This window comes from Nocardioides donggukensis, from assembly GCF_014842875.1.
In the GTDB taxonomy this organism is placed as follows: domain Bacteria; phylum Actinomycetota; class Actinomycetes; order Propionibacteriales; family Nocardioidaceae; genus Nocardioides; species Nocardioides donggukensis.
In genome coordinates this window covers 339,549-450,950 of record NZ_JACYXZ010000003.1, presented here as the reverse complement: position 1 = coordinate 450,950, position 111,402 = coordinate 339,549, and the positions used below count along the sequence as shown (strand labels likewise).

Annotated in this window: 111 protein-coding genes (2 of these 111 running past the window's edge); 64 read left to right on the top strand and 47 right to left on the bottom strand. The window is 72.7% G+C overall.

All coding sequences use genetic code 11. The features are described from left to right. Positions 1-788, top strand: partial view of a lactate utilization protein B gene (locus IE331_RS12380; protein WP_201931743.1) — the 3' portion only. It extends 703 nt beyond the left edge of the window; only the last 788 of its 1,491 coding nucleotides appear in the window; its start codon lies off the left edge, out of view; the stop codon is at positions 786-788. Next, the gene (locus IE331_RS12375; protein WP_192143724.1) at positions 785-1,399 is read left to right on the top strand and encodes a LutC/YkgG family protein; all 615 of its coding nucleotides are present in this window, start codon (positions 785-787) and stop codon (positions 1,397-1,399) included. The genes IE331_RS12380 and IE331_RS12375 overlap by 4 nt, the downstream gene beginning before the upstream one ends. 81 nt (positions 1,400-1,480) lie before the next feature. On the opposite strand, the gene IE331_RS12370 is transcribed toward IE331_RS12375, so the two are convergent. Genes IE331_RS12370 through IE331_RS12360 form a run of 3 tightly spaced genes read right to left on the bottom strand, consistent with a single transcriptional unit; the run spans position 1,481 to position 4,045 of the window. Further along, positions 1,481-2,302, bottom strand: a complete 822-nt coding sequence (locus IE331_RS12370; protein WP_201931742.1) for a Crp/Fnr family transcriptional regulator — start codon at positions 2,300-2,302, stop codon at positions 1,481-1,483. Between the two features lie 11 nt (positions 2,303-2,313). Further along, positions 2,314-3,507: a DUF3179 domain-containing protein gene (locus tag IE331_RS12365; RefSeq protein WP_192143723.1), complete on the bottom strand. Its 1,194-nt coding sequence runs from the start codon at positions 3,505-3,507 to the stop codon at positions 2,314-2,316. Position 3,508: 1 nt separating this feature from the next. Beyond that, the gene (locus IE331_RS12360; protein ID WP_192143722.1) at positions 3,509-4,045 is read right to left on the bottom strand and encodes a TlpA family protein disulfide reductase; all 537 of its coding nucleotides are present in this window, start codon (positions 4,043-4,045) and stop codon (positions 3,509-3,511) included. A gap of 83 nt (positions 4,046-4,128) precedes the next feature. On the opposite strand from IE331_RS12360, the gene IE331_RS12355 reads away from it, so the two are divergent. After that, positions 4,129-4,836: a TVP38/TMEM64 family protein gene (locus IE331_RS12355; RefSeq protein ID WP_192143721.1), complete on the top strand. Its 708-nt coding sequence runs from the start codon at positions 4,129-4,131 to the stop codon at positions 4,834-4,836. Positions 4,837-4,858: 22 nt separating this feature from the next. Here IE331_RS12355 and xylB read toward each other — a convergent pair whose 3' ends face one another. Further along, positions 4,859-6,256: a xylulokinase gene (gene xylB, locus IE331_RS12350; RefSeq protein ID WP_192143720.1), complete on the bottom strand. Its 1,398-nt coding sequence runs from the start codon at positions 6,254-6,256 to the stop codon at positions 4,859-4,861. A 193-nt stretch (positions 6,257-6,449) separates the two neighbouring features. On the opposite strand from xylB, the gene IE331_RS12345 reads away from it, so the two are divergent. The 9 genes from IE331_RS12345 to IE331_RS12305 all read left to right on the top strand — a co-directional run bounded on the left by IE331_RS12345 (position 6,450) and on the right by IE331_RS12305 (position 21,661). Then, positions 6,450-7,730, top strand: coding sequence for an ROK family transcriptional regulator (locus tag IE331_RS12345; RefSeq protein WP_192143719.1), 1,281 nt, complete (start codon positions 6,450-6,452; stop codon positions 7,728-7,730). Beyond that, positions 7,727-9,256 carry a sugar ABC transporter ATP-binding protein gene (locus IE331_RS12340; protein ID WP_201931741.1) on the top strand — a complete coding sequence of 510 codons (1,530 nt, stop codon included), beginning with the start codon at positions 7,727-7,729 and terminating at the stop codon, positions 9,254-9,256. Before IE331_RS12345 ends, IE331_RS12340 begins: the two co-directional genes overlap by 4 nt. After that, positions 9,253-10,344, top strand: coding sequence for an ABC transporter permease (locus IE331_RS12335; RefSeq protein WP_192143718.1), 1,092 nt, complete (start codon positions 9,253-9,255; stop codon positions 10,342-10,344). Before IE331_RS12340 ends, IE331_RS12335 begins: the two co-directional genes overlap by 4 nt. Before the next feature lie 95 nt (positions 10,345-10,439). Next, a complete protein-coding gene (locus IE331_RS12330; RefSeq protein WP_192143717.1) occupies positions 10,440-11,507 on the top strand; it encodes a substrate-binding domain-containing protein in 1,068 nt (355 codons plus the stop codon). A 70-nt stretch (positions 11,508-11,577) separates the two neighbouring features. Continuing rightward, positions 11,578-12,759, top strand: coding sequence for a Gfo/Idh/MocA family protein (locus IE331_RS12325; protein ID WP_192143716.1), 1,182 nt, complete (start codon positions 11,578-11,580; stop codon positions 12,757-12,759). After that, positions 12,756-13,928, top strand: a complete 1,173-nt coding sequence (gene xylA / locus IE331_RS12320) for a xylose isomerase (protein ID WP_192143715.1) — start codon at positions 12,756-12,758, stop codon at positions 13,926-13,928. The genes IE331_RS12325 and xylA overlap by 4 nt, the downstream gene beginning before the upstream one ends. Before the next feature lie 98 nt (positions 13,929-14,026). After that, positions 14,027-19,480 carry a ThuA domain-containing protein gene (locus IE331_RS12315; RefSeq protein WP_192143714.1) on the top strand — a complete coding sequence of 1,818 codons (5,454 nt, stop codon included), beginning with the start codon at positions 14,027-14,029 and terminating at the stop codon, positions 19,478-19,480. A gap of 238 nt (positions 19,481-19,718) precedes the next feature. Further along, complete coding sequence (locus tag IE331_RS12310; RefSeq protein WP_192143713.1) at positions 19,719-20,726, top strand: sugar phosphate isomerase/epimerase family protein; 1,008 nt, start codon at positions 19,719-19,721, stop codon at positions 20,724-20,726. After that, entirely contained in the window at positions 20,723-21,661 is a 939-nt protein-coding gene (locus IE331_RS12305; protein WP_192143712.1) for a helix-turn-helix domain-containing protein, read from the top strand. The genes IE331_RS12310 and IE331_RS12305 overlap by 4 nt, the downstream gene beginning before the upstream one ends. Here the strand turns inward: IE331_RS12305 and IE331_RS12300 are convergent. Further along, positions 21,618-21,986: an ArsR/SmtB family transcription factor gene (locus tag IE331_RS12300; RefSeq protein WP_192143711.1), complete on the bottom strand. Its 369-nt coding sequence runs from the start codon at positions 21,984-21,986 to the stop codon at positions 21,618-21,620. The two genes, IE331_RS12305 and IE331_RS12300, sit on opposite strands and share 44 nt — an antisense overlap. 97 nt (positions 21,987-22,083) lie before the next feature. Between IE331_RS12300 and IE331_RS17005 the strand changes: the two genes are divergently transcribed. From IE331_RS17005 to IE331_RS12260, 8 genes are read left to right on the top strand one after another with little or no spacing between them, the layout of a single operon-like run. Further along, positions 22,084-22,428: an NADH-quinone oxidoreductase subunit A gene (locus IE331_RS17005; protein WP_192143710.1), complete on the top strand. Its 345-nt coding sequence runs from the start codon at positions 22,084-22,086 to the stop codon at positions 22,426-22,428. Further along, positions 22,419-23,390 carry a hypothetical protein gene (locus IE331_RS12290; RefSeq protein ID WP_201931740.1) on the top strand — a complete coding sequence of 324 codons (972 nt, stop codon included), beginning with the start codon at positions 22,419-22,421 and terminating at the stop codon, positions 23,388-23,390. The genes IE331_RS17005 and IE331_RS12290 overlap by 10 nt, the downstream gene beginning before the upstream one ends. Further along, positions 23,383-24,204: an NADH-quinone oxidoreductase subunit H gene (locus IE331_RS12285; RefSeq protein ID WP_192143709.1), complete on the top strand. Its 822-nt coding sequence runs from the start codon at positions 23,383-23,385 to the stop codon at positions 24,202-24,204. Before IE331_RS12290 ends, IE331_RS12285 begins: the two co-directional genes overlap by 8 nt. Beyond that, positions 24,201-24,728 (top strand): NADH-quinone oxidoreductase subunit J, encoded by a 528-nt coding sequence (locus IE331_RS12280; protein ID WP_192143708.1) that lies wholly within the window; start codon positions 24,201-24,203, stop codon positions 24,726-24,728. Before IE331_RS12285 ends, IE331_RS12280 begins: the two co-directional genes overlap by 4 nt. After that, positions 24,725-25,027 carry an NADH-quinone oxidoreductase subunit NuoK gene (locus IE331_RS12275; protein ID WP_192143707.1) on the top strand — a complete coding sequence of 101 codons (303 nt, stop codon included), beginning with the start codon at positions 24,725-24,727 and terminating at the stop codon, positions 25,025-25,027. The genes IE331_RS12280 and IE331_RS12275 overlap by 4 nt, the downstream gene beginning before the upstream one ends. Continuing rightward, complete coding sequence (locus IE331_RS12270) at positions 25,024-26,958, top strand: proton-conducting transporter transmembrane domain-containing protein (RefSeq protein WP_192143706.1); 1,935 nt, start codon at positions 25,024-25,026, stop codon at positions 26,956-26,958. Before IE331_RS12275 ends, IE331_RS12270 begins: the two co-directional genes overlap by 4 nt. Positions 26,959-26,960: 2 nt before the next feature. Further along, the gene (locus IE331_RS12265; RefSeq protein WP_192144006.1) at positions 26,961-28,448 is read left to right on the top strand and encodes a complex I subunit 4 family protein; all 1,488 of its coding nucleotides are present in this window, start codon (positions 26,961-26,963) and stop codon (positions 28,446-28,448) included. 13 nt (positions 28,449-28,461) lie between these two features. Then, positions 28,462-29,868 (top strand): NADH-quinone oxidoreductase subunit N, encoded by a 1,407-nt coding sequence (locus tag IE331_RS12260; RefSeq protein ID WP_225580095.1) that lies wholly within the window; start codon positions 28,462-28,464, stop codon positions 29,866-29,868. A gap of 103 nt (positions 29,869-29,971) precedes the next feature. On the opposite strand, the gene IE331_RS12255 is transcribed toward IE331_RS12260, so the two are convergent. From IE331_RS12255 to IE331_RS12245, 3 genes are all read right to left on the bottom strand, one after another. Further along, the gene (locus IE331_RS12255; RefSeq protein WP_192143705.1) at positions 29,972-30,820 is read right to left on the bottom strand and encodes a F510_1955 family glycosylhydrolase; all 849 of its coding nucleotides are present in this window, start codon (positions 30,818-30,820) and stop codon (positions 29,972-29,974) included. Beyond that, positions 30,817-31,437, bottom strand: a complete 621-nt coding sequence (locus IE331_RS12250; protein ID WP_192143704.1) for a DUF305 domain-containing protein — start codon at positions 31,435-31,437, stop codon at positions 30,817-30,819. Before IE331_RS12250 ends, IE331_RS12255 begins: the two co-directional genes overlap by 4 nt. A 69-nt stretch (positions 31,438-31,506) precedes the next feature. Next, complete coding sequence (locus IE331_RS12245; RefSeq protein WP_192143703.1) at positions 31,507-31,869, bottom strand: hypothetical protein; 363 nt, start codon at positions 31,867-31,869, stop codon at positions 31,507-31,509. Between the two features lie 119 nt (positions 31,870-31,988). On the opposite strand from IE331_RS12245, the gene IE331_RS12240 reads away from it, so the two are divergent. Then, positions 31,989-32,612 (top strand): flavin reductase family protein, encoded by a 624-nt coding sequence (locus IE331_RS12240; RefSeq protein WP_192143702.1) that lies wholly within the window; start codon positions 31,989-31,991, stop codon positions 32,610-32,612. Positions 32,613-32,699: 87 nt separating this feature from the next. Further along, positions 32,700-34,700 (top strand): thioredoxin domain-containing protein, encoded by a 2,001-nt coding sequence (locus IE331_RS12235; protein ID WP_192143701.1) that lies wholly within the window; start codon positions 32,700-32,702, stop codon positions 34,698-34,700. A gap of 6 nt (positions 34,701-34,706) precedes the next feature. Here the strand turns inward: IE331_RS12235 and trhA are convergent, their stop codons facing one another. Beyond that, entirely contained in the window at positions 34,707-35,426 is a 720-nt protein-coding gene (gene trhA / locus IE331_RS12230; RefSeq protein WP_192143700.1) for a PAQR family membrane homeostasis protein TrhA, read from the bottom strand. A 37-nt stretch (positions 35,427-35,463) separates the two neighbouring features. Between trhA and IE331_RS12225 the strand changes: the two genes are divergently transcribed. The 4 genes from IE331_RS12225 to IE331_RS12210 all read left to right on the top strand — a co-directional run bounded on the left by IE331_RS12225 (position 35,464) and on the right by IE331_RS12210 (position 38,830). Then, the gene (locus tag IE331_RS12225; protein WP_192143699.1) at positions 35,464-36,240 is read left to right on the top strand and encodes an isoprenyl transferase; all 777 of its coding nucleotides are present in this window, start codon (positions 35,464-35,466) and stop codon (positions 36,238-36,240) included. Between the two features lie 263 nt (positions 36,241-36,503). After that, positions 36,504-37,856, top strand: a complete 1,353-nt coding sequence (locus IE331_RS12220; protein ID WP_192143698.1) for a PhoH family protein — start codon at positions 36,504-36,506, stop codon at positions 37,854-37,856. A 166-nt stretch (positions 37,857-38,022) separates the two neighbouring features. Next, positions 38,023-38,682, top strand: a complete 660-nt coding sequence (locus IE331_RS12215; protein WP_192143697.1) for an aggregation-promoting factor C-terminal-like domain-containing protein — start codon at positions 38,023-38,025, stop codon at positions 38,680-38,682. A gap of 4 nt (positions 38,683-38,686) precedes the next feature. Next, a complete protein-coding gene (locus tag IE331_RS12210; RefSeq protein ID WP_192143696.1) occupies positions 38,687-38,830 on the top strand; it encodes a hypothetical protein in 144 nt (47 codons plus the stop codon). 47 nt (positions 38,831-38,877) lie between these two features. Here IE331_RS12210 and IE331_RS12205 read toward each other — a convergent pair whose 3' ends face one another. The 3 genes from IE331_RS12205 to IE331_RS12195 all read right to left on the bottom strand — a co-directional run bounded on the left by IE331_RS12205 (position 38,878) and on the right by IE331_RS12195 (position 41,218). After that, entirely contained in the window at positions 38,878-40,281 is a 1,404-nt protein-coding gene (locus IE331_RS12205) for a class II fumarate hydratase (protein ID WP_192143695.1), read from the bottom strand. Positions 40,282-40,292: 11 nt separating this feature from the next. Next, positions 40,293-40,973 carry a spermidine synthase gene (locus tag IE331_RS12200; protein ID WP_201931734.1) on the bottom strand — a complete coding sequence of 227 codons (681 nt, stop codon included), beginning with the start codon at positions 40,971-40,973 and terminating at the stop codon, positions 40,293-40,295. Positions 40,974-41,077: 104 nt separating this feature from the next. Beyond that, positions 41,078-41,218 carry a hypothetical protein gene (locus IE331_RS12195; protein ID WP_192143693.1) on the bottom strand — a complete coding sequence of 47 codons (141 nt, stop codon included), beginning with the start codon at positions 41,216-41,218 and terminating at the stop codon, positions 41,078-41,080. A gap of 112 nt (positions 41,219-41,330) precedes the next feature. On the opposite strand from IE331_RS12195, the gene IE331_RS12190 reads away from it, so the two are divergent. Then, entirely contained in the window at positions 41,331-42,227 is an 897-nt protein-coding gene (locus IE331_RS12190) for a MerR family transcriptional regulator (protein ID WP_192143692.1), read from the top strand. A 57-nt stretch (positions 42,228-42,284) separates the two neighbouring features. On the opposite strand, the gene IE331_RS12185 is transcribed toward IE331_RS12190, so the two are convergent. Further along, positions 42,285-43,979: a fumarate hydratase gene (locus IE331_RS12185; protein ID WP_192143691.1), complete on the bottom strand. Its 1,695-nt coding sequence runs from the start codon at positions 43,977-43,979 to the stop codon at positions 42,285-42,287. A 65-nt stretch (positions 43,980-44,044) separates the two neighbouring features. On the opposite strand from IE331_RS12185, the gene IE331_RS12180 reads away from it, so the two are divergent. Next, complete coding sequence (locus IE331_RS12180) at positions 44,045-44,683, top strand: DUF1707 SHOCT-like domain-containing protein (protein WP_201931732.1); 639 nt, start codon at positions 44,045-44,047, stop codon at positions 44,681-44,683. On the opposite strand, the gene IE331_RS12175 is transcribed toward IE331_RS12180, so the two are convergent. After that, the gene (locus IE331_RS12175; RefSeq protein ID WP_192143689.1) at positions 44,680-45,720 is read right to left on the bottom strand and encodes a LacI family DNA-binding transcriptional regulator; all 1,041 of its coding nucleotides are present in this window, start codon (positions 45,718-45,720) and stop codon (positions 44,680-44,682) included. The two genes, IE331_RS12180 and IE331_RS12175, sit on opposite strands and share 4 nt — an antisense overlap. Positions 45,721-45,854: 134 nt before the next feature. On the opposite strand from IE331_RS12175, the gene IE331_RS12170 reads away from it, so the two are divergent. The 5 genes from IE331_RS12170 (at position 45,855) to IE331_RS12150 (ending at position 51,420) form a co-directional block, all read left to right on the top strand. Next, positions 45,855-47,174: an ABC transporter substrate-binding protein gene (locus IE331_RS12170; RefSeq protein ID WP_192143688.1), complete on the top strand. Its 1,320-nt coding sequence runs from the start codon at positions 45,855-45,857 to the stop codon at positions 47,172-47,174. Next, on the top strand, positions 47,171-48,328 hold the full coding sequence (locus tag IE331_RS12165; protein ID WP_192143687.1) for a carbohydrate ABC transporter permease: 1,158 nt from the start codon (positions 47,171-47,173) through the stop codon (positions 48,326-48,328). The genes IE331_RS12170 and IE331_RS12165 overlap by 4 nt, the downstream gene beginning before the upstream one ends. Further along, positions 48,325-49,257 carry a carbohydrate ABC transporter permease gene (locus IE331_RS12160; protein ID WP_201931730.1) on the top strand — a complete coding sequence of 311 codons (933 nt, stop codon included), beginning with the start codon at positions 48,325-48,327 and terminating at the stop codon, positions 49,255-49,257. The genes IE331_RS12165 and IE331_RS12160 overlap by 4 nt, the downstream gene beginning before the upstream one ends. 3 nt (positions 49,258-49,260) lie before the next feature. Then, entirely contained in the window at positions 49,261-50,274 is a 1,014-nt protein-coding gene (locus IE331_RS12155) for a glycoside hydrolase family protein (protein ID WP_192143686.1), read from the top strand. Positions 50,275-50,337: 63 nt separating this feature from the next. Next, positions 50,338-51,420: an ABC transporter ATP-binding protein gene (locus tag IE331_RS12150; RefSeq protein WP_192143685.1), complete on the top strand. Its 1,083-nt coding sequence runs from the start codon at positions 50,338-50,340 to the stop codon at positions 51,418-51,420. Between the two features lie 45 nt (positions 51,421-51,465). Here IE331_RS12150 and IE331_RS12145 read toward each other — a convergent pair whose 3' ends face one another. From IE331_RS12145 to IE331_RS12125, 5 genes are all read right to left on the bottom strand, one after another. Then, the gene (locus IE331_RS12145) at positions 51,466-52,728 is read right to left on the bottom strand and encodes an ABC transporter ATP-binding protein (RefSeq protein WP_192143684.1); all 1,263 of its coding nucleotides are present in this window, start codon (positions 52,726-52,728) and stop codon (positions 51,466-51,468) included. Positions 52,729-52,732: 4 nt separating this feature from the next. Next, positions 52,733-53,584, bottom strand: a complete 852-nt coding sequence (locus IE331_RS12140; protein WP_192143683.1) for a carbohydrate ABC transporter permease — start codon at positions 53,582-53,584, stop codon at positions 52,733-52,735. After that, positions 53,584-54,549 carry a carbohydrate ABC transporter permease gene (locus IE331_RS12135; protein WP_318646819.1) on the bottom strand — a complete coding sequence of 322 codons (966 nt, stop codon included), beginning with the start codon at positions 54,547-54,549 and terminating at the stop codon, positions 53,584-53,586. The genes IE331_RS12140 and IE331_RS12135 overlap by 1 nt, the downstream gene beginning before the upstream one ends. Next, positions 54,546-55,844: an extracellular solute-binding protein gene (locus IE331_RS12130; protein ID WP_192143682.1), complete on the bottom strand. Its 1,299-nt coding sequence runs from the start codon at positions 55,842-55,844 to the stop codon at positions 54,546-54,548. The genes IE331_RS12135 and IE331_RS12130 overlap by 4 nt, the downstream gene beginning before the upstream one ends. Positions 55,845-55,937: 93 nt before the next feature. After that, entirely contained in the window at positions 55,938-56,900 is a 963-nt protein-coding gene (locus IE331_RS12125; protein ID WP_192143681.1) for an alpha/beta fold hydrolase, read from the bottom strand. A gap of 78 nt (positions 56,901-56,978) precedes the next feature. Between IE331_RS12125 and IE331_RS12120 the strand changes: the two genes are divergently transcribed. Further along, positions 56,979-57,806, top strand: coding sequence for an esterase/lipase family protein (locus tag IE331_RS12120; RefSeq protein WP_192143680.1), 828 nt, complete (start codon positions 56,979-56,981; stop codon positions 57,804-57,806). Positions 57,807-57,857: 51 nt separating this feature from the next. Here the strand turns inward: IE331_RS12120 and glpX are convergent, their stop codons facing one another. From glpX to IE331_RS12095, 5 genes are read right to left on the bottom strand one after another with little or no spacing between them, the layout of a single operon-like run. Next, a complete protein-coding gene (gene glpX / locus IE331_RS12115; RefSeq protein WP_192143679.1) occupies positions 57,858-58,883 on the bottom strand; it encodes a class II fructose-bisphosphatase in 1,026 nt (341 codons plus the stop codon). Positions 58,884-58,900: 17 nt separating this feature from the next. Beyond that, positions 58,901-59,872, bottom strand: coding sequence for a sulfate/molybdate ABC transporter ATP-binding protein (locus tag IE331_RS12110; protein WP_192143678.1), 972 nt, complete (start codon positions 59,870-59,872; stop codon positions 58,901-58,903). Continuing rightward, positions 59,869-60,669, bottom strand: coding sequence for a molybdate ABC transporter permease subunit (gene modB / locus IE331_RS12105; protein WP_201931727.1), 801 nt, complete (start codon positions 60,667-60,669; stop codon positions 59,869-59,871). Before modB ends, IE331_RS12110 begins: the two co-directional genes overlap by 4 nt. Next, positions 60,666-61,418 (bottom strand): molybdate ABC transporter substrate-binding protein, encoded by a 753-nt coding sequence (modA, locus tag IE331_RS12100; protein ID WP_201931719.1) that lies wholly within the window; start codon positions 61,416-61,418, stop codon positions 60,666-60,668. Before modA ends, modB begins: the two co-directional genes overlap by 4 nt. 1 nt (position 61,419) lies before the next feature. Continuing rightward, positions 61,420-61,815 carry a TOBE domain-containing protein gene (locus tag IE331_RS12095; RefSeq protein WP_192143677.1) on the bottom strand — a complete coding sequence of 132 codons (396 nt, stop codon included), beginning with the start codon at positions 61,813-61,815 and terminating at the stop codon, positions 61,420-61,422. Positions 61,816-61,922: 107 nt separating this feature from the next. Here IE331_RS12095 and IE331_RS12090 point away from each other — a divergent pair, with 107 nt between their 5' ends. Next, positions 61,923-62,474, top strand: coding sequence for a DUF4245 domain-containing protein (locus tag IE331_RS12090; RefSeq protein ID WP_192143676.1), 552 nt, complete (start codon positions 61,923-61,925; stop codon positions 62,472-62,474). Between the two features lie 138 nt (positions 62,475-62,612). Here the strand turns inward: IE331_RS12090 and IE331_RS12085 are convergent, their stop codons facing one another. Further along, positions 62,613-63,491: a LysR family transcriptional regulator gene (locus tag IE331_RS12085; protein WP_192143675.1), complete on the bottom strand. Its 879-nt coding sequence runs from the start codon at positions 63,489-63,491 to the stop codon at positions 62,613-62,615. 84 nt (positions 63,492-63,575) lie between these two features. Between IE331_RS12085 and IE331_RS12080 the strand changes: the two genes are divergently transcribed. Continuing rightward, on the top strand, positions 63,576-64,469 hold the full coding sequence (locus IE331_RS12080) for an EamA family transporter (RefSeq protein WP_201931717.1): 894 nt from the start codon (positions 63,576-63,578) through the stop codon (positions 64,467-64,469). A 72-nt stretch (positions 64,470-64,541) separates the two neighbouring features. On the opposite strand, the gene IE331_RS12075 is transcribed toward IE331_RS12080, so the two are convergent. Then, positions 64,542-64,754 carry an exodeoxyribonuclease VII small subunit gene (locus IE331_RS12075; protein ID WP_192143674.1) on the bottom strand — a complete coding sequence of 71 codons (213 nt, stop codon included), beginning with the start codon at positions 64,752-64,754 and terminating at the stop codon, positions 64,542-64,544. Beyond that, positions 64,751-66,016: an exodeoxyribonuclease VII large subunit gene (gene xseA, locus IE331_RS12070; protein WP_318646818.1), complete on the bottom strand. Its 1,266-nt coding sequence runs from the start codon at positions 66,014-66,016 to the stop codon at positions 64,751-64,753. The genes IE331_RS12075 and xseA overlap by 4 nt, the downstream gene beginning before the upstream one ends. 68 nt (positions 66,017-66,084) lie before the next feature. Here xseA and IE331_RS12065 point away from each other — a divergent pair, with 68 nt between their 5' ends. Both IE331_RS12065 and IE331_RS12060 read left to right on the top strand, forming a co-directional pair. Further along, on the top strand, positions 66,085-67,086 hold the full coding sequence (locus IE331_RS12065) for a 4-hydroxy-3-methylbut-2-enyl diphosphate reductase (protein ID WP_192143673.1): 1,002 nt from the start codon (positions 66,085-66,087) through the stop codon (positions 67,084-67,086). A 7-nt stretch (positions 67,087-67,093) separates the two neighbouring features. Next, positions 67,094-67,717: an L-threonylcarbamoyladenylate synthase gene (locus IE331_RS12060; RefSeq protein WP_192143672.1), complete on the top strand. Its 624-nt coding sequence runs from the start codon at positions 67,094-67,096 to the stop codon at positions 67,715-67,717. Here the strand turns inward: IE331_RS12060 and IE331_RS12055 are convergent. From IE331_RS12055 to IE331_RS12045, 3 genes are all read right to left on the bottom strand, one after another. Continuing rightward, complete coding sequence (locus IE331_RS12055; RefSeq protein ID WP_192143671.1) at positions 67,651-68,109, bottom strand: DUF6542 domain-containing protein; 459 nt, start codon at positions 68,107-68,109, stop codon at positions 67,651-67,653. The genes IE331_RS12060 and IE331_RS12055 overlap by 67 nt on opposite strands. Positions 68,110-68,130: 21 nt before the next feature. Beyond that, positions 68,131-69,249, bottom strand: a complete 1,119-nt coding sequence (locus IE331_RS12050; RefSeq protein ID WP_192143670.1) for a DNA recombination protein RmuC — start codon at positions 69,247-69,249, stop codon at positions 68,131-68,133. A 214-nt stretch (positions 69,250-69,463) separates the two neighbouring features. Further along, positions 69,464-70,234: an exodeoxyribonuclease III gene (locus IE331_RS12045; protein WP_192143669.1), complete on the bottom strand. Its 771-nt coding sequence runs from the start codon at positions 70,232-70,234 to the stop codon at positions 69,464-69,466. Positions 70,235-70,393: 159 nt separating this feature from the next. Between IE331_RS12045 and IE331_RS12040 the strand changes: the two genes are divergently transcribed. Beyond that, positions 70,394-71,224, top strand: coding sequence for a M57 family metalloprotease (locus IE331_RS12040; RefSeq protein WP_192143668.1), 831 nt, complete (start codon positions 70,394-70,396; stop codon positions 71,222-71,224). 83 nt (positions 71,225-71,307) lie between these two features. Continuing rightward, entirely contained in the window at positions 71,308-72,030 is a 723-nt protein-coding gene (locus IE331_RS12035) for a CDP-alcohol phosphatidyltransferase family protein (protein ID WP_192143667.1), read from the top strand. Here the strand turns inward: IE331_RS12035 and IE331_RS12030 are convergent. From IE331_RS12030 to IE331_RS12020, 3 genes are read right to left on the bottom strand one after another with little or no spacing between them, the layout of a single operon-like run. Further along, a complete protein-coding gene (locus IE331_RS12030; protein ID WP_192143666.1) occupies positions 71,964-73,208 on the bottom strand; it encodes a cysteine desulfurase-like protein in 1,245 nt (414 codons plus the stop codon). The genes IE331_RS12035 and IE331_RS12030 overlap by 67 nt on opposite strands. Next, positions 73,205-74,833, bottom strand: coding sequence for a PH domain-containing protein (locus IE331_RS12025; protein ID WP_192143665.1), 1,629 nt, complete (start codon positions 74,831-74,833; stop codon positions 73,205-73,207). The genes IE331_RS12030 and IE331_RS12025 overlap by 4 nt, the downstream gene beginning before the upstream one ends. After that, the gene (locus IE331_RS12020; protein WP_192143664.1) at positions 74,830-75,342 is read right to left on the bottom strand and encodes a PH domain-containing protein; all 513 of its coding nucleotides are present in this window, start codon (positions 75,340-75,342) and stop codon (positions 74,830-74,832) included. The genes IE331_RS12025 and IE331_RS12020 overlap by 4 nt, the downstream gene beginning before the upstream one ends. A gap of 89 nt (positions 75,343-75,431) precedes the next feature. Between IE331_RS12020 and ychF the strand changes: the two genes are divergently transcribed. The 4 genes from ychF (at position 75,432) to IE331_RS12000 (ending at position 78,491) form a co-directional block, all read left to right on the top strand. Continuing rightward, positions 75,432-76,508 carry a redox-regulated ATPase YchF gene (gene ychF / locus IE331_RS12015; RefSeq protein ID WP_192143663.1) on the top strand — a complete coding sequence of 359 codons (1,077 nt, stop codon included), beginning with the start codon at positions 75,432-75,434 and terminating at the stop codon, positions 76,506-76,508. Positions 76,509-76,739: 231 nt separating this feature from the next. Then, on the top strand, positions 76,740-77,072 hold the full coding sequence (locus IE331_RS12010) for a DUF3024 domain-containing protein (RefSeq protein ID WP_192143662.1): 333 nt from the start codon (positions 76,740-76,742) through the stop codon (positions 77,070-77,072). 242 nt (positions 77,073-77,314) lie between these two features. After that, positions 77,315-77,776: a helix-turn-helix domain-containing protein gene (locus IE331_RS12005; protein ID WP_192143661.1), complete on the top strand. Its 462-nt coding sequence runs from the start codon at positions 77,315-77,317 to the stop codon at positions 77,774-77,776. A 19-nt stretch (positions 77,777-77,795) separates the two neighbouring features. Next, complete coding sequence (locus tag IE331_RS12000; protein WP_201931715.1) at positions 77,796-78,491, top strand: nucleotidyl transferase AbiEii/AbiGii toxin family protein; 696 nt, start codon at positions 77,796-77,798, stop codon at positions 78,489-78,491. A 191-nt stretch (positions 78,492-78,682) separates the two neighbouring features. Here the strand turns inward: IE331_RS12000 and IE331_RS11995 are convergent, their stop codons facing one another. Next, on the bottom strand, positions 78,683-79,747 hold the full coding sequence (locus tag IE331_RS11995; RefSeq protein ID WP_192143659.1) for a PP2C family protein-serine/threonine phosphatase: 1,065 nt from the start codon (positions 79,745-79,747) through the stop codon (positions 78,683-78,685). A gap of 130 nt (positions 79,748-79,877) precedes the next feature. Here IE331_RS11995 and IE331_RS11990 point away from each other — a divergent pair, with 130 nt between their 5' ends. Beyond that, entirely contained in the window at positions 79,878-80,390 is a 513-nt protein-coding gene (locus IE331_RS11990) for a DUF309 domain-containing protein (protein ID WP_201931713.1), read from the top strand. 176 nt (positions 80,391-80,566) lie between these two features. Next, complete coding sequence (locus IE331_RS11985) at positions 80,567-82,810, top strand: MMPL family transporter (RefSeq protein WP_192143658.1); 2,244 nt, start codon at positions 80,567-80,569, stop codon at positions 82,808-82,810. Between the two features lie 835 nt (positions 82,811-83,645). On the opposite strand, the gene IE331_RS11980 is transcribed toward IE331_RS11985, so the two are convergent. Together IE331_RS11980 and IE331_RS11975 are read right to left on the bottom strand one after the other, a co-directional pair. Then, positions 83,646-85,514 carry a M48 family metallopeptidase gene (locus IE331_RS11980; RefSeq protein ID WP_192143657.1) on the bottom strand — a complete coding sequence of 623 codons (1,869 nt, stop codon included), beginning with the start codon at positions 85,512-85,514 and terminating at the stop codon, positions 83,646-83,648. Positions 85,515-85,616: 102 nt separating this feature from the next. Next, positions 85,617-86,198, bottom strand: coding sequence for a 1-acyl-sn-glycerol-3-phosphate acyltransferase (locus tag IE331_RS11975; protein WP_192143656.1), 582 nt, complete (start codon positions 86,196-86,198; stop codon positions 85,617-85,619). A gap of 84 nt (positions 86,199-86,282) precedes the next feature. On the opposite strand from IE331_RS11975, the gene IE331_RS11970 reads away from it, so the two are divergent. After that, complete coding sequence (locus IE331_RS11970; protein ID WP_192143655.1) at positions 86,283-86,681, top strand: VOC family protein; 399 nt, start codon at positions 86,283-86,285, stop codon at positions 86,679-86,681. A 36-nt stretch (positions 86,682-86,717) separates the two neighbouring features. On the opposite strand, the gene IE331_RS11965 is transcribed toward IE331_RS11970, so the two are convergent. Next, positions 86,718-88,025 (bottom strand): HNH endonuclease signature motif containing protein, encoded by a 1,308-nt coding sequence (locus IE331_RS11965; protein ID WP_192143654.1) that lies wholly within the window; start codon positions 88,023-88,025, stop codon positions 86,718-86,720. Positions 88,026-88,179: 154 nt separating this feature from the next. Between IE331_RS11965 and IE331_RS17000 the strand changes: the two genes are divergently transcribed. Together IE331_RS17000 and IE331_RS11955 are read left to right on the top strand one after the other, a co-directional pair. Continuing rightward, the gene (locus tag IE331_RS17000) at positions 88,180-89,091 is read left to right on the top strand and encodes a DMT family transporter (RefSeq protein ID WP_201931711.1); all 912 of its coding nucleotides are present in this window, start codon (positions 88,180-88,182) and stop codon (positions 89,089-89,091) included. Between the two features lie 94 nt (positions 89,092-89,185). Beyond that, positions 89,186-89,395, top strand: a complete 210-nt coding sequence (locus IE331_RS11955; RefSeq protein WP_192143653.1) for a hypothetical protein — start codon at positions 89,186-89,188, stop codon at positions 89,393-89,395. A gap of 34 nt (positions 89,396-89,429) precedes the next feature. Here the strand turns inward: IE331_RS11955 and IE331_RS11950 are convergent, their stop codons facing one another. After that, complete coding sequence (locus tag IE331_RS11950; RefSeq protein WP_192143652.1) at positions 89,430-89,915, bottom strand: cupin domain-containing protein; 486 nt, start codon at positions 89,913-89,915, stop codon at positions 89,430-89,432. 99 nt (positions 89,916-90,014) lie between these two features. Between IE331_RS11950 and IE331_RS11945 the strand changes: the two genes are divergently transcribed. Beyond that, complete coding sequence (locus IE331_RS11945; RefSeq protein WP_192143651.1) at positions 90,015-90,926, top strand: glutaminase; 912 nt, start codon at positions 90,015-90,017, stop codon at positions 90,924-90,926. Here the strand turns inward: IE331_RS11945 and IE331_RS11940 are convergent. Together IE331_RS11940 and IE331_RS11935 are read right to left on the bottom strand one after the other, a co-directional pair. Continuing rightward, complete coding sequence (locus IE331_RS11940; RefSeq protein WP_192143650.1) at positions 90,923-91,879, bottom strand: acyl-ACP desaturase; 957 nt, start codon at positions 91,877-91,879, stop codon at positions 90,923-90,925. The two genes, IE331_RS11945 and IE331_RS11940, sit on opposite strands and share 4 nt — an antisense overlap. A 128-nt stretch (positions 91,880-92,007) precedes the next feature. Continuing rightward, positions 92,008-92,694 carry a TetR/AcrR family transcriptional regulator gene (locus IE331_RS11935; RefSeq protein ID WP_192143649.1) on the bottom strand — a complete coding sequence of 229 codons (687 nt, stop codon included), beginning with the start codon at positions 92,692-92,694 and terminating at the stop codon, positions 92,008-92,010. A gap of 152 nt (positions 92,695-92,846) precedes the next feature. On the opposite strand from IE331_RS11935, the gene IE331_RS11930 reads away from it, so the two are divergent. Further along, positions 92,847-93,815, top strand: a complete 969-nt coding sequence (locus IE331_RS11930; protein WP_192143648.1) for an NAD(P)-dependent alcohol dehydrogenase — start codon at positions 92,847-92,849, stop codon at positions 93,813-93,815. A gap of 37 nt (positions 93,816-93,852) precedes the next feature. Beyond that, positions 93,853-94,527 carry a histidine phosphatase family protein gene (locus IE331_RS11925; RefSeq protein WP_192143647.1) on the top strand — a complete coding sequence of 225 codons (675 nt, stop codon included), beginning with the start codon at positions 93,853-93,855 and terminating at the stop codon, positions 94,525-94,527. Between the two features lie 5 nt (positions 94,528-94,532). Here the strand turns inward: IE331_RS11925 and IE331_RS11920 are convergent, their stop codons facing one another. After that, positions 94,533-94,709 (bottom strand): hypothetical protein, encoded by a 177-nt coding sequence (locus IE331_RS11920; RefSeq protein ID WP_192143646.1) that lies wholly within the window; start codon positions 94,707-94,709, stop codon positions 94,533-94,535. A 580-nt stretch (positions 94,710-95,289) separates the two neighbouring features. Between IE331_RS11920 and IE331_RS11915 the strand changes: the two genes are divergently transcribed. The 4 genes from IE331_RS11915 (at position 95,290) to IE331_RS11900 (ending at position 98,575) form a co-directional block, all read left to right on the top strand. Continuing rightward, positions 95,290-96,726, top strand: a complete 1,437-nt coding sequence (locus IE331_RS11915) for a phytoene desaturase family protein (RefSeq protein WP_192143645.1) — start codon at positions 95,290-95,292, stop codon at positions 96,724-96,726. Between the two features lie 103 nt (positions 96,727-96,829). Beyond that, on the top strand, positions 96,830-96,988 hold the full coding sequence (locus IE331_RS11910; RefSeq protein ID WP_192143644.1) for a hypothetical protein: 159 nt from the start codon (positions 96,830-96,832) through the stop codon (positions 96,986-96,988). A 99-nt stretch (positions 96,989-97,087) separates the two neighbouring features. Then, on the top strand, positions 97,088-97,576 hold the full coding sequence (locus IE331_RS11905; protein ID WP_192143643.1) for a GNAT family N-acetyltransferase: 489 nt from the start codon (positions 97,088-97,090) through the stop codon (positions 97,574-97,576). A 30-nt stretch (positions 97,577-97,606) separates the two neighbouring features. After that, positions 97,607-98,575, top strand: coding sequence for an SGNH/GDSL hydrolase family protein (locus IE331_RS11900; protein ID WP_192143642.1), 969 nt, complete (start codon positions 97,607-97,609; stop codon positions 98,573-98,575). Between the two features lie 80 nt (positions 98,576-98,655). Here IE331_RS11900 and IE331_RS11895 read toward each other — a convergent pair whose 3' ends face one another. Together IE331_RS11895 and asnB are read right to left on the bottom strand one after the other, a co-directional pair. Then, positions 98,656-99,921 (bottom strand): amidase, encoded by a 1,266-nt coding sequence (locus IE331_RS11895; RefSeq protein ID WP_192143641.1) that lies wholly within the window; start codon positions 99,919-99,921, stop codon positions 98,656-98,658. Continuing rightward, positions 99,918-101,408 (bottom strand): asparagine synthase (glutamine-hydrolyzing), encoded by a 1,491-nt coding sequence (gene asnB / locus IE331_RS11890; protein ID WP_192143640.1) that lies wholly within the window; start codon positions 101,406-101,408, stop codon positions 99,918-99,920. The genes IE331_RS11895 and asnB overlap by 4 nt, the downstream gene beginning before the upstream one ends. Before the next feature lie 44 nt (positions 101,409-101,452). On the opposite strand from asnB, the gene IE331_RS11885 reads away from it, so the two are divergent. Next, positions 101,453-102,298 carry a thioesterase family protein gene (locus IE331_RS11885; protein WP_192143639.1) on the top strand — a complete coding sequence of 282 codons (846 nt, stop codon included), beginning with the start codon at positions 101,453-101,455 and terminating at the stop codon, positions 102,296-102,298. Positions 102,299-102,324: 26 nt separating this feature from the next. Here IE331_RS11885 and IE331_RS11880 read toward each other — a convergent pair whose 3' ends face one another. Then, entirely contained in the window at positions 102,325-103,356 is a 1,032-nt protein-coding gene (locus IE331_RS11880; protein WP_192143638.1) for a hypothetical protein, read from the bottom strand. Positions 103,357-103,398: 42 nt separating this feature from the next. On the opposite strand from IE331_RS11880, the gene IE331_RS11875 reads away from it, so the two are divergent. Further along, on the top strand, positions 103,399-103,806 hold the full coding sequence (locus IE331_RS11875) for a (deoxy)nucleoside triphosphate pyrophosphohydrolase (protein WP_201931709.1): 408 nt from the start codon (positions 103,399-103,401) through the stop codon (positions 103,804-103,806). On the opposite strand, the gene IE331_RS11870 is transcribed toward IE331_RS11875, so the two are convergent. Further along, entirely contained in the window at positions 103,776-104,750 is a 975-nt protein-coding gene (locus tag IE331_RS11870; protein WP_192143637.1) for a DMT family transporter, read from the bottom strand. The two genes, IE331_RS11875 and IE331_RS11870, sit on opposite strands and share 31 nt — an antisense overlap. A 123-nt stretch (positions 104,751-104,873) precedes the next feature. Between IE331_RS11870 and IE331_RS11865 the strand changes: the two genes are divergently transcribed. From IE331_RS11865 to IE331_RS11850, 4 genes are read left to right on the top strand one after another with little or no spacing between them, the layout of a single operon-like run. After that, entirely contained in the window at positions 104,874-105,170 is a 297-nt protein-coding gene (locus tag IE331_RS11865) for a hypothetical protein (protein ID WP_201931707.1), read from the top strand. A gap of 18 nt (positions 105,171-105,188) precedes the next feature. Further along, positions 105,189-106,097, top strand: a complete 909-nt coding sequence (mshB, locus tag IE331_RS11860) for an N-acetyl-1-D-myo-inositol-2-amino-2-deoxy-alpha-D-glucopyranoside deacetylase (RefSeq protein ID WP_192143635.1) — start codon at positions 105,189-105,191, stop codon at positions 106,095-106,097. Beyond that, a complete protein-coding gene (locus IE331_RS11855) occupies positions 106,097-106,477 on the top strand; it encodes a hypothetical protein (RefSeq protein WP_192143634.1) in 381 nt (126 codons plus the stop codon). Before mshB ends, IE331_RS11855 begins: the two co-directional genes overlap by 1 nt. 25 nt (positions 106,478-106,502) lie before the next feature. Further along, positions 106,503-108,215: a VanW family protein gene (locus IE331_RS11850; protein WP_192143633.1), complete on the top strand. Its 1,713-nt coding sequence runs from the start codon at positions 106,503-106,505 to the stop codon at positions 108,213-108,215. Here IE331_RS11850 and IE331_RS11845 read toward each other — a convergent pair. Both IE331_RS11845 and IE331_RS11840 read right to left on the bottom strand, forming a co-directional pair. Beyond that, on the bottom strand, positions 108,176-109,600 hold the full coding sequence (locus tag IE331_RS11845; RefSeq protein ID WP_192143632.1) for an ATP-binding protein: 1,425 nt from the start codon (positions 109,598-109,600) through the stop codon (positions 108,176-108,178). The genes IE331_RS11850 and IE331_RS11845 overlap by 40 nt on opposite strands. After that, positions 109,593-110,273 carry a response regulator transcription factor gene (locus IE331_RS11840; protein ID WP_192143631.1) on the bottom strand — a complete coding sequence of 227 codons (681 nt, stop codon included), beginning with the start codon at positions 110,271-110,273 and terminating at the stop codon, positions 109,593-109,595. Before IE331_RS11840 ends, IE331_RS11845 begins: the two co-directional genes overlap by 8 nt. A 140-nt stretch (positions 110,274-110,413) precedes the next feature. Here IE331_RS11840 and IE331_RS11835 point away from each other — a divergent pair, with 140 nt between their 5' ends. Both IE331_RS11835 and IE331_RS11830 read left to right on the top strand, forming a co-directional pair. Beyond that, positions 110,414-110,746 carry a PepSY domain-containing protein gene (locus tag IE331_RS11835; RefSeq protein ID WP_201931705.1) on the top strand — a complete coding sequence of 111 codons (333 nt, stop codon included), beginning with the start codon at positions 110,414-110,416 and terminating at the stop codon, positions 110,744-110,746. Continuing rightward, positions 110,746-111,402, top strand: the 5' portion of a protein-coding gene (locus tag IE331_RS11830) for a hypothetical protein (protein ID WP_192143630.1). Its footprint extends 168 nt past the window's final position; 657 of the gene's 825 nt are visible here — the first part of the coding sequence; the start codon lies at positions 110,746-110,748; its stop codon lies beyond the right edge, outside the window. Before IE331_RS11835 ends, IE331_RS11830 begins: the two co-directional genes overlap by 1 nt.

Sequence of the window (111,402 nt, the reverse complement as noted above, 5' to 3'; positions counted from 1 at the left end):
TGTGCCTGACGCTGCCCGAGGTGCTGGTCTCGGTGGTCGGCATCGAGAAGGTGGTGCCGACCTGGGAGGACCTCGAGGTGTTCCTCCAGACCCTCCCGCGCTCGTCGACCGGCGAGCGGATGAACCCCTACACCTCGACCTGGACCGGCGTCACCCCGGGAGACGGCCCCCAGGAGATGCACGTGGTGCTGCTCGACAACGGGCGCACCCGCGCCCTGGCCGACGAGGTCGGTCGCCAGGCCCTGCGCTGCATCCGCTGCTCGGCCTGCCTCAACGTCTGCCCGGTGTACGAGCGGACCGGCGGCCACGCCTACGGGTCGGTCTACCCGGGCCCGATCGGCGCCATCCTCAACCCGCTGCTGCGCGGCCCGGACGCCGACGAGCAGACGGAGTCGCTGCCCTACGCCTCCTCGCTGTGCGGGGCGTGCTTCGAGGCATGCCCCGTGCGGATCGACATCCCCACGGTCCTGGTGGACCTGCGGGCCCAGGTCGTCGACGCGCACCGCCCCTCCCGGAAGCCCGAGGCGCTCGCGATGCGGGCCACGTCGTGGCTCTTCTCCTCGGCCGAGCGGCTGCGTCGTGCCGAGGGCGCCTCGGGCCTGGCCGGCCGGGTGATGGAGCGGTTCGGCCGACGCAGCGCGCCGGGTGGTCGGCGTACCCTCTCCCGGCTGCCCGGACCCGGAGTCGGCTGGAGCCGGGCGCGCGACCTGCCGGCACCGCCGGTCGAGTCGTTCCGGGCCTGGTGGCGGCGCACCGACGGCGGCCGCTCCGAGGGGGATCGGTCGTGAGCGCCCGCGAGGAGATCCTGCGACGCGTGCGCACGGCGCTCGCCGACGTGGACGGCCGGCAGGTCGTCGTCCCCCGCGACTACCGGGTCCCGGCACCGACCGACGGGCTGGTGGACCGGTTCGTCGACCGGGTGCAGGACTACCGGGCGACGGTGACCCGGTGCCACCCGGCCTCGGTCGACGGTGCGCTGGCCGAGGCCCTGTCCGGCTGCGGGCGGGTGCTGGTGCCGTCGGGCTTCCCGGTGCCGCTGGCCCGGGGCGTGGAGGACGCCGGGTTGTCCGCCGTCGACCTCGACGAGATCGACGCCGTGGTGACCACGGCGACCCTCGGCATCGCCGAGACCGGCACGATCGTGCTGACCCACGGCGACGGCCAGGGGCGGCGGGCGCTCTCGCTGGTCCCCGACCTGCACGTGTGCCTGGTGCGCGCCGACCAGGTGGTCGCGGGCGTCGGGGAGGCGGTCGCGCTGCTCGACCCACGCGCCCCGCAGACCTGGATCAGCGGCCCCAGCGCCACCAGCGACATCGAGCTGGACCGGGTGGAGGGGGTGCACGGACCGCGCACGCTGCACGTCCTGCTGGTCGAGGACGGCCAGCCACCCGGTGGGTGAGCAGGTCCAGCAGCGACCGTGTCCGAACCCCGGAGGCGTGATCGGATCGGCGAGGACACCCCGCCCACGACACCGGCAGCGTCAGCCGCGGTCCCGGTCGCCGATCCCGCGGAGGCCGGCCACGTCGAGCACGTGGATCCGGCCCCGGCCCAGCCCGATCAGCCCCCGGTCGGCCAGGTCGCCGAGCACCTTGGTGGTGGTCTCGCGCGACGTGCCGACCAGGGCTGCCAGCTGCTCGTGCGTCACCTGCACCACGGGGGTGCGTCCGAGGGCGCGCGGGGTGGAGAGGGTCACCAACGTGTCCGCGACCCGTTCGGGCACGGACTTGAAGATCGCGTCGGAGAGCCGCTGCTCGAGCAGCGCCAGGCGACGGCCGAGGGTCTCCGAGATCCGGGCCGCGATCCGCGGGTCGGCCAGCAGCAGCCGGTGCACGTCGCGGCTGCTCATCACGCAGACCACCGTCTCCTCCAAGGCCTCGGCGAAGTTGTCGTGCATCAGCTGCCCGACGACGACCATCTCCCCGAAGATCGTTCCCGGCGTGAGGATCGCGGTCGTGAGGGCCCGCCCGTCGGCGGAGACCCGGAAGATCCGCACCCGGCCCTGCTTGAGGATGAACAGCGTCTCGGTCCGCTGCTGCGGGGTGTAGAGCATGGCGCCGGGCGGGTAGGTCCGCATCGGCGCGGCCTCGGCCATCTGCTGCATCTCGGACTCGCTGAGGTCCGCGAAGATGTCCACCTCGGCGAGGCACCACGTGCTTTCCGGGTCGATCGACATCCGTGCACTGCGCCCTTCGTCCTCACGGCGTACAGGCGACCAGGGTCGGGCCCCGGCGGCCACCAGCGTCTCGGCGTCGACGAAGTCGCAGCCGATCGCAGGTCCGGCCATCGTGCCAGCGGGGTCCATGATGGACAACCTCAGGGCGTGACCAGGTCGGTGTCCGGCTGGAAGGCGACCCACGCGAACCAGAAGGTGTCCAGGTGGGTGATCGGCCGCAGCTCGCGGCCCTTCAGCGGCCCGCTGGTGGCGCGGCCGAAGACGTTCCAGGTGGATCCGGTCTGCTCGTCCACGGTCTCCCCGGACCGGGTGCGCTCGAAGTCCAGGCTGCGCTTGCCCACCGAGGGGTCGAAGACCGCGACCGTGCCGATCTCCTCTCCCTCCGGGATCTCCCGGGAGTCCAGGGCCGAGCGCTGGCCAGGCACGTGCCAGAGCACCACCCGGTCCCCGCCGAGGGTCAGGCTGGCCACGCCGGCCTCGGCCAGCGCGTCGCGCGGTACGGCGGCCGACTCGCCCCGCCGGGTCACGCCCACGACGCGTGCCTTGGCCGGCAGCCGCTCGTCCGCCTCCCCGGGCAGCGGGAAGATCGGGTCGGTGTCGGGGTCGTCGTAGCCCACGTAGGGGTTCAGCCCGTAGTCGCGCTCGAAGCCGGTGTCGCGGCTGAGCACGGTGGCGTCGGGGTGCTCGGTCCGGAACTGCGCCCACCCGACCGAGCCCATCGGGATGCTGTCCAGCTGGGTGCCGGTGAGGGCGCCCACCGACGCCTGCCCGGTGAGCTGCGGCCACAGCGACTCGGTGCGCCGGTCGAACATCACGAGGTTGTCGGCGTACAGCTTCCCGGAGACGCCGAACGTCGTGGGCTCGCCGTCGACGATCCGGCCGAAGGCCACCCCGGAGTTGCACAGGGGGCAGTAGGTGACGGTCACCGGGGCGCCGCCGACGGTGTCGTTGACGATCTCGTGCCAGGTCATGATCCGGATCGGGTACGCCCGGGTCTCCCCGCCCACGGTGAGGCTCATGACCGGCTCGTCGTCCTCGAGCCAGTCGACGTCGGCCACGTCCTGGAACGTCGGCTCGTCGATGGAGGGGATGCCGTCCGGGGGCGGCCCGCCCGACAGCAGGTCGTCGAGGTCGATCAGCGGATCGGGGAACGACGGGTCGCTGGGGTCGTCGAGTGCGGACGCCGTGCCGGATCCGGCGTCGGCCCGGCTGGCGACGTCACCGCCGGTGGCCGCGTCGGAGTCCGTGGGCTGCCCGTCGTCCGAGCCGCCCGCGCAGGCCGACAGCAGCAGGGCGAGCGCGGCTGCGGCGACGGCGATCCGGGGGGTGCCCATCTCAGCCCACCAGCCCGTCGACCAGCTCGGCGAGTCGTGCGTCGTCCAGGAACCCGGACGCCACCTCGGCGCCGTCCTCGTCGAGGACCAGGTAGGTGCTCTGCGCGGTGACCCCGAAGTGCCGCCACACCGCGCCCTTCTGGTCGGTGAGCACGGTGACCTCCTCGGCGACCTCGTCCGCGAAGCCGGCGATGGCCTCGGGATCGTCGAGCGCGCCCACACCGACCACGTTGACCTCGCCCTCGTGCCTCTCAGCGAGCGTGCCGACCCCCTCGATCTGGGCTCGGCAGGTGGGGCACCACGGAGCCCAGAACCAGAGCACGGCCGGCTTCCCGGCCAGCGTCGTGCCATCGAACGACTCGCCGGCCACGGTCTGGGAGGCGAAGTCCAGGTCGCGGGCGGGTCCTCGCTCGACCACCTCGCTGCCGGCCGTCGTGGAGTCGGTGGCGCTGTCGGTGCCGGTCGCGGTGCCGCACGCCGTCAGCACCAGGAGCAGGATGGCGGCCGGTCCGGCCAACGGTGACGCAGGAGAGCGCATGCCGGCACGCTAGGTCGCGTGGACGCCCGGCGTCGGTGAGCGCGCTCACACAACGGTCAGGTGGCGTGGCCTAGCGTTGGTGCGTGAGCGAACCCATCCCCGGCGCGGCCGATGTGGCGGCCCCCCGTGGACGGCTGGGCCGGCGCCACGTGGTCCGCGCGGCGGCCCTGGTGGCCCTGGTCGTCGTCACGTCCGTCGTGGCCGAGGTCCAGGGCATGCCCGACGTCGACTCGCTGCGGGACCGGGTGGAGGGCGCCGGCGGCGCCGGCATGGCGGTGTTCGTGGGTGGCTACGCGCTCCTGGCCCTGCTCCCGGCGCCGAAGGGCGTGCTGACCGCGCTGGGTGGTGCTCTCTTCGGGTGGGTGGCGGGAGCCGCGCTGTCCCTGGTCGGTGCACTGATCGGGGCGGTCGTCGCCTTCGACGCCGGACGCTGGCTGGGCCGGGAGACCGTGGACCGACTGACCCACGGACGGCTGCGCGCCGTGGACGACCTGCTCCGTGACCACGGTCTGGGGGCGGTCCTCGCGGTCCGCCTGGTGCCGGTGCTGCCCTACACCGTGATCAACTACGCGGCCGGGCTCTCCGGCGTCCGGCGGCGCGACTACGTCCTCGGCAGTGCCCTCGGCATGGTGCCCGGCAGCCTGGCCTACTCGGCGGTGGGCGCATGGGGGACCAGCCCGTGGGGGCTGCTCGCGGCCGGCGCCGCCCTGGTCGTCCTGGTGGTGGTGGGTGCCACGCTGGGACGTCGGCTGCTGCCGCGGCCGGGAGCGCCGCGCCGACGACCGGGCTGACCGGTCCCACGGGCCCGGCGGGTCAGAGGCCGTGCCGGGCCAGCCGCGCCTCGGCGTACCGGGACCGCACGCCCGAGTCGCCCGGTGCCGGCGAGTCCACCGTGTCCTGGCCGCCGGTGCAGGGCTGGTCCTCACGGGGCCACTCGGGCAGGTGACCGGTGGCCGCCCAGGCCGCCTGCCGGGCGGCGCCCAGCGCGACGTACTCCGCGGTGGGCGGGGCGCTGACCGGCACCCCGAACAGCAGCGGCGCGATCGCCCGCACGGCCGGCGACTGCGCGGCTCCGCCCGTGAGCAGCACGCGGTCGACGCGTACGCCGGAGGCGCGCAGGGCGTCGAGTCCGTCGGTGAGCCCGCACAGCATGCCCTCGACGGCGGCCCGGGCCAGGTTCTCCGGCGTCATGGACTGCCGGGTCAGCCCGACCAGGGTGCCGGTCGCGGTGGGCAGGTTCGGGGTCCGCTCGCCGTCCAGGTAGGGGAGCAGGGTGAGCCCGTCGGCGCCGGGTCGGGCCGCGAGCGCGAGGTCGCTGAGCCCCGTCAGGTCGGTGCCGAGCATGGTCGCAGCCGCCCCGAGGACACGCGCACAGTTCATCGTGCAGACGAGCGGGAGGAAGCGGTGGGTGGCGTCGGCGAAGCCGGCGATGATGCCGGTGGGGTCCGCCGACGGGGCCTCGGAGATCGCGAACACCACGCCGCTCGTGCCCAGTGAGACGACCACGTCGCCGGGCTGCAGCTGGAGGCCCAGCGCGGCGGCCATGTTGTCGCCGGTCCCTGGCGCGACCTGGATGCCGGTGGCGGTCTCGCCCACGACGGCGGGTGAGGGCACAACCCGGGGGACCTCCAGGGTGCGGCCGAACGCGCGCTCCAGCAGGTCCGTCCGGTACTCGCCCGTGGCGGGGGACCAGTAGCCGGTGCCGGAGGCGTCGCCGCGGTCGGTGACCGCCTCGCCGCGTCCGGTCAGGCACCACGTGAGCCAGTCGTGGGGCAGCATCACCCGCTCGGTGCGCCCGGCAGGCCCGGGCTCGTGCTCGGCGAGCCAGCGCAGCTTGGTGACGGTGAGGCTGGCCACCGGCACCGTCCCGACCGCCTGCGCCCACTCGCCGGCACCGCCCAGCTCGTCGATGAGCTCGGCGGCCTGCGGGGCGGAGCGCGTGTCGTTCCAGAGCAGTGCCGGCCGCACGCTCGCCCCCTCGGCGTCGAGCGCCACCATCCCGTGCTGCTGTCCGGCGACGGAGAGTGCCGCGACTCCGTCGAGCAGTCCCGCGGAGGCACCTTCCCAGGCCGTCCACCACGCCGCAGGGTCGACCTCGGACCCCTCCGGGTGGGGGAGCGCCGCCGAGCGCTGCACCTCTCCGGTGTCGGCGTCGCAGACCACGACCTTGCACGATTGGGTGGAGGAGTCCACCCCAGCCACGAGCGTCATGCGGGACAGCATCGCCGCTCCCGTCGCTGCGGGACAGGACCCGGGCGAAGCCTCACACCTGGGGCCCAGATATGGGGGCGCCGACGGAAAAAGCCATGAGAAACCCTTGACGCCCTGACGGTGACTGCTTAGTTTGTTGGGCCAACAGACTATTGCGTGACCGACACCACACCCTCACCGCCAGGAGGCGACGATGACTCCCAAGGACACCGTCCTCAGCGGTCCGGGAGCCTCCGCCGACCAGCTCGCGGTCCGCCGGCACAACCTCTCGCTGGTGCTCAGCCACCTCCGGCAGAGCGGCCCCCGGTCGCGGGCCCGGGTGGCCAGCGAGACCGGCCTGAACAAGGCGACGGTCTCCAGCCTGGTGGCCGAGCTCGTGGGTCGTGGACTCGTGGCCGAGGGGGAGCCGGAGCGCGGCGGGGTGGGCCGCCCGGGACAGTCGATCGGTCTGGACGGCCGGCACCACGTCGCGATCGGCGCCGAGATCAACATCGACTACGTGTCGGTCCTCGCCATGAACGTCCAGGGCGAGGTGGCCGCCGAGCGCCGGGTCGCCCTCGATGCCGCACACATGGGATCGACACCGGTCCTGAGCCAGCTGGCCACGGAGATCAACGAGCTCACCGCGTCGTTGCGGGCCGGCGGCGCCTCGCCGGTCGGGCTGACCGTGGCCGTTCCGGGCCTGGTCGAGAGCGCGACCGGCACCGTCTTCGAGGCGCCCAACCTCGGCTGGCGGCGTACCTCGATCCTCGACGACCTGGGGGCTCTCCTCCACGACCCGACCTATCCGGTCCGCCTCGACAACGAGGCGAACCTGGCGGCCTTGGCCGAGCTGGCGGCCCGCGGCGCCGACGAGGCCACGGACCTGCTGCTGCTCACCGGCGCGGTCGGCGTCGGTGGCGGTGTCGTCACTGACGGTCAGCTGCTCCGCGGCGGGCAGGGCTTCGCCGGCGAGGTCGGCCACATGAAGGTGCAGCCGGACGGCAAGAGGTGCGGCTGCGGGCGGCACGGCTGCTGGGAGACCGTCGTCGGACTCAACGCCCTCCTCGCCCGGGCCGCCGACCCCGAGGACCCGGTCCGCAACCCCTCCCTCGACGTCGTCCAGAGGCTGGAGGAGGTCGTCGCGCGGGCCACCGCCGGCGACGCCCGGACGATCGAGGCGATCACCGACACCGGCCGCTGGCTGGCGACCGGCGCCGGCATCCTCGTCAACGTCTTCAACCCCGAGGTCCTGGTCCTGGGTGGCTACTTCGCCGCCCTGGGTCCCTGGCTGGCCGGCCCCCTGGAGGAGGAGCTGCCTCGCCAGGTGTTCGCGCCCGAGGCCGGGGGCTGCCGGGTCGAGCTCTCGACGCTCGGCTTCTCCGCGGCCGTCCGGGGTGGCGCGCTGCAGGCGCTCTCGTCGCTCTTCGCCGACCCGACCCTGGTGGACGCGGCCCCCACGAGTGCTGCCGCCGAGGAAGGAGCGGTCTCATGACCACGCAGACCCACGAGGCCGCCGAGGGCCCCCTGCTGAGCATGCACGGCATCATCAAGAAGTTCCCCGGCGTGCTCGCCCTGGGCGGCGTGGACCTGGAGGTCCGGGCCGGCGAGGTCCACTGCCTGCTCGGCCAGAACGGCGCCGGCAAGTCCACGCTGATCAAGGTCCTCTCGGCGGCCTACCAGCCCGACGGCGGGACCATCGTCTGGGACGGCGGGACGGTCTCGCTGACCACTCCCGTGGCCGCGATGGGGCTCGGCATCTCGACGATCTACCAGGAGCTCGACCTGGTCGCGGACCTGACCGTGGCCGAGAACATCTTCCTCGGCCACGAGGTCTCCCGCGGCGGCTTCTCGCGGCGCTCGCACGCCAACGCCCAGGCACGGGCCCTCCTCGAGCGGCTGGGCCACGGCGAGATCTCGCCGACGCGACCGGTTGGGACGCTCTCGCCCGCCGCCCAGCAGGTGGTCAGCATGGCCCGGGCGCTCTCCCACCGGACCCGGCTGCTGATCCTCGACGAGCCCTCGGCGGTGCTCGACCAGGAGGAGGTCCGCAACCTGTTCCGGGTGATCCGCAACCTCACCGCCGAGGGGGTCGCGGTCATCTACATCTCGCACCGGCTCGAGGAGATCCGCCAGATCGGCGACCGGATCACGGTCCTCAAGGACGGGCGCACCGTCGCCACCGGCCTGCAGGTCGAGGACACCCCCACCCAGGACCTCATCCAGCTCATGACCGGCAGGTCGATCGAGTACGTCTTCCCCCCGCGCCGTCCGGCCGACGACTTCGGCGACCCGGTCCTCGAGGTCCGTGGCCTTTCGGTCTCCGGCGTCTTCTCGACGGTCGACCTGACGGTCCACGCGGGCGAGATCGTCGGCCTGGCCGGTCTCGTGGGCGCGGGCCGCTCGGAGATCCTGGAGGCGATCTACGGAGCCCGGCGGCCGAGCACCGGGACGGTAAGCGTCGCCGGCAGGCGGCTGCGCAGCGGAGCCGTGGCCGCGTCGGTCAGGGCCGGCGTCGGGCTGTGCCCGGAGGAGCGCAAGAGCCAGGGTCTCCTGCTCGACCACCCGGTCTTCCACAACATCACCGTGTCGACGCTCGCGCGGTTCTCGCGCGGCGGCTTCCTCAACGGCGCGGCGGAGCGCGCGGAGGCGGAGCAGCTGACCACGGCCCTCGACGTCCGCCCCGCCGGGGTGAACCGCCCGGTGCGCAACCTCTCCGGTGGCAACCAGCAGAAGGTGGTGCTCGCACGCTGGCTGATGCGCGAGTGCCGGGTGCTGCTCCTCGACGAGCCGACTCGTGGCGTGGACGTGGGCGCCCGGACCGAGATCTACACCCTCATCAGGTCGCTGGCCGACAAGGGTGTCGCCATCGTCGTGGTCTCCAGCGAGATCGAAGAGGTCCTCGGGTTGGCCGACCGGGTGCTGACCGTGCGCGAGGGCGTCGTCGTGCACGAGGCCCCGGCCACAGAGCTCGACGAGTCCAGGGTCCTGGACCTCGTGATGGAAGGAAGCGTCGCATGAACGAGAGCAGCACGGGCCTCTCCGCGCCGGGGGCGGCCGCCCCCGCGGAGACCCCTTCAACGGAACCGGCCGTGCCCGTCACCGCCGCGGAGCCGAACGGGACGGCGGGCGGCCGAGCCCTCGCCGGGATGGCGGTGCTGCGCTCGAGCGCCGGCCGCAACCTCGGCCTGGTCGTCGCCCTGGGCCTGCTCTGCGTGGTCGGGGTCGTCACCGCCGGCGACCGGTTCGCCGACGTCGACAACATCCTCACGATCCTGCGGCTGGCAGCGACGATCGGGGTGGTGAGCATCGGGATGACCTTCGTCATCACCGGGGGCGGCATCGACCTGTCGGTCGGTGCCATCCTGGCGCTGGCCTCCGTGTGGAGCACCACGCTGGCCACGCAGGCGATGGCCAACGACGTCCACTGGCTGGTGATGGTGGTCGCGGCCCTGGCCGTGGGTGCCGGCTGCGGCCTGGTCAACGGGCTGCTGATCGCCTACGGCGGCGTGGTGCCGTTCATCGCGACCCTCGCGATGCTGGCCAGTGCCCGTGGGCTGGCCGAGATCCTCTCGGACCGGCGCACCCAGATCATCAACGTGCCCGCCTTCCGGGAGGCCTTCAACGGCGAGGTCCTGGGCATCCCGGTCCTCGTGCTGATCTTCGTCCTCGTCGCCGTGGTCGGCTGGATCGTGCTGAACCGGACCACGTTCGGTCGCCGCACCCTCGCCGTCGGCGGCAACCCCGAGGCGGCCCGCCTCGCGGGGATCCGGGTGCAGCGACACACGGTGATGCTCTACGTGGTGGTCGGCCTCTGCTGCGGCATCGCCGCGCTGATGCTGGTCGCCCGGACGACGACCGGCAGCTCGACGCACGGGACGCTCTACGAGCTCGACGCGATCGCGGCCGTCGTCATCGGCGGCACGCTCCTCTCGGGGGGCCGCGGCACGATCGTCGGCACCGTCTTCGGCGTGCTGATCTTCACCACGCTCTCGAACGTGTTCACGCTCAACAACCTCTCCATCTCGGTGCAGTCCGTGGTGAAGGGGCTGATCATCGTCGTCGCCGTGCTGCTGCAGCAGCGACTGGCCTCCCGGAGCAAGACATGACCGGACCCGCGCCCCATGGGCGCCCCCCGCACCTCGGACGACAGCACCCATCGACCCGGACGACTCTGCCGGACAAGGAAACAAGGAGCAGCATCATGGCCCTGCCGACCCTCACCACCCGCCCGGCCCCACGTCGGCGCGTGCAGACCGGGCTCGTCGCCGGTCTCGCCGTGTTCGCCCTGGGGGCCTGCACCAGCAACAGCCCGGAGACCTCGAACGCGTCGGGGGGCACCTCCAACGCCGCGTCGGGCTCGAACGACGAGGCCGGGGACACCGTGACCATCGGGTTCTCGGCGCCTGCGGCCGACCACGGCTGGATGGCGGCGATCACCCAGGCTGCCAAGGACCAGGCCGACCAGTACGAGGACGTGGATCTGAAGGTCGCCGAGGGCACCAACGACGTCAACCTCCAGATCAGCCAGGTCGAGACGTTCATCAACGACGGCGTCGACGCGATCGTGCTGCTGCCGTTCGACGGTGCGGCGATGACGCCGGTCGCCCTCAAGGCGATGGAGGCCGGGATTCCGGTGATCAACGTCGACCGGGAGTTCAACGACCCCAACGCCGCGCGGGTGACCGTGCTCGGCGACAACTACGGGATGGGTGTCTCCGCGGGGCAGTACGTCTGCGAGCAGGTCGGGGACGACAAGGGAGCCGTCGTCGCCGAGATCGCCGGTATCGACTCCCTGCCACTGACCCAGGACCGCAGCCAGGGCTTCAAGGACGCGCTCGCCACGTGCGGCCAGAAGGTCGACAACCGGGTCGCGGCCGACTTCACCGTCGAGGGCGGTGAGCGCGCGGCGTCCAACCTGCTCCAGGCGGCGCCCAAGATCGACGCCCTGTGGAACCACGACGACGACCAGGGCGTGGGTGTCCTGGCGGCCATCGAGAACGCCAACCGTGACGAGTTCATCATGGTCGGCGGCGCCGGCTCGGCCAACGCGATGCGCTCCATCGAGGCGGGGGACGGCGTGCTCGCCGCGACCGTCATCTATCCCTCCACCCAGGGCGCGGACGGCGTCAAGATGGCCCGGCTGCTCGTCCAGGGCAAGGCGATGGGCGACCTCGCCGAGGTCTCGGTGCCGCGCACCGTCCAGCTGTTCGCGCCTGTCGTGACCGAGGACAACGTCGACCAGTACCTCCCGAGCGCCTTCGAGTCCTGACCCACCCGAGCACGGGTGCCCGCCGCGCACACCTGGCGGCGGGCACCCGTCACCACCCAGGAGAGCCCAGATGAACCACGGCACGACGGCGCCGGCCCTCTCGGTCGGCATGGTGGGCCACGCCTTCATGGGCGCTGCCCACTCCCACGCCTGGCGGACCGCGCCCCGATTCTTCGACCTGCCCCTGCGGCCGGTGATGTCCGTGGTCTGCGGCCGCGACGGCGCCCGGGCGGCCGATGCCGCGGCCCGGCTCGGCTGGGCCGACAGCGAGACCGACTGGCGGCGCCTCCTTGAGCGGGACGACGTCGACCTCGTCGACATCTGCACTCCGGGGGACTCGCACGCGGAGATCGCCGTCGCCGCGCTGGAGGCGGGCAAGCACGTGCTGTGCGAGAAGCCCCTGGCCAATACTGTCGAGGAAGCGGAGCGCATGTCGGCCGCCGCCGACAAGGCCCGCGCCGTAGGGGTCCGGGCGATGGTCGGCTTCGCCTACCGCCGGGTCCCCGCCGTCACCCTGGCCCGACGGCTCGTCGAGGCCGGCCGCATCGGCGAGGTGCGGCACGTCCGCGCCCAGTACCTCCAGGACTGGATCGCCGACCCCGAGGCGCCGCTGTCGTGGAGGCTCGAGAAGGACAAGGCCGGCTCGGGCGCGCTCGGGGACATCGGCGCCCACATCATCGACCTCACCCAGTTCATCACCGGCGAGCGGATCTCGTCGGTCTCCGGCCACCTGCGGACCTTCGTCGACGAGCGTCCCCTCGCCCTCGAGCACTCGGGCCTCTCCGGCACCGCCTCGACGGAGCGGGGTGCGGTCACCGTCGACGACGCGGCCGTCTTCCTGGCCACCTTCACGACCGGCGCCGTCGGCGTCTTCGAGGCCACCCGGTTCGCCACCGGACGGAAGAACGGCATCCGCATCGAGATCAACGGCGCGCGGGGCAGCCTCGCGTTCGACTTCGAGGACATGAACGTCCTCGAGTTCTACGACGCCGAGGAGCCGGCCGAGACGGCCGGGTTCCGACGGATCCTCGTCACCGAGGCCGATCACCCGTACGCCGCCGCCTGGTGGCCGCCCGGCCACGGACTCGGCTACGAGCACGCGTTCACCCACCAGGTCGTCGACCTGGTCACCTCCCTCGCCCAGGGCGAGGACCCCCACCCGAGCTTCGCCGACGGTCTCCAGGTCCAGCGCGTGCTGGCCGCCGTCGAGTCGAGCTCCGACAGCCGGACATGGCAGGAGATCAGCGCATGAGCACCTCCACGGATCCCTACACCCCTCGCCCCGAGGACAGGTTCTCGTTCGGGCTGTGGACGGTCGGCTGGCAGGGCGTCGACGTCTTCGGCCCGGCCAGCCGGGCGCCGCTCGACCCGATCGAGGCGACGTACCGCCTGGCCGACCTCGGCGCCGCGGCGGTGACCTTCCACGACGACGACCTGGTGCCCGACGAGGCCGAGCGGGAGGCGACCCTCGAGCGCTTCGGCAAGGCCGTCGCCGACACCGGCCTGGCCGTCGAGATGGTCACCACCAACCTGTTCGGCGACCCGGTGTTCAAGGAGGGCGCGCTCACCGCCAACGACCGCGGCGTCCGGCGCCACGCCCTGGCCAAGGTCCTGCGCAACATCGACCTCGCCGCCGAGCTCGGGGCCGAGACGTTCGTGCTGTGGGGCGGCCGTGAGGGCGCCGAGCACGGCGCCGGCAAGAACGTGAAGGCCGCTCTCGACCGGTACGCCGAGGGGTTGAACCTGCTCTGCGCCTACGTGAAGGAGCAGGGCTACCGGATGCGGTTCGCCATCGAGCCCAAGCCCAACGAGCCCCGTGGGGACATCCTGCTGCCGACGATCGGGCACGCGATCGCCTTCATCAACGAGCTCGAGCACGCCGACATGGTGGGCGTGAACCCGGAGGTGGGCCACGAGGAGATGGCCGGCCTGAACTTCGCGCAGGGCATCACCCAGGCGATGTGGCACGGCAAGCTCTTCCACGTCGACCTCAACGGCCAGCACGGCCCGCGGTTCGACCAGGACCTGCGCTTCGGTGCGGGCAACCTGCGCGGCGCCTTCTGGACCGTCGACGCCCTGCTGGGCGCCGGCACCGGCGCGGCCTACGAGGGCTTCGTGCACTTCGACTTCAAGCCGCCGCGGGCCGAGGCCGAGGACGGCGTCTGGGAGTCGGCCCGGGCCTGCATGCGCAACTACCTGATCCTCAGGAAGCGGGCGTTGGCGTTCCGGGCCGACCCGGAGGTCGCCACCGCCCTCGCGGCCGCCGCCGTACCGGAGCTCGACGTGCCGACGATGGCCCAGGGTGAGTCGCTCGCCGACCTCCGCTCCGAGACCCACGACCTCGACCGGCTGCGCCTGCGCAGCGTGGGGATGGAGGCCCTCGACCAGCTCGCCATGGAACACCTGCTCGGGGTCCGCTGACCCCCCACCGACTGCACGCGCACACCAGGGCCGACCGCCCGGGGACCCGCCCCGGACCGCACGGAGCACATCGTCAACACCCCCACGAAGGAGATGTGATGAGACAGGTCATCACGCGCCACCTGCGACGGATCCGTCAGCCGTTCGCGCTCGCTGTCGCCCTGCTGGTCGCGCTGAGCGCCCAGGCACTCGGAGTGAGCTCCGCGGCGGCCCACCCGGACCACGCCGAGGCGACGCCGTTCAACGCGTTGCTCTTCAGCAAGACCGCTGCCTTCCGGCACGGCTCGATCGAGAGCGGCATCGCCGCCATCGAGTCCCTCGCCACGGAGAACGGGTTCACCGTCGACGCCACGGAGGACGCGGCCGACTTCACCGACGAGAACCTGGCCGGCTACGACGTGGTGATCTTCCTCTCGACGACGGGCGACGTGCTCAACGCCCAGCAGCAGGGGGCCTTCGAGCGCTACATCGAGGGTGGCGGCGGCTACGCCGGCATCCACGCCGCGTCGGACACCGAGTACGACTGGCCCTGGTACGGCGACCTCGTCGGTGCTTACTTCAAGGGGCACCCGGCCCAGCAGGACGCCACGGTGAAGGTCGAGGACCCGGCCCACCCGTCCACGGCCGGGATGTCTCCCACCTGGGACCGCTTCGACGAGTGGTACAACTACCTCTCCAACCCGCGCGGTGACGTCCACGTGCTCGCCTCGCTGGACGAGTCGACGTACAACGGCGGCGACATGGGCGTCGAGCACCCGATCAGCTGGTGCCAGGACTACCGCGGAGGACGCTCCTGGTACACCGGCATGGGCCACACCGACGCCAGCTTCGCCGACCCGCAGTTCCGGCACCACCTCCTGGGCGGCATCCGTACGGCGGCCGGCGTGGAGGCCGCGGACTGCTCCGCGACCCTGCCGGAGAGCTTCGAGAAGATTGCCCTGGACGACAACACGGCGAACCCGATGGAGCTGGACATCGCTCCCGACGGCCGGGTCGTCTACGTCGACCGCAACGGCGAGGTCAAGATCGTGCTGCCCAACGGCAACGTCGTGAAGGCCGGAGAGCTCGACGTCTACACCGGCCAGGAGTTCGGCATGCTCGGTGTCGCGCTCGACCCCGACTTCGAGACCAACAACTGGGTCTACCTCTACTACTCCCCGGCCGGATCCGAGGCCATCGACCGGGTCTCGCGCATCGAGCTGACCGGCAACACGCTGGACATGACGACCAAGAAGGACGTCCTGGAGATCTCCGTCCAGCGGAACCAGTGCTGCCACGCCGGCGGTGCGATGGAGTTCGACAATGACGGCAACCTCTACATCGCCACCGGGGACAACACCAACCCGTTCGCCTCCGACGGCTACGCCCCGATCGACGAGCGCGACGGTCGCTCCGCGTGGGACGCCCAGCGCACCTCCGCCAACACCGACAACCTCAACGGCAAGGTCCTGCGAATCACGCCGACGGCCGACGGCGGGTACGACATCCCCGAGGGCAACCTCTTCGCGGAGGGGGTCGCCAAGACCCGCCCCGAGATCTACGCCATGGGCTTCCGGAACCCGTTCCGGATCGGCCTGAACGAGCAGACCGGCAAGCTCCTCGTCGCCGACTACGGCCCGGACGCCGGCTCGGCGAACGCCAACCGCGGTCCCGACGGCCGGGTCGAGTGGAACATCCTGAGCGAGCCGGGCTTCTACGGCTGGCCCTACTGCGTCAGCGACAATGTGGCCTACAACGACCGCGACTTCGCGGCCGGCACGTCCGGCGGCAAGTTCGACTGCTCGGCACCGGTCAACGACTCACCCAACAACACGGGCCTCACCGAGCTGCCCGCCGCGATCCCCTCCACCGTGTGGCAGGGCAAGTCGTCGACCGGCGTACCGGAGATCGGCGGCAGCGGTGCCCCGATGACCTCCGGCACCTACGCCTACGACGCCGAGCTCGACTCCGAGCGCAAGTGGCCCGCCTACTTCGACGGCAAGGCGATCTGGGCGGACTGGAACAACAGCCGGCTCTTCACCGTGCAGCTCAACGAGGCCGGCACCGACTACACCGACGTCAACCGGTTCCTGCCCGACCTGCCGATGACCCGCCCGCACGCCCTGCAGTTCGGGCCGGACGGCGCGCTCTACATGATCGAGTGGGGCAGTGGGTTCGGCGGGAACAACGCCGACTCCGGGATCTACCGGATCGACTACGTCCAGGGCAACCGGGCGCCGATCGCTCGGGCGACCGCCGACCGGACTTCCGGACCGGCCCCGCTCGAGGTGGCCTTCGACAGCGCCGGGTCGCGGGATCCGGACGGGACGCCGGTGACCTTCGCCTGGGACTTCGACGGCGACGGCAGCACCGACAGCACCGAGGCCACCCCGACGCACACCTACACCGAGGTCGGCAACTACACCGCGCGGCTCACGGTCACCGACGAGGACGGCCGCACAGCGGTGTCCAACATCGACATCGTGGTCGGCAACACCGCGCCCGAGGTCGAGCTGGTCCTCCCGGTCGACGGCGGCTTCTTCGAGTTCGGCGACACCATGAAGTACGAGGTGGTCGTCACCGACCCGGAGGACGGCGAGATCGACTGTGACCGGGTCGTCGTCCAGCCCGCGCTGGGCCACGACGAGCACGCCCACGGGTACGAGCAGTACACCGGCTGCAGCGGCACCCTGCCGCTGCCGGGCGACGAGGGCCACGTGGGTGCCAACATCTTCGGCACGATCACGGCCACGTACACCGACGGAGGCGGCGCCGGTGGCGTCGCACCCCTGGACGGGCAGGACACGGTCGTGCTCCACACCAAGCGCACCGAGGCCGAGTTCTTCGACTCGACCGGTCGCCTCGAGGGCTCCACCTCGCCGGGTGCAGCCGGCGTGATCCGGGAGACCGCGGGCGACTCGGCCGGTGGTGGTCAGAACGTCGGCTACATCGAGCCGGGCGACTGGTTCGGCTGGGACGTCATGAACCTGACCGACATCGACCGGATCTCGCTGCGTGCGGCCTCGCCGCAGGCGGCGGGGGCGACCTGGGAGGTGCGCACCGGGTCTCCGGACGGACCCACCGTCGCGACGATCGAGGTGCCCCGCACCGGTGGCTGGCAGACCTACGACGACTTCTCCGCGGAGCCGACCGGGGACAGCACGACCGTCAGCGGTCCGCTGTACTTCGTGGAGACCGCAGGCGGGTCGAACATCAACTGGGTCGACTTCATCGGCACCGGCGTCACCGACAACCGGCGACCCGAGGTCACCGCCTCGGCCGACCCGGTGACGGGCACCGCCCCGCTCGAGGTCGACTTCAGCGCCAGCGCCACGGACCCTGACGGCGACGAGCCGATCAGCTTCGAGTGGGTCTTCGGGGACGGGGGGACCGCGGACACGGCGGACCCCACGCACACGTTCACCGAGCCCGGCACCTACCAGGCGACCGTGACCGCGACGGACGCACGGGGCGCGAAGGCCTCCACGAAGGTCGAGATCAAGGTCCTCGGGGAGCTGGACACCTGCTTCACGGGTCGTTCCGACGACTTCCTCGGTGACGCGCTCGACACCGACCGGTGGGACTCGGTGGTCCGCGGCAACGACGACCTGACGGTGTCGGACGGCCAGCTCAGCATCCCGCTGACCGCCACCGACATCTACGGCCCCAACGGCACGCCGACGCCGAACATCGTCCTGCAGCACCTGCCCGGTGGAGCGTTCGAGGTGACCAGCAAGGTCACCCTGCCCGCACGCCGGCAGTACCAGCAGGCCGGCCTGATCGTCTACGGCGACGACAACAACTACATGAAGATGGTGATCCAGGGCCGGACCGGGAGTCCGAGTGCGGCCGGTCGGGTCTTCCAGTTCGCCAGCGAGCTCGGCGGCCGGGCCACCGAGACCAACACGGCGGCCCTCGGGGACGCGTTCCCGGACACGTTCTGGGTGCGCCTGACCAGTCCGGACGGGCTGGACGTGTCGGCCTCGTACAGCGTCGACGGCCTGGACTTCACGCCGATGGAGGGATCCCGGTCGCTGGCCGGCATCAACGAGCCGCGGGTGGGCCTGTTCGGCCTGGCCAACCGGGACGAGGCGCTGCCGATCACGGCACACTTCGACAACTTCCGGATCAGCCCGGACGACAGTGCCGAGCCGTGCGACGGGCCGGACGACACGACCGCCCCGAAGGTCGACACCACCGTCCTCGGGGAGTATGCCGGTGACGTGGAGAGCCTGGTCGACACCCCGATCGCCGGGACCGCGACCCTGACCTCGAGCCTCGAGGACGAGGGCCGGTCGACGACCGCGACGCTCGCGCTGACCGGTCTGGAGCCGGGTGCCGGCTACGAGTCGCACCTGCACGAGGGCACCTGCGAGACCCTGGGGCTGCACTACCGTGACGACCCCGAGGGTGACGGCACCCCGCCCAACGAGCTGTGGCCGACCGGCCCCGGCTGGGAGGCCGGACAGCCGCGGATCGTGGCGGACGCCTCGGGCGAGGCGGTCGCGGAGGCGACGGTGCCGTGGGCGCCGCGCACTGACGGCCGGGCCCTGGTCCTGCACCGCGACGGCGGCATCGTCGCCTGCGCCACGCTGGACCTGACCGGTCCGGGCACGGTGGTCCTCGACGCCTCCGACGACACCGGCGTGGAGAGCCTGGAGTACCGCCTCGACGACGGCGACTGGACCGACTACACCGAGCCGGTGTCGGTGGACCGGGCCGGCGACCACGTGCTGCGGTGGCGTGCGAGCGACGCCGCGGGCAACGAGTCCTCGGGCTCGGTCGACGTCACGGTCCCGGACACGACGGATCCGACCCTCGAGGTCACCGTCGACCCCGAGAGCCCCGACGGGCAGAACGGGTGGTGGACATCGACGGTGACCCTGTCGGCCACCGCCTCGGACGAGGGGCCGGGACCGGTCACGCTGGAGTTTCGGGTCGACGACGGCGACTGGACGACGTACGAGAGCCCGGTGCGGATCGACCGGGACGGCTCGCACGAGGTCGTGTTCCGGGCGCTCGACGAGGCCGGGAACGTCGCCCGGAGCCGGCACGAGGTCCGGCGCGACGCGACGGACCCGACGGTCTCGGTCTCCGGGATCCGGGACGGTGCGGTGCTGTCGGTCGAGGAGACCCGGAGTGTGGTGGTCACGGCCGCCGACGGGACCTCCGGCGTGGACTCGGTGCAGCTGACCCTCGACGGGGAGGCTGTCACCTCGCCCGTCCTGGTCGACGCCGTGGCGCTGCTCAGCGGCGACCACACGCTCCGCGTGCAGGCCACGGACGTCGCCGGCAACCGGACGACCAGGACCGTGGAGTTCACGGTCCGGGCCTCCTTCGACGGCGGGTACGCGCTCATCGACCGCCTGGTGGAGGAGGACCTGGTCACCGCCAAGCAGGCCAAGTCCCTGCGGTCTGACCTCCTGGCGGCCCGGAAGGCCTCCAACAAGGGCAAGTCCGCGAAGGCCGTCAAGGTGCTGGACGCGTTCATCGAGACGGCGGGCGAGGTCGGGGACGACCTGGCGCAGGCCGCCCTGGTGGACTTGGCCGAGCAGCTGAAGGCCGACGTGTAGCCCGCGAGGCTGCACAGGAGGAAGGAATGACGTCCACGGTGAGGAACCGGTCTCGCACGGCCCAGGCCGTCAACGCCCGTCCGGCCCGCAGGTCGGCTGCGGTGCCGACGGTGGCCGGTTCCTCACCGGGGCGGGGGTGGGGGGTCCCTGACCTCAACCCCGCGACCGGTGTCGGGGGTCGGGTGCTCCGCCCCCGGCACCGGCTCGCGAACCATCACCCGATGAAAGGAACCCCGAGATGACACGTCCGATCACGTTGTTCACCGGCCAGTGGGCCGATCTGCCGTTCGAGGAGGTGTGCCGGCTCGCGTCGGGGTGGGGGTACGACGGGGTGGAGATCGCCTGCTGGGGTGACCATCTCGACCCGTGGCAGGCCGCCGAGGACGACGCGTACGTGAAGGCGAAGCTCGACGTGCTCGAGCGGCACGGCCTGCAGCTGTTCGCGATCTCCAACCACCTCAAGGGTCAGGCCGTCTGCGATGACCCGATCGACGCCCGGCACCAGGGGATCCTGTCGGCACGGGTGTGGGGTGACGGGGACCCCGAGGGGGTGCGGCAGCGCGCGGCCGAGGAGATGAAGCTGACCGCCCGGTCCGCGCAGCGGCTCGGGGTCGACGTCGTGGTGGGGTTCACCGGGTCCTCGATCTGGAAGTACGTGGCGATGTTCCCGCCGGCGACCGAGGAGATGGTCGAGGCCGGGTACCGGGACTTCGCGGACCGGTGGAACCCGATCCTGGACGTGTTCGACGAGTGCGGGGTGCGGTTCGCGCACGAGGTGCACCCCTCCGAGATCGCCTACGACTACTGGACCACGGTGCGCACCCTGGAGGCGATCGGTCACCGCGAGGCGTTCGGGTTGAACTGGGACCCCAGTCACTTCGTGTGGCAGGACCTGGACCCGGTGGGGTTCCTGTGGGACTTCCGGGACCGGATCTACCACGTGGACTGCAAGGACGCGAAGCGGTTGACCGGCAACGGCCGCAACGGCCGGTTGGGCTCGCACCTGCCGTGGGCCGACCCGCGGCGCGGGTGGGACTTCGTCTCCACCGGTCACGGCGACGTGCCGTGGGAGCAGTGCTTCCGGATGCTGAACACGATCGACTACCAGGGCCCGATCTCGATCGAGTGGGAGGACGCCGGCATGGACCGGCTCCTCGGCGCCCCCGAGGCCCTGGAGTTCGTCCGCCGCCTGGCCTTCGACGCACCCGAGGCGGCCTTCGACGCGGCGTTCAGCTCCTCGGAATGACCTCGCAGCTCCGGGGGTGGCGCCAGGGCCTCGGACTCACGGCACCCGAGCTCGCGCGGCGGGTGGGCGTCAGCCCGAACACCGTGGGTCGCTGGGAGCGCGGCGAGTGCCTGCCCCAGGCGGACCGGCTGCCGGCCCTGGCCGGGGCTCTGCGTCGCCAGCCCCGGGAGCTGCTACGGGTCCTGGGTGAGCCCGAGGCGGAGGCACGGGGTCACCGAGGGCACGGGCTGCGCCGGCTGCGCCTGGAGCGGGGCCGGTCCGGCGCCGAGATCGCCGCCGCGGTCGGGGTCCCGACGCACACCGTCTACAACTGGGAGCGCGGTGGGGCCCGGATCCCAGAAGCCCACCTCGAGGACCTCGCCGCGGCCCTCGGCCTCTCGTCCGCGGAGCTGGCCTCGGCCCTGGCCGAGGCCCGGGTCGTCGTCGAGGGGCTGCGGGCACGCCCCGTGGGCCGGCTCGCCCGACTGCGCATCGGCGTGGGGCTGAGCCAGTCCGCGGCCGCGGACCGCCTCGGATTCGGCCGCAGCAGCCTGCGCGCCTACGAGCGTGGGCGGCCGGCGCCGCTGGCCCACCTGCGCCGGATGGCGGTGCTCTACCGGGTCACGGTCGCGGAGGTGGCGCACGCCTGCGGTGCCCGGTGCCCCCGCGAGCTGGACCCGACCAGCTGGCGCGCCGGCGACCTGTCCCGCGCGCTGCGGGTGCTGCGCGAGTGGAGCGGGCTGACCCAGGCCGAGGTGGCGATGCGGGTCGGCGCGAGCAAGGACTCCGTCCGCGCCTGGGAGAACGCGCGCACCCAGCCCGGCCCCTTCCTCCGGGTCCGCCTGGAGGAGCTGTACCGGCTCCGGAGCGGTTCCCTGATCCCCGCCTACGCCCGTCCGGCGTCGACGGGGCTCAGCCCCGAGGGGCGGTTGAGCTCAGCTCCGCGAGCCGGATGAGGCAGTGCTGCCGCAAGGGCTCGGGGAACCCGTCGGCGAGTCGGTAGAACCCCATCCGACCCTCCTTGCGCCGCGTGACCAGGCCCGCCGTGCGCAGCATCCGGAGTCCGTAGCCGACCGCGTCCTCCGAGGCGTCCAGTGCCTGGGCGAGGTCTCCGACGCAGAGCTCCTCGGCGGCGTCGAGAGCGAAGAGCAGGCGCATCCGGGTCGGGTCCGCGATCAGCGTCAGCACGCTGGTCACCTGCTCGGCCTCGAACGCGTCCGGGATCCGGGTGCGGGCCCGCGCGACGGCCGCGGCGTCGACCGGGTGCGGGTGGTCGCTCATTTCGCCCTCCCGTCGTCATCCGCACGGGTGTACGGATGTTGCTAGTGTAGGTCACCCGCAGGATCCGTTCCCCGTCCATCGCGTCGAAGGAGCACTCGTGGGCCCTCTCTTCGTCGCCGTGCTGCTGCTCAGCGTGCTCGGCGTGCTCGCGATCCGGGCACTGGCACGCGCGCTGGCGGTGGCGCCGGACCCGGTGACGGTGCTGCCGTGGCAGTCCGGACACCTGCCCCGCGAGCACGCCCTGTCGCGCTACCACCCCCGGTGGTACGTCGCGAGCGTGGTCTTCCTCGCCTTCGACGTCGAGATGCTCTTCATGTACCCGTGGGCGCTGGTCGTGGCCGACCTCGGCGCCGGTGCCGTGATCGAGATGTTCGCGTTCCTGGGGGTGCTCCTGCTGGCTGTGCTGTGGGCGCACCGGGAGGGGGCGTTCCGGTGGGCCTGAGGGGGCTCCTCTCGCGGCTGGCGACGAGGCGGGTGCACGTGCTGGTCGCCGAGGCGCCGGCGGCGCACGAGGTGCGCCGGGCCCTCGAGCAGGAGGTGTGTCGGCGTGGCTGGGTGCTCGCCGGGGCCGCCGCCGACGCGGACCTGCTGGCCGTGGTCGGCAGCCCCGGCCGGCGGCTCGGCGAGGTCGTCGAGCGGGTCTGGGACCAGCTGCCCGATCCGCGGGTCAGGCTGCAGGTGGGGCACGTCGACCAGGTCGCCGGTGCGCTCGACGCCGCCCGGGCGGAGCTCGCCGACACCTCACGCCAGCGGGACGCGGCCCGGGACCGGCCGAGCGGACCGCAGCCCGGCGAGACGGACCACGGCGAGATGGACCACGGCGAGATGGACCACGGCGACATGGCACCGTCCGGGATCCCCCTCGCCGAGGGTGCGCAGGACCGGGACGGGCTGGAGATGGACGTGCTGCACCTGCCGCTCGGGCCGGTCCTGCGGCACTGGCCGGCCGGGCTCGTCCTGCACCTGACCCTGCACGGCGACCTGGTGGGGCAGGCGCGCGTCGAGCGGCTGGACGAGGGCCCCCGCCCGCCCTCGGAGACCGGGCCGGACCGGATGCTCGACGCGGCGGCCTCAGTGCTCGATCTGGCCGGCCGCCGACAGCTGGCCGACCGGGCCAGGGAGCTCCGGGACCCGGCCCGGATCGCGGCGTTCCGTCGCCGCGTGCTGGCCGACCGGGTGCTGCTGTGGGGTCTCGGCGGGGCCGGGTCCGAGGTGGTGCTGCGGCTGGACGCGCTGCTCGGCGCCGCCGCCGGCGAGCTGGACCAGACGGACCCTCGGAGTGGCGCCGTGACCGACGCCCGGCTCGCGGGCCTGGTCCGGGGCCGCGACCTCGGTGAGGTCCGCCTCCTCGTCGCGACCCTCGTGCCCTGGCTCGAGGGCGACCGGGAGGCCGCCGATGCCTGACCGGATCCGGAGCGCCCTTCTGGTGCCGGTCGCCGAGACCGCCCGCCTGCTCCGGCAGCGGCCCCGACGAACGGTGGAGGCCGACCTGCTGCTGTGGCGGATCGCCTCGTCGGGTCTGCTGCCCTTGGCGGTGCTGATGCTCGTGCTCGTGCCCTGGGGGGACCGCGCCCTCGTCAGCGACCCCGTGGGCGTCGTCTGGTTCAACGCGCTGGACGTGTTCGCCTGGGCGCTGGTCTGGCTGCTCGGCTGGGGTGCGAACGCCGTCTACGGACTGGTCGGCGGCTACCGCTTCCTGGCCCTGGCGCTGGGCTACGAGCTGCCCCTCATGTTCGCCCTGATCGCCCCGGCGGTGGCCGCCGAGAGTCTCGACCTCGGCGTCATCGCCGCGGCGCAGTCCGGGCTCTGGTACGTCGTGTGGATGCCGGTGGCGTTCCTGGCCTACTGCCTCGGCGTGCTCGGCATGTCGGTGCGGGCGCCGCTGGACGCGGCCGCCGGGGCTGACCTCGCCGGCGGGGTCCTGGCCGAGCTCTCCGGCGTCGACCGGCTGCTCGTGCAGGCCGGGCGGTACGCACTCCTCGTGGCCGGCGCGGCCGTCGCCGTACCGCTCTTCCTCGGAGGCGGCGCGGGGCCGCTCCTCCCCGGCTGGCTGTGGGTGGTGCTCAAGGCCGGGGCCCTGGCGTGGGCCCTGGCCGCCGTCGGCAGCCGGCTGCCCACCCTGCGCCCGGACCGGGTGCTCCAGCCGGCCTGGGTGGTGCTGCTGCCGCTCGTGCTCCTGCAGGACCTGGTGGTCGCCGCGGTGGTGGTGTGGGGATGAGCCCGGACCTCTGGGCCGACCTCGCCTTCTGGGCCTGCGGCGTGGTCGCCGTGCTCGCCGGCGCAGCGGTGTTCTACGTGGACTCGATGGCACGGGCGACCTACGCCCTCGCGCTCTCCTTCGTCGCCGTGGGCGTGGTCCTGCTGCTGCTCGGCCAGGCCTACCTGGGTGCGGTGGTGGTGCTGATGATGGTCATGGAGATGGCCGTGATGGCGGTCTACATGGTCATGTTCATGGGGATGAACCCGGCGCTGATGCCGATGAGCATGGTGCACTCGCACCGCGCGGCGATCGGCGCCGGCGTCGGCGCGTTCCTCCTCCTCGGCGCCGGCGCGCTGCTGGTGCCGTGGCCCGAGCGCCGGGGTGCCCCGGACCCCGACGTCACCGCGGCGCTCGGCGAGGCGACGATGGGCAGCCACATGCTGGTCATGGTCGCGATCAGCCCGGTGATGGTGGCCACGATCGTCGCCGGGGTCGTGCTCTCGCTGCACCGGGGCCGCTACGACCGGGGTGATCGACCGTGATCCTCGAGACCGTGCTCCTGGTGGCCGCCGCGCTGTTCGCCGTGGGCCTGTACGGCGCCCTGTCCCAGCAGGTCGTCGTGATGGTCATGATGGGCCTGGAGCTCATGATCAACGGAGTGATCCTGGCGCTCGGGGGTCTGTGGTGGTTCCTCGCGCCGGACCCGTCCGGCCAGGTGCTCCTGCTCGTGGTCGTCGCGGCGATGACCGTCGAGATGGCGATGGGCTTCGCCGTCGCCACGCTGCTGCACCGCCAGGCCGGCCACGACATGACGGACATGGCGACGGAGCTGCGCCGATGAGCGCGGGCGGGGCGCTGGACCTGCTGCTCGTGGCGGTGGTCGTGGTCCCGGCCCTCGTCGGGGCCGCTCTGGCGCTGGTCGGCACGACCGCCGACCGGGTCGCGGTGCCGGTCGTCCTCGGCACCGCCGCGGTGGTCGCCGCGGCTTCGGTGGCGGCGGTCGTCGGTGCGGCCGAGGTGGCGACCGGCTTCGTCGCCGGAGCCGACCTGGGCCTGGACACCGCGGGGCCCGCGGCCGTGATGACGCCGGTGGTCACGGTCGTGGCGCTGCTGGTCCTCGTGGCGGCCAGCACCAGCGCGGAGACCGCCACCGCCCGCTTCTCCGGGCTGATGCTGCTGTTCGTCGCGGCCGCGCTGGTCACGGTGCTCGCCACCTCCCTGCCGACGCTGCTGCTGGGCTGGGAGGTCATGGGCGCGACGTCGTACGCGCTCATCGGGCTGCGCTGGCGGGAGGACTCGCACGTCGGGTCGGGGCTCACGGCCTTCCTGACCACGCGGACGGCGGACCTCGGGCTGTACGTCGCCGCCGGCGCCGCGCTGGCGGGCGGCAGCGGGCTCGACCTCGCCACACTGGCCGAGACGAGTCCGGGCTGGCGCCACGTCGTCGCGGCAGGCGTCCTGGTCGCGGCCCTCGGGAAGGCGGCGCAGCTGCCGTTCTCGTTCTGGCTGTCCCGGGCCATGGACGGCCCGAGCCCGGTCAGTGCCCTGCTGCACTCGGCGGCCATGGTCGCCCTGGGCGGGTACCTGCTCCTGCGGCTGGCCCCGCTGCTCGCGGCCACCGGCTGGGCCGACGACGCCGCGGCGTGGGCCGGTGCCGCCACCGCGGTCGTGCTCGGGGCCGTGGCGGTGGCCCAGCGCGACCTCAAGCAGCTGCTGGCCGCCTCGACGGCCGCCCAGCTCGGCTTCGTGGTGCTGGCGGCGGGCGTCGGCGCGACGGCCGGGGGAGCGGCGCACCTCGTGGCGCACGCCTCGGTGAAGGCCATACTGTTCCTGGTGGCAGGTGCCTGGCTGGAGGCGGTCGGCAGCAAGCGGCTGGCGTCCCTGGGTGGTGCAGCCCGGCGGTGGCCCGTCGTCGGCGCCTGTGCCGCGGCCGGACTGCTGTCGCTGGCCGGGATCCCTCCGCTGGCCCTGTGGGTCAGCAAGGACGCGGTGCTCGCGGTCGCCCTCGAGCACAGCCCGGCGCTGTACGCCGTCGCGTTGCTGGCCGCCGGGCTGTCCGCCGCCTACGCCGGGCGTGCGCTGGTGATCGTGCTGGGCAGCCCCCATGAAGGAGCTGACGCAGCCACCGTCGTGGGCCCTGAGGACGGCGCCGAGGAGGGGGCTGTCGGGGGCACCGGCCGGGTGCCCGGCCTGCTGCCGGTGGCGCTGCTGCCGCTGGCCGCCGGGGCGGTCGGCCTCGGCGTGCTCGGGCTGCCGTCGGTGCTCTCCCGACTGCCCGGCGGCGCGGAGGCGCCGGCTCCCACCTCCGCCGAGATCGTCGTCTCGGGTCTGCTCGCGACGGCGGTGCTGACCGGTGTGCTCGTGCTGTCGCGGCGCGCCCGGGGAGCGGCGCGCCCGTGGCCCAGTGCCGGTGCCGGTGCCGGTGCCGGCGCCGGGGCCGGGGCCCTCCTCGGCTGGCTGCACGTGGAGGCCGCCGTGCACCGGCTGCTGGTCCGACCCACGCTCCGGCTCGCGGATCGCCTGGCCCGGGTCGACGACGACCTCCTCGACGGTGCTGTCACATGGGTCGCCGATGCCTCGCTCCGGCTGGCCGACCGCTCAGCGCGCGCCGACGTGACCGTCGTCGACGGGGCCGTCCGCGCCTCGGTCGCCGGCATCCGTCGGCTCGGCCAGTGGGCCCGGCTCCCGCAGACCGGGCAGCTGCACCAGTACTACCTCCAGGCGGTGGCCGTGCTGGCCGCCGCCCTCGTCGTCCTCGTGATCGTGAGGTGAGCATGCTCTCCGTCCTCGTGTTCCTGCCGGTGGTCGTCGCCGCGGCGCTCCTGGCGCCGTCCGTGCCCGACCGGGTGGCCCGGATCGTCTTCGTGGCGACGGCGGCCGTGGAGGTCGCGCTCGCCGGCGCGGTGTGGGCGGCGTACGACGACCCGGGGCCGGGCGCGCTGGCGTTGGAGGAGCAGGTGCCGTGGATCCCCGGGGTGGGCTCGAGCTACCACGTGGGGGTGGACGGGCTGTCCCTGCCGCTGGTGCTGATGACCACCGTCGTCTTCCTCGCCTGCGCGGTGTTCGCGGCGCGGGAGCAGGAGCGGCCCCGGCTCCAGGCGGCGCTGTTCCTCTTCCTCGAGGCGGTCTCGCTGGGGCTGTTCGTCTCGGCCGACCTGATCCTCTTCTTCGTCTTCTTCGACCTCTCGATCGTCGCGATGTACTTCTCGATCAGCGGCTGGGGTCACGGCAACGCGGCCCGGTCCGCGCTGAGGTTCTTCCTGTACACGTTCCTGGGCTCCCTGGCCCTGCTCCTGGGCTTCGTGGGGCTCTACGTGGCCTCGTCGCCGCACACCTTCGACATGCTGGAGCTGGCCGCGGAGCCGCCCCTGCAGGGCACCGGCGCGACCGGCGCGCTGGTGCTCGGCGCGATCCTGCTCGGGCTGGCGGTCAAGACCCCGACCTTCCCGTTCCACACCTGGCTGCCGCCGGCCCACAGCGACGCCCCGGCCATCGGGTCGGCCGTGCTCGCGGCCGTCCTGCTGAAGATGGGGACCTACGGCTTCGTCCGCTTCGGCATGACCATGCTTCCCGACGCCTGGCGGGCGTGGGCGCCCGTCCTGGTCGCGGTCGGCATCGTCTCGGTCGTCTGGGGTGCGCTGGTCGCGCTCGCCCAGACCGACCTGAAGCGGATGATCGCCTACACCTCGGTCAACCACATGGGGTACGTCGTGCTCGCGGTCGGCGCCGCCGGGCTCGTCTCGAGCGGAGCCGACGACGCCCGGGCGGTGGCGGTCACCGGCGCGGTCACCCAGATGGTCAGCCACGGGCTGCTCACCGCCGCGCTGTTCCTGCTGGCGGGGGTGATGTTCGACCGTCGGGCCGACTACGGGCTCGGGGAGTACGGCGGTCTCGCCGGACCCGCGCCGCGCTACACCGCGCTGTTCGCGGTCGCGGCGTTCGGGTCGCTGGGGCTGCCCGGCCTGTCCGGCTTCGTGGCGGAGTTCCAGGTGTTCGCCGGCAGCATCGCCACCGCACCGGTGGCGGCGGTCGCGACGGTCGGCATCCTGCTCACCGCCGCGCTGTTCCTCCGGGCCTTCCAGCGGGTCTTCACGGGCCCGACGGCCGGTCTGGCGCACGGGTTCCCCGACGTCACCGCCCGCGAGTGGGCGCCGGTGGCCGGACTGCTGCTGCTCTCGGTGCTGATCGGCGTGCTGCCCCGTCCGCTGCTCGACCTGATCGAGCCGGCCGCCGTCGCGGCGGCGGCGCTCGTGAGCAGGTGAGCCCGTGACCGGGATGGAGGGCAGCATGGGCGCCGACCTGCTCGCGATGCTGCCCGAGCTGCTCCTGCTGCTCGGTGCGCTGTGCGCCCTGGTCGCTGGCTCCTACTCGCCCCAGCACGCGCAGTGGCGGGTCCGGTGGGCGGCGGCGGTCGCCGTGCTCGGGTCGCTGGTCGCCGCGGTCGTCGGGCTGGCCGGTGAGCCCGGCACCGCCTTCGAGGGCACGGTCGCCCTCGACACCGCCACCGGCGTCGCCCGGGTCACCGTGGCGCTCGCTCTCCTGCTGCTGCTCGCGCTGGCCGGTGACGAGGTGGCCGGTCACCCCCGCGAGAGCGAGATCGTCACCCTGCTGCTGCTCGCCGGGCTCGGCACCCTGCTGCTGGCGTCGGCCACCGACCTGGCGCTGCTGGTGGTGGCCTTCCTGCTCTCGAGCATCCCGCTCTACGGGCTGGTCGGCATCGTCCGACGACCGGGATCGGCGGAGGCGACGCTCAAGACCTACCTGCTCGGTGCGCTGTTCGGGATCACGCTGATGCTCGGGGTGGCCGTCCTGTTCGGCCTCGCCGGCGGGACGGCGTACGACGACCTGAGTGGGCTCGCCGACGCGTCGCCCGCGGCGGTCACCGCCGGGGGCCTGTTCGTCCTCGGGGGGCTGCTGTTCAAGGCGGGTGCCGTGCCGGCGCACTTCTGGGTGCCCGACGCCACCCAGGGAGCCTCGGTGACCGCCGCCGGCTTCCTGACCACGGTCCCCAAGCTCGGGGCCCTGGTCGCCGTCGCCCGGCTGCTGACCCACCTGCCGGACCCGGCGGGCTGGACGGTGCTCCTGGGCGTGCTGGCCGTCGCCAGCATGACCGTGGGCAACCTGGCCGCGCTGGCCCAGGACGACGTCCGCCGGCTCCTCGGCTGGTCCACGGTCAGTCAGGTGGGCTACCTGCTCGCGGCGGCGGCCGTGGTGCCGAGCAGTGACCTGGCCCTGCCCGCCCTGCTCGTCTACCTGCCCGCCTACACGGTCACGAACCTGGCCGCGTTCGCGGCGCTGGGCGCCGAGCCCGACCGGCACTCGGTGACCGACTGGGCCGGGGTGGGCCGCACCCGACCGGGCGTCGTCGGTGGCCTCGCGGTCTCCCTGCTGGGGCTGGTGGGGACGCCGCCCACGGCCGTCTTCGTGGCCAAGCTGCTCACGATCGCCGCCACCTGGGACGCCGGGGCCTGGTGGCTGGCCGTCGCGCTGGTGGGCAACACCCTGATCAGCCTGGCCTACTACCTGCGCTGGCTCGCCCCGGCGGTGCGCCGCGAGCAGCCCTCCGCCACCGAGACAGACGGCACCAGGCACACCGCCGCCCGGGTGGCGGTCGCGGCCGCGGCCGGCGCCCTGGTGCTCGGCCTGGCGGCCGGCCCGCTGTGGCTGGTCGTCACCGGCTGACCGTCACCGTCGCCCTGAGCAGGATGGCCCGGGCGGCGCGTCGCCCGCGGTGCTGAGCGTCGCGCTCGGCGCCGCGGCACCGCGGACGAGGTGCCTCGCCCGGTCAGGAGAACCGCACGGCCGTCTCCCACTTCTCGCCCCGGTCGGAGCTGACGTAGATGCCGGTGTCGGTGGCGGCGTACCACGCATCGTCCGTGGCCGTCAGCGCCTGGAGCCCACCCGGGACCTCGCCCGCCGGCTCCCACCTCCCGCCGTTCGCCTGGACGTGGACGGCGCCGTCCGGCCCGAGGCCCACCAGCTCGCCGCTCTCGGTGGCGTCGACCAGCACGAGTGGCGGCGACTCGAGCGGCTCCGGCGCGGTTGAGCCGTCGGACGACACCCGGACCAGACGCCCCTCGCCGGTCGTGGCCAGCGCCTCGTCGGGCCGGCCCGGCTGCACCGCGACGTCCAGGATCGCGCCCTCGGTGACCGAGGCCCAGTCCTTCCCGTCGGCGCTGGTGAGCAGCCGTCCGCTGACCGAGTCGTAGCCCCAGATCGCCCCGTCGACCGCGTCCAGGGAGTGGAAGTCCGCCTCGCCGACCAGCGACACCTCGCTCCAGCTCTCGCCGGCGTCGGTGCTCCGGTTCAGGCCCAGCAGCCCGGGGCCGTCCTGGTCGGGTGCGGGGTGCCCGCTGGCCAGAAAGGTCCCGGCACCGACGACCGTGAACCCCATCGTGTCGGAGGTCCAGCCGGACACCGGGCTCAGCTCGCCGTCCGCCAGCCGGAAGAGGCCGCCGTGGGCGCCGACGTAGAGCGCGCCGTCGGCGGGGTCGACCCCGATCCCGTGCACGTGCCCCACGTAGACGTCGCCTGCGGCGACGCCCTCCTGATCCGCCGCGCAGCCGGTGGCGACGACCGCCAGGGCCACGGTGGTGACCCCCGCGGCGCGCAGCGTCGAGCGGGCCCGCATCATCGGAGCATCTCCTCCATCTGGTCGATCTCCGCCTGCTGGCCGGTGACGATCTGACCGGCCAGCTCGACGGCCGGATCGAAGGTGCCGCTGGTCTGCTCGGACTCGGCCATCTGGATGGCGCCGGTGTGGTGCTCGACCATCATCTCGAGGAGCAGGCCCTGGAAGTCGGCGTCGGAGGAGGCCTCCAGGTCCGCCATGGCTTCCCCGGACATCATCCCGGGCATGTCGCCCATCTCCATCTCGCCGCCCTCGGAGTTGGCGTGGTCGCGCATGGTCTCGGGGATCGGCTGCTGCCAGTCGGTCAGCCAGCCGGTCATCTGCTCGATCTCCGGGGCCTGGGCGTCCCGGATCTGCTCCATCAGCGCGGCCACCTCGGGATCGAGGTCCCGGCCGAGGGTCAGGTCGACCATGGTCAGGGCCTGGGCATGGTGCTGGATCATGTCGGTCGCGAACGACACGTCCGCGGCGTTGAAGACGTCACCGTTGGGGGCGGTCTCCTCGACCGCCTCGGGCTGGACGTCGGCCTCGTCGGCCCCGCACCCGGCGGCACCGAGGACGAGGGGGATGGTGAGGGCGAGCGCAGCGAGGCGCCGCGCCCGTGGGCGGTTCTTGGGCATGGTGGTTCTCCTGGGTCGTGAGGTGCGGAACGGCGGTCGGTGCCGGGATCCGGCCCGGCCCGACCGGCATCAGCAGCGCTGCACGGACAGGCGGAGATGGAGCCGCGGCACGACCCAGGGACGGTCGAGCGGGAGTCCGACCGGTAGCGCCGGCCGGACGCGTGCGCCGAGCAGCGAGAGGGGTCGCGCACCCCGCGGCCGCACCCCTCCGGCCAGCAGGAGCAGGACGGCCAGGCACATCGCCACCCACGCGGTGCCGTCCGGCGACGCGGGCACGGCGGTCGAGGTAGTCCCCGCCGGCGCCGGCTCGTGGTCGGCGGCGACATGGGCCACCGGGTGGGCCACGGGGTGGGCCGGCCCGCTCTCCGTCCCGTGCGTGCCGAGCCCGTGCATGACCACCAGCGCGAGCGCGACCACGGCCAGCGCAGCCATCTGCACCGTCCTGGGTGCGCCCAGGGTCGCCGTCGCCCGCACAACCTCACGATAGCGACGGGGTCCACCCGCCCTGACCCACCGGTCGGCTCGACGCCGACGCGAGGGAGGATCGCCCCATGACCGACTCAGCGCCCCGCCGCGTCTTCGACGTGGCCGACCCCGACGTCGCGCCGTACCCGTTGCTGAACTCGCTGGTGGTGCCGCGGCCGATCGCCTGGATCTCCACGGTCTCCGAGGCCGGTGTCGGCAACCTCGCCCCGCACTCCTTCTTCACGGTGGCCTGCACCAGGCCCCCGATCGTCCAGTTCACCTCCGTGGGCAGCAAGGACACCCTGCGCAACGTGCTCGGCACGGGGGAGTGCGTCGTGAACGTCGCCGCCCGCCCGCTGCTGGAGCAGGTCAACGGCAGCAGCGCCCCGTTCGACGACGCCGTCGACGAGGCCGACTGGCTCGGGGTGGAGATGGAGCCCAGCGCCCGGGTGGCCGTGCCCCGCGTCGCCGCGTCACCGGCCGCGATCGAGTGCACGCTGCACTCGACGATCGAGCTCGGCGACTCCACCGTCGTCCTGCTCGACGTCGTCGCCATCACCGTGCAGGAGTCGGCACTGGAGGGCGACCACCCGGCGATCGGCCGCCTCGAGCCGCTGTCCCGGCTGGGGCTCAACGAGTGGGGACTGCCGCCCGAGGTGATCGCCGTCGACCGACCCCGGCGACCCTCCGACGTGCCACGCCGCCCCTGAGTGCGGAGAGGAATCGATGAGGCACCATCGGAGGGACGAGCAGACCGGGACCGAGCCGGCTCCGGCTCATGAGAGGGAGGTCGCCCCGTGCCGAACCGGTTGAGTGAAGCCACGTCGCCGTACCTGCTGCAGCACCAGCAAAATCCCGTCGACTGGCGGGAGTGGGGCGAGGAGGCGTTCACGGAGGCGCGTGAGCGCAACCTGCCGGTCCTGCTCTCGGTCGGGTACGCCGCCTGCCACTGGTGCCACGTCATGGCGCACGAGTCGTTCGAGGACGAGGCAACCGCGGCGTACATGAACGCGCACTTCGTCAACGTCAAGGTCGACCGCGAGGAGCGGCCGGACGTCGACGCGGTCTACATGAGCGCCACGACCGCGATGACCGGGCAGGGCGGCTGGCCCATGACCTGCGTGCTCGACCACGAGGGGGCGCCGTTCTTCGCCGGCACCTACTTCCCGGACCGCCCCCGGCACGGGATGCCGAGCTTCCGGCAGCTGCTCGAGGCGCTGGCCGACGCCTGGCAGAACCGGGCCGACGACGTCCAGCGCGCCGCCGGGCAGATCCGCGACCACCTCCAGCAGTCCGCGAGGCTCGAGTCGGGTCTGATCGGCGAGGAGACCCTCACGCAGGCGGTGCGCACGCTGGCCGGGGACTTCGACGCCGAGCGCGGTGGCTTCGGTGGCGCGCCGAAGTTCCCACCGTCGATGGTGCTGGAGTTCCTGAGGCGGGTCTCGACAGGCTCGACCGCCGGCACCGGCTCGACTGCCGGGACCGGCTCGACCACCGAGAGCGCCCGGCTCATGCTCGACGCCGGCTGCATCGCGATGGCCCGCGGCGGCATCTACGACCAGATCGGTGGCGGGTTCGCGCGCTACAGCGTCGACGCCGGCTGGGTGGTGCCGCACTTCGAGAAGATGCTCTACGACAACGCCCAGCTGCTGGGCCTCTACGCCCGCTGGGGTGGGGACCGGGTCGCCACGGAGACGGCCGACTTCATGCTGCGCGAGCTGCGCACCCCCGAGGGCGGGTTCGCCTCCGCGCTGGACGCCGACAGCGAGGGCGTCGAGGGCAGGTTCTACGCCTGGACCCCCGACCAGCTGCGCGAGGCCCTGGGTGCGGAGGACGGTGCGTGGGCCGCCGAGGTGTTCACGGTCACCGAGGCCGGCACCTTCGAGCACGGCGCCTCCACGCTGCAGCTGCGGACCGACCCCGACGACCTGGCCCGGTTGGAGGACGTCAAGCGTCGACTGCTCGCCGCCCGGGCGGGGCGGGTCCGTCCGGAGCGCGACGACAAGGTCGTGGCCGCCTGGAACGGCCTGGCCATCTCGGGGCTCTGCGACGCCGGCACCCTCCTGGGCCGCCCCGACTACGTCGCCGCGGCCGCCGAGGCCGGACGGCTGCTCGTGGACCTGCACCTTGTGGACGGTCGGTTGCTGCGGGTCTCCCGCGACGGGGTCGCCGGCCGCCATGCCGGGGTGCTCGAGGACCACGGCTGCGTCGCCTCCGGCTTCCTCGCCCTGGTCCAGGCCACCGGTGACGCGGCCTGGCTGGAGCACGCGCGGGTGGTGCTCGACGACGCGCTGGCTCGGTTCCGAGCCCTGGACGGCGGCTTCCACGACACCGCCGAGGACGCCGAGGCCCTGCTCGCCCGGCCTCGGGAGCTCTCCGACAACGCGAGCCCGTCCGGGTCGTCGTCGATGGTGCACGCGCTGGCGACGTACGCCGCGCTCACCGGCTCCGGCGAGCACCGCTCGGCGGCCGAGGAGGCGCTGGCGGTGCTCTCCCGGCTGGCCGAGCGGGCCCCGCGTTTCGCCGGGTGGGCGCTGGCCGCTGCGCAGACCATGCTGGACGGCCCGGACGAGATCGCGGTGGTCGGCCGGCCGGGCCCGGAGCGGGACGCGCTCGAGCGGGTCGCCCGGCGGCGCACCGGTGCCGTGGTCGTGGTCGGCGAGCCCGGCGACGACGCGATCCCGCTGCTCGCCGGGCGGGGCGAGGTCGACGGCCAGCCGGCGGCGTACGTCTGCCGGAGCCTGGTGTGCGCGCTCCCCGTCACCGACCCGGAGGACCTGGCGCGGCCTCCGCGGTGAGGGCGGCTACCGCAGCGAGTACGTCGCCAGCGACACGCCGACGTAATGGGTGGCGAAGGCCAGGATCGTGAAGCTGTGGAAGACCTCGTGGAAGCCGAACCAGGTCGGGGAGGGGTCGGGTCGCTTGAAGCCGTAGACCACCCCGCCCAGGGTGTAGAGCAGCCCGCCGGAGGCGACCAGCACCAGCACGGCGACGCCGACGCCGGGGCTGAAGTTCGCCGCCCCCCGCGCGAAGTCGGGGATGAAGAAGACAGCGGCCCAGCCCAGCGCGATGTAGATCGGGGTGTAGAGCCAGCGCGGCGCCCCCGCCCAGAACACCCGGAACAGCACGCCGAGGATCGCCCCTGACCAGACCAGGGTGAGCAGCAGCGTGCGATCGGTCCCCTCCAGGAACAGCAGCGCGAACGGCGTGTAGGAGCCGGCGATCAGCACGAAGATGTTGGAGTGGTCGAAGCGCCTGAGGAACGCCCAGGTGCGCGGCGACCAGGTGCCGCGGTGGTAGATCGCCGAGACCGTGAACAGCACCACCGCGCTGCCGACGAAGATCGCCGAGCCGATGCGGGTCGTGGTCGTCGGTGAGAGCACGATCAGGACGATGCCGGCCACCAGCGCGAGGGGCGCGGTGGCGAGGTGCAGCCACCCGCGGAGCTTGGGCTTGACCTCCGCCAGCTTGTCCGCGGCGCGGTCGACGGCGTGGTCGAGCCGGGCGCGGATGACGTCGTTCATGGCCCCACCCTACGGGGCGAGTCGGTAACATCGTGGGGTGGCGGACTGGAAGCAGGGGATCCGGAGGGTGCTCTACCCGGCGTACGAGGCGCGGATGGTCAAGCGTCTGCCGCAGGACCGGCTGCCCAAGCACATCGGTGTGATGCTCGACGGCAACCGGCGCTGGGCCAAGGCCGTCGGGGCCGACACCGCGCACGGGCACCGGGCCGGCGCGGCCAACATCGAGCCCCTGCTGGAGTGGTGCGAGGAGACCGGGGTCGAGGTCGTGACCCTCTGGCTGCTCTCCACCGACAACCTCAACCGGCCGCGCGCCGAGCTCGACGCCCTGCTGGTGATCATCGAGGAGGCCGTCGCCTCCCTCGCCGACCAGCGCCGGTGGCGGCTGCACCCGGTCGGGGCGCTCGACCTCCTGCCGGCGGCCACCGCCGCCCGGCTCAAGGAGATCGAGGAGGCCACCCGCGACGTCGACGGCCTGCTGGTGAACATCGCCGTCGGGTACGGCGGCCGGCGCGAGATCGCGGACGCGGTCCGGTCGCTGCTGGTCGAGCACTCCGAGCGTGGCACCTCGCTCGAGGAGCTGGCCCAGACCATCGACGTCGAGCACATCGCCGAGCACCTCTACACCAAGGGTCAGCCGGACCCGGACCTGGTGATCCGCACCTCCGGGGAGCAGCGGCTGGGCGGCTTCCTGCTGTGGCAGTCGGCGCGCAGCGAGTTCTACTTCTGCGAGGCGTTCTGGCCGGACTTCCGCCGGGTCGACTTCCTCCGGGCGGTGCGCGCCTACGCCGAGCGGGAGCGTCGCTTCGGCGCCTGACCGGCCGGACCAGACCGCCCCCCTGGTCTGGGCGTGTCGCCCGGATTCCTTGTCCGACGGGCGTAATTTCGGAGTCAACGGCGGGTGGGGAAGCCCGCCGAATCGGGAGGCCCGTTCGTGAGCATTCACGACTGTTCAGCACCGCCACAGCCGTGGCGTGCGTGCGGAGGCCGGCACTCCGGCCTTCGGGTCCCGTCCCGGTCCGTGTGTGTGAGCTAGGGCCGGGGCGAGGAGTGCGCGCGCCGGTTCGTGAGGAGTGGACCGTGGCTGACGCGTCGCAGGGAAATCGCAGTGCCTCCACCCGGACCTACGTCCTGGACACCAGCGTGCTGCTGGCCGATCCGGGCGCGGTGCGGCGCTTCGACGAGCACGAGGTGGTGCTCCCGGTCGTGGTGATCACCGAGCTGGAGGGCAAGCGGCACCACCCCGAGCTGGGCTACTTCGCGCGGGCAGCGCTGCGCATGCTCGACGAGCTGCGGGTGCAGCACGGACGGCTCGACAAGCCGATCCCGGTCGGCGAGGCCGGTGGCACGATCCGCGTCGAGCTCAACCACACCGACCCGGCCTCGCTGCCCAGCGGCTTCCGGCTGGGCGACAACGACACCCGGATCCTGGCGGTCGCGCAGAACCTCGCCAACGAGGGCGCCACGGTGACGCTGGTCTCCAAGGACCTGCCGCTGCGGATCAAGGCCTCCGCGGTGGGGCTGGACGCCGAGGAGTACCGCGCCGAGACCGGGAAGCCGGGCAAGGGCAGCGGCGACGCCGAGGCGGGCTACACCGGGATGGCCGAGCTCGACGTGGCCGGCGCCGACATCGACGAGCTGTACGACGACGGGGTGCTCGACCTCGACCAGGCCCGGGACCTGCCCTGCCACACCGGGCTGGTCCTGCTGTCCGAGCGCGGCACCGCCCTGGGCCGGGTCGGTCCGGACAAGCAGGTGCACCTGGTCCGCGGGGACCGGGAGGCGTTCGGGGTGCACGGGCGTTCCGCCGAGCAGCGGATCGCCCTCGAGACGCTCCTCGACCCCGAGGTCGGGATCGTCTCCCTGGGCGGCCGGGCCGGGACCGGCAAGTCGGCGATGGCCCTCTGCGCCGGCCTGGAGGCGGTCCTCGAGCGCCGTCAGCACTCGAAGGTGGTGGTGTTCCGCCCACTGTTCGCCGTCGGCGGCCAGGAGCTGGGCTACCTGCCCGGCTCGGAGTCGGAGAAGATGTCCCCCTGGGGTCAGGCGGTCTTCGACACCCTCGGCGCGATCACCTCCCGCGACGTCATCGAGGAGGTCCTGGACCGCGGCATGCTCGAGGTGCTCCCGCTGACCCACATCCGGGGCCGGTCCCTGCACGACGCCTTCGTGATCGTCGACGAGGCCCAGTCGCTGGAGCGCAACGTGCTGCTCACGGTGCTCTCCCGGATCGGGGCGAACTCCAAGGTGGTGCTCACCCACGACGTCGCCCAGCGCGACAACCTCCGGGTCGGCCGGCATGACGGCGTGGTGGCCGTCGTGGAGAAGCTCAAGGGCCACCCGCTGTTCGCGCACGTGACGCTGACCCGCTCCGAGCGGTCCCCGATCGCGGCGCTGGTCACCGAGATGCTCGAGGACGTCGGCCTCCAGGGCTGAGTCGCGGGGCGGGCCGGGTGTGACCCGGCTCGCCCCCCGATTTCCCGCGTTCGGTTTGCGCGCCCCCGACTTCTGTTGCAGGGTGGCCCGTGACCATTTCGTGATCCCGGGGGGGACGCGAGGGTGCGGAGCGGTCGTCCCAGTTGTCTACGTCGTGGGTATCCCTGTGCCGAAACACCAGAAGTACTCACCCAAGCACCGGCAGGCGCCGGCTGCCGGGGTGCCGAAGAAGGCCCTGCGCAACACCGTGCTGCTCTCCTCCGTCGCGCTGACCGCCACCGGCGTCGCCGTCGGCGGCGGCGTCGTGTCCGCGGACGAGGACGGCACCGTCGGCGGTGCCGTGTCCACCGTCGCCTCCGACCTCGGCGCCCTCGACCCGCTTCCCCCGGCCGAGGCCGAGGCCGCGCCGCGCCGGGACGAGCAGGTCTCCCGGTCCGATCGCCGCGACGCCGCGGACCCGGCCAAGGAGAAAGCGCTGTCGGTCTCGGCCACCTCCGGCGAGGCGATCACCCGCACCGAGGACCTCTCCGACGACGACCCCCGGGACATCGGCAGGGCACTGCTGCCCGAGTTCGGCTTCGCCGCCGACCAGTTCGGCTGCCTCGACTCGCTCTACGAGTCCGAGAGCGGGTGGCGGATCGACGCCGACAACCCGACCTCGTCGGCGTACGGCATCCCGCAGGCGCTGACCCAGACCCACGACCTCCCCGACGGCTACCTGACCTCCGCCGAGGTCCAGATCCGCTGGGGCCTGGGCTACATCCAGGACCGGTACGGCACGCCGTGCAACGCGTGGGGCTTCAAGCAGGGCAACGGCTGGTACTGAGCGCATGGACGAGGACCTGCCCCGCGAGCTCCGGCACGCCGAGCCCAGTGACCCTGCCGGCAGCGCGCTGCCGCTGTGGGTGCGACTGACCGCCCTGGTGATGGTGGTCGCCGTCGCCGGCTTCTACGTGCTCTCCTACTTCGTCTGAGCGTCTGCCCGCCCGTCCCCTGAGGCTACGGCCCGTCAGCGACGCCGTCAGCGACCGGTCATCGAGTCCACGTCGAGCGCGGCGTCGAGCTGCTCCTCGGTGAGCGTCCCGTCCTCGACGAACCCCATGGCCAGCACGGTCTCCCGGATCGTGGCCCCCTCCGCGAGTGCCCGCTTGGCCACGGCGGCCGCGGTCTCGTAGCCCAGGTGACGGTTGAGCGGGGTGACCACCGACGGTGAGGACTCCGCGTAGCGGCGCATCCGCTCCTCGTCGGCGGTGATCCCGTCGACGCAGCGGTCCGCGAGCGTCCGGGAGGCGTTGGCCAGCAGCCGGATCGACTCCAGCACGTTGCGGGCCAGCACCGGCATCATCACGTTCAGCTCGAAGCTGCCCGAGGCCCCGGCCGTGGTCACCGTGACGTCGTTGCCGATCACCTGGGCGCACACCATCAGCGTCGCCTCCGGCAGCACCGGGTTGACCTTGCCCGGCATGATGCTCGAGCCGGGCTGGAGGTCGGGCAGGTGGATCTCGGCGAGTCCGGTCGAGGGTCCCGAGGACATCCAGCGCAGGTCGTTGCAGAGCTTGGTGAGCGAGACCGCCACCACCCGCAGCTGGCCGGAGAGCTCGACGAGGGCGTCCCGGCCGCCCTGGGCCTCGAAGTGGTCCCCGGCCTCGGTGAACGGCAGCCCGGTGTCCCGGGCCAGCTCCTCGATCACGGCGGCGGCGAAGCCGTCCGGGGTGTTGATGCCGGTGCCGACCGCGGTGCCGCCCAGAGGCAGCTCGGCGACCCGGGGCAGGGCGTCGCGCAGCCGACGTACGCCGAGGCGCAGGGCGGCCGCGTAGCCGCCGAGCTCCTGGCCGAGCGTGACCGGGGTGGCGTCCATGAGATGGGTCCGCCCGGACTTCACGGTGTCGGCGAACTCCTCGGACTTCGCCTCGAGGGCGGTGGCGAGGTGGGCCAGGGCGGGCACCAGGTCGTGCTCGGTCGCGCTGGTGGCGGCCACGTGGATGGAGGTCGGGAACACGTCGTTGCTGGACTGGCTGGCGTTGACGTCGTCGTTCGGGTGCGCCTCGACGCCGCGCCGGGCGGCGAGCGAGGCGAGCACCTCGTTCATGTTCATGTTCGAGGAGGTCCCCGAGCCGGTCTGGAAGACGTCGACCGGGAACTGGTCGAGGTGCTCGCCGCCGACGATCTCGGCGGCGGCCTCCGCGATCGCCTCCGCGACCCGTTCGTCGACCACGCCCAGTCGCGCGTTGACCCGGGCGGCGGCGGCCTTGACCCGGGCGAGGGCGATCACGTGCTGGTCCTCGAGCCGGGTGCCGCTGATCGGGAAGTTCTCGACCGCGCGCTGGGTCTGGGCCCGCCACAGGGCGGTGCGCGGGACCCGCACCTCGCCCATGGAGTCGTGCTCGGTGCGGTGGTCCTCGGGCTGCTCGGGGTGCTCGCTCACGCCTCCCGAGGCTACCCGGGACGTCGGGCGACGTGCAGCCAGTAGCGCTCGTCGCGCCCCTGGAGCCGGACGTCGTGGGGGATCGCCTCGGCCGAGCCGAAGGCCTGCCGCAGCGTGCGGACCAGGTCCGGGGACTCCGCCTCGGACCAGACGACGGCCAGCTCCGCGGTGGTGCGGTGCAGCGTCTCCAGGAACGCCGGCCGGTAGAGCGCGGCGTTGGCGTCGTGGACCAGGTGCCCCGGCCCGTTGTCGACGTCCAGCAGCACCAGGTCGTAGGCCCGGTCCGGGGCCGAGGTCAACACGTCGGCGACGTCGCCGACGGCGACGGTCACCCGGGGGTCAGCGAGCAGGGCGGGGCCGTGCGGGACCGTCCCGTCGGCGAGCCAGCCGACCAGCGCCGGCTCGAGCTCGGCGACGGTGCACTCCTCGACCCGGCGGTCGGCGAGCACCTCGGCCAGGGTGAAGCCGAGCCCGAGCCCGCCGACCAGCACCCGGCGTGGCGACGCCGCCAGCGCCAGGGCGTCGGTGGCCAGCGCGCGCTCGGTGCTGGTCTCCCGCGTGTCCATGACGAGGACGCCGTTGACCCGCAGCTCCAGAACGGCGGCGCCCTCCTCGCGCCGCCCGCGCAGCAGCACCTCGCCCCGGTCGGAGACGGCGCGGGCGAGGTCGGCGTACGGCGTGTCGGTGGTCACGGGTCCATCCTGGGCCATCCGGGCGCCTCCGGTGGAGGGTGCGGACCGCCCCCGGTGATGGGGGGGAGGGGGCGGCCCGCGGTGCGACCGACGGCGGGGGTCCGTCAGCCGCAGCTGGTGCGGACGATCGACACCTCGTCCTGCGGGGTGGCATCGGCGGGGCTGACCGCGACCAGGGTGCCCACGGCCGCCGACGCGATGGCGGCGGCGCCGACGAGGAGGCGGGCGATGCTCGCTGCGGTCATGGTCCCTCCCGGGATGTCCAAAGTGTGTCCAAGGTGTTGCCGGGACCGAGTCTGGACCATGGAGAGCGAGTCTGTCCAGTCTTTGTCGAATGTTCCGGCTACACTCATCGGCATGTACACCGTCAAGCGCGCCGCCGAGCTCACCGGGATCGCCCCCGACACCCTGCGCATGTGGGAGCGCCGCTACGCGGTGGTCACCCCGACCCGGAGCGACGGCGGCTACCGCCTCTACGACGACGCCGCGCTCCGTCGGCTCTCGGCCATGCAGGCGCTGGTCGGCTCGGGCATCTCGGCGCGCCAGGCGGCGGGCCTGGTGCTCTCCGACGAGGCCGCCGGCGTCGACGCCGAGCCGGTGCCGGCGGCCGACACCCTGGGAGACACCGGGTCGCTGGTTCGGGCCGCGCAGCGGTTCGACGCCGCCGTCCTGAGTGCCGCCCTCGACGAGGGGTTCGGTCAGGCGAGCTTCGAGCGGGTGGTCGACGGCTGGCTGATGCCCGCGCTCCTCGAGCTGGGGGCGGCCTGGCGCCGGGGCGACGTCACGGTCGCCGGAGAGCACTTCGCCAGCGCCAGCGTGCACCGGCGGCTGTCGATCTTGTTCGACGCGGCCGCCGGCTCCGGGATCGGCCCCCGGGTGCTGGTCGGGCTGGCGCGCGGCTCGCGGCACGAGCTCGGTGTCCTGGCCTTCGCCACCGTGCTGCGGCGAGCCGGTCTCGACGTGGTCTACGTCGGCGGGGACCTGCCCGCGGCCGAGTTCGTGGGCGCGGTGGCGACCGAGCAGCCGGCGGCGGTGATCATCGGCGTCCCCTCGACCGAGGACGTGCCCGCGGTCCGCGAGGCCGTCGCCGCGCTCGCCGCGGCGTACCCGGACCTGCCGGTGCACCTCGGCGGCGGTCACCAGTCGCGGGTGGGCGGCACCGCCCGGCTCCTGGGGCACGCCGTCGGCCCGGCGGCGTCCGCGCTGGTGGGGGAGCTGGTGGCGGAGCTGGGCGCCGAGCGACCAGCCGGCTGACGACCGCCTGCGCGCCGCCCGACGCGTTCTCCGCGCGGGCCGGCCGGTGAGGCTCGGCTACTCGGCGGAGCGGACCCGGACCCCGGTGATCGGCACCGTCACCGCGCCCGAGGGATCGGTGAAGAAGTCGTTGCCCTTGTCGTCGACCACGATGAACGCCGGGAAGTCCTCGACCTCGATCCTCCAGACCGCCTCCATGCCGAGATCCTCGTACTCGAGCACGTCGACCGACCTGATGCAGTCCTGCGCCAGCCGGGCCGCCGGGCCGCCGATCGACCCGAGGTAGAACCCGCCGTGGGCCGCGCAGGCCTCGGTCACGACCTTGCTGCGGTTGCCCTTGGCCAGCATCACCATGGACCCGCCCGCGGCCTGGAACTGCTCGACGTAGGTGTCCATGCGGCCCGCGGTGGTCGGCCCGAACGAGCCGGACGCCATCCCGTCCGGCGTCTTGGCCGGCCCGGCGTAGTAGACCGGGTGGTCGCGCAGGTAGTCGGGCATCTCCTCGCCGGCGTCGAGCCGCTCCTTGATCTTGGCGTGCGCGATGTCGCGCGCCACCACGAGCGGACCGGTCAACGACAGCCGGGTCTTGACCGGGTGCCGCGACAGCTCGGCCAGGATCTCCTCCATCGGACGGCTCAGGTCGATCGGGACCACCTCGCCGCCGGCGATGTCGTCGGCGGTCCCGGTGTCCGGCATGTAGTGCGCCGGGTCGGTCTCGAGCTGCTCGAGGAACACGCCCTCGGCGGTGATCTTGCCGAGCGCCTGCCGGTCGGCGGAGCACGAGACGGCGATGGCCACCGGGCAGGATGCGCCGTGTCGGGGGAGCCGGACCACCCGCACGTCGTGGCAGAAGTACTTGCCGCCGAACTGGGCGCCGATCCCGAACGACTGCGTCAGCTCGAAGACCTGCTCCTCCAGCTCGAGGTCGCGGAACCCGTGCGCGTCCATCGAGCCCGAGGTCGGCAGGGTGTCGAGGTAGTGCGCGGAGGCGTACTTGGCGGTCTTGAGGGCGAACTCGGCGCTGGTGCCGCCGATCACCACGGCGAGGTGGTACGGCGGGCAGGCGGCGGTGCCGAGTGAGCGGATCTTCTCGTCGAGGTAGGTGAGGATCCGCTCGGGGTTCAGGATCGCCTTGGTCTCCTGGAACAGGAACGACTTGTTGGCCGACCCCCCACCCTTGGCCATGAAGAGGAACTTGTACTCCGGCCGCCCGGACGTCTCCGGCGTGGAGTAGATCTCGATCTGTGCCGGCAGGTTGGTGCCGGTGTTCTTCTCCTCGAACGTCGTCAGCGGCGCCAGCTGGCTGTAGCGCAGGTTCAGCTTCGTGTAGGCGTCGTGCACCCCGCGGCTGATCGTCTCGCCGTCGTCGGCACCGGTGAGCACGCCCTCGGACTTCTTGCCCATGACGATCGCGGTGCCGGTGTCCTGGCACATCGGCAGCACGCCGCCGGCGGAGATGTTCACGTTCTTCAGCAGGTCCAGCGCCACGAACCGGTCGTTGCCCGACGACTCCGGGTCGTCGATGATCCGGCGCAGCTGGGCCAGGTGGGCCGGCCTCAGGTAGTGGGCGATGTCGTGCATCGCCTCGGCGGTCAGGCGGCGGATCGCCTCCGGGTCCACCTGCAGGAAGGTCCGGTCGCCGGCCTCGACGACGCTGACCCCCTCGGCGCCCAGGAACCGGTACGGCGTGTCGTCGGCGCCGGTCGGCAGCAGGTCGGAGTAACGGAACTCGGGAGAGGATGCGGTGCTCACGAGCGCCCAGCGTACGCCGTGGTTTCGCTAGGCTGGGAGGCCGGATGGACGAGGGGAGGGGAGCCGTGACCGAGCCCGACCCCGCCCGCCTGCGGATCTCCGACAGTGACCGGCACCAGGTCGCCGAGCTGCTCCGGGAGGCCGCGGCCGAGGGACGGCTGGACTGGGACGAGCTCGAGGAGCGACTCGAGGCGACGTACGCCGCGAAGGTGGCGGGCGACCTGGTGCCGATCGTGGCCGACCTGCCGGGCTCTCCTCCCGCCGTGTCCTCCGAGGCCCACCCGGCCGTGCCCCGCCCGCCGCTCCTGCCCGCAGGGTCGCGGCACGACTTCAGCCTGGCCGTCATGAGCGGCCAGGACCGTCGTGGGGTCTGGGAGATCGGGCCGTCCCACACCGCCTTCGCCATGATGGGCGGGGTCACCCTCGACCTGCGCGAGGCCCGGTTCGCGGCCCCGGAGGTGGTGGTCACCGCGGTCGCGGTGATGGGCGGGATCGACGTCCACGTCAACGCCGGCACCAGGATCGCCGTTGAGGGCCTGGGGGTGATGGGCAGCTTCGACGAGGCCCGGCCCAAGGTGGCCGCGGAGATCGCCGCCGACGCCCCCCTGGTCCGGGTGCGCGGACTCGCCCTGATGGGGGCGGTCACCGTGCAACGCCGGGCGATGCCCGGGGAGTCGAGGCGCGGTCGCCGAGCGCTGCGTTAGCGCCGGTCCGGCGGGGGAGCGGTGGTCCCGCGGATCACGAGATGCGGGTCGACGACGAGTGAGTCCTCGGCGGCTCCGGTGCCGTGCACCAGGGCCAGCACCTGCGTGGCGGCCAGACGACCCTGGTCGGGCACGTGCTGGGCGACCGTGGTGAGGTCGAAGAGCGCGGCCATCGGGTGGTCGTCGACGGCGACCACCGAGAGCTCCTCGGGGACCCGGACCCCTCGTTGCTGGAGACCGCGCAACGCGCTGATCGCGATCTCGTCGGAGTAGGCGAACACCGCCGTCGGCGGCTCGTCGAGCGCCAGCAGGGCGGCCACCCCGTCGGTGCCGGCCCGCAGGCCGAACGGTTCGGTGACCAGGTACTCCTCACGGACGTCGAGGTCCGCGGCCCTGAGGGCGTCGAGGTAGCCGCGGGTCCGTTCGGTGTAGGACGACCAGATCGTGCCGGTCGTGTCGCTGGTGCGGATCATCGCGATCCGGCGGTGGCCGAGCTCGATGAGGTGCTGCACCGCGAGCACGGCCACGGCCTGGTCGTCGACCCGGGCGTGCGGGTAGTCGCGCAGCTCGCCGCCGGCGACGACCACCTGCACCCCCAGCAGGTCGAGGCGCTCCTCCTCGTCCTCGAGCACCGGCAGGGCGATCAGCACCACCGCATCCACCTTGCGGCGCGAGGGCAGCTCCCGGAAGAACCGGCTGCGCTGCTCCCGGCCGTCGACCTGGTAGATGAGCACGTCGAGGTCCGCCTCGCGGAGGTGGGCCTCGATGCTCGCCAGCATCGCCGAGTAGAACCACACGTCGATCTTGGGCACCACCACCGCGACCCGCCCGGTCTGGCGCCGCGACAGCCGGGAGGCCTCGGGCGAGACGACGTAGGAGAGCTCCTCGGCGATCTGCCGGATCCGGTCCCGCGTGGCCGGGCTCACCCCCGGCAGCCCGCGCAGGGCGCGGGACACGGTGGCGCTGGAGACGCCCGCGCGAGCCGCCACGTCAGCCATGTTGGCGTGTGGCTCGCGGACGTCCTGGACGGCGGGCATGAGGTCAGGGTAGCGATTCTGCAAACGTTTGCGTACCCCCCTTGACGAGATGCCGTGATGTGCGTCACGATCGATTGCAAACGTTTACGCAGGGCGCGGTCGGCGCGTCCTCACTGCCAACACAGGGAGCGAAGATGGCGACAGGACAGCGACGCCGGCTGGCAGCGGTCGGAGTGGCCGCCACGTTGGCGCTGATCACCTCGGGATGCCTCCAGTCCGACGACGGAGGCGGCGGCGGCTCGGGTGGCTCGGACGACGGGGACGGCAAGGTCACCATCCTCGGCGCGTTCGGCGGCCCGGAGAAGGACGCCTTCGAGGCCTCCCTCAAGGCGTTCGAGGACGAGTCCGGGATCGACATCGAGTACACCGAGGACACCGACTTCACCACCACGATCGTGCAGAAGGTGAACTCCGGCGACGCGCCCGACATCGGGCTCTTCCCCCAGCCGGGCGGGCTCATCGAGCTCGCCGACGACATGACTCCGATGGAGGACGTCATCGACATCGGCGCCATCGAGGAGACGCTGATCCCCGGGTTCCTCGACGCGGCCACCGCCGACGGCACCGTCTACGGCGCGCCGATGCGGATGGCGGTCAAGAGCATCGTCTGGTACCCCAAGCCCGCCTACGAGGACGCCGGCTACAACACCGAGCCGGCCACCTTCCAGGAGCTCATGTCGGAGGCCGACAAGATCGCGGCCGACGGCACCAAGCCGTGGTGCATGGGCTGGGAGTCCGACCAGGCCACCGGCTGGGTCGGGACGGACTGGCTCGAGGAGATGGTCCTGCGCCTGCACGGTCCGGACGTGTACGACCAGTGGGTCGCCCACGAGATCCCGTTCAACGACCCGCAGATCGTCGAGGCGCTCGACGCCTTCGGTGAGATCGCCAAGAGCGACGACATGGTCCTCGGCGGCGCCAAGGGCATCCTCAACACCGGCTTCGCCGACGCGATGACCCCGGCGTTCAAGGCCGAGCCCAGCTGCTACCTGCACCGCCAGGGCAACTTCGCGACCGGCTTCTACCCCAAGGACGTCCAGGCCGACCTCGACGGCTCGGTGGGCACGTTCTACTTCCCGGCCTACGAGGGCGGCTACGACGGGCAGCCGCTGCTCGGCGGCGGTGACCTGGCCGCGACCTTCAACGGCGACGACGACGACGTCAAGGAGGTCATGACCTTCCTGACCTCCGACGAGTTCGGCGGCGAGTGGGCCCAGGTCGGTGGCTGGCTGTCCCCGCACGCCACCTTCGACGACAGCCAGTACGCCGACGACACCACCCGGGCGATCGCCCAGCTGGCGGCCGACGCCGACGTGTTCCGGTTCGACGCCTCCGACCTGATGCCCAAGGCGGTCGGCTCCGACAGCTTCTGGGTCGGGATGGTCGACTGGATGGGTGGTCAGTCGAGCCAGGAGACGCTCGACCAGATCGAAGAGACCTGGCCGGCGTCATGACCACGGCCGTGGAGGACCCCGGCGCTCCGGCGCCGGGGTCCGCCCCGGACTCCGGGGTCGTCCACGGCCGGGCCAGCGCCCGCAAGATCGGCGGCGGCCTGGTCGGCATGGTGGTCACCGGGTACGTCATGTACACGGTGTTCATGTCGTTCTCGATCCTGCCCGAGGTCTACTTCGACAGCGCGGTGCTGATCGGCGTCGTCGCGGTCGTGGTGGGGGTCGGCGGGGCGGCGGTGCTGTTCTACTTCCTCAACATGCTGGTGGAGGGGCTTCCGCAGCGGGCCTCGCTCGGCCTGATCCCCTACGCCTACCTGCTCCCCGGCCTGGGCTTCATCTCGCTGATGCTCATCTACCCGGCGCTGCAGACGATCAACTTCTCCTTCGCCGACCAGGACAGCGAGAGCTACGTCGGCCTGGAGAACTACAAGACGATCTTCGGCAGTGAGGCTTTCCGCAGCGCGATCTTCAACAACCTGCTGTGGCTGATGATCGTGCCGGCGGTCACCGTGGCGCTCGGCACCATCGTGGCCGTGCTCGCCGACCGGCTCTCGACCCGCGGTGAGAGCGTGTCGAAGAGCGTGATCTTCCTGCCGATGGCGATCTCGTTCGTCGGCGCGTCGGCCATCTGGGGTCTCGTCTACGACTTCTCCATCGGCGACGAGCAGGTCGGGCTGCTCAACGCGATCTGGACCACGCTCGGCGGGGAGGCCCAGACCTGGCTGTCGATCGAGACCGCCAAGCTGAACTCGATCCTGCTGATGGTGATCCTGATCTGGCTCCAGGTCGGCTTCGCCATGATCCTCCTGTCCTCGGCGATCAAGGGAGTCCCGGAGGACACCATCGAGGCGGCCCGGATCGACGGGGCGTCGGAGTGGCAGATCTTCTGGCAGGTCCTGATCCCGCAGATGAAGGGGACCATCATCACGGTCTTCATCACGGTGCTGATCCTGGTGCTGAAGGTCTTCGACATCGTCTACGTGCTGACCAACGGCCGGGACAACACCGACGTGATCGCGAACCTGTTCTTCAAGGAGCTGTTCGCCCGCGGCAACGCGGGAGTCGCCTCGGCCATCGTGGTGATCCTGCTGCTGGCGGTGACCCCGGTGCTGATCTACCAGGTCCGGCACTTCCGGCAGGAGGAGATGAACCGATGAGCTCCACGACGGTCACCAAGGAGGCGGGCCTGGCCACGAAGGCCACCCGCTCCACTCCGAGCCGGACGCCCGGCACCATGAAGGACGGCCGGCGCCGCAGCTGGGTCTCGATCCTCGGCATGCTCGCGCTGTGCGTGCTGTGGACACTGCCGACGCTGGGCCTGCTGGTCACCTCGTTCCGGTCCCGGATCGACGCTGCCAGCACCGGGTGGTGGACGATCCTGTTCAACCCGGGCAACGCCGGCTGGACCACCGACAACTACCGTCGCGTGTTCGAGGGCACGGACCTCGGCAGCGGCTTCGTCAACAGCCTGGTGGTGGCGATCCCGGCCACGGTGATCCCGATCATGTTCGCCGCGTTCGCCGCCTACGCCTTCACGTTCATGGAGTTCCGCGGCAAGGACTTCCTGTTCGTCGGCATCGTCGCGGTGATGGTGATCCCGATCCAGGTGGCCTTCCAGCCGATGCTGAACCTGCTCGGCCCCCGCGGCCTGGACATCAGCCAGGAGTTCTTCGCGGTGTGGCTGCTGCACACCGGCTTCGGCATGCCGTTGGCGATCTACGTCCTGCGCAACTACATGGCCACGCTGCCCAAGACGATCATCGAGTCGGCGAAGATGGACGGAGCCACGCACTACCAGACGTTCTGGCGGCTGATCGTGCCGATGTCGGTGCCGGCGCTGGCGGCGTTCGCGATCCTGCAGTTCCTCTGGGTGTGGAACGACTTCCTCATCGCCAAGCTCTTCCTGGGCTCGGGCGGCAACGCGACCGTGATCGTCGAGCTGCAGAGCCTGCTCGGGACGCAGGGCCTGGGACGGGAGCTGCTGACGGCCGGCGCCTTCGTCTCCATGGTGCTGCCGATGGTCGTGTTCTTCGCCCTGCAGCGCTTCTTCGTCCGTGGCCTGACCTCCGGAGCGGTCAAGGGGTAGCGCATGTTCGACCTCACCGACGAGTGGGTGTGGGACTTCTGGGTGGTCGACGACCGGCACACGGACGCCGACCACCCGGCGTACCACCTGTTCTTCCTGAAGGCGCCGCGGTCCCTCGGGGACCCGGAGCTGCGCCACCTCAACGCCTCGGTCGGCCACGCCGTCTCGCGCGACCTGCGGGACTGGACCCGGGTCGAGGACGCCCTGGTCCCACAGCCGCTGGGCGCCTTCGACGACCTGGCCACCTGGACCGGCAGCGTGGTCCGGGACGACGACGGTGGGTGGCACCTGTTCAGCACCGGCGTCGCGCAGGCCGAGGAGGGGCGGGTGCAGCGGATCGGGGTCTCCACCTCCGCGGACCTGCACCGGTGGGAGCGCTCGGGGGACCTGCTGCTCGAAGCCGACCGGCGCTGGTACCGCCGGTGGGCGGGCCAGGGCCACCAGGAGCACTGGCGCGACCCCTGGGTGGTGCGCGACGACGCCGGGCTGTGGCACATGTACGTGACCGCGCAGGCGGCGGGCGGACACCCGGGCGGTGCGGGCGACGGCGTCGTCGGGCATGCCACCTCCGCCGACCTGCGGAGCTGGCGGGTCGGCGCTCCGCTGAGCTCGCCGACCGGGCGGTTCGACCAGCTCGAGGTGATCTCGGTGACCTGCGTCGAGGGCCGGTGGGTGCTGATGTTCTCCTGCCTCGGCCCGGAGATGCCCGGCGTCGGGGTGGGTGGCGGCGGCGTCTGGACCGTGGCCGTGGACGGACCCGGCGCCCCTGTGGACGTCGCGGCCGCCGTGCGGCTGACGAGCGAACGGCTGTACGTCGGCAAGCTGGTGCCGACGGGGGACGGTCCACCGGTCTTCCTGGCCTTCGAGAACCGCGGCGACTCGGACGCGTTCATCGGCGGCGTCATCGACCCGCTGGCAGTGCGCTGGCGCGCGGACGGCGCGGGTCTCGAGCTCGTCGACGCCCCGCCCGACTGGCATCCCGAGGAGGCGGAGCTGATCTCTGTCAGTGCTCGCTAGTGTGACCCAGGTCACTTCACTACGGATCGTCCGGCACGTACCTGCCGGTGAAGGAGAAGAGTCATGGCAACGGTTTCGTTCAAGCAGGCCCAGCGCTGGTACCCCGGCGCCGCCGAGCCGGCGGTGCCCGGCATCGATCTGGAGATCGAGGACGGCGAGTTCATGGTCCTGGTCGGGCCCTCGGGCTGCGGCAAGTCCACCACGCTGCGGATGTTGGCGGGGTTGGAGGAGTGCAACGAGGGGCAGATCTTCATCGGTGATCGCGACATCACCCACGCCCCACCCAAGGACCGCGACATCGCGATGGTGTTCCAGAACTACGCGCTCTACCCGCACATGTCGGTCGCGGACAACATGGCGTTCTCGTTGAAGATGGCCAAGGTCCCCGAGGCCGAGCGCAAGACCAGGGTCGCGGAGGCGGCCAAGATCCTCGGACTGGAGGAGTTCCTGGACCGCAAGCCCAAGGCGCTCTCGGGCGGTCAGCGGCAGCGCGTGGCGATGGGGCGGGCGATCGTGCGGCAGCCGCAGGTGTTCTGCATGGACGAGCCGCTGTCGAACCTGGACGCCAAGATGCGGGTCCAGACCCGCACCGACATCGCCAAGCTCCAGGCCGACCTGGGGGTGACCACGGTCTACGTCACCCACGACCAGGTCGAGGCGATGACGATGGGGGACCGGGTGGCGGTGATGAAGCTCGGCGAGCTGATGCAGGTCGACACCCCACTGAACCTCTACGACAAGCCGGTCAACCTGTTCGTGGCCGGGTTCATCGGCTCACCGCAGATGAACCTGCTCGAGGCCCGCGCCGAGAACGGCCAGGCCAAGATCGGGGAGTACCTCGTCCCGGTCGACGAGGGCGCCTCGCACCGGATGACCGGCAACATCACCGTCGGGGTCCGCCCCGAGGCCTGGCGCCTGGTCAGCGCCGAGGAGGGCGGGCTGCCGGTCAAGGTCACCGTGGTCGAGGAGCTCGGCGCCGACGCGTTCGTCTACGGCACCTCCGGCGTCGAGGGCACCCCGCACGACCTGATCATCCGGGTCACCGGTCGCGACCACGTCCGCAAGGGCGAGACCATCCACGTCACCACCGACCCGCACCAGGTCCACGTCTTCGACACCGACACCGGAGAGCGCCTCAGCGACTGAGCGACCCGCCGACCCAGAGGCGGGTCGGACGGACGGCCGGCGGGCTCAGGCGCCCTGCGCCTGGGCCCGCTCCGCCTCGCCCTCGTCGGCCCGCCGCTCGGCCTCGGCGAGCGCCTCGGGATCGTCGTTGGCCGGGATCCGGCCGGCGTGCTCGAGGTCGACGGTGAGGTTCTCGCCGGTGGCCGGGTCGAAGAGGTGGATCTTCGAGGTGTCCACCCAGATCTCCGCCTCGTCGCCCTCGGCGACCCGGCTGGCACCGTCGAGGGAGACCACCAGCTGGCTGCGCATGGACTCGCCCTCCAGGTCGCGCTCCAGCTCGGCGAGCTGGTCGCGGACCTCGGACCCCGCCTCGAACGGGATGTAGGCGTAGGCCTCGTTGCCGAGCCACTCCACGACGTCGACGGTGGCCCGGAAGGTCGACCCCTCGGAGGTGTCCTGCTTCACCGAGGCGTCCTCGAAGTGCTCCGGGCGGATGCCGGCGATGAGCAGACCCTTGCCCTCGGCCTTGCGGGCGTGCTCCTCGGGGATCTGCACCTCGCCGAACGGCAGCTTCACGGTCCGGCCCTCGACGGTCGCGGGCAGGAAGTTCATCGGCGGCGAGCCGATGAACCCGGCGACGAAGAGGTTGCCCGGGTTGACGTAGAGCTCGCGCGGCGTGGCGAGCTGCTGCAGCACGCCCCTCTTGAGCACCGCGACCCGGTCGCCGAGCGTCATCGCCTCGGTCTGGTCGTGGGTGACGTAGACGGTGGTGATCCCCAGTCGCTTCTGCAGTCGGGAGATCTCGGTGCGCATCTGGCCGCGCAGCTTGGCGTCGAGGTTGGACAGCGGCTCGTCGAAGAGGAACGCGTCGGCGTCGCGCACGATCGCCCGGCCCATCGCCACCCGCTGGCGCTGGCCTCCGGACAGGTTGCCCGGCTTGCGGTCGAGGTGCTCGTCGAGCTCCAGGGTCTTCGAGGCCTCGCGGACCAACCGGTCGACCTCGTCGTCGGAGACGCCGGCCAGTCGAAGCGGGAACGCGATGTTCTCGAACACGGTCAGGTGCGGGTAGAGCGCGTAGTTCTGGAACACCATGGCCAGGTTCCGGTCCCGTGGTGCGAGGTCGTTGACCACCTTGTCGCCGATGACCATCTCGCCCTCGGTGATGTCCTCGAGCCCGACGATCATGCGCAGGAGCGTCGACTTCCCGCAGCCCGACGGTCCGACGAGGATCATGAACTCCCCGTCTGCGACGTCGATGCTGACGTCGTTCACGGCGGGGAACCCGTCGCCGTACTTCTTGACGATGTTCTTCATGTCGATGGCGGCCATCGGGTCACCCCTTCACTGCGCCGGAGGTGAGGCCGGCGACGATCTTGCGCTGGAAAAGCAGGACGATGACGATGATCGGGATCGTCACGACGACCGAGGCGGTCGCCAGTTGCGAGTACGGCGGGTTGAACGGGTCCGGGCCCACGAAGAACGACATCTGCGCAGGCACGGTCCTGGCTCCTGTCGAGGTCGCGCCGCCGTCGACCGTGGTGGTCAGGGAGATGGCGAGGACGAACTCGTTCCAGGCGAAGAAGAACGTGAGGATCGCCGCGGTGAACACCCCCGGCGCCGCCAGCGGGACGATCACCTTGCGGAACGCCTGCCACGACGTCGCACCGTCCACCTGCGCGGCCTGCTCCATCTCCCACGGGATCTCACGGAAGAAGGCCGAGAGCGTCCAGATCGCCAGCGGCAGCGTGAACGACATGTAGGGGATGATCAGCCCGGGCCAGGTGTTGAAGAGCCCGAACGTCCGCCACATGTCGAACAGCGGGCCGACCAGCGCGACGACCGGGAACATGGCGATCGCCAGCGCGATCGACAGCACCAGCTTCTTGCCGCGGAACTCCAGCCGAGCGATCGCGTAGGCCGTGAACGTGGCGAAGATGACCGACAGCACGGTCGCGATCAGCGAGATCCCGAACGAGTTGATCAGCGCGTTCGTGAAGTCGCTGTCGGAGAGGATGTCCCCGTAGTTGGCGAGCGTGAAGTCCTGAGGGAAGAACTGGGGGCTGCCGGCCGAGGTCTCGTCGACCGACTTGAACGACAGCATGATGATCCACACCACCGGCAGCAGGCACCACACCATGATCGCCGCGAACCCGGCCCAGATCCCGACTCCCGTCCTGCCCTGCATCAGCCCTCACCCCTCGCCTGCGACAGGTCCACCCGGAACAGCTTGACGATCCCGTAGGCCAGGACCAGCACCGACAGGAAGAGCAGCACGGACAGGGCGGAGCCCATGCCCAGCTGGAACTGCTCGATCACCTGTCTGTAGGTCAGGAAGGACGAGGACTCGGTCTCCTGCGCTCCCTTGGTCATGACGAAGATGTTGTCGAAGATGCGGAAGGCGTCGAGGGCCCGGAAGAGCACCGCGACCATGATCGCGGCCCGCATGTTCGGCAGGATCACCTTCCACAGCCGCTGCCACCAGGTCGCGCCGTCCACCTTGGCGGCCTCGATCATGTCCTCCGAGACCTGGGACAGCCCGGCCAGGAGCAGGAGCGCCATGAACGGCGTGGTCTTCCAGATCTCCGAGACCATGATCGCGAACATCGCGTGCCAGTGGTCGCCGAACCAGTTCGTGTCGGCGGCGATCCACGGGAGCCAGCTGAACCAGCCGTTCACGAACCCGTTGTTGAGGCTGAACGCGAACTGCCAGGCGAAGGCCGAGACCACGGTGATGATGCCGTAGGGGATCAGGATCGAGGTGCGGATCACGCCGCGGGCGAAGATCACCCGGTGCATCACCATGGCGAACGCGAAGCCGATGACCAGCTCGACCGCGACCGTGACCACCATGATCACGACGGTGTTCCACAGATCCTGCCAGAACAGCTGGTCGCTCAGCGCGGTCACGTAGTTGTCGAAGCCGATGAACTGGCGGTCGTCGGGGTTGGTCAGCCGGTAGCGGAACAGCGAGAGGTACAGCGCCTGCAGCATGGGGTAGGCGGTGACCAGCAGCATCAGCACGACGGCCGGCGCGACCAGCTTGAGGCCGAGGCGGTTCTCGGCGCGGGAGCGCTCCGTGCTCGGCGACCGCGCCTGCCTGCCGGTCTTGCGGGTCGTGGACCTCTGGTCCGGGGAGACGGCGGTGCTCACAGCAACCTCTCTGCCTGCAGTGCCTGGGACATGAAGTCCGCGGACTGCCCGGGGGTCTGGCCGTCGACGGACGACGGCGGGTGCCAGGTGCTCTGCAGGGAGAGCGAGATGTCACTCCAGTAGGGCGAGACCGTGCGCGGTGCTGCCGCCTCCACGCTCTGCTGGAAGAGGTCGAGGAGGTCCTGGCCGTAGGTCTCCCGCAGCTTGGGGTCGTCGTAGCCGGCCGCACTGGCCGGCATGTTCCCCGAGTCGTTGGCGTAGAAGGCCTGGTTCTCGGGGCTGGTGATGCACTCGACGGCCGACATGGCCTCGGACCTGCTCTCGGTCGCGGCGTTGACGCCGAGCCCGATGCCGCCGTAGGGCGGGGCCGACTCCTCGCCCTCGACGGTGCGCGGATACCGGGTGAAGCCGATGTCCTTGGAAACCGGGTCGTCTCCGTAGGCCGTCCAGACGAACGTCCAGTTGACCATGAAGGCGCCGGCGTCGGAGCCGAAGGTGGCCACGGCGGTGCCCTCGTTGGACACCGAGAGGTCTGCCGGGGCCGCCTTGGACGAGGCCAGCTGCTCGACGACCCGTGCCGCGTCCTCGCCGGCCGGGGAGTCGACGGTCACGGTGGCGTCCGCTCCCTGCTCCACGTCCTCGACCAGTCGGCCGCCGGCTCCCTCGAACAGGGCGTTGATCCAGACCGCGTAGCCCTCGTACTTGTTGGCCTGGACGGCGACCTTGCCGCCGTTCTCGTCGGCCGCCCGGATCACCTGCTCCCAGGTGACCGGCTGGCTCACGTCCAGGTCGGTCTTCTCCACGAACGACTTGCGGTACCAGAGCACCTGGGTGTTGGACCAGAACGGTGCCACGACCATCTGGTCCTCCCACGTGGCCGCGTCCACGGCACCCTCGAAGGACTGGTCGGTGAGCTTCTGCTCGAGCCCGTCCGGGATGTCGGCCAGGTAGCCGGCCTCGGCGAACTCGGCGGTGAAGGGTGGGTCGAGGCTCATCAGGTCGATCTCGGTGTCACCGGCGGCCAGCCGGCGCACCAGCTGGATGCGCTGCTGGCTGGCGTCCTGGGGGAGCACCTGCGTGGTGATCGTGTAGTCGTCGGTGCTGCACTTCTCGGCCAGCTTGGCCTGGCCGCCCGTGTCGGGGTTCGTGTACCAGATCAGCTCGGTGCCCGAGTCGCCGCCACAGGCCGCGAGTGCGGAGGAGAGCAGGACCACCGCCGCCGCGGTCGCGAAGCCCCGACGACCCCGACGAGCCCGATGGCCGAGCCGTGTCCGTCCGTCCCGTCGTCCGGTCATCCCTACCCCCTGCTGCTCCGAGGCCCAGATCACACCATCCGTGCGACCGCGAGGCAAGGGGTACCCGGTCGCCCGGGTTTCACTCCCGGTTCGCTAGCGCCGGTCCGCCCGGTCCGCCCGGTCCGCCCGGTCGGCCCTCTCGGCCCGGTCGGCCCGGTCGGCGGTGCGCCGGATCGCCTGGGTGATCGTCGGCCACAGCGGCTCGGGCAGGTCGTGGCCCATGCCGTCGACCAGCAGCAGCTCGGAGCCCGGGATCGCCGCGGAGGTGGCCCGGCCGCCGGAGACGTGCACCATCCGGTCGGCCATGCCGTGCACGACCAGGGTCGGCGTGCGCAGCCCGTGCAGGGCGGCGGTCCGGTTCGGCTGGGTCAGCACGGCCATCATGTGCCGCAGGACGCCCGGCCCGTTGATCCCCCGGTCGAAGGTGTCCTCGGCCTTGCGGCGCTGGTGCTCCGGGGTGGCCGGGAAGCCGGGTGAGCCGATCAGCTTCCAGAACGCGGCCGACGTGGCGACGTACGCCTCGCGGTCCACCTGGCGTCCCGCGAGCAGGCGCGGGATCAGCTTCGGGTCCTGCCAGCCGACGGTCCGCTTCCCGGTCGTGGACATGATCGAGGTCAGCGTCCGCACCCGCGGGGTGTGCTCGAGGGCCATGGTCTGGGCGATCATGCCGCCCATCGAGATGCCGGCGACGTGCGCGGAGTCCAGCCCGAGGTGGTCGAGAAGGCCGACGGCGTCGGCCGCCATGTCGGACAGCGAGTACGGCGCCGTGACCCGCCGGCCGGCGAACGCCCGGACCAGCGCCAGCCGGCTGACCCGGCCGCGCATCGTCGAGGATCGCCCCGTGTCGCGGTTGTCGTAGCGGATCACGCGGAAGCCCTGGCCGGCCAGCTGCTCGCAGAATCCGGTGTCCCACCACAGCATCGGCCCGCCCAGGCCCATCACCAGCAGGAGCGGCTCGTCGGCGGGGTCGCCGAAGGTCTGGTAGCACAGCTCGACGCCCGGGCTGACCGGGGCGAAGAGCTCCTCGGACGTGGTGATCGGTCGGGAGGTCGTCATGCCTCCATCCAACACGACATGGTTGCGGATGCGGACAATTGCCGTCGATTCGGGCCGTGAGCGCCCTACCGTGAGGGGATGGGCAACCACCTGGCACCGTTCCTCGCGCCCGAGGGGTACGCCCAGCCGCGGTTCCGCTCGCTGGTGCAGGAGCTCCGGCTGGCGCCCGAGGTCGGCCGGGCGTCGTGGCGGGCCGTGGCGGTACGCCGCGAGCTGCGGGCCACGCCGTACGTCCGGCGCAGCCCGGCCCGGGCGGGGGAGCCGGTGCTGCTGGTCCCGGGATTCCTCGCGGGGGACTACTCCCTCCGGCTGATGGCCGCCACGCTGCGGCGGCACGGCTACCGCACCTACCGCAGTCAGATCCGGACCAACGTCTCCTGCATGCGGGGGAACACGGCCCTGCTGGAGCGACGGCTGGAGGCGATCGCGGCCCGGCGGGGGAGCCGGGTCCGGATCGTCGGGCACAGCCTCGGCGGCATGTTGGCGCGGGGGCTGGCGGTCCGCCGCCCCGACCTGGTCTCGGGCATCGTCACGATGGGCAGCCCGATGCTGGCGCCCGGCACCGCCCACCCGGTGCTGCTCTCGGCGACCGACGTGCTGGTCCGGCTGACCCGGGCCGGCGTCCCCGGGCTGATGTCCGAGGACTGCGTCGGCGGGGTCTGCGCCCGCGAGGCGTGGGAGGAGTCGCGCTCGCCGCTGCCGCCGGACGTCGACTTCAGCGCGATCTACTCCCGCTGGGACGGGCTGGTCGACTGGCGCTCCTGCATCGACCCGGCCGCCCGCGCGGTGGAGGTGCGGGCCAGCCACGTGGGCATGGCCGTCGACCCGCGGGTCGCCGACGCCGTGGTCGCCGAGCTGGGGATCCAGCGCTCGGCCGCCGCCCGGCGCGCCCGCCGCTCCGCCTGAGGCGCGAGGGCTCCAGAGAGGCCCGAGTGCGGCCCGGTCCCGGGCCGCGGCTCAGTGCTCGAAGTCGACCGCGGAGTAGGAGCGCAGCTTGGAGAGCCGGTGCTCGCTGGTGATCGAGCGGATCGTGCCGCTGCGCGAGCGCATCACCAGCGAGTGCGTCGTGGCACCGCCGGCGCGGTAGCGCACGCCGCGCATCAGCTCGCCGTCGGTGATCCCGGTGGCGACGAAGAAGCAGTCGTCACCGGTCACCAGCTGGTCGGTCGAGAGCACGGCGTCGAGGTCGTGGCCGGCGTCGATCGCGCGCTGCCGTTCCTCGTCATCGGTGGGCCACAGCCGGCCCTGGATCGTGCCGCCCAGGCACTTCATCGCGCAGGCCGCGATGATCCCCTCGGGGGTGCCGCCGATGCCGAGCAGCAGGTCGATGCCGGTCTCGGGGCGGGCCGCCATGATCGCCCCGGCGACGTCACCGTCGGTGATGAACTTGATCCGGGCACCGGTCGCCCGGATCTCCTCGGCGATCCGCTCGTGGCGCGGGCGGTCGAGCAGCACGACCGTGACGTCCTCGGGCGTGACGCCCTTCGCCTTGGCGACGAGGTGGATGTTCTCGGCGACCGGGAGCCGGATGTCGACCACCTCGGCGGCCTCCGGGCCGGTGACCAGCTTCTCCATGTAGAACACCGCCGACGGGTCGTACATCGTGCCCCGAGGGGCCACCGCCAGCACCGAGATCGCGTTCGTCATGCCCTTGGCGGCCAGCGTCGTGCCGTCGATCGGGTCGACCGCGACGTCGCACTCCGGTCCGTTGCCGTCGCCGACCTGCTCGCCGTTGTAGAGCATGGGGGCGTTGTCCTTCTCGCCCTCGCCGATGACCACGGTGCCGGACATGCCGATGCTGGAGATCAGCACCCGCATCGCGTTGACGGCGACGCCGTCGGCACCGTTCTTGTCGCCACGTCCGACCCATCGGCCGGCGGCCATGGCGGCCGCCTCGGTGACCCGGACCAGCTCCAGGGCCAGGTTGCGGTCCGGCCTCTCGGAGCTGACGGCGGACGACGACGGCGCGGTGGTGTCGGACATGGCGCGATGGTAACGGCTCAGGCCGGTGCCGCGGCGTACGACCGCACCGAGGACTCCTTGACCGAGAGCCACACCGCCCGACCCGGGGTCAGACCGAGCTCGGTGGCCGCGGCCGGCGTGACGTCGGCGATCAGCTCCGGTCCGTCGGTGGTGCGCACCACCAGCCGCAGGGTGCCGCCGTGCGGGCTGACCGCCGCGACCCGGCCCGGCCACCGGTTCCGCGCCGACCCGTGCGGCTCCTGGACGTCGACGGTGACCGCGGTCGGGCTGAACGCCCGCAGCAGGTCTCCCCGGCGGAGCACGTTCAGCCCGACCAGCCGGGCCACGTGGTCGGTGGCCGGCTGCTGCGAGACCTCCAGCGGGGTGCCGAACTGGGCGACCCGGCCCTCGTCGACCACGAGCACGTGCGAGGCGATGGTGAGCGCGTCGATCGCGTCGTGGGTGACCAGGAGGGTGACGCCGGTGAACTCGGCGAGGTGCGCGGAGAGCTCGAGCCGCAGGCTGGTCGCCACCCCGACGTCGAGCCCGGCCATCGGCTCGTCGAGCAGGAGCAGCCTCGGGTCGGCGGCCAGGGCGCGGGCGATCGCGACCCGCTGCGCCTGGCCGCCCGAGAGCTGCCGCGGTCGCCGTCCGGCCAGCTCTGCCACCCCGAGCCGGTCCAACCAGGCCACCGCGGCGGCGTCGGCCTCGGCCCGTGGCACGCCGCGGGCGCGAGGGCCGAACGCGACGTTGTCGCGCGCGGTCAGGTGCGGGAAGAGCATCTGGTCCTGGAAGACCAGGCCGACGTGCCGGTCGCGGGCCGGCACCCGGAGCAGGTTGACGCCGTCGAGCCGGGCGTGGCCGTCGGCCTGGACCAGGCCGGCCAGCGCCCGCACCAGGGTGGACTTGCCGGCCCCGTTCGGCCCGATCACCGCCACCACGTCGCCGTCCGCCGCGGTCAGCCCGGCCTCCAGCCGCCCCGGCACGGTGAGCCGCACGTCGAAGCTCACGGCGTCACCAGCCAGCGGTCGCGCAGCATGACCAGGATCGCCACCGAGACCACCAGCATTACCAGGCTGAGCGCCAGCGCCGCGTCCTGGTCGGCCTGGCGGGTCACGTAGATCAGGGTCGGCATGGTCTGGGTGCGGCCCGGGTAGTTGCCGTTGAACGTGATCGTCGCCCCGAACTCGCCCAGCGACCGGGCCCAGCCGAGCACCATGCCGGCGAGGATGCCCGGCAGCGCGAGCGGCACCGTGACCCGCCGGAAGCCGGTCCAGCGCGAGGCGCCGAGCGTGGCCGCCGCGGCGTCGTACTCGGGGTTGGCCGAGCGGAGCGCGCCCTCGACCGCGATCACCACGAACGGCAGCGACACGAACACGTGGGCGAGCACCACGCCCCACACGGTGAAGGGGAAGCTGAAGCCGGTGAGCTCCTCCAGGGGCGCGCCCAGCACGCCGGTGCGCCCGAACGCAGTGCGCAGGGCCACCCCGGCGACCACCGGGGGCAGGACGAGCGGGACCGTGACCAGGGCGCGGAGGGCTCCGCGGCCGGCGAAGTCCACGCGGGCCAGGAGCCAGGCCAGCGGCAGCCCGAGCAGCAGGCAGACCAGCATCGCGGCGGTGGAGGTGGTGAGCGACAGCCACAGGGCGTCCCGCAGCGGCTCCGAGCGCAGCTGGGCCGGGAGCCCGGGCCAGTCCACCGCCGCGACCATGGCGGCCAGCGGCACCACCAGCAGGGCGGTCGCGAGGGCCGCCGGGACCAGGAGCAGCGCCGGCGGCCGGCCGAGCGGGTCCGGGGCGGTCCTCACGGTGCGCCGAACCCGGCGTCGGTCAGGACGGTCCGGCCGGCCTCGGAGAGCACCAGGTCCACCCAGTCCTGCGCCAGCCCGGGGGCCTGGGCGCCGTCCAGGACGGCCAGCAGGTACGACGTCGCGGCCCGCCCGGCGCCGGGCACCGGGACGACCTCCACGGCGTCGCCGGCGGATGCCGCGTCGGTGGCGTAGACGAGCCCGGCGTCGGCCTCGCCCGAGGTCACCTTCTCGAGGGCCGAGCGCACGTCCTGCTCCAGGCTCGCGGGCTCGGAGCTCAGCCCGTTCTGCTCGACCAGCGCCAGCGCCACCCGGCCGCAGGGGACCTCGTCGGCGCACCGGACCCAGGTGCTCCCGGCCAGGTCGTCGAGGCCGGCGATCCCGGCCGGGTTGCCGGCCGGGACCACCAGCACCATCGAGTTGGTGCCGAACACCACCGGCTCCGTCGCGGTCGCGTCGGCGTCGGTGGCGACCCGCATCGAGATCGGGTCGGCGGTGGCGAGCACGTCGCCGGGGGCGCCGTCGGCGGCCTGCTCGGCCAGCTCGGTGCTGGAGCCGAACGAGAGCTCGACGTCGACCCCCGGGTGCTCGGCCTCGAACTCGGTGGCCAGCTCGGCGTAGACATCGGTCAGCGAGGCCGCCGCGAGCACGGTCAGCGTGTCCGCGTCTCCGGCGCCGGTGCCCGTCGAGCACCCGGCCAGGGGGACCAGGAGGGCCGCGGCCAGGGCCCGGCGGGTCCGACGGGTCACGTCAGGGCCTCTCGACGACGACGTTGGTCGACTTGACCGAGGCGATCGCACGCGCCCCCGGCTCGAGCCCGAGCTCCCGGGCGGCCTCGGCGCTCATCAGCGAGACCAGGCGGTAGGGCCCGCAGATCATCTCCACCTGGGCCATGACGGTGTCGAGGGTGACCCGGGTGACGAGTCCCGGCAGCCGGTTCCGGGCGCTGACCGCCGCCGCGCGGGGGGTGTCCCGGTCCGGTCGCTGGGCCAGGGCCACGGCATGGTCGGCCAGGTCGGTGCCCCGGATCACGCTGCGGCCGTCCTGGGTCGTCGCGGCCAGCCGGCCCTGGTCGATCCAGCGCCGGACGGTGTCGTCGCTGACCCCGAGCAGCTCGGCGGCCTCCGCGATCCGGTAGGTGTGCACGGTCCCAGTGTGCCGCAGATGCGGTGAGAATAGCCAGATTCCGCCGTATCTGAGGAACATCGGACCCTCCGAGGCGCGGCGTTGGGCGCGGCGGAGACAATGAGGTCGTGAGTGAACAGGGTGGCCGCTACCAGCGCAGCATGGGCGGGATGGTCGGCGCGCTGGTGGTCACGGTCGCGGTGATCGTCGCGTTCGTCGCCTTCCGGGCCGCGACCCGCGACGACCTGGTCGTCGACCGGCCGCCGGTCGACTACCTGACCAGCGTCGAGGGCATCCAGGCGGGGGACGGGCTGCCGGTGGTCTACCCAGCGAGGCTCCCCGACGGCTGGCAGGCGACCGTCGTCGACTACGACGTCGGGACGTCGTGGTCGCTGTCGCTGCTCACCGACGAGGAGTCGTTCGTCGGGCTGCGCCAGGGCACCGACCCGGTCGAGGACCTGGTCGAGGAGTTCGTCGACGCCGACGCCGAGGAGGGCGAGCCGGTCGAGCTGGACAGCCAGGTCGCCGGCACCTGGCGGACGTTCACCGACTCCGGCGGCGACTACGCGGTGGCCGCGGAGGTCGAGGGCACCAGCGTCGTGGTGCTCGGCGGTGCCGGCGAGGAGCAGGTCCGCGGCTTCGCGGAGTCCCTCGTCACCACCCCCCTCGACCCGTCGTGAGTGTCGGCCCCCAGGCCCTCGACCCGTCGCTTGTGTCGGCCCCAGGCCATCGACCCGTCGCTTGTGTCGGCCGATCACCCCTCGACCCGTCGTGAGTGTCGGCCCCCAGGCCATCGACCCGTCGTGAGTGTCGGCCGTTCAGCGGTCGACGACCCGGTCCAGCACCGCCCGCAGCGGCGGCCACGTCGAGCGCCCGGGCCGGGTGAGGGCGTAGGCGCGGAGCAGGACGCCGGGCTCGGGCAGCGGCAGCACCTGGACGCCGGGCCGGTAGGTCCGGCCCAGCGGCAGCAGGCCGACCCCGTGGCCGTCGGCGATCAGCTCCTGCACCAGGTCCAGGTTGTCGATGCGATGGGTGATCGCGGGGGTGAACCCGGCGAGTGAGGCCAGGGTGCGGACGGCGTCCTCGTCCGCGGTGTTGCGGGAGTTGACGATCCAGACGTGCTCGGCGAACCGGTCCAGGTCCGCGACGTCGGTGTGGTCGCCCGCCGGGACGCCCAGCCCCCACGGTGCCGTCCACAGCGGCACCGACTCGTGGGCGTCGCCCGGTGCGCCCGGTGAGGAGGGGGCGAGGTTGTAGTCGTAGACGAGGGCCAGGTCGACGCGGTCGTCGGCCAGCGCCCGGACGGCCTCGAGCGGCTCGTACTCCTCGAGCTCGACGCGCAGCGCCGGGTGAGTGCCGCGCAGGTCGTGGATCGCGGGGAGCAGGGCGCGTCGGATCGCGGTCGCGAAGCCGGCCACCCGGACCGTGCCGCTCGGCTCCGCGGACGGGTCGAGGTCGCGTCTGGCCGCCTCGACGGCGGCCAGGATCCGCACGGCGTGGTCGGCGAGGCGCCGGCCGGCGGGGGTCAGCCGGACTCGGCGGCCGTCCGGCTCGAGCAGGGTGCTGCCGGACTCCTTGGCCAGGGCCGCCAGCTGCTGGGACACCGTCGAGGTGGTCAGGCCCTCGGCGTCGGCGACCTCGCGCATCGACCCGAGTCGGGAGAGCTCGACCAGCAGGTGCAGGCGTCGGGTGTCCATCGTGGCATTGTTCGCGATTCACGAACGGTATGTCCAGGAGATTCACGTGGACGCGGACGGTGCGGGTGGCGTTCCATGGCGGGCATGAGCAACGCCACCCTCCTCCCGTCGCCGCGATCCGGCGCCGACCACGCTCGAGCCGGAGCCCTCATGGCGCTCGGGTCGATGTTCTGCGTCCAGCTCGGGCTGGCCGCCTCGGTCTCCCTCGTGGACGACATCGGCGCCGGTGGCGCGGCGTGGCTGCGGCTGTTCTGGGCCGGCGTGATCCTGCTGGTCCTGGTGCGCCCGCGCCGCAGCGACTTCACGCCCGAGGCACTCCGCTCGTCGGCGGCCCTGGGCGTGGTGATCGCGGCCGTGACCCTGCTGTTCATGGAGGCCGTGGCCAGGCTGCCCCTCGGCACCGCCAGCGCGCTGGAGTTCCTGGGCCCGCTTGGCGTCGCCGTGGCTCGCGGTCACGGAGACCTGCGGCGGTGGGCGCTCCTGGCGGCGGTCGGGGTGCTGGCCCTGACCCAGCCGTGGAGCGGTGCCGCGGATCCGGCCGGCGTCGGCTTCGCCCTGGCCGCGGCGGCCTGCTGGGCGGCGTACATCCTGCTCACCCAGCGGGTCGGCGACCAGGTCACGGGGATCCGTGGTCTCGCCGTGTCGATGCCGGTCGCGGGGCTGGTGGCGACGCTCGTCGCGGGCCCGACCGCGTTCGGCCGGCTCACCCCCGAGATCTGGGTGTACGGCGTCGGGCTGGCCGTGCTGCTGCCGGTCGTGCCGTTCGCCCTCGAGATGCTCGCACTCAAGCGGCTGAGCACCGCGGCGTTCGGCACCCTGATGAGCCTGGAGCCGGCCTTCGCCCTCCTGATCGGCCTGGTCGCGCTGCACCAGGTGCCCGGGGTGCTGGGTGCGGTCGGCGTGCTCTGCGTGGTGCTCGCCGGGATCGGCGCGGAGCGGCACGGGGCGCGGGCGGTGCCACCGATGACGCCGGGCTGAGCCGGCTCTGGGGCCCGCAGGGCCGGGCCCGCTCCGGGCCGGGCCCGCTCCGGGCCGCGGTCGGGGCCCGGCTCAGGCCTCGGGGTCCGCCTCGATCACGGCGTCGAGCCGCTTGCGGGCCCCGTCGAGCCACTCCTGGCAGACCCGGGCCAGCCGCTCGCCGCGCTCCCAGAGGGCCAGGGTCTCCTCCAGCGGCGTGCCGCCGGCCTCCAGCCGTTGCACGACGGCGACCAGCTCCTCGCGGGCGTCCTCGTAGCTCAGCCGCTCCTCGGCCTGTTCGGTCATGGCTCCTCCTCGGGGTCCGGCGGGTCGGTGGGCACCGGGTCCGGCTCGACGTCGGTGGTCGTGGCGTGCACCCGGCCGTCGGCCACCCGCACCGAGATCGCCTGCCCGGGCGCCAGCGGGGCGACGGTGGTGAGCACGTGGCCGTCGGCGTCCTGGAGCACGGCGTACCCGCGCTGCAGGGTCGCGAGCGGCGAGAGCGCCCGGGCCCGGGCCGCCTGGTGCCGGACGTCGTCCTCTGCCCGGTCCAGGCGGTGTGCCAGCGTGCGCCGGGCCCGGTCCCGCCACTGGACCACCTCGTCGGCCCGGGCGTCGAGCAGCGTGCGCGGGTCGGCCATGGCCGGCCGCGAGCGCAGCGCGGTGAGGGCGGTCTGCTCGCGGTCCACGAAGCGCCGGACCGCGGCCCGGAGCCGATCGCGGGCCTGGGCGACGCGCGCGGTCTCCTCGGCCATGTCCGGTACGACGCGGCGCGCGGCGTCGGTGGGGGTCGAGGCCCGCACGTCGGCGACCAGGTCCAGCAACGGCTGGTCGGCCTCGTGGCCGATCGCGGAGACGACCGGGGTGCGGGCCTGGTGGACCGCGCGGACGAGGGTCTCGTCGGAGAACGGCAGCAGGTCCTCGACCGACCCGCCGCCGCGGGCGATCACGATGACGTCGACGGCCGGGTCGGCATCGAGTCGGCGCAGCGCGTCCAGCACCTCCACGACGCACTGGTGGCCCTGCATCCGGGCCGGGGCGACCCGGATCGCGGCGGCCGGCCAGCGCCGACGGGTGTTCTCGACGACGTCGCGCTCGGCGTCCGAGCCCGGCGCGGTGACCAGACCGATCGTGCCGGGCAGGAACGGCAGCGGACGCTTGAGCTCGACCGCGAACAGACCCTCGGCGGCCAGCAGCTGGCGGCGTCGCTCGATGCGGGCCAGCAGCTCGCCGAGGCCGACCATGCGGATCTCGCGGGCGTAGAGGGAGAAGGTGCCCCGGGTGGCGTAGAACGACGGCTTGGCGTGGATCACCACGCCGGCCCCCTCGACCAGGGGCGGGTCGAGGCTGTCGACGGTCGCGCGGGCGCAGGTGACGGTCACCGACAGGTCGGCGACCGGGTCGCGCAGCGTCAGGAAGACCGTGGCCATGCCCTGCCGGCGGTTGAGCTGGGCCACCTGCCCCTCGACCCAGACGGTGCCCAGCCGGTCGACGTACTGGGTGATGGCGTTGGCCACCGCGCGCACGGGCGCGGGGGCGGCGGCGGTCGTCTCACGCAGCGAGGGCACGGGCGGAGCCTAGCCGTGCGGCGGGCCGCGACTTCGGCTGTGTCGGCCCCGCCCCTAGACTCGGGCCCATGAGCACCGACCTGGGCACTCCCGCCGTCCTGTCTCCCGACGAGGCCGAGCGCGCCGTCCGGCTGGCCGCGCCGCGCGGCTACTGCGCGGGGGTCGACCGGGCCGTGATCACCGTCGAGAAGGCCCTCGACCTCTACGGCGCCCCGGTCTACGTGCGCAAGCAGATCGTGCACAACAAGCACGTCGTGTCGAACCTCGAGGGCCGGGGTGCGATCTTCGTCGAGGAGCTCGACGAGGTGCCCGAGGGCCGGACCGTGGTGTTCTCCGCGCACGGGGTCTCGCCCGCGGTGCACCGCCAGGCGGCGGACCGGGGCCTGAAGACGATCGACGCCACCTGCCCGCTGGTCACCAAGGTGCACCACGAGGCGAAGCGGTTCGCCGGCGAGGACTACGACATCCTGCTGATCGGCCACGAGGGTCACGAGGAGGTCGAGGGGACCGCCGGCGAGGCGCCCGCGCACATCCAGCTCGTCCAGGGGCCCGACGACGTGGCCGGCATCGAGGTGCGCGACCCGGAGCGGGTCGCCTGGCTCTCCCAGACGACGCTCTCGGTGGACGAGACCCTCGAGACGGTCGCCGCCATCCGGGAGCGGTTCCCCGCGCTGCTCGACCCGCCCAGCGACGACATCTGCTACGCCACCCAGAACCGCCAGCTCGCGGTCAAGGAGATCGCCCACGACGCCGACCTGGTGATCGTGGTCGGCTCCGGCAACTCCTCCAACTCCGTGCGGCTGGTCGAGGTCGCCCTCGAGAGCGGCGCGAAGGCGTCGTACCGGGTCGACGACGCCTCCGAGATCGACGAGGCCTGGCTGGAGGGCGTCTCCACGGTCAGCGTGACCTCGGGGGCGTCGGTCCCGGAGGACCTGGTCGACGGGGTGCTGGCCTTCCTCGCGGAGCGCGGCTACCCGGACGCCCAGGCGGTGCACACGGCCGAGGAGTCGCTGATCTTCGCGCTCCCGCCGGAGCTGCGCCGGGACATGCGCGCCGCCCAGAAGGCGTAGTCGCGGCGTGGCGCGGTACCTCGACCTGCACCCGGACAACCCCCAGCCCCGGACCGTGGGCCAGGTGGTGGCGATGCTGCGTGAGGACGCGCTGATCGCCTACCCGACCGACTCGGGCTACGCGCTGGGCTGCCGGCTCGACAACCGGGACGGTCGGGACCGGATCCTGCAGATCCGCGAGCTCGACGACAAGCACCACTTCACGCTGGTCTGCAAGGACTTCTCCCAGCTCGGACAGTTCGTGCACGTCGACAACCACGCCTTCCGGGCGATCAAGGCGGCCACCCCGGGGCCCTACACGTTCATCCTCCCGGCGACCCGCGAGGTGCCCCGGCGGCTGATGCACGCGAAGAAGAAGACGGTCGGCGTCCGGATCTCCGACCACCCGGTCGCGTGCGCGCTACTCGAGGAGCTCGGCGAGCCGCTGCTGAGCAGCACGCTGATCCTGCCCGGCGAGGAGGAGCCTCGGACGCTCGGCTGGGAGATCAAGGAGGAGCTCGACCACCTCGTCGACGCGGTCATCGAGGCGGGGGACTGCCCGGCGCTGCCGACGACGGTCGTGGACTACTCCGAGGGCGCGCCGACGGTGGTACGCCGCGGGGCCGGCGACCCGGGCCGCTTCGAGAGCTGACCCAGCACCCGCTGACGGGTGGCCAGGCAGGCCAGCGCCAGCACGTAGCCGACCAGCAGGGCGCCGGAGTGACCGGCCAGCCCGGTGACCACGGCCTGGACGGCGCCGTCCCTGGGGTGCGCGACCCGCTCGGGTGCTGAGAGCGCCAGCACCACGAAGGTGCCGAGCATGAGCAGGGGCGGCAGCACGCCGACGGTGAAGAAGTCCCGGGGCCGGACCAGCAGCGCCAACGCCACGCACGACGTCACGAAGGCGACGTCGTACAGCCAGCCCAGACCGCCGGTGAGCGCCAGATCGAGGGCCACCGCGGCCAGGGTCACCGCGACACCGAGGAGGACGATCCGTCGTCCCGGCTCGGTGCCTTCCTCCCAGAGGGTGCGCGCCCTGGCCACACCTTCACCGTAGGGCGCGGCTCAGGCGCCCCGGGCGCGGCGCGCCGGTGGCGAGGGCAGCGGGTCGGAGAACGGATCGGCGTCGTCCCCGAGCGCGGCGAACTCGTCCGCGCCCAGGGAGCGCGGCGTCACCTCGAGCTGACGCGGGGCGGGCACGTCGTCGAGATCCAGGCCGAGGTCGGTGAACCGACGGGCCGAGACCAGCACCCGGCCCTCGAGCGAGCCGACGGTGCCGTTGTAGGCCTCGACGGCGGCGCCCAGGGAGCGCCCCAGCTTGTCGACGTGCGCCCCCATGGTCGCCAGCCGCTCGTGCAGCTCGCGGCCGAGCTCGTGGATCTCGCGGGCCCGGTCGGCGAGCGCCTCGTGGGTCCAGCCCTGGGCGACCGTGCGCAGCAGCGCGATCAGCGTGGTCGGGGTGGCCAGCACCACCCGGCGGGTCGCCGCGTGCTCCAGGAGGGCGGGATCGGCCTCGAGGGCCGCCGACAGGAACGCCTCGGCCGGGATGAACAGCACCACGAACTCGGGGCTGTGCTCGAGCGAGCGCCAATACCGCTTGGCCGAGAGCGCGTCGGTGTGGGTGCGCAGCTGCCGCGCGTGCCGGCGCAGGTGCGCCTCCCGCTCGGCCTCGTCGTCGGTCGAGGTGGCGTCGAGGAACGCGTCGAGCGGGACCTTGGCGTCGACCACAACGCTCTTGTCGCCGGCCAGGTGGACGACCAGGTCCGGCCGCAGGGCGCCCCCGTCGAGCTGGACCTGCTCGCTGAAGTCGCACCGCTCGACCAGCCCGGCCAGCTCGACCGCCCGGCGCAGGTGCAGCTCGCCCCAGCGCCCCCGGACCTGGGGCTTGCGCAAGGCGGTGGCCAGTGACTGGGTCTCCCGGCGCAGGGTGTCGGTGCTGTGCCGGATCGCGGTCACCTGCTCGTTGAACTGTCCCTGCCAGGTCGCCCGGTCGTGCTCGAGGTCGCGCATCTGGTCGGCGAGCCGCTCCAGCCCCTCCCGGACCACCGCCTGGTCGGCGGCACGCTGCTCCAGCGCCCGCGACTCGCCCTCGCGCGGCACCCGGGTGCGCGCCCACAGCACGCCGAGGAGACCGCCCAGCACCAGGCCGGTCGTCAGGGCCGCGAACCACGTCAGCATCTCCATGCCCCGAGCATGCACGAGCCCACCGACAGGCCGGCGTACCCGACGCCGTACGGGCGGGGTCCGCGGGTGTCCGTAAAGCCGCAATTGCGGCCGAATGACAGAGATCCGGCCCGAAAACATGTCACACGGCCGCAATTGCGGCTCTTCGGCGCGGGGACGGGTCGGCGCGGGGGACGGGTCGGCGTGGTGCGGGAAAGGAGGCGCGCAACTCCGCTCAGGTCAGGTCGACCACGACCGGCGCGTGGTCGGAGGCACCGACACCGGCCCGTTCGTCGCGGTCGACGAACGCGTGGCTGACCCGGGCGGCGAGCGAGGGGGAGCCGAGGACGAAGTCGATCCGCATGCCGCGGTTCCGCTCGAACCGCTGCCGGTAGTAGTCCCAGTAGGTGTAGACGTCCGGCCCGGGCGTGTGCGGCCGGACGACGTCGGCGTACCCGTCCTGGAGGAACCCCGAGAACGCCGCCCGCTCCGGCGCCGTGACGTGCGTGGAGGTCTTGAACTGGGCGATGTCGAAGACGTCGTCGTCCTGCGGGGCGATGTTCCAGTCGCCGACGAGCGCGGTGTCCTCGTCGAGCCAGCCGGAGGCGGCGGCGCGCAGTCGGGCCAGCCAAGCCAGCTTGTAGGCGTAGTGCGGGTCGTCGACCTTGCGCCCGTTGGGGACGTACAGCGACCAGATCCGTACGCCGCCGCACACGGCGCCGATCGCCCGCGCCTCCGCGACGTCGTTGAAGTCCGGCATCGCGGCGAAACCGGTCTGCACCTCGGCGATCCCGACCCGGCTGAGGATCGCGACGCCGTTCCACTGGTTGTAGCCGGCCGCGGCCACCTCGTAGCCCATCGACTGCAGCCCCATCAGCGGCAGCTGGTCCTCGCGCGCCTTGGTCTCCTGCAGCGCCAGCACGTCGACGTCGTGCCGCTCGAGGAACCGCTCCACCCGGTCGATCCGGCTGCGGAGGGAGTTGACGTTCCAGGTCGCGATGCGCACGCCGCACAGGCTAGGCCACGACGGCAGGCGGGCGAAGACGAGGGAAAACCCTCTACCGGACCGGGTCGGGGCGGGGGTTGTGTGGGGCCCACCCCGGGCCCTCGACGCCCGGCACCGCGGGGGCGGAGGGCCCCCGTCATCCCCACCGAAGGAGCATTCATGAAGCGCACCCGCCTGTGCCAGGCAGCCGTCGCGACGACCGGCCTGATCGCCGCCGGCCTCGCCGCGACGACGGCCGGATCCGCCCAGGGCGCGGAGTCGGACGTCCCGACCTTCCAGGAGTACGCCGCCTCGGCGTTCCAGGACGCCGACAAGCAGTACGTCGTCAACGGGGACGAGCCGATCATGAGCAAGGGGGGCCTGCGCGACTTCTACGACCGGATGACCGGCGACAAGCACACCGGCCGCCAGGTCGAGGACGGGCTCGTGGTCAACACCGTCAGCGGCAAGGACGACAAGTGGAGCGCCTCCCAGGTCGGCAGCCTCACCTACTGCGTGAGCACGAAGTTCGGCTCCGACCAGGCCGCCGTGGTCGCCGCGATGTCCCAGGGCGCCGCACTGTGGGAGAACGCCTCCTCCGCGATCGACTTCACCCACGTCACCTCGGCCGACTCCAAGTGCACGGTCCGCAACCGGTCGGTGGTGTTCTCGGTCGAGCCGACGAACACCACCCAGTACATCGCCCGGGCGTTCTTCCCGAGCAGCCCGGACCGCAGCCGCAACATCCTGGTCAACGCCGGCTCGCTGCAGAGCTCCGGCTCCTGGACCCCCGGCAACATCATGGGTCACGAGCTCGGCCACACCCTCGGCTTCCGGCACGAGCACACCCGTCCGGAGTCCGGCACCTGCTTCGAGGACAACAACTGGCGCCCGCTGACGCCGTACGACTCGGCGTCGATCATGCACTACCCCCAGTGCAACGGGACCTCGAACGACCTGAGCTTCACCAGCTCGGACGCCGCCGGGGCGCGCAACCTCTACGGCAGCTGAGGAGCGCCCGCGCACGGACCCCCGGCATGTCGGGATGCCGGGGGTCCGTCGCGTCGGGGCGGCCGACCGGTAGCGTGCAGCCCATGAGCCCCACGCGGGCACGGGTCGCCGCCGGGCTGGTCCACGCCTACACCGCGACCGGATCGGTCCTCGCCCTGCTGATGGTGCACTACTCCTACCGGGGCGAGGTCACGACCGTCCTGTGGCTGTTCCTCGCGGCGATGGTCGTCGACGGCACCGACGGCTTCCTGGCCCGGCACTACAAGGTCAAGGCGGTCATGCCGGGGTTCGACGGCGCCCTGCTGGACAACATCGTCGACTACATGACCTACGCCCTGGCACCGATGGCACTGCTGTGGGCCAACGGCTACCTCCCCGGCGGGGTCCTCGGCGCGGTGTGCGCCGGCGTACCCCTGCTGGCGTCGTGCTATCAGTTCTGCCGGTCGGACGCGAAGACCGACGACCACTTCTTCCTGGGCTTCCCCAGCTACTGGAACATCGTGGCGTTCTACATCGTCGTCGCCGCCGTCCCGGTCGGGCTGACGGTCGCGCTGCTGATCCTGTGCACGATCGCGGTCTTCGTGCCCGTGAAGTACGTCTACCCCTCGCGTACGGCGACCCTGTGGGGCCTCAACATGACCTTCGCCTGCGTCTGGCTGGTGATGTTCGCGGTGATCACGGCGCTGATGCCGGACCCGCCGCTCGCACTGGTCGCGGTCTCGTTGGCCTACCCGGCCTACTACCTCGGGGTGAGCATCTGGCTGACGGTGGCCACGAGCAGGTCCACCTCGCCGGTGCTGGTGTAGGGCGCGATCCCGGCCCGCACCGCCCCGTCGTCGCCGAGCCCGGCGTGCCGGGAGGCCTCGATCGCGTAGAAGTGGCTGGCCGGCGCGTTCACGCCAGCCGCGGCCAGTCGCGCGCTCACCTCGCGGCCGGTCCGGCCGGCCACGGAGAACAGCACGGTGGGCGTCCGCCGGGCCGGGGCGCCGTGCAGGACGACGCCGTCGAGCGACCCGAGGCCGTCGAGGAGGCGCTGCAGCAGCGCCGCCTCGTGGCGCTCGACGGTCGCCATCGAGGTGAGCACCCGGGTGCGCCGGTCGGCCGGCTCGCCGTCGTCGCCGAGGGCCAGGCCGGCCATGAAGTCGACCGCGGCGGTGACCCCCGCGAGCAGCTCGTAGGGCAGCGTGCCGAGCTCGAACCGCTCCGGCACCGCGTCGGAGGAGGGCACCAGCTTGTCCGCGCGGAGGGTTTCCAGGAGGGCCGGGTCCGCGACGACCGCACCGAGGTGCGGCCCGAAGAACTTGTACGGCGAGCACGCGAGGAAGTCGGCTCCCAGGGCGCTGACGTCGATCGGGGAGTGCGGCGCGAGGTGCACCCCGTCGACGTACACCAGCGCGCCGACCTCGTGGGCGGCGGCCGCGATCGACGGCACGTCCGGTCGGGTGCCGAGGAGGTTGGAGGCGGCGGTGACCGCGACCAGCCGGGTGCGCTCGGTCAGCAGCGGCGCGATGTCGTCGAGCTCCGCGGTCTCCGGGTCGAACTCCAGCCAGCGGACGGTGGCGCCGGACCGCTCCGCGGCGATCAGCCACGGCCGGATGTTGGCGTCGTGGTCGAGCCGGGTGACGACGACCTCGTCGCCGGGTCCCCAGTCGCGGGACAGCGTCCGGGACAGGTCGAAGGTCAGCTGGGTCATCGAGCGGCCGAACACGACTCCGCGGGGGTCCGCGCCGAGGAGGTCCGCGACCGCCGCGCGTGCCTCGGCCACGACCCGCTCCGCCCGCAGCTCGGCCTCGGTGAGGGTGCCGCGGTTGGCGAGTCCGGCGGTCATCGTGGCCCCCACGGCGTCGGCGACCACCGCCGGGACCTGCGAGCCGCCGGGGCCGTCGAAGTGCGCGGCCCCGAGGTCGAGCGCGGGGAACGCGGCCCGGACCCGGGCGACGTCGAGGGTGGCGGCGGTCTCCGGGGTGCTCGGCGTGGTGGTCATCCCTCGAACCTAGCGTCCAGGAACTCGCCCACCAGCCCCGGCGTCGCCGCCTCCGCGAGCGCGACCGCCTCGGCCAACGGGAGGTCGACGACCTGCACCTGCTCGGGCCCGGCGGCGGTGGTCGCCACCAGCGTGGCCAGCCCCAGCCGGCGCTGGAAGAACGACTGCCGCACCACCCAGCCGATGATCCCGTCCCGCTCCAGGGCGGTCCGGACCCGGCTGACGTCACCGGAGCCGGCGACGAGGTGGTCCGGGGTGAGCGCGTGCCCGAGGTGCCGGTACGACGCCTCGCCGGTGATCACGCCCGTGGCGGCGAGCAGGAGGACGGCGACCGGCACCAGCCAGCCGGGGATGCCGAGGGCGTACGCGCCCGCCACGATCGGCAGCACCGCCACCAGCGTCGGCACCTGGGCGCGCACGTGGCACCGGCGGCGGGCCAGGTGACCGTGCTGCCTCAGGGTGGCGGCCATCGGCCGCGGGTCCTCGAGGACGGCGCCGCCGACGCCTCGGGCGACCGGGAGCGGGCACGGCGGCAGGATCGTGGTCGTGCCCCCGGAGCCGACGCCGGTGGCGAGGGTGGAGAGCTCGGCGCCGCCCACGAGCCGGAGCAGCACCGGCTCGGTGAGCTCGACGCCCCGGATCCGGGCCTCCTCGATGGTGGTGGAGCGGGTGGTGAAGAGCCCCGCCGTGAGCCGAAGGTTGGCGTCCTGCCGGACCAGCCGGAGATCCCACCAGCGCACGACGTAGCCGCCCATCGAGATCGCCAGCCAGCCGACGAGCGCGGCGGCGGCGACCCCGACCAGCACCAGCGCCAGGGCTTGCGACAGCAGCCAGGCCCACGCCGACTCGGCCCGGTCGAGCGGCAGCTCGTCGGTGAACTGCGAGAGCGCGCCGACGGCCCCGGCGACGATGACCAGCCGGGAGAGGCTGAACGGCGCGTACCGCAGCCACTTCCAGTCGATGCGGGCCAGCTCCTCGGCGGGGGCTGCGGCTACGGCCGGTGCGGGGGACCCGGGTGTCGCGTCCTGGCCCTCCGGCATCGGGCCGGCGTGCGGGTCGACGATCTGGCCCTCCTCGGCCTGCGAGGGAGCCGGCCCGGACGTCGAGGTCGCCGCTGCCCGCTGAAGCAGCGTCACCCGCAGGTGCTCGGCCCGCTCGGCCGACAGCGAGTCCAGCTCGATCCGGGTGTCGTCGACGCCGGTGCCGATCGTGACCGTGCTCAGGCCCAGGATGCGGTGCAGCAGCGAGGCCTCGAGGTCGACGCTGCGGACCCGGTCCAGCGGTGCGGTGACCCTGGTCCGGTGCAGCAGCCCGCGGCGTACCTCCAACTGGGTCTCGGTGCGCCGGAAGTACGTCGTCAGCCAGGGCAGCGCGCCCAGCGCCAGGGCGCCGACGAGCAGCGCCGGCAGCAGGCCGAGCGACCATCGCGCGTCACTGGTGCCGATGCCGATCAGGGCGATGACCGCGGGGAAGGCGAACTGGCGGATCACCCGGACCGGTCCGATCAGCAGCATCCGCCGGTCGAGCCGCTCCCAGTCGGGGTAGGGCACCGGTGTCGGGGGGACCGGCGTCGGCACCGTCGGGGGCACCGGCGGCGGGGTCGCGGGAGGTGGGTCGGGGATCACGTCGCGTCGCCCTCGTGGCTGCCGGTGATCTCGGTCAGCTCCGCGACGACGGCGCGCGCGGTCACCGAGTCCAGGCAGGCGATCGTCAGCGGTCCCGCGGCGGAGGCGGTCGTGACGGTGATCGACATCAGCCCGAACGCCCGCATGAGGGCGCCCTGCGCGGAGTCGACGGTCTGCACCCGCGAGAGCGGCGCGATCCGCTCCTCGCGGCTCAGCCAGCCGGCTCGGGTGTGGACCGCGGTGGGGGTGACCTCCCACCGGTGCACGCGGAACCGGATCCGCGGCATCAGCACCAGGTGGACGATCGTCGCCCCGACGACGAGCACCAGCAGCAGGGTGACCCACCAGGGGCGCTGCGGCAGCACGGCGTACCCGATCGCGAGCGCGAGCCAGGTGACCAGCGCGCCGATCCCGGCGGTGAGCCGCCAGTAGGACACGGCGCGCGGGGAGACCTGGTTGGCGGGCTCGCGCAGCGTCGGGGGCGGGCCATCCGTGGGCTGGGTGGTCATGGGACGAGCGTGGCACAGCCCACGAAGCGGGTGGGGGACCGGAAGCCGGATGCGGCCGAGCGCGCGCGGGAGCCGTAGACTCCCCGCCCGTGGCACTCACCATCGGCATCGTCGGGCTCCCCAACGCGGGCAAGTCGACCCTCTTCAACGCCCTGACCAAGAACGACGTCCTCGCGGCGAACTACCCGTTCGCGACGATCGAGCCGAACGTCGGCGTGGTCGGCGTCCCCGACGGCCGGCTGCCGCGGCTCGCGGAGGTGTTCGGCAGCGCGAAGGTGCTGCCCGCGACCGTCGAGTTCGTCGACATCGCCGGCATCGTCGCCGGCGCGTCGCAGGGGGAGGGGCTGGGCAACAAGTTCCTCGCCCACATCCGGGAGTCCGCGGCGATCTGCCAGGTCACCCGGGTCTTCCGGGACGAGGACGTCACCCACGTCGACGGCGAGGTCAACCCGTCCTCGGACATCTCGACGATCCAGACCGAGCTGATCCTCGCCGACCTGCAGACCGTCGAGAAGGCGATCCCCCGGTTGGAGAAGGAGGCCCGGACCCGCAAGGAGCTCGGCGCCAACCTCGCCGCCGCGAAGGAGGCGCTTGAGGCGCTCGAGGCCGGTACGCCGATCAGCGCGACCTCGATCGACCAGGCCCTGATCCGCGAGCTGTCGCTGCTGACGGCCAAGCCCTTCATCTACGTCTTCAACTGCGACGCCGACGAGCTGGCCGACGCCGACCTCAAGGCGAAGATGCAGGAGATCGTGGCGCCGGCCGAGGCGATCTTCCTCGACGCGAAGTTCGAGGCCGAGCTGGTCGAGCTCGGCGACGACGACGAGGCCCGCGAGATGCTCGCCGAGATGGGCGTCGACGAGCCCGGGCTCGACGTGCTGGCGCGGGTCGGCTTCGAGACGCTCGGCCTGCAGACGTACCTCACCGCAGGCCCCAAGGAGACCCGGGCCTGGACGATCCCGAAGGGCGCCACCGCGCCCGAGGCGGCCGGGGTCATCCATACCGACTTCCAGCGCGGCTTCATCAAGGCCGAGGTGGTCACCTTCGACGACCTGATCTCGCTTGGCTCCATGCAGAAGGCCAAGGAGGCCGGCAAGGTGCGCATGGAGGGCAAGGACTACGTCATGGCCGACGGGGATGTCGTGGAGTTCCGCTTCAACGTGTGAATCGGCGGGTTTGCGCGGGTCCGGGGGGGCAGGGCTGCCAGTCCGCACAGAGCGCAAGAATCTCAGCGACACGCAATGGGGCGCGAACACCGACTGTACTGCACCGACCAACCCGCCTCGGTGAGCTGTCGGTCGATCTATACGCGGGCACGCGCCTCCGCGGCAAGGCGGTTGGCATCATCCCCGGGCTTCATGATGCCTCTCGTAGGTTAAGCGCTATGGACTGGTGTGATGGCACTTCCAGAGACTGACCTGCGCCGCATCCGGCTATGGGCACGAGGGCGGGTACCCGAGCACCTGTGGGATGAGCTGAAGGTCGAGGCCGACGTCTCCGACCGACACGTCGACATCGTCGAGGTGCGGCCACCGTGGGACGGCGTCGGCGAGCACACCCGGTTCCCGATCGCGCGGCTGCGCTACACGATGTCGACCGGCCAATGGGCGATCTACTGGCGCGACCGCAACCTGAGGTTCCACGAGTACAAGCGCAAGCGCCCAACCAAGAACGTCCAGGCGCTCCTTGGTCACATCGAGACCAGCGGCGACCCGATCTTCTGGGGGTAGTGAGCTCGAGCCCAGGGCGTGTCTCCGGCGGCGCAGTGGGCTTCGCCATTCGGCTACACGCGTCGGTCGGAATGGGCGATGGCGACACGGTCGACGCGACCGGGACCACTGGGCTTCGTCCCGCGTGGACGAGATCATCAGCGGGCACGGCAGGCACGGCGCTGGGCGGCCCGCTTCCCCAAGGGTCGCGTGAAGCGTTTCTCATTATTGACTTAGAGAGTCGAACGACTAAAATGAGAGACATGCCAGCAACTAGCCCGTACACGAGCCCCGAGCAACAGGCCGACCTCGAACGCCTAGGCGCCCGGCTGCGCGAACGCCGAAAGTCCCTCGGTGTCACGGCCGTCGCCTGTGCCGAAGCCGCTGGCGTTTCGCGTGTCACCCTGCACAGGATCGAGGCAGGCAATCCCTCGGTCACGATCGGCGCCTACGTCAACGTTGCCGCCGCACTCGGACTTCACCTCGTCGTCCCGGTCCTCGAAGCTCCAGCAGCAGAACCGGCGACGATCACGGTCGGCGACTACCCCGGCCTGCGCACGCTGGCCTGGCAGACCGACGCCGGCACCACCATCACCGAGACAGAGGCACTCAACCTCTACGAACGCGGCTGGCGACACCTCAACCAGGAAGCCCTCACCGATCACGAGAAGGCGTTCATCCAGCACCTCGCGGACACCTACAGCAACGGGAGGCTCCTTGTTTAGGCGGCTGCACCATCAACAGGTGGCCGAGGCGCTGTCGATGCTCGACGCACCGCTCCTGGCAGAGCACAACTGCTGGTTCGGAGGCGGGACCGCGATCGTCCTTGCCAACGGTGAGTTCCGCGAATCGGTCGACATCGACTTCCTGGTCTCCGACCCGCAGTCCTACCGCGCGCTGCGCCAGATGGTCAGGGACCACGGGCTCGACGCTCTGGCTACACGCGAACTGGACCTGGGTCGAACACCCTCTGTTGACGGTTACGGGATCAAGTCCTCGGTGCTCGTTGCGGGGGTTGCGATCAAGTTCGAGATCATCCAAGAAGGCCGCATCGACCTCGACACTCCCGCCCCGGGCGATGAGATCTGCGGCGTACGGATCTTGACGCGAACCGACCAGGTCGCAACCAAGCTGCTCGCCAACGACGACCGCTGGGCGGACACGTCGACGTTCAGCCGCGACCTCATCGACCTGGCCATGATGAAACCCGACACCGCCGCCCTGCAGGCCGGCGCTGGCAAGGCAGTCGATGCCTATGGCAACACGGTTGGCGAGAGCCTCAACAACGCAGTCTCCTACCTAAGAGATCGCCCGCAACGTCTCGACGAATACATCCACGCACTCAGGATCGACGCGCCCCGAGCGGCTGTATGGCAGAGCATCCGCGACCTGTCCGCAAGGTCCGCGAAGATCGAAGGTCTAGGTCGGGGCTCGGACTAGCCTGACCGTCCAGCGGTCCGCAAATAGTCCGCAAGAAGTCACGCGGAGCCCGTTTCTGACCAACGGCGGCCAACGGCTCGCGAACAGCGTCGGCCGGCTCGCTCAACGGTGCCGGCAACGTGGCCGAGTCACGACCCCGGAACACGAACATCATCAGTGTCGGTGGCCGGTGGCCGGTGGCCGGTGTTCGCTCAGGCGCGGCTGAGGATCAGGACTGCGCGGTCGTCGTCGCCGCGCTTGACGCGTTCGATGATGCGACGGGCCGCGCCCGGGAAACCGGCAGCAATGGCTTCGCGGGCGGTGAGGCGCAGCCAGTCGATGCCGTCCTCGATGTCGGCGCCGCGCGACTCCACGACGCCGTCTGTGTGGAACAGCAGGGCGCCGCCTGCCTCGATCACGCCGTGGCTTGCGTTCAGCTCCGGGTGTGGCAGGACCCCTAGCGCGAGGCCGCGGGAGTTGTCCACGGCCCATGCCTCGGCCGCCGGGGACCAGCTGAGCGCGGGTGGGTGACCGGCGCTGAGGATCGTGTAGCTCCCGTGGGACAGGTCAAGGCTGAGGTGCACTGCGGTGGCGAACGTCTCCTCGGAGTCTTGGCGGAGGAGGAACTCGTTGGCGGCGTCCATGAGCCGCTCTCCACGCAGCGTGCCCACGAGCCCCCCGAGCGCACCGGCGAAGAGCAGCGCGCTGGGGGCGGCAGCCACGCCCTTGCCCATCACGTCGACGAGCACGATCTCGAGTCGCTGCCCTTCCTCGGTGAGCTCGGCGACCATGAAGTCCCCGGCGTACCCCACGTCGTCCGCTCCGACCATCGCACTCTGCGCATGCCACTGCTCGGGCAGCGTCGGGATGGCGCCCTGGGCCGTGAGCCGGTCGCGTAGGTCGGCCAGGAGTGCTGAGCTCAGCGGCCCGGGCAGGCCGCTGCGTTGTCGACTGGAGACGAACAAGACGATGCCGACGCCCACCAGGAAGACCATGACCGCGCTGACCCGGCTCGCGGTGATCGGGACCTGCGCCATCGTGGCGACGAGGCCGAACCCGACGATGACTGCCGTGAGCACCAGCAGTCGACCGAAGCGCAGCAGCACCATCCCCAGCAGCAGCCACAGGAAGTAGTGGGCGAGTGGGAAGAGGTCGTAGCGAGCCATCGAGACGAAGAACGAGCCCATCGTGCAGACGATCAGGACCAGCAGCACTCGGCTCTGCGATCGGTTGGTGCCGGAACGCCACGCGTCGCTGAGGTGGCGGGCGGAAGGCATGGCCGAACGCTAGACGGGCGGGGCCCTGCGCGTGGCTGTTCCAGCCATCCCCGCCAGGGGTCAGTCCGTCGGGGGCGTGGGCGTGGTCGCTCGCTTGTCTTCGCGGCGCCTTCGCGGCAGTGTGCGGGAGGTGCCTGAGTCAGTGGAGGAACCCGCCCCGTCAGCAGCCCCGCTGCCTTCCGCCCAGGCGGCGCCAGCCGCGGGTGGCGCGGAGTCCGGCGCCGCGGCGCGGGACCGTGACGACGACGGTCGCGCCCGCCAGGCCCGGCCACGCGACGCACTTGGCCGGCCGCTGCCCTACGGCGCCCAAGGTGTCGAACCGGTCTCCGAGGACCCGCTGCCCCCGCGGGAGACCGTCGAGACCGCCCTCGGCCTGCTGGCAGCGGGGCGGCCGTTCTCCGCCCACGAGGTCTTCGAGGCGCGGTGGAAGGACGGGCCCGACGAGGAGCGCGACCTGTGGCAGGGGCTCGCGCAGCTCTGTGTGGCGATCACGCACGCGTTGCGCGGGAACACCGTGGGCGCGCACACCCTTCTCGAGCGTGGGACGCAGCGGCTCCAGCAGTACGCCGCCACGGACGGGCCGACGTACGGGGTGGTGCTGCAGCGGTTCGTGGAGGAGGCCCGGGAGCGCATCACGCAGTGAAGAGCACCCGGGCTTTCGCGTCGCAGAACTCACCCTCCCCGGCAGTCAGGTGGTTGCGCCGGCCGCGGCGTGGTGCCGGAGTTCGGTCGCCGATCCACTGACTGACCGTTGACAGTCGTTGGCGAAGAGACTAGAGAGTTGTTGAAACCAGTTGGGGGGAACTGGAGGAGCGGGTCATGCAGCTCTCGGCCACCCAACGGATGGCGATGGCGTGTGCGCGGCGCCCGTGGCGCACCGCCGGCGCCTGGGCCGTCGTGGTGCTCGCCGCCTTGGCCGCCGTCACGTTGCTCCTCGGGTCCGCGCTGACCCCCGAGGGCCGCATCACCAGCGAGCCGGACTCGATCAAGGGGCTGAACCTGCTCGACGAGAGGTTCCCGGAGCGCGACGCGGCCAGCGACTTCGTCGTCGTGGTGGCCGACAGCGGCAACGTGGCCGACCCGCAGACCCGAGAGGTCGTGGCCAGCCTGCGCGACGAGATCGCGGCCGCCGAAGCCGTCCGCACGGTCGGTGACCCCTATGCGGCGGACGCCGTGGGGCTCGTGTCACCGCAGGGCGACGCCGTCCTGATCCCGCTCGTGATCGACAGCAGCGACGAGGCCGAGGCAGCAGCCACGGACCCGCTGGCGGGCATCGCTGTGGTGATCGACGCGGTCGAGGCCACCGACGAACGACCCGAGGTCTCGGCGTACATCACGGGGAACTGGACGGTGAACAACGACTTCATCGAGGTCTCGCAGCGGGACCTCGAGAGAGGCGAGCTCCAGTTCGGGCTGCCGGCGGCGCTGATCGTGCTGCTGCTCGTCTTCGGTGCCGTGGTCGCTGCCTCGGTGCCCCTCCTGACCGCCCTGGTCTCGATCGTGGTCGCGCTCGGCCTGGCCTCGTTGATCGGACAGGCGTTCGAGCTCTCCTTCTTCATCGTCAACATGGTGGTCGCGATGGGGCTGGCCCTCGGCATCGACTACAGCCTGTTCGTCGTCTCCCGCTACCGGGAGGAGCGGTACGCGGGGCTCACCAAGCACGAGGCGATCGCCGTGTCGGGCGCCACCGCCAGCAAGGCCGTGCTGTTCTCGGGCTCGGCGTTCGTGGTGGCGCTGCTCGGCATGCTCCTCGTCCCCGACACGGTGCTCCGCAGTCTCGCGACCGGGGCCGTGCTCGTCGGCGTGGTGACCGTGGCGAGCGCGTTGACCTTGCTGCCTGCGTTGGTGTCCCTCCTCGGCGACCACATCGAACGGCTTCGCATCCCCTTGCTGCCCCGCCAGCACGGCGGGGAGAGCCGCTTCTGGACCCGCGCCGTCCGGATCGTCACCAGGCGCCCCGCCTGGACCGCCGGTGCCACCATCGCGGCGCTGGTGGCGCTCACGCTGCCGGTGCTCGGCTTGCAGACAGGATCGGCCGGCCTCACGTCCCTCCCCGGCGACATGGCTGCGCGCCAGGGCTTCGCCGCGCTCGAGACCTACTTTCCCGCCGGAGCGCGCAGCAACCCGGCCGTGGTGGTGGTCGACGCGGACGCCTCGAGCCCAGCGGTGCGCAGCGCGGCGCAGTCTCTGGGAGACGAGGTGGACGGCGACAGCTCCTTCGGGGCGTCGACCGTGTCGACGGCGCCCTCGGGAGACCTCACGCTCGTGGAGATCGCCCTCACCGGTGATGGTTCCGGGTCCGAGGCGAGCGCCGCGATCGTGCGTCTGCGTGAGGACTATGTGCCGACCGCGTTCGACGGCGTCGACGCCGCGGTCTACGTCACCGGGGCGACGGCCTTCGACCTCGACTACACGACCCTGATCGACCGTTGGCTGCCGATCGTGATCGCCTTCGTGCTGACCCTGAGCTTCCTGCTGCTGCTGATCATCTTCCGATCCGTGGTGCTGCCGCTCAAGGCCGTTGCTCTCAACCTGCTCTCCGTGGGAGCCGCCTACGGACTGATGGTGCTGGTGTTCCAGGAAGGCATCGGCGCCGACCTCCTCGGACTCCAGCAGATCGACCGGGTCGAGCCCTGGGTTCCCGTGTTCCTCTTCTCGGTGCTGTTCGCCCTGTCCATGGACTACCACATGTTCCTGCTCACCCGGATCCGCGAGCGCTATCTCGCCACCGGCGACACGGTCGACGCCGTTGCCCATGGGGTGGGCGCCACGGGCCGGATCATCACCGGAGCCGCCCTGATCATCGTCGTGGTCTTCCTCGGCTTCGCCACCGGAGACCTGGTCGGCTTCCAGCAGATGGGCTTCGGTGTGGGCGTCGCTCTCCTGATCGATGCGACCGTGATCCGCACCGTGCTGGTGCCCTCCTCCATGGTTCTGCTCGGGTCCTGGAACTGGTACCTGCCGGGGTGGCTCGAGTGGCTGCCCGAGCTGCACATCGAGGGTGGTGCCGAGGGCGAGGCTGAGCACGACCTCGTCGGATCACAGGTCGCGGACCGCTCCTGACCACTCCCCGTACGTCGCCGCGACAGGCTCTACGTTCTGCAGGTTCGCAGGCCCGAGAACCTGCAGAACGTAGAGCCTGACCCGTTCCGGAGGAGTCTCGCCACCGGCACCCTCAGGAGTTCGAGGGTGTCCTCTCGCTCGTCCCGATTACGGATCGACTTCCGGGCCGGTCAGACATGACTCGGGGGTCGGTGTGCTGTCGGTCTCACGGGCGCCAACGTGCGTCCGACCGGGCCGTAGGGATTGCTGCCCGGTGAGGGGTAGGGACAACTACCGCGAGACGTACTCCACGAGTACCGATGGTCGGGGAGGCGAGGAGATCTCGTACCTCCCCCTCGTCATAGGCGTCTACGGCGGACGCCGTCCCGTTTCGGCGGTCCTGGAGCTGGAGGACGGGTCCCACTAGCGGGCGAGGATCCGTGTCGGTCGCCGCTGCCCCGACACGGCCTGACGATCACGGCCACGACTTCACCCACGATGACCCGACAACCGCCGAAACTCCGCCTGATCGTCCAGCCTGCATTGTGCAGTAGCCCTCCCACGCCGGCCCTCAGCTGCTCGACGAGGATGTCGCCGTGGCCCGCGTGCCGGGTGAGCTCGGCATCACGGGCCCGTGGATGAAACGCAGGGCTCACCCGACCCGTAATGCCACGGGAACAGCTCGTTGAGATCGTGTGCTGCGGCCACCTCGCGCGAGTTCTCGCACGCAGCGAGGAATCCTCGGCGCACCGACTCGACGGTGTCCACAGGCTCGAGCGCGAAGCCCTCATCGACGGTGTCCGGCAGTCCGAACTCTGCGGATGTCGTGAGCCCCGAGAGCGGCGGCGGTGTTGCATCAGCCGATCGTGAGCCTCGGTCCAAGGTGCTGTGCGAGGCTCCCGGTGAGATCGCCAGCGAGGGCGTGCGGCTTCACCCGGGTACGTCGTCGGTCGCCGGCCAGCGTCAACCAGAGCCGCGTGCCCTTCATGGTTGCCGCACCCACGTCGTCCCAGCTGAACACCTCAGTGCGCCGGTCTTCGAGCAGTTGGGCGAGCGGAATCGCGGCGACGAAGTTCAGGACGCTGAGAAACGGGTCTCGCCCCCCACTGCCCAGCGCGCCGGCGGAGAGCGACTCCCGGATGCCCAAGCGCTTGAGGATCAGGGCGTTCTCGGCTACGACGAGCACGCGCATCCTCCATCGGATGGTGAGGATGGCGACGGACTGGATCATCGGCTCCCGGAGTGCGTCTGCCGCCGCGTGCGCGGCGTCGACGGCGGCGGGGTCGACGGCGAAGGTGTAGGGGACGCCCTCGTCCGCCAGCACCGCCAGCAGGTCGGCGGCCGAAGCCGAGTCCGTCACCGACTCCACCAAGGCACGTACGTCGACCGGGTGCCCATCCGGGCCCACGAGCGACCGGGTCGTCTCCCAGCTCGGTGCGAAGCGCGCGCCACAGTGTTCGACCAGTGCGGCCTGGATCGTGCTGGTCACGAGGTGGCGGGCCGCCCTCGTCGTCTCCTCGGCCGACGCCTCGGGCCCGGTCATGGGTTGGACCAACTGTCGGCTCCTGCGCCGGCCGAGTGCCGTGACGGCCTCGGCCATGGTCGCGGCCCCCATGCCGGGCTCACCCGACGCCCGTACGAGCAGGGCTGCGTCCGCACGGGCTCGGGCCGCGCCAGCGGTCTCGGCGATCCACTCCCAGGATCGGGCTGTGAGCTCGGAGTCCTCGAAAACCTCGTCCTCGAGCCTCGTCAACAGTTCGTCCGGGGCGGCGACCATTCCCAGAGCCGGAGTGCCGTCGTCGGGACGGCCGTCCTCGGGAAGCGACTCGAAGTACGCGATCCGCTGCGTGATGCTGGGGTGGCTGTCGTAGGGACCCGGCTCCGACTCGGGCGGCGAGGCACGGACCTCGTCGAGTTCGGTCTGTCTCTGCGGGTTTGCCAGCAGCGCACCGAATCCGGCGAAGAGCTCCTCGGGGCGTGAGCCGGGGACCGGGAAGGCGTAGTCCTCGAGGAAGAAGCCCCAAGCCGCGCCCAGGGCCGGGATCGACCGCATGGCGCTGCTCGCGGCCTCGCGTCCCGCCACCCGGTGGCTGAACTCGTCAGCCTCGAGCTCCTGACGACGGTTCACCCTGGACGAGACCCGCGCGTAGAGTCGGCCGTAGGCGCCGAAGAGCCGACCGGTCAGGGTGCTGGGCCCCAGCCTCTGCTCGATCTGGTGAAGCGTCACCAGTCCCCGGTAGGTGACCGTCGACAACGCGGTGTGGCGATGGCCGTAGTGCCCGAGCTCGTGGGCGAGCACGGACCGCAGCTGCTGCATCGTCAGGCCGACGAGCAGGGGTGCGCCGATGAACATCACGCGCCGGCCACCCACCAGCCCTAGGAATCTGGCCCGTTCCGAGACGGCTGCGTTGACGTCCTGGACGAGTCTGATCTCGTCCGGGACACGGGTGCCCACCACTGCGGCGATCTCGTCGACCTCGCCCCACAGCCCGGGCTGCTGGCCCCGGGTCAGGAGCACGCCGCCTGCTGCGGCCGGCGGCGTCTTGAGGCCGACCCACATGGCCCTGATGATGGGGATCCCGAGGAGCGCGAGTAGCAGCAACCCCTTGCTGATCACAGCTGTCGAGTAGCCGTTCCGTAGGCCTGCGACGAGGAGATAGGCGAGCGTTCCGACGACCGCGAGGGCCATGACGTACACGCCGACGAGAAGGACCAGGGCTAGCACCGCCCGCGCCGCGTATCGCACCGTTCCTCAACCCCCGAGTGATCGACGCCGTCATGCTAGGTGAGTCCGGCGGTCGCTCGCGGGAGAATCGGGACAACCCGCCTAGGAGCGATCCTCCTCGCGCAGCCGCGGCGGCGTGAACCCCTCGGGCCGCAGGCCGGTCTTGTCGGCGTAGAACGCACGGATCAGGTCCATGTCGGTGCGGACGTCCCCGCTCGGGGTGAACGTCGGCCCCCAGCCGACCGTCCGCGACGGACCGTCGAGGAAGGCCAACGTGATCGGCAGGCCGCTTTGCTGGGCCATCCGGTAGAAGCCGGACTTCCAGTACTCGCCCCTGCTGCGGGTGCCCTCGGCGGCCAGGCCCACCACGAACGGCTCGTCCCGCTCGGCGTCGGCCAGAAGGTCGCGGATGGTGCCGCCCGGGTTGGCCCGGTCCAGCGCGACCGCGCCGGTCGCTCGGAGCAGTGGAGCCAGGGGGCCGACGAAGAACTCCTTCTTCACCAGGAGCCTGATCTGGATGCTGTAGTCCCAGGCCAGCAGCATCGTCAGGACCCAGTCCCAGTTGGAGGTGTGCGGCGCGCCGACCAGCACCGCGCGCTGGGGGACCTCCCCGACGGTCTTCCAGCGGGCCAGCCGCAGCGCGAGGCGGGCGAAGCTGCGGCGGAGCAGGAAGTGTCGGGTCATGGCGTGACCGTACCGCCAGGACAACCAGGGCGGGCTGCCCTACCGTGGTGGCCTCAGGCCGGGAGTCGAGGAGCGGAGCCGACCATGTCGGGTGACGAAGGGATCGGGCCGGCCACGCCGCTGCTCATCGTCTCCGATGTCGACCGCTCCCTGAGCCACTACGTGGAGCGGCTGGGCTTCACCTGCGTGGTGCGCTCCCCGGCGGCCGACGCGTTCTTCGCGATCGTCGAGCGCGACGCCGCGCGGATCATGCTCAAGTCCGTCGGTCCGGAGGTCTCGCCGCTGCCCAACCCGCAGCGGCATGCCTGGGCGCGGTGGGACGTGTTCATCCACGCCCCCGACCCGGCCTCGCTGGCAGCGGAGCTCGCCGATCGTGGGGTCGATCTCCACCAACCGCTCGGTGTGGACGACGACGACCTCCTGGGTCTCGCCACGATGGATCCCGACGGGTATGTCTGCTTCTTCGGCCGGCCGAACACCTAGCCTTCGGCGCTGTCAGGCGGGGCCGGGGCGCGACCCTCACTCGCGCCTGGGTCGCCCACGGATCCATCGGGGCGGGTGCCCCGCCTTCGGTGGCGGCCGGAACTCCGGCCGACCGTCCGCGGCCCTGATCCGCACCTCCCACGGCGTGTGGTGGAGCGTCCGGTGGTGATGGCCACACAGCAGCACCAGGTTGCGGAGGCTGGTCGCGCCGCCCTGGGACCAGTGGACGATGTGGTGGGCGTGGCCCATGACCGGCGGTCGGGTGCAGCCCGGGAAGGCGCAGTGCCGGTCGCGGCAGACGAGCGCCCGCCACAGTGCGGGAGTGACCAGCCGCTGGCGGCGTCCCACGTCGAGGACCTCGCTGCGGGTGCCGAGCACGATCGGGATCAGGTCGGCGTCGCAGGCCAGACGGCGCACGGTCGCCGGCGTGAGCTCCAGGCCGTCGTCGGTCACCGGCAGCCGGTCGCGCAGCCGGCCGGTGAGGGTGTCGAGGTCGGTGGTGACGGCCAGCCTCGGTCGGGCGCCGTGCGAGTCCGGCGGAAGATCGGTGGCCAAGGCGTGTCGGCTGATCTCCACGAGCGCGTCCCACAGCCGGGCGCCGTGGTCGCGCGGGTCGCCCTGCTCGGCGCAGGTCTCGGCGGCCGTCGTCGGAGCCGGCTTGGTCAGGGGGAGGAGAGCGGCCTTGATGGTGGCGGCGTCCTCGACGGTGCCGCGGCCACGCACCCGCACCCCTCCGGCACCGTCCACGGCGATCGACAGGAACCGGCCGTGGTGGGCGGCCCGGTCCTCGCGCTCCAGCTCCTGCTCGGCACGCCGCCCCGCGCGATCCGGGTCGACGACGTCGGCCAGGTGCCGGGCGGCCTTGGCCAGCTCGGTCGCGTCGAGCCGGCCCGCCTCGGCAAGGAGGAACGCCTCGCCCCTGGCCCGCAGAGCCGGGTCGAGCGGGAGCCGCTCGACCGCGTCGACGATGACCCGGGCCGCGTCGGGGGAGACGGTGCCGGCGGTCAGCGCGGCGTGGGTGGCGGTGCGCTCGGTGGTCAGCACCCTGGCCTGGCGGACGGTGCGGCACCCCTCGGCGCGGTGCGTGCCGGCGGTGTGGGTGAACCAGTCGGCGGTCGAGCCCCAGGCCAGGGTGTGCTTGGCGGTGCCGCGGGCCTCGATCTCGGCCAGCACCGAGGACTCGATCGCGGTCAGGTGCGAGCGCAGCGCCTCGAGCTCCTCCACGGTGCCGATGAGGTCGGTGTCGCTGCGCGCGGCCCACAGCGACTCGTCCAGGCCGCCGAGCACGGCGTTGGCGCGGCTCACCACCTCGGTGGTGGTGCCGGTGCCGGTCTGGTGCTCCATGCACCGACTCAACCAGAGGCCACCGACAGCCGCGGCGCTCTGACCTGCGTGGATCTCACATTGCGAGACGACAATCGAAGAAAGATTCGACAATCGAGCGGAGAGGCGACGACCCGACCGGAGCCACCCCACGATCCGGTGCGAGACTGCGGCGGTGAGGAACCGGGCCGGCATCGCGTTCGCCGCGCTCGGCCTCATCTGGGGCAGCAACTTCATCTTCATGAAGTGGGCCTCGGAGACCATCACCCCCGGGCAGATCACCCTGCTTCGCGTGCTGTTCGGCTTCCTCCCCGTCCTCGCGTACGCCGCGGCGCGCGGCGTACTGCGGTGGCGCCATGCCCGGCACCTGCACCACTTCCTCGTGATGTCGGTGCTCGCGACCAGCGCCTACTACTTCGCCTTCGCGGCCGGCACGGCGCTGCTCCCCTCCGGGATCGCCGGTGCCCTGAGCGGCGCGATCCCGCTGTTCTCCTTCCTCGCCGCCGCACTCCTCCTGCGCAGTGACCGGGTCACCCCGGTGCGCCTGCTGGGCGTTCTCGTCGGCTTCGGCGGGGTGCTGCTGATCGCCCGTCCCTGGTCTGCGACGGGCGCGGTCGACCCGGTCGGGGTGGCCTACATGCTGCTCGGGTCGGCCAGCGTCGGCCTGTCGTTCGTCTACGCCAAGCGATTCCTGAGCGGCCTGGGCATCGCCGCGGCCGCGCTGACGACGTACCAGATCGGGCTGGCGCTGGTGACCCTCCTGCTGGTGACGGACCTCGACGGGGTCACCGACGTCGCGGCCGACACCCGGGCGCTGGTCGGGGTGGTGATCGGCCTCGGACTGCTCGGCACCGGGGTGGCCTACATCCTCTACTACGTGATCGTCGACCTGCTGGGAGCGGTGACCGCCTCGAGCGCGACCTACATCCCGCCGGTCGTCGCGCTCGCGATCGGCTGGCTGCTGGTCGGCGAGCCGCTCGACCTGCTCGACGGTGTCGCCGTGCTGCTCATCCTGGTCGGCGTGGCGGTGCTGCGGTCGGCAGCCGGCCGGCCGTCCCCGGGCGGGAGCGGTCGCGCCGGGACTTGAGGTCGGTCACATCGGGCCGTTTCGGGGAACGTCTCGGGCTCCCCGAACGCTCTACGGGTGACAGCACGATCACCACTGAGGAGAACCGAGCCTGATGGCCAGCACGTACACCCCCCTGATCCGCAACCTCGACGTCCTGCACGCGGCGTACATCGACGCGGTCAACGCCGCCGCGGAGGCAGGCGACCTGACCCGTGCCCTGGAGCTCGCGGAGGCCTACGACACCGACGCGACGCTGATGGTGGCCGAGCACGAGGGCAAGACCCACATGCTGCCGCTGCGTCGCCGCGGCGCCGCCGCCTGACCCGGACACCTGTTCCCTGCGGGAGCACGGCGACTCACACGTAGATGTTGTCGTGCTCCTCGCAGAAGGCGAGGAACTCCTCGCGGCCGGGCTGCCAGCGGCCCTCCGCGATCTCGACGAGCCCCTTGAAGTAGGCCTCCCGCGGCACGCCCGGGGCGAAGTGGATCAGCAGTGAGGCGGGCTGGCCGGACTCGTTCCGGAAGCCGTGCAGCCCGCCTTCGGGCACGTGCACCCAGTCCCCGGGCGACCCGTCGAACCAGGCGCGACCGTCGTAGAGCCGCACGGTTCCGGTCAGCACGAAGAACGACTCCGCGAAGGTCCGGTGGAAGTGCGCGTCCGCGCCCGCGGGCTGGGGCCCCATGTCCCACCGGTAGAGGCCGAACCTGCCGCCGGTGTCCGCCCCGGTCGCCAGGTAGCTCGCGGCGCCCCCGGGCCTCGGCAGCTCCGGCGGGGTCCCCGCAGGGCGGTACGACGCGGACGCCTCGCCGCTGCCGAGGTGCACCGGGTCCGGGTAGGACATGGCGCGAATCTAGGACCGTCGGCCAGGTCCGGGCAAGGGTTCCGGCTCCGCCGCCCCCGGGACGCCGTACGCCGGGGCGCGCCGGGCACAATCACCCGCATGGACCTGGACGACGTGCTCGAGGAGATCAGGGCCGAGGTCGCGCCGTCGGTCGGCACCGGCGTCGTCGCCGACTACATCCCGGGCCTGGCCTGCGTGGACCCTCAGCAGTTCGGGATGGCGGTCGCCATGAACACCGGCGAGGTGCACGTGACCGGGGACGCCGACACCTGCTTCTCGGTGCAGAGCATCTCGAAGGTGTTCAGCCTCGGCCTGGTGATGACTCACGACAGCAACCGGATCTGGGAGCGGATCTCCCGGGAGCCGTCGGGCAACCCGTTCAACTCGCTGCTCCAGCTCGACCAGGAGTGGGGCAAGCCCCGCAACCCGTTCATCAACGCCGGCGCGCTGGTCGTGACCGACCGGCTGCACAGCACCACCGGGGACGCTCGCTCCGCGATGCGCGAGCTGGTCCGCCGCGAGAGCGGCAACCCGATGGTCGACGGTGACCCGCGGATCGCGCAGTCCGAGCACGACACCGGGCACCGGATCGCCGCGATGGCCCACCTGCTGGCCAGCTACGACAACCTCGAGTGCCCGGTCGAGGAGGTGCTGGAGCAGTACTTCTGGCAGTGCTCGCTGGCGATGAGCTGCCGGGAGCTGGCGCTGGCCGGTGGCTGGCTGTCCCGGCACGGCGTGCGCGCCGACGGCACCCGGATGCTGTCGCTGCAGCAGACCAAGCGGATCAACGCGGTGATGCTCACCTGCGGCACCTACGACGCGGCGGGGGAGTTCGCCTACCGGGTCGGGCTGCCGGGCAAGAGCGGGGTCGGCGGCGGCATCCTGGCCGTGATCCCGGACCGGTGCACGATCTGCGTGTGGAGCCCGGCGCTGGGCCCGTCCGGCAACTCGACGGCCGGCGTGGCCGCGCTCGACCTGTTCACGACCCGCACCGGCTGGTCGATCTTCTAGCTGGCGATGTCAGGGTCCTCCGCGTCGTCGCGCCGCGCGGCCTGCCGGGCCCGGCTCTCGGCGCGCCGCTCCACGAACTTCGCGGCCTGGGCGTCGAGCGCGGCGACGAACGTGGCCAGCTCCTCCCGGGCCTGCTCGCCGACCGCCCCGAAGTCGGTGCGGTCGAAGACGTTCCAGTGCCGCAGGATCGGCATGATCACCTCGTCGTGGTGCAGCCGGTTGTCGTAGATCCCGGCCTTGGCGATGATCATCGAGTTGCGGCGGAAGCCGGCCATCGTGGCCCCCGGCATCTCGAAGCCGACGACCTCGTCGGTGATCGCCCGCATGGTCGCGTCGGGGGCGATCTCGAGCGCCGCGGAGACCAGGTTGCGGTAGAAGACCATGTGCAGGTTCTCGTCCTTGGCGATCCGGGCGAGCAGCTTGTCGGCGATCGGGTCACCGGTGACCTTGCCGGTGTTGCGGTGCGAGACCCGGGTGGCGAGCTCCTGGAAGGAGACGTAGGCGACGGTCTCCAGGGCGGTCTTGTCACCGGAGTCGTAGCCCGAGGTCATGTAGTCCATGCGGGCCCGCTCCAGCTCGACCGGGTCCACCCCGCGGGTGACGACGAGGTAGTCGCGCAGCGCGACGCCGTGCCGGTTCTCCTCGGCGGTCCACCGGCCGACCCAGGTCCCCCAGGCGCCGTCCCGGCCGAAGCGGGTCGCGATCTCGCGGTGGTACGACGGCAGGTTGTCCTCGGTGAGCAGGTTCGTGAACATCGCCGCCTTGGCGACGTCGGAGAGCCGCGACTGCTCGGGGTCGTAGTCCTCGCCGCCGAGGAAGGCGAAGTCCCTGCCCTCGCTCCACGGGACGTAGTCGTGGGGATGCCACTCCTGGGCCATCGAGAGGTGTCGGTCGAGGTTCGTCGCGACCGTCGGCTCGAGCTCCTCCAGCAGGTTGGGGGGCGTGCTGGTCATCGTGTCTCCCTGGGCGTCGGCGCCTGTTCCTCGCACCCTACGCCCCGATGTGAGCCACGCCACTGGGTCGACGGGCCCCGCGGCGTACGTCGTGGCGCGGCGCCCGGCGCCGTAACGCGACTCCGCGGTCAGCCCAGCGAGGCGACCCGGCGCCGCTCGAGACCCTCGAGGACCAGGTCGAGGCCGTAGTCGAACTCGGCCCCGAAGTCGTACCCCGGCTGCAGCACGTGCTCCTCGGTGAGCTCGCGCAGGTGCGGGTAGGAGTCCTCCGGCAGGCCGGCCAGGATCAGCTCGGCGAGCGCGGCCGTCTCCTCGGGCCCGTGCATCGGCATGCTCACCTCCTGGACCATGAAGCCGTAGAGGTGGGCGTCGAGGACGGCGAAGGCGTGCGCGGCCATCGGCACCGAGAAGCCCCCGCTGCGCAGGCATCCGAGCACCGCGTCATGGTGGCGCAGGGTCGCAGGGCCGGGGGTGCTGCGGGAGTCCATCAGGCCCACCGCCCACGGGTGCCGGGCCAGGACCTCGCGGCCGGACCGGCAGCGGCGTCGGATCTCCTCCATCCAGTCGGCGCCGGCGCGGGGGAGGTGGATCTCGGCGAAGAGCACGTCGACCATGCCGTCGAGCAGGTCCTCCTTGTGGGTGACGTGGTGGTAGAGCGACATGGCCTCCACCCCCAGGTGTCGGGCGAGGGAGCGCATGGTGAGCGAGGTCCGGCCGTCCCGGCCCTCCCGGTCGGCCAGCTCGACCGCCGCCGCGAGGATGCCGTCACGGGTGAGCGTCCCGCGGGCCTGTCGGCCGTCCGTGCGCGCTGCCATCCGGGGTCTCGCCTCCTGTCGTCTTCCTGTCGTCGTCCAGGTGGTGCAGGCCGCCACGGGCCGTTGCCGTGCCGGATCCTGCCGCACCTTGCCATGACTTACGCCGTAAGTGTACGCTGGCACTCCGAACTTACAACGTAAGGAAGAAGAACATGAGAGCGATCGTCCAGGAGCGCTACGGCGACGTCGACACCCTCGAGCTGCGTGAGGTCGACCCACCGGTGCCGGGGCCGGACCAGGTCCTGGTGCGGGTCCGGGCCGCCGGCGTCGACCGCGGGACCTGGCACCTGATGACGGGCCTGCCGCTGGTCGCCCGGCTGGGCCTCGGCCTGCGTCGCCCCAAGTGGCCGACGCCTGGCCGCGACCTGGCCGGCGTCGTGGACGCCGTCGGCGAGGGGGTGACCCGGTTCGCGATCGGCGACGAGGTCTTCGGCACCGCGGGCGGGTCGTTCGCCGACCTCGCGGTCGCCCCCGAGAAGCGACTGGCCCTCAAGCCGGCCGCGCTGTCGTTCGAGGAGGCCGCCGCGGTGCCGGTCTCCGCCATGACCGCCCTCCAGGGGCTGCGACGGGTGGGCAGGGTGCGGGCCGGTCAGTCGGTCCTCGTGACCGGCGCCTCCGGCGGGGTCGGGTCGTACGCCGTCCAGCTGGCCAAGGCGTTCGGCGCCGAGGTGACCGGTGAGGCCAGCGGCGCCAAGCTCGACCTGGTGCGCTCGCTCGGCGCCGACCACGTCATCGACTACACGACCGAGGAGCTCGGCGCGGACGGCCGCCGCTACGACCTGGTGCTCGACATCGCCGGCCAGCGGCCGCTCCGCCGGATGCGGAGGCTGGTCACGCCGCGCGGCACGCTGGTGATCGTCGGTGGCGAGAACGGCGAGCGCTGGCTCGGCGGCATCCACCGCCAGCTCGGCGCGTTGCTGCTCTCGCCGTTCGTCCGGCAGCGGCTCGCGTCGTTCGTCTCGAGCGAGAACGCAGCCGACCTGGAGACCCTGGCCGACCTGGCCGAGCAGGGTGCCTTCCGTCCGGCCCTCGACCAGACCTTCCCTCTGGAGGCCGCCGCCAAGGCGATCTCGCACCTCGCCTCCGGGCACGCCCGCGGCAAGATCGTGGTCGTGCCCTGAGGCGAGGTGATCGGGTCGGAGACCCTAGGCTGCCGGGATGGATCTCCTCCTCGTGCGACACGCCCAAACCCACGCCAACGTCGCCGGCGCCCTCGACACCGCCCTCCCGGGTGCCGACCTGACCGAGCTGGGGGAGCGACAGGCCCGGGCGCTCGTCGACCTGCTCGCCGACGAGCGGATCGACGCCGTGTGGTGCTCTCCCACGCTGCGCACCCGACGTACCGCGGAGGGGGTGGCCCGGGCCCACGGGCTCACACCCCGGGTCCACCCGGGTCTGGTCGAGATCTCGGCCGGCGACTGGGAGATGTCCACCGCCGACGAGCACGGGGTCGCCTACCGCGAGGCGATCGTGGCCGGCGTCAGCGGCGGAGGCGCCGCCCTGGTGCCCGGCGGCGAGTCCGCGGACCAGGTCTTCGCCCGGTTCGACGCGGCCATCGCCGAGATCCGGGCGACCGGCGCGGAGCGGGTGGCGGTGGTCAGCCACGGGGCGGTGCTGCGGGCCTGGTGCGGTGCCCGGGTGCCGAACGTCCCCGCCGCCCTGGTCAGGGACCGGCCGCTGGGCAACACCGGCCTGGTGCGCCTGCACTCGCACGACGGCGGCTGGGCCGCCTCGGAGTGGGACACCGAGCTGGTCCGGCCCGGTGGCGCCGCCGGCCCCGCCGCCCAGGGGACCCGCGAGACCAGTGCGCCGCGGAGCGCCGGGCGCCCCTGAACCGATCAGCGCCAGGCGTCCCACTCGGGCCGCAGGTCGCCGCCCGCGTTCGGGGCGTCGTCGGGGTGGGACTCGTCGGCGCAGTCGCAGACCAGCGTCCGGCTGCTGCAGCAGGAGTGGATGCCCAGTCGGCACGGGGTGCACAGCACCTGGGCGGAGTCCTCGTGGGTCAGAAGCGCCACGGACATCCCTCCCCCGGTTCGAGCCCCCACTCGTTCCCTGTCCCTCCAGTCTGCGAAGTCGGCGCCGGGTTGCGCAATGACCCACCTGGACTGGGGTACCCGGGCCATTGACATCCCGGACGGGGGAGTTTGAAGCCGCGTCGGCCGGGCACCGGGCGGGGCATGAGTTCACTGACACGCATCGCATCCCGATTCCTCGGAGGCGGCCGTCGCGCCGCCGGGGGCCGCCCCACCACCGGCGGCCCGGCGGCCGGACGCCCCGGAGGCGTGGGAGGCGCCGGAGGCACCGGTGGCAAGGACGCCGCGATCGGTCGCGGCGTGCGCAAGTTCCTGCGCCGCGCGCGCTGAGAAGGACGACGACCCGTGGCGGGTGCCGTACGCCGTGGCCCGCCGCGGGTCGCCCAGGTGCCGGAGCCAGGAGGCCATCAGGACTCCTCCGGGCTCCGGCGCCACCCCATGCCGCCAGGTCCTCGCTAGGCCCCGGATAGGCCCCGGATAGGTTGGCGACCAGTCGGGTCCGGGTCGTGACCCGGACGCCCGCACGACGGGCGGACCACGGGGTACGAGGGAGGCGGCGCGGGTGAGCACGGCAGTGATCGTCGGCAGCGGCCCGAACGGGCTCGCCGCGGCAGTGCGCCTGGCCCAGGCCGGGGTCCAGGTCACCGTGCTCGAGCGCGAGGACCGACCCGGTGGCGGCACGCGCACCTCCGAGCTCACGCTGCCGGGAGTGCTCCACGACGACTGCTCGGCCTTCCACCCCCTCGGCGTCGCCTCGCCGTTCCTCCACTCGCTGGACCTGGGCCGCTTCGGCCTCACCTGGCGCTGGCCGGACGTCGACCTGGCGCACCCCCTGGACGACGGGCGGGCCGGGGTGCTCTCGCGCGACCTCGAGCGGACGGTGGCCTCGTTGGGGCCGGACGGGAAGGCCTGGCGGGGACTCTTCGGACCGCTCGCCGAGGACTTCGACGCCCTGGCCGAGGACGTCCTCCGGCCGGTGCTGCACCTCCCGCGGCACCCGGTGCTGCTGGCCCGGTTCGGCCTCAACGCCGCGCTGCCCGCCACCCTGCTGGTGCGGCGCTGGGAGGACGAGCGGGCCCGGGCCCTGTTCATGGGCGTGGCCGCGCACGCCTTCAACCGACTCGACACGCCGCTCAGCGCCGCCGTCGGCCTGATGCTGGGTGCCGCCGGGCACCGGTCCGGCTGGCCGGTGGCCGAGGGCGGCAGTGCGGCGATCTCCGGTGCCCTGGTGGCCCTGCTCGAGAGCCTCGGCGGCACGGTCCGGACGGGCGTCACGGTGCGGGGGCTCGAGCAGCTGGGCGACCTGAGCGGCGGCGCGCCGGACCTGGTCCTCCTCGACACCTCCCCCCACGACGCGCTCTCGATCGTGGGCGACCGGGTCCCGGACCGGGTCCGCCGCGGCCTTGCGCGCTACCGCTACGGCCCGGCGGCGTACAAGGTCGACTACGCCGTCGACGGCGACGTGCCGTGGACCAACGAGGAGTGTCGCCTCGCCGGCACCCTGCACCTGGGCGGCACCGCGGCCGAGGTCGCCGCCGCCGAGCGCGACGTGAGCAGGGGACGGATGCCGGACCGGCCGTTCGTGCTGGCCGGCCAGCAGTACCTCGCCGACCCGAGTCGCTCCGCGGGCGGGGCGAACCCGGTCTGGGCCTACGCCCACGTGCCGCACGGCTACGCCGGAGACGCCACCGAGGCCGTCACCGCGCAGATCGAGCGCTTCGCACCCGGGTTCCGGGAGCGGATCCTCGCCACCCACGTGCGCACCCCCCGCGACCTCGCGGCGTACAACCCGAACTACGTCGGGGGCGACATCAGCTCCGGCGCGAACACCGCCCTGCAGATCGCGCTGCGGCCGCGGCCGGCGGCGGACCCCTACTCGCTCGGCGTGCCGGGGGTCTACCTCTGCTCCTCGGCCACGCCGCCCGGAGGCGGGGTGCACGGCATGTGCGGCGCCAACGCCGCGGAGTCGGCGCTGGCGCACCTCGGCGGGGGGAGCTGAGCGTCGCGACGGGTGGTCCTCTGCCGCGACCGGTGGGAGACTGGTGGGGCACGGAGCCGGGTGCTCGGGGCACCCGCCCGTCGACCATCCGGAGGTAGCGACCATGAAGTCACTGACCCGCACCCTGTCCCGTCTCCTGGGCGGCGGCAAGCGCCCGGAGGAGCCGCACCAGGGCGAGCACCACATCGAGTCGGGCAGCTCACCGACGCAGGACGACGCGCTGCGCCAGGGGTTCTCGACGATCTTCCGCCGGCTGCGCTGAGCGGCCGGCGGCCCGAGGCGCCCGACGCGCCCGCACCCTCGGCCGGCCCGCCGAGGTCTGGCGCCGAGGTCTGGCGCCGAGGTCTGGGAGAGTGTGCCCATGACCGGTGTCCTGCTGCGGCCGCTGCTCCCCGGCGAGCTCGCCGACGCCCGCCCGTCCGACGGTGGCTTCGACGACTTCGGCCCCCGCCCCGGCTACGCCTCACCACCGCCGTGCTCCCTCGACGAGCCCGGGGCGATGGCGGTGCTCGCCGGCGGGCGGCTGGCCGGCAGTGTGAGCTGGATCTGGCAGCGCTGGGGCCCCAACCACGGCTCGCGCTGCCCGATGATCGGGATCTGGCTGGCCCCTGAGCACCGCGGGCACGGCTACGGGACCCAGGCCCAGTCCCAGCTCGTCGACCTGCTGTTCCGGCACACCCCCGCGAACCGGGTCGAGGCGCACACCGACGTCGACAACAGACCCGAGCGGCGGGCCCTGGAGAAGGCCGGCTTCACCGCCGAGGGCGTGGTCCGCGGCGCCCAGTGGCGCGACGGGGACTGGCGCGACGGCGTGCTGTACTCGGTGCTGCGCGCCGAGCGGGGAGCGTGACCCGGGCCGCGCTCCTGCGTTGAACCTGGCATGACCCGTTCCTCCTCGCTGCGCTTCGGCGCCCTCCTCACCGCCGCACTGGTGCTCTCCGCGACCGGGGTGCTCTCCGCCAGCGCGGCGCCCTCGACGGCCTCCGCGGGTGACTCCGGTGCGGCCGCGGCCCCGCAGGAGTACGTCGCACTGGGCGACTCGTGGTCGGCCGACGTGGTGTTCCTCGACGGCAACGGGACCCCCGACTCCACCCACGCCCCCGTGGACTGCGCGCAGTCGCACACGAACTACCCCAAACTGCTCGCCGCGGAGCTCGGGATCACCGACTTCAGGGACGCCACCTGCGGCTCGGCGAAGACGGACCACTTCTACGCCCCGCAGTCGCTGCCGCTCGGCGGCACCAACCCGCCGCAGTTCGACCGGCTCACGCCGACCACGGACCTGGTCACGATGGGGATCGGCGGGAACGACGCCGGCATCGCCAGCGCCGCGACGGACTGCCTCGGCGGGCTGCCCGTCGACGCTCCCGACGGCCCCGTGCGGTCGCCGGCGGGCGGGTGCAAGGACACCTACGCCCCCGAGGGCGGCGAGGACCGGCTGGCCCGCCAGATCGAGGAGTCCGAGCCCAAGCTGGTCGCCGCGATCGAGGAGATCCGTCGGCGCAGCCCCGAGGCGCGGATCCTCGTGGTCGACTACCTCGCCGCGGTGCCCGAGCACGCCTGCTACCCGCGGGTGCCGATCACCGAGGAGGACATGGTCTACCTCCACGCGACGTTCCTGCGGCTCAACGAGATGGTGCGGTCGGCCGCCGCGGCCGGTGGGGCCGAGCTCGTCGACACCTTCACCCCGACCCTCGGCCACGACGTCTGCCAGGGCCCGACGGTCCGCTACGCGGAGGTCTACGGCCCGTCGGTGAACGGCCCGGCCGTCGGCGTGCCGGCACACCCCAACTCGGCCGGGGCGGCCGCCCAGTTCCGGGCGGTGCTGGCCCAGGTCCAGGCCCCCTGAGGGGGCGGGTGCTCGGGTGGCGGGGCCACGCACGGGGGTGGCTGCCACCTGAGCACCCGAGGCGGCCCGGTGCCGGGGCGTCAGCGGCCTCTGGCCGGGAGCCGCGGGTGCTCACCCGACAGCGCGGCCTCGAGCGTGGACCCGACGCGGTAGAGGCAGCGGTCCAGCCCGGCCGGCGCCATCAGCTGCACGCCCACGGGCAGCCCGGCGCCGAGACCGGCGGGCACGGACATCGCGGGGACCCCGGCGAGGTTGGCCTCGACCGTCCACCAGTCCGTGCGCGGACGGGACAGCGGGTCGCCCATGCCGGGCCGGCCCAGCCGGGGTGCCACCAGCGGCACGGTCGGGCTGAGCATCACCTCGCACCGGCCGAAGGCGCGCTCGACGTCGTCGACCATCCGCTCGCGCAGCTCCACCGCCTCGCGGTGCACGTCGCTGTCGCAGAGCCGTCGACCGATCGCGAGCCGGCTGGCCGCCTCCGGGCCCAGCGGGCCGAGGACGGCGTGCTCCTCGAGGACCGGCAGGGCCTCGACCGAGGAGACGGTGAGGTAGACGTCGAGCAGGTCCCCGAACCGCGGGACGGTCACCGGGACCGCCGTGGCCCCGAGCGCGACCAGCAGTCCCAGCGCCACCTCGAACCGCTCGACCACCTCGGGTGCGTTGCGCTCGCCGGTCATCGGCTCGATCACGCCCACCGTCCAGCCGACCAGGTCGTCGCGGGCGCCGGCCTCGGTCGAGGCGACCAGCCCCTCCACGCCGGCCAGTACCTCGTGCAGGAGCGCCGCGCCGCGCAGGTCCGGCGCCAGCGGGCCGACCCGGTCCAGGCTCGGGGCGAAGGGGACGACTCCGTCGACCGGCACCGTCCCCGGTGAGGGGGCCACGCCCACGACGCCGCACATGGCCGCCGGCTCGCGGATCGAGCCCCCGGTGTCGGTGCCGATCGCCAGCACGCCGTACGCCGCCACGGCGGCCGCCGAGCCGCCGCTCGAGCCACCGGGGGTGCGGTCGAGGTCGTGGGGGTTGCGGGTGGCACCGGACGCGGAGCTCTCGGTGGAGGCGCCCATGGCCAGCTCGTCGAGGTTCGTCGTCCCGAGCACGAGGCCGCCGGCCGCCCGCACACGGCGGACCACCTCGGCGTCGCGTCCGGCCGGTGGCCGGTCCCGGCGGGTGGCCGAGCCGCAGGCCCAGGGCGCCCCGCGCACGGCGATGTTGTCCTTGACCGCGACCGGGCGTCCCGCGAGCGGACCCGCCGAGGACCCCGCGCGGCGTACCGCGTCCGGGTCGAGGTGGACGAACGCGTTCAGCTCGCGCTCACGGGCCCAGAGCTCCTCGAGGTGCAGGCTCACGCGTCGGCGAACCTGCCGAGCAGGGCGGCCGGCACGCCGGCCAGTCCCTCGGCGAACATCCGCTGGTAGGCCAGCTCCTCACGGCTGCGCGGCGCCGGCAGGCCGGCCACACGCTCGCCCGCCCAGTCCGGGTCGGGCACCAGGTCGGCCACCCGCCGCGCCATCACCTCGGCGGTGCCGCTGCCCTCGCCGAACTGCTCCTTCGGCCGCCAGAGCACGTCGTCGGGCAACCAGCCCGCGAACGCCTCGCGCAGGAGGGCCTTCTCCAGGCCGTGCCGGTGCGGCACCCGCCAGGAGATCGGCAGCCGGGCGGCGAGGTCGACCACGTCGCGGTCCAGGAACGGCACCCGCGCCTCCAGCCCGTGTGCCATCGTCACCCGGTCGCAGCGCTGCAGGTTGAGGTTGTGCAGGCCGGAGACGCTGTCGAGCAGCTCCTGCCGCAGGTCGGCCTCGGCGACGTCGCGGTGGTGGGAGTAGCCGGCGAACAGCTCGTCGGCGCCCTCTCCGGTGAGCACCACCTTGACCGTGCGTGCGGTCTCCTGGGCGAGGAGGTAGTTGGGCACCGCGCTGCGGACCAGCGACGGCTCGTAGGACTCGATGCTGCGGACCACGTCGGGCAGGACCGCGAGCACCTCGTCGGCGTCGTAGAGGCGTTCGTGGTGCTCGAGGCCGAGGTGCTCGGCGACCCGCCGGGCGGCGACCACGTCGGAGGAGCCCGCGGTGCCGGCCGCGAAGGAGTGCACCGTCCCGCCGACCTCGTCGGCGTGCCGGGCCATGAGTGCGGCGACCAGGCTGGAGTCGAGACCCCCGGACAGGAAGACGCCGAGGGGCACGTCGGCCATCATCCGGCGGTGCACGGCGGTCTCGAGGGTCGTCCGCAGCAGCCGGAGCGCCAGGTCCCGGTCTTTGATCTCGCGACCCCCGACGTGCAGCTCGCGGAACCGGGCCAGCCCGGTGGTCGGCGACCAGCGGTGCCCCGGTGGGAAGCTCTCGACCAGGGGTCGGTGGACGGCGTCGAACGCGCGCATCTCGGAGGCGAACAGCGTGGCGGGTCCGGTGCGGACCCAGTAGAGGGGCTTCACCCCGACCGGGTCGCGCGCCACGACCAGGTCCCCGTCGACGTGCGCCACCGCGAACGCGTACATCCCGCGCAGGTCGCCGAGGGCGTCCGGGTCGTCGCTGATCGCCGCGGACAGCGCCGCCTCGGAGTCGGAGTCGGTGCGGAAGTCCCGGGGCGCGACCTCCCGCAGCCGGGCGTGGTTGTAGATCTCCCCGTTCACCACGGCCCAGTGCCCGTCGTCGGACGGCAGCGGCTGCGCCCCGTGGTCCAGGTCGACGATCGACAGCCGGGCGTGGCCGAGCCACGTGGGCCCCACCGTTCGGGTGCCGCGACCGTCGGGCCCGCGGTGCCCGATCCGGTCCAGCATCCGCTCGCCGAGCGCGGAATCCGGCCCGGTCGGGTCGTGGACTGCGACGATGCCGCACATGGGGTGAGTCTAGGTCCGGTGTCGAGGCCCGTACGCTGCCCCGCATGGGCTACGAGTTCGACCGCGACACCGCCGTCACGTCCACCGGCGCCGGCACTGGCACCGCCACCGGCACGGGGGAGTACGCCGCCTCGCTGGCGCCGGGCTGGATGATCGGCGGGGGCATCAACGGCGGCTACCTGCTGGCCGTGGTCGGCGCCGCACTGCGGGCCGCCTCGCCCGGCAAGCCGGACCCGGTCGTCGTGAGCGCCCACTACCTCTCCGCCTCGGTGCCGGGACCCGCGACCGTGTCCACCCGGGTGCTGCGCGACGGCGCCGGCCCGGGCAGCCTGGCGTCCCTGGCCGCCGAGGTGACCCAGGACGGCGTGCCGCGGATCAGCGCGCTGGCGACCTACGCGGATCTCGGTCGCCTGCCCGACGACGTCCGCACCACGGCCACCGAGCCCGTGCTGCCGGCGGTCGAGGACTGCGTCCCCTCGTCGCTGGCGCCGGAGGACTTCCGGCGGACCTCGCCGCTGCTGGACCGGCTCGATCTCCGGCTGGACCCGGCCCACGCCGGGTGGGCGGTGGGGGAGCCCAGCGGGGCGGGGGAGATCCAGGGCTGGCTGGCGATGGCGGACGGCCGCGAGCCGGACCCGCTGTCGCTGCTCCTGGCCCTCGACTCCCTGCCCCCGGTGACGTTCGACCTGGGGATGCCGGGATGGGCGCCGACGCTCGAGCTGACCGCGCACGTCCGGGCGCGGCCGGCCCCCGGCTGGCTCAAGGTCCGGCACGCCACCCGGAACCTCGCCGGTGGCCTCTTCGAGGAGGACTGCGAGGTCTGGGACTCCGCCGGCCGCCTGGTCGCCCAGAGCCGGCAGCTCGCCAAGGCCCCCCGCAGCCGCACCTGAGCACCCGACCGGGGATCAGGGGAGGGTCAGCGGCGGTCGAACCAGTCCCGTCGCATCGAGAAGACCCAGCGCCGCCGCGGGTGCTCGGTGACCGACCAGAGCTGGTCCCGGGACGGCCAGTAGGAGACGTCCTCCGGGCCGATCGGGGTGGCCCACCGGAACCGCCGGAAGGCGCCCGGCCCGCCGACGTACACCGAGCCCGGCGTCCAAGGACCCTTCGATGCGGTCACGTGGTAGCGGCCCCGCGCGACCACGGCGCCCTGCATCTGCACCACCCCGCCGTCGTCGAGCAGCACCGGGCGCGAGACCCCATCGTCGCCGGCGACCAGGTGCAGGGTCCGGGGGTCGAGCGGGAACCGGGCCAGGCGTGTGGTCTGCCGGTGCCGGCCGTACTCCCCGGCGACCAGGGCCGGCGGGTCGGCGCCCCGGTCGATCGAGAGGAACGAGAACCGCATCCGCTCGTGGCCCTCGTCGGCGTCGGCGCGGTAGGTGAACCGCACCGGCAGCAGGTAGCGGTAGCCGTGGGTCTCGAGGGCGCCGGCCCGGTCGTCCGGCACCCGCATCAGGTCGTCCATCCGGCAGGTCATGAAACCCCGTGCGGTGGCGGCCACGTGCAGGTAGGGCCCGCACCAGACGATGCCGCCGGCGTGCACCTTCAGCGGCTCCAGCCGGACCGTGCCGTCCGCGGCGAGCTCGGGGACCACCAGCAGCACGTGCCGGTAGCGCAGGGTGTCGAGGTCGAGGAAGCTGATCCGGGAGCCCTCCCCGGCCTTGGAGTACCACGAGACCAGCACCACGCGTCGCCCCTCGAGGTCCTCCTCGTCGGTGGCGTCCGCCGAGGTGCTGATGCCCTGCGGCCACCAGTGCGGGTCCCGTCGGTCGGCGGCGTCCCAGGTGACCGCCCGGTGCACCGCCCGGCCGAACGCACCCCACGCCCTCCGGCCGCGCCGGTTCAGGTCGTCGAGGACCCCGTCCAGGCCGACCCGGCCGCCCAGGAGCACAGCCAGGGCCTCGATCTCGCGGGAGTTCTCGTCGCTGCGGCGGAGGTGGACCGACATGCCGCCCACCGTACGAGGTCCGGGTGCGGCAGGGTGGGTGCCGTGCGCGAGGTGGTGGGGGCGGCGGTGGTCCGCGGCGGAGCGGTGCTCGCGTGCCGGCGTACGGCGCCCCCCGAGGCCGCCGGCCGGTGGGAGTTCCCCGGCGGCAAGGTCGAGTCCGGCGAGACGCCGGAGGCGGCGTTGACGCGCGAGGTCGTCGAGGAGCTGGGCTGCACGGTCGTGGTCGAGCACTGGCTCGACGGCGCCGCGGCGATCGGCGGCAGCCACCGGCTGCGGGTGGCCGTGGTCCGGCTCGACGAGGGCGAGCCGCGGCCGGTCGAGCACGACGCGGTGCGCTGGCTGGGGGCCGACCAGCTCGACGAGGTGGACTGGCTGGAGCCGGACCGGCCGTTCCTGGCGGAGCTGGCCGAGGTCCTTCGTCAGGACCGTGGGGACCGCCGGGACCGCTGAGTGCCCACGGTCGCGACCGCGACCCCGGTGACCGCCACCACCAGCCCGACCAGCCCCAGCGGCGTGAGCACCTCGCCGAGGGTCGCCCAGGCCAGCACGGCCGTGACCGGGGGCATCAGGAAGAACACGCTCGAGGCGGCACCGGCGCCGCCGGCCCGCACCAGCACCCCCAGCAGAGCCAGGCCGACGATCGAGTTCACCACTGCCAGGTAGCCGATCGCGATCACGGCCCGGGCGGGGTCCCTGACCACGTCCGTGCCCTCCACCGCGAGGGCGAGCAGCAGGACCGGCGGACCGGACACCGCGAACTGGATCGTCGCCGACCACAGCGGGTCCGGGGCGTGCCCGATCCAGCGCTGCCCGAGGGTGCCCAGGCTGAGCCCCAGCACGCTGGCGACCGCGAAGCCGATGCCGACCACGCCACCGGCGCCGTCGACGTCCGGGCCGAGCACGATCAGCACACCGACGACGCCCAGCACGAAGCCGACGACCTGGCGCGGGGAGAGCCGCTCGCCCAGCAGGATCCCCGCCAGCAGCGCGGTCAGCACCGGACTGAGCGAGTGCATCAGCGCCCCCAGGGTGGCACCCAGGCCGGCGTCGAACGCGAGGTACATGGCACCGAACTGGACGCCGTTCATCACCAGCCCCGCCGCCGCGATCCGCACCAGCGACCGGCGGTCGAGCCGGAGCGGGCCGCGGAGCACCCTGGCGAGCACGCCCACCAGCACCGCCGCCACGAGGAACCGGATCGCGACCAGCATCAGCGGCGACATGCCGGAGACGCCGTACGGCCCGGCGATGTAGCCCGACGACCACACCAGCACGAAGCCCGCGGTCGGCAGCAGGGGCAGGCCCGCGACGTCCCGCGGGGCCCGGCCGCGGGACTGGGCACGGGACTGGGCACGCGACTGGGCACGCGACTGGGCACGGGAATGGCCGGTCACCCGCCACCCCCTCCTCGGTCCGGGACGCCGCGCACGACCCTGCACGGCACGCTAGCCGCCGGGGGTTGGCCGGGGGTTGGCCGTGGGTTGGGAGGTGGGCGGTCGGCGCGGGAGACTGGCCGGGTGAGAGCGATCTTCTTCGACGAGGACGAGGCGCGGGCGGCGGCGGCCGAGCTCGCCGGCGACGGGTGGTCGGCCCGGGTCGAGCGGGAGCGGCTGGCCGGGGAGGACGACGACGAGGACCACCCGTGGGCGGTGGTCGGCGACGCCCCGTCGTTCGTCCTCGAGCTGCTCGTCGACCGCTACGACGGGTGGCTGGACGGCGACGACGGCTCACCGACCACCGCGACCCCGGCCCCGCTCGACCTGCCGTCGGGCCCGAGGCGCCTCAAGCGACCACCGGCCCAGCCTCCGTTGTGAGGTCACTAGGCTCGGACCATGACAGCTGACCAGCGCCTCCTCCTCGTCCACGCGCACCCGGACGACGAGTCGATCGGGCAGGGCGCCACGATGGCGAAGTACGTCCGCGAGGGTCGCGGCGTCACGCTGGTGACCTGCACGGCCGGCGAGATGGGCGAGATCCTGGTGCCCGAGCTCGAGCACCTCGCCGCGGACCGCGACGACCTGCTCGGCGAGCACCGGCAGGGCGAGCTCCAGGACGCCATGGCGTTGCTCGGGGTGCGCGACCACCGCTTCCTCGGAGGGTTCGGCCACTACCGGGACTCCGGCATGAAGTGGCACGACGACGGGCACGCGGTGGCCGCCGACGAGGTGCACGACAACGCCTTCTGGCGGGCCGACCTCACCGACGCCGCCGACCTGCTGGTCGAGGTGATCCGCGAGGTGCGGCCGCAGGTGCTGGTCACCTACGACCAGTTCGGCGGCTACGGGCACCCCGACCACATCCAGGCCCACCGGGTCGCGATGTACGCCGCCCAGCTGGCCGCGGTGCCGTCGTACCGGCTCGACCTCGGCGAGCCCTGGGACATCGCCAAGATCTACTGGGGCGCGATGTCGGAGAGCCGGATGCGCGAGGGGCTGCGGGCGCTGCGGGCCGCTGGCGACACCACCACGTTCGAGGGCATGGACCCCGAGGGGCCGATGCCGTTCTTCGTGGTCCCGGACGAGCAGCTCTCCGCGGTGGTCGACGGCACCGACGTCGTGGACCGGAAGATGGCGGCCCTCGCCGCGCACCGCACCCAGATCAGCGTGGACGGGCCGTTCTTCGCGCTCTCCAACAACATCGGGGCGCCCGCCTGGGGGCTGGAGTTCTTCCGGATCGCCAAGGGCGTGCCGGGCCCGACCGGGGACGAGGGCCTGGAGACCGACCTGTTCGCCGGCCTCTGATGCGCCGCCCGGCCCGGCTGGCGCTGGTGCCGCCGCTGTTCGCCGCGGGCCTGGCCACCGGGGTCGCCTCCACCGGGCTGCACGACCGGTCGTGGGCCTGGTTCGCGCTCGCCGTGGCCGCCCCGGTCTCGGCGGCCCTGGCGCTCAGCGCCGGCTGGTGGCGCACCTCGTTCGCGGCCGGCTGGGTGCTGGTCGTGACCGCCGCCGTGCGCGGCCGCCCCGAGGGTGACTACGCGGTGGCCGCGGACGGCCGCGGCTACGCGTTCCTCCTCGTGGCGCTCGGGCTGGTGGTGCTGGCCGTGGCCTCGACACCGGTCGGCGCCCGCCCCGGCCGGCGGGCGTCGCGGGCCCGCCGGGGCGCCGCCGAATCGGGCTCGTGAGGCCCCGGCTCCTAGGATGGCCCGCGTGAAGACCCAGAACCAGCGCGAGAGCAACGGGGGACGCGTCGTCGTCTGGACCGTGCTCGGACTCGTGGTCCTGTTCGGCGCCGCCTACGTCGCGGCCTACGCCTTCGCCGGCGAGAAGGTGCCCCGAGGGGCGACGGTCGCCGGCGTCCCCATCGGCGGGCAGACCCACTCCGAGGCCGCCGAGACCCTCGAGGCCGGCCTCGCCGAGCGCAACCGGCTGGACGTGAGCGTCGACGGCGAGCCGGTGCGGGTCACCGCCCAGCGGCTCGGCCTGACCGTCGACCACGCCGCCAGCGTCGAGGCGGCCGGCGGCGGGCGCAGCTGGGCGCCCGGGCGGCTCTGGGACTTCTACACCGGAGGGGACGACCTCGACCCGGTGCTCCGCGTGGACGAGGACGCCTTCGCCGCCACCCTCGACGAGCTCGACGAGACGTTCGGCACCAAGGCCCGCGAGGGTGACGTCGGGTTCGAGGACGGCCGGGCGACCACGACGAAGGCGCGGGTCGGCGAGGTCATCGACCGGGACGCGGCCCGCGGCGCCCTGGAGCAGGCCTACATCGACGACGACGCCGCGGAGCTGGACCTCGTGGAGATCGAGCCCGAGATCAGCGCCGACGACGTGCAGCGGGCCCTCAACGAGTTCGCGAACCCGGCCACCTCGGGACCGGTCACGCTGGACTTCGGCAAGGCCACGGTGCGGCTGACGCCGGCCGAGTTCTCACCGTTCCTGGCGATGCGGGCCAAGGACGGCGAGCTGGTGCCGCAGCTGCGCCAGAAGAAGCTGGCCGGCCTGGTGCGCTCCCGGTTCGCCGGGTCCGCCGGTGCCCCGGTCGACGCGACGGTCCGGCTGGTCGGGGGGAAGCCCAAGGTGGTGCCCTCCAAGCCGGGCGTCGACTTCGACCAGAAGGACATCAACCGGGCCTTCCTGAAGGTGGTCGCCGCCAAGCCGGGCAAGCGCGAGCTGGCCGTCAAGGCCACGGTCAAGAAGGCCGACTTCACCACCAAGGACGCGCGTGGGCTGAAGATCACCGAGCGGGTGTCCACCTTCACGACCTACTACCCGCACGCCGACTACCGCAACGTGAACCTCGGACGGGCCGCGGAGCTGATCGACGGCACCGTGCTCAAGCCGGGGGAGACGTTCTCGCTGAACGGCATCGTGGGCGAGCGCACCGCCGACAACGGCTTCACCAAGGGCTTCATCATCAGCAACGGCGTGTTCAAGGAGGACTTCGGGGGCGGGGTCTCCCAGATCGCGACCACGACGTTCAACGCGATGTTCTTCGCCGGCCTCGAGGACGTCGAGCACCGGCCGCACTCCTTCTACATCGACCGGTACCCGGTCGGCCGGGAGGCCACCGTCGTCTGGGGCGCCCTCGACCTGAAGTTCAAGAACGACACCCCGTACGGCGTGCTGGTCGCGGCCAGCATCAACCCGAGCTCGCCCTCCTCCACCGGCTCGGTGACGGTGTCGATGTACTCCACGAAGACGTGGGACATCACCACCCGGACCGGTGACCGGTTCAACTTCACCGAGCCCGAGACCCGCCGGCTCAAGGGCGAGGACTGCGTGGAGAACGAGGGCTACCGCGGCTTCGACATCAACGTGTTCCGCTACTTCCGCAAGCCGGGTGCCTCCAAGCTGGCCCGCACGGAGAAGTTCGAGACCACCTACACCCCGTCCGACACGGTGGTCTGCAAGAAGTCCTGAGCCTGGGGCAGCCGCAGGCTGACGACGGTGCCGGTCTGGCCGGCCTCGACGGCGAGCGTGCCGCCGTGCCGCTCGGCGATCGCGCGCACGATCGGCAGGCCGAGGCCGAACCCCGACCTGGGTCCGCCCCGCCCGGGTCCGCCGAGCCCGGGTCGATCCCACCCGGTTCCTTCCTGGCCTGGGCCCCCGGGGGCCTGCGGCGCCCAGTCGGACCCGTGGTCGGCGACCCGGATCGCCACCGTCCGCCCCTCACCGACCGTGGACAGCTCGACGTCGCCGCTGCCGTGTCGCAGCGCGTTGTCGACCAGGTTCGCCAGCGCCCGGTCCAGCCGCGCCCGGTCCGCACGGACGGTCGCGCCGAGCGACCCCGTCCCGGACGCGACCAGCACCCGGCGTCCGTCGGGGGCCGCCGACCCGAACCGCGCCGCCACCGCGGCCAGCAGGTCGTCCACCCGGACCTCGGTCAGGGCCAGCGGGGCCTCCCGGTCGTCGGCGGCGGCGAGGACCAGCAGGTCCTCCGAGAGCCGGGTCAACCGGTCCACCTCCTCGCTCGCCGACCGCAGCGCCGCGACCAGCTCATCGGAGCCGCGCGGCCGGGCGAGGGCCAGGTCGAGCTCGGTGCGCAGGAGCGCCAGCGGGGTGCGCAGCTCGTGGCTGGCCTCGGCCACGAACCGCCGCTCCCGGAGCAGACCCTGGTCCAGGCGGTCCAGCATCGCGTTGAGGGTGGTGCCGAGCCGGTGCACCTCGTCGGAGGCCGCCGGGAGTGAGAGCCGGTCGCCGGAGCTGCGCGCCGAGATCGCCTCGGCCTGCCGGCGCATCCGCTCCATGGGGCGCAGGGCCGCGCCGGCCACGGCGTACCCGAGACCGGAGGCCAGCAGCAGGGTGAGCGGGGCCCCGACGAGGAACTGGGTGCGGATGCCGTCGAGCGCGTCCTCCGCGGCCTCGCCCGAGGTCCCGGTGACCAGCACCTGACCGGCACTGCGCCGTGCGAGCAGCAGTACGACCTCGGGCTCGTCGTCGCCGGTGAGCAGCACCACCCGCTCCGACCAGGTGTCCGCGCCGTCGGGCCCGCCGCGGCCGGGGTCCGCCAGCAGGGGCGCCGCCCGGACCTGGGGCGAGCCGGCCAGCAGCGCTCCGTCGGGGCCCAGCACCTGGCCGAAGGTCGCCCCGGTCATCGTCTCCACGGCCTCCGCCCGGTCCGCCGCGGGCACCCGCTCGAGCGCGTCGAGCTGCGTCGCCAGCGCGTCCCGCGTCTGCGCCTCGAGCGTCGCCGCCACCCGGAGGTGGACGAAGACCCCCAGGGCCAGCAGGGCGAGTGCCGAGGTGGCGGCGAACGCGAGCGCGACCCGGGCCCGCAGGGGCACCCGCCGCCACCGGCTAGCCATCGGCGCCGGCCGTGAACCGGTACCCGGCGCCACGGACCGTCTCGAGCGAGGTCCGGCCGAAGGGGCGGTCGATCTTCTCGCGCAGGTAGCGCACGTACACGTCCACCACGTTGGAGCCCGGCTCGTAGGCGGAGTCCCAGGCGTGCTCGAGCAGCTGGCTGCGGCTCAGGACCTGTCCGGGCCGGCGCATGAAGGTCTCCAGCAGCGTGAGCTCGCGGGTGGACAGGGCGATCTCCTCCTGACCGCGCCAGACCCGGTGGCTGGCCGGGTCGAGGCGCAGGTCGCCGGCGGTGAGCACTGCGGGCCGCTCCACCTGGACCCGCCGGGTCAGGGCCCGCATCCGGGCCAGCAGCTCCTCGAACGAGAACGGCTTGCCGAGGTAGTCGTCGGCCCCGGCGTCCAGACCGGCGATCCGGTCCTCGGTGGCGGTCCGGGCGGTCAGCATCAGCACCGGTGCCCAGACCCCCCGGGCCCGGAGCCGTCGGCAGGTCTCGAAGCCGTCGAGGTCGGGGAGCATCACGTCGAGCAGCACGACGTCGAAGTCGGCCGCCGCCGCCAGGGCCACGGCGTCGGCCCCGGAGCCGACCACCTCCACGACGTCGCCGCGCTCGGTCAGCCCGCGCCGCAGCAGCTGCGCGAGCTTCGCTTCGTCCTCCACGACGAGTACGTGCACCCACCCATGCTAGGGACAGCGGATGAGTCGGCGATGAGCTCCGCGGACCCCGGTCCGGCCTCATCACCGGCTCATGTCGTCGTCCTAGCGTCGGACCCGGGACCTGAGGAGCCTCGGGTCGGACGACGAAGGAGGACGTGATGGAGATGCACCTGAGCAAGCGCAGGGCGGGGGTCCTGGTCGGGGCCGTGGTGGCGGTGGCCGTCGGCGTCGGCGGTGCCGCCGTGGCGGGCAGCGGCGGGGACGACGACGCCGGCGACCGGGAGATCACCGGCCCGGCACTGCAGGAGGCCGAGCGGGAGGCACTGGCCGAGACCGGGGAGGGCCGGGTCACCGGCACCGAGGTCGAGGACGAGGAGAGCTACTACGAGGTGGAGGTCACCCTCGAGGACGGGAGCCAGGTGGACGTCCAGCTGGACGAGTCCTTCCAGGTCGTCGGCACGGAGGCCGACGACGAGTCCGGCGGCGACTGATGCTGTGCAGGGCTGGTGGGGTCGCCGTGGTCGCCGGGCTGCTGGTGCCGCTGGCCGCGTGCGGTGGCGACCAGACGCCCCGAGAGGTGGCCGGCGGGGAGCCGGCGGCGAGCGCCGCGGGCCTTCCGCAGTCCAGCGACCCGGTCGAGCTCGACCCGGGCGACTTCACCGCCGACATCACCAACCGCTACTGGCCCATGGAGCCGGGCACCCGGTGGACCTACCGCGAGCTCGGCGAGGACGGCGAGGAGCAGGTGGTCGTGGTGACCGTCTCGAGCGAGACGAGGAAGATCGCGAACGGTGTCACCGCCCGCGTGGTCCGAGACAGCGTGACGCTGGACGGTGAGCTGATCGAGGACACCCTGGACTGGTACGCCCAGGACCGCGACGGCACGGTCTGGTACCTCGGGGAGGACACCGCCGAGTTCGAGGGCGGCGAGATCACCACCCGCGGCGGGTCGTTCGAGGCCGGGGTCGACGGCGCGCTGCCGGGCGTGATCATGCCGGCCGAGCCGGAGGTCGGGCAGGCCTACCGTCAGGAGTACTACGCCGGCGAGGCCGAGGACAACGGCGAGGTGCTGAGCACCGAGGAGATGGCCGACACCCGGGCCGGGCACTACGAGGACGTGGTGCTGACCAAGGACACGATCACGATC

What these genes read in the sequence shown, in the direction of transcription:
- IE331_RS12370 (WP_201931742.1), bottom strand. Translation starts at nt 2,302, where the DNA reads ATGGACCCCGCTGGCACGATGGCCGGACCTGCGATCGGCTGCGACTTC.
- IE331_RS12365 (WP_192143723.1), bottom strand. Translation starts at nt 3,507, where the DNA reads ATGGGCACCCCCCGGATCGCCGTCGCCGCAGCCGCGCTCGCCCTGCTG.
- IE331_RS12360 (WP_192143722.1), bottom strand. Translation starts at nt 4,045, where the DNA reads ATGCGCTCTCCTGCGTCACCGTTGGCCGGACCGGCCGCCATCCTGCTC.
- xylB (WP_192143720.1), bottom strand. Translation starts at nt 6,256, where the DNA reads ATGACGCTCGTGGCTGGGGTGGACTCCTCCACCCAATCGTGCAAGGTC.
- IE331_RS12345 (WP_192143719.1), top strand. Translation starts at nt 6,450, where the DNA reads ATGACTCCCAAGGACACCGTCCTCAGCGGTCCGGGAGCCTCCGCCGAC.
- IE331_RS12340 (WP_201931741.1), top strand. Translation starts at nt 7,727, where the DNA reads ATGACCACGCAGACCCACGAGGCCGCCGAGGGCCCCCTGCTGAGCATG.
- IE331_RS12335 (WP_192143718.1), top strand. Translation starts at nt 9,253, where the DNA reads ATGAACGAGAGCAGCACGGGCCTCTCCGCGCCGGGGGCGGCCGCCCCC.
- IE331_RS12330 (WP_192143717.1), top strand. Translation starts at nt 10,440, where the DNA reads ATGGCCCTGCCGACCCTCACCACCCGCCCGGCCCCACGTCGGCGCGTG.
- IE331_RS12325 (WP_192143716.1), top strand. Translation starts at nt 11,578, where the DNA reads ATGAACCACGGCACGACGGCGCCGGCCCTCTCGGTCGGCATGGTGGGC.
- xylA (WP_192143715.1), top strand. Translation starts at nt 12,756, where the DNA reads ATGAGCACCTCCACGGATCCCTACACCCCTCGCCCCGAGGACAGGTTC.
- IE331_RS12315 (WP_192143714.1), top strand. Translation starts at nt 14,027, where the DNA reads ATGAGACAGGTCATCACGCGCCACCTGCGACGGATCCGTCAGCCGTTC.
- IE331_RS12310 (WP_192143713.1), top strand. Translation starts at nt 19,719, where the DNA reads ATGACACGTCCGATCACGTTGTTCACCGGCCAGTGGGCCGATCTGCCG.
- IE331_RS12305 (WP_192143712.1), top strand. Translation starts at nt 20,723, where the DNA reads ATGACCTCGCAGCTCCGGGGGTGGCGCCAGGGCCTCGGACTCACGGCA.
- IE331_RS12300 (WP_192143711.1), bottom strand. Translation starts at nt 21,986, where the DNA reads ATGAGCGACCACCCGCACCCGGTCGACGCCGCGGCCGTCGCGCGGGCC.
- IE331_RS12285 (WP_192143709.1), top strand. Translation starts at nt 23,383, where the DNA reads ATGCCTGACCGGATCCGGAGCGCCCTTCTGGTGCCGGTCGCCGAGACC.
- IE331_RS12280 (WP_192143708.1), top strand. Translation starts at nt 24,201, where the DNA reads ATGAGCCCGGACCTCTGGGCCGACCTCGCCTTCTGGGCCTGCGGCGTG.
- IE331_RS12270 (WP_192143706.1), top strand. Translation starts at nt 25,024, where the DNA reads ATGAGCGCGGGCGGGGCGCTGGACCTGCTGCTCGTGGCGGTGGTCGTG.
- IE331_RS12265 (WP_192144006.1), top strand. Translation starts at nt 26,961, where the DNA reads ATGCTCTCCGTCCTCGTGTTCCTGCCGGTGGTCGTCGCCGCGGCGCTC.
- IE331_RS12260 (WP_225580095.1), top strand. Translation starts at nt 28,462, where the DNA reads ATGGAGGGCAGCATGGGCGCCGACCTGCTCGCGATGCTGCCCGAGCTG.
- IE331_RS12255 (WP_192143705.1), bottom strand. Translation starts at nt 30,820, where the DNA reads ATGATGCGGGCCCGCTCGACGCTGCGCGCCGCGGGGGTCACCACCGTG.
- IE331_RS12250 (WP_192143704.1), bottom strand. Translation starts at nt 31,437, where the DNA reads ATGCCCAAGAACCGCCCACGGGCGCGGCGCCTCGCTGCGCTCGCCCTC.
- IE331_RS12245 (WP_192143703.1), bottom strand. Translation starts at nt 31,869, where the DNA reads ATGGCTGCGCTGGCCGTGGTCGCGCTCGCGCTGGTGGTCATGCACGGG.
- IE331_RS12240 (WP_192143702.1), top strand. Translation starts at nt 31,989, where the DNA reads ATGACCGACTCAGCGCCCCGCCGCGTCTTCGACGTGGCCGACCCCGAC.
- trhA (WP_192143700.1), bottom strand. Translation starts at nt 35,426, where the DNA reads ATGAACGACGTCATCCGCGCCCGGCTCGACCACGCCGTCGACCGCGCC.
- IE331_RS12210 (WP_192143696.1), top strand. Translation starts at nt 38,687, where the DNA reads ATGGACGAGGACCTGCCCCGCGAGCTCCGGCACGCCGAGCCCAGTGAC.
- IE331_RS12195 (WP_192143693.1), bottom strand. Translation starts at nt 41,218, where the DNA reads ATGACCGCAGCGAGCATCGCCCGCCTCCTCGTCGGCGCCGCCGCCATC.
- IE331_RS12190 (WP_192143692.1), top strand. Translation starts at nt 41,331, where the DNA reads ATGTACACCGTCAAGCGCGCCGCCGAGCTCACCGGGATCGCCCCCGAC.
- IE331_RS12175 (WP_192143689.1), bottom strand. Translation starts at nt 45,720, where the DNA reads ATGCCCGCCGTCCAGGACGTCCGCGAGCCACACGCCAACATGGCTGAC.
- IE331_RS12170 (WP_192143688.1), top strand. Translation starts at nt 45,855, where the DNA reads ATGGCGACAGGACAGCGACGCCGGCTGGCAGCGGTCGGAGTGGCCGCC.
- IE331_RS12165 (WP_192143687.1), top strand. Translation starts at nt 47,171, where the DNA reads ATGACCACGGCCGTGGAGGACCCCGGCGCTCCGGCGCCGGGGTCCGCC.
- IE331_RS12160 (WP_201931730.1), top strand. Translation starts at nt 48,325, where the DNA reads ATGAGCTCCACGACGGTCACCAAGGAGGCGGGCCTGGCCACGAAGGCC.
- IE331_RS12155 (WP_192143686.1), top strand. Translation starts at nt 49,261, where the DNA reads ATGTTCGACCTCACCGACGAGTGGGTGTGGGACTTCTGGGTGGTCGAC.
- IE331_RS12150 (WP_192143685.1), top strand. Translation starts at nt 50,338, where the DNA reads ATGGCAACGGTTTCGTTCAAGCAGGCCCAGCGCTGGTACCCCGGCGCC.
- IE331_RS12145 (WP_192143684.1), bottom strand. Translation starts at nt 52,728, where the DNA reads ATGGCCGCCATCGACATGAAGAACATCGTCAAGAAGTACGGCGACGGG.
- IE331_RS12140 (WP_192143683.1), bottom strand. Translation starts at nt 53,584, where the DNA reads ATGCAGGGCAGGACGGGAGTCGGGATCTGGGCCGGGTTCGCGGCGATC.
- IE331_RS12130 (WP_192143682.1), bottom strand. Translation starts at nt 55,844, where the DNA reads ATGACCGGACGACGGGACGGACGGACACGGCTCGGCCATCGGGCTCGT.
- IE331_RS12125 (WP_192143681.1), bottom strand. Translation starts at nt 56,900, where the DNA reads ATGACGACCTCCCGACCGATCACCACGTCCGAGGAGCTCTTCGCCCCG.
- IE331_RS12120 (WP_192143680.1), top strand. Translation starts at nt 56,979, where the DNA reads ATGGGCAACCACCTGGCACCGTTCCTCGCGCCCGAGGGGTACGCCCAG.
- glpX (WP_192143679.1), bottom strand. Translation starts at nt 58,883, where the DNA reads ATGTCCGACACCACCGCGCCGTCGTCGTCCGCCGTCAGCTCCGAGAGG.
- IE331_RS12085 (WP_192143675.1), bottom strand. Translation starts at nt 63,491, where the DNA reads ATGGACACCCGACGCCTGCACCTGCTGGTCGAGCTCTCCCGACTCGGG.
- IE331_RS12080 (WP_201931717.1), top strand. Translation starts at nt 63,576, where the DNA reads ATGAGCAACGCCACCCTCCTCCCGTCGCCGCGATCCGGCGCCGACCAC.
- IE331_RS12075 (WP_192143674.1), bottom strand. Translation starts at nt 64,754, where the DNA reads ATGACCGAACAGGCCGAGGAGCGGCTGAGCTACGAGGACGCCCGCGAG.
- IE331_RS12065 (WP_192143673.1), top strand. Translation starts at nt 66,085, where the DNA reads ATGAGCACCGACCTGGGCACTCCCGCCGTCCTGTCTCCCGACGAGGCC.
- IE331_RS12050 (WP_192143670.1), bottom strand. Translation starts at nt 69,249, where the DNA reads ATGGAGATGCTGACGTGGTTCGCGGCCCTGACGACCGGCCTGGTGCTG.
- IE331_RS12040 (WP_192143668.1), top strand. Translation starts at nt 70,394, where the DNA reads ATGAAGCGCACCCGCCTGTGCCAGGCAGCCGTCGCGACGACCGGCCTG.
- IE331_RS12035 (WP_192143667.1), top strand. Translation starts at nt 71,308, where the DNA reads ATGAGCCCCACGCGGGCACGGGTCGCCGCCGGGCTGGTCCACGCCTAC.
- IE331_RS12030 (WP_192143666.1), bottom strand. Translation starts at nt 73,208, where the DNA reads ATGACCACCACGCCGAGCACCCCGGAGACCGCCGCCACCCTCGACGTC.
- IE331_RS12020 (WP_192143664.1), bottom strand. Translation starts at nt 75,342, where the DNA reads ATGACCACCCAGCCCACGGATGGCCCGCCCCCGACGCTGCGCGAGCCC.
- IE331_RS12010 (WP_192143662.1), top strand. Translation starts at nt 76,740, where the DNA reads ATGGCACTTCCAGAGACTGACCTGCGCCGCATCCGGCTATGGGCACGA.
- IE331_RS12005 (WP_192143661.1), top strand. Translation starts at nt 77,315, where the DNA reads ATGCCAGCAACTAGCCCGTACACGAGCCCCGAGCAACAGGCCGACCTC.
- IE331_RS11995 (WP_192143659.1), bottom strand. Translation starts at nt 79,747, where the DNA reads ATGCCTTCCGCCCGCCACCTCAGCGACGCGTGGCGTTCCGGCACCAAC.
- IE331_RS11985 (WP_192143658.1), top strand. Translation starts at nt 80,567, where the DNA reads ATGCAGCTCTCGGCCACCCAACGGATGGCGATGGCGTGTGCGCGGCGC.
- IE331_RS11975 (WP_192143656.1), bottom strand. Translation starts at nt 86,198, where the DNA reads ATGACCCGACACTTCCTGCTCCGCCGCAGCTTCGCCCGCCTCGCGCTG.
- IE331_RS11970 (WP_192143655.1), top strand. Translation starts at nt 86,283, where the DNA reads ATGTCGGGTGACGAAGGGATCGGGCCGGCCACGCCGCTGCTCATCGTC.
- IE331_RS11965 (WP_192143654.1), bottom strand. Translation starts at nt 88,025, where the DNA reads ATGGAGCACCAGACCGGCACCGGCACCACCACCGAGGTGGTGAGCCGC.
- IE331_RS11955 (WP_192143653.1), top strand. Translation starts at nt 89,186, where the DNA reads ATGGCCAGCACGTACACCCCCCTGATCCGCAACCTCGACGTCCTGCAC.
- IE331_RS11950 (WP_192143652.1), bottom strand. Translation starts at nt 89,915, where the DNA reads ATGTCCTACCCGGACCCGGTGCACCTCGGCAGCGGCGAGGCGTCCGCG.
- IE331_RS11945 (WP_192143651.1), top strand. Translation starts at nt 90,015, where the DNA reads ATGGACCTGGACGACGTGCTCGAGGAGATCAGGGCCGAGGTCGCGCCG.
- IE331_RS11940 (WP_192143650.1), bottom strand. Translation starts at nt 91,879, where the DNA reads ATGACCAGCACGCCCCCCAACCTGCTGGAGGAGCTCGAGCCGACGGTC.
- IE331_RS11935 (WP_192143649.1), bottom strand. Translation starts at nt 92,694, where the DNA reads ATGGCAGCGCGCACGGACGGCCGACAGGCCCGCGGGACGCTCACCCGT.
- IE331_RS11930 (WP_192143648.1), top strand. Translation starts at nt 92,847, where the DNA reads ATGAGAGCGATCGTCCAGGAGCGCTACGGCGACGTCGACACCCTCGAG.
- IE331_RS11925 (WP_192143647.1), top strand. Translation starts at nt 93,853, where the DNA reads ATGGATCTCCTCCTCGTGCGACACGCCCAAACCCACGCCAACGTCGCC.
- IE331_RS11910 (WP_192143644.1), top strand. Translation starts at nt 96,830, where the DNA reads ATGAAGTCACTGACCCGCACCCTGTCCCGTCTCCTGGGCGGCGGCAAG.
- IE331_RS11905 (WP_192143643.1), top strand. Translation starts at nt 97,088, where the DNA reads ATGACCGGTGTCCTGCTGCGGCCGCTGCTCCCCGGCGAGCTCGCCGAC.
- IE331_RS11900 (WP_192143642.1), top strand. Translation starts at nt 97,607, where the DNA reads ATGACCCGTTCCTCCTCGCTGCGCTTCGGCGCCCTCCTCACCGCCGCA.
- asnB (WP_192143640.1), bottom strand. Translation starts at nt 101,408, where the DNA reads ATGTGCGGCATCGTCGCAGTCCACGACCCGACCGGGCCGGATTCCGCG.
- IE331_RS11885 (WP_192143639.1), top strand. Translation starts at nt 101,453, where the DNA reads ATGGGCTACGAGTTCGACCGCGACACCGCCGTCACGTCCACCGGCGCC.
- IE331_RS11880 (WP_192143638.1), bottom strand. Translation starts at nt 103,356, where the DNA reads ATGTCGGTCCACCTCCGCCGCAGCGACGAGAACTCCCGCGAGATCGAG.
- mshB (WP_192143635.1), top strand. Translation starts at nt 105,189, where the DNA reads ATGACAGCTGACCAGCGCCTCCTCCTCGTCCACGCGCACCCGGACGAC.
- IE331_RS11855 (WP_192143634.1), top strand. Translation starts at nt 106,097, where the DNA reads ATGCGCCGCCCGGCCCGGCTGGCGCTGGTGCCGCCGCTGTTCGCCGCG.
- IE331_RS11845 (WP_192143632.1), bottom strand. Translation starts at nt 109,600, where the DNA reads ATGGCTAGCCGGTGGCGGCGGGTGCCCCTGCGGGCCCGGGTCGCGCTC.
- IE331_RS11835 (WP_201931705.1), top strand. Translation starts at nt 110,414, where the DNA reads ATGGAGATGCACCTGAGCAAGCGCAGGGCGGGGGTCCTGGTCGGGGCC.